77 protein-coding genes, 2 tRNA genes, 1 other RNA gene and 5 pseudogenes are annotated in these 89,046 nt (G+C 34.3%); 47 read left to right on the top strand and 38 right to left on the bottom strand.

The window, feature by feature from the left end:
- Window positions 1-125: 125 nt before the first annotated feature.
- The 5 genes from BU804_RS01675 to BU804_RS01655 all read right to left on the bottom strand — a co-directional run bounded on the left by BU804_RS01675 (window position 126) and on the right by BU804_RS01655 (window position 5,786).
- Window positions 126-1,271: a tetratricopeptide repeat-containing glycosyltransferase gene (locus BU804_RS01675; RefSeq protein WP_226996099.1), complete on the bottom strand. Its 1,146-nt coding sequence runs from the start codon at window positions 1,269-1,271 to the stop codon at window positions 126-128.
- 396 nt (window positions 1,272-1,667) lie between these two features.
- Window positions 1,668-2,474: a MetQ/NlpA family ABC transporter substrate-binding protein gene (locus tag BU804_RS01670; RefSeq protein ID WP_075882728.1), complete on the bottom strand. Its 807-nt coding sequence runs from the start codon at window positions 2,472-2,474 to the stop codon at window positions 1,668-1,670.
- Complete coding sequence (locus BU804_RS01665) at window positions 2,471-3,157, bottom strand: methionine ABC transporter permease (protein ID WP_075882727.1); 687 nt, start codon at window positions 3,155-3,157, stop codon at window positions 2,471-2,473. The genes BU804_RS01670 and BU804_RS01665 overlap by 4 nt, the downstream gene beginning before the upstream one ends.
- On the bottom strand, window positions 3,154-4,182 hold the full coding sequence (locus BU804_RS01660; protein WP_226996098.1) for a methionine ABC transporter ATP-binding protein: 1,029 nt from the start codon (window positions 4,180-4,182) through the stop codon (window positions 3,154-3,156). Before BU804_RS01660 ends, BU804_RS01665 begins: the two co-directional genes overlap by 4 nt.
- Before the next feature lie 113 nt (window positions 4,183-4,295).
- Window positions 4,296-5,786 carry a hypothetical protein gene (locus tag BU804_RS01655; protein WP_075882725.1) on the bottom strand — a complete coding sequence of 497 codons (1,491 nt, stop codon included), beginning with the start codon at window positions 5,784-5,786 and terminating at the stop codon, window positions 4,296-4,298.
- Window positions 5,787-6,757: 971 nt separating this feature from the next.
- Between BU804_RS01655 and BU804_RS15125 the strand changes: the two genes are divergently transcribed.
- Window positions 6,758-6,892 carry a hypothetical protein gene (locus BU804_RS15125; protein WP_255371562.1) on the top strand — a complete coding sequence of 45 codons (135 nt, stop codon included), beginning with the start codon at window positions 6,758-6,760 and terminating at the stop codon, window positions 6,890-6,892.
- A 566-nt stretch (window positions 6,893-7,458) separates the two neighbouring features.
- On the opposite strand, the gene BU804_RS01645 is transcribed toward BU804_RS15125, so the two are convergent.
- The 5 genes from BU804_RS01645 to lon are packed head-to-tail and all read right to left on the bottom strand — an operon-like array spanning window position 7,459 to window position 13,620.
- A complete protein-coding gene (locus BU804_RS01645) occupies window positions 7,459-8,448 on the bottom strand; it encodes a tyrosine recombinase XerC (protein ID WP_075882723.1) in 990 nt (329 codons plus the stop codon).
- Window positions 8,449-8,484: 36 nt separating this feature from the next.
- The gene (locus BU804_RS01640) at window positions 8,485-9,405 is read right to left on the bottom strand and encodes a ribonuclease Z (RefSeq protein WP_075882722.1); all 921 of its coding nucleotides are present in this window, start codon (window positions 9,403-9,405) and stop codon (window positions 8,485-8,487) included.
- 1 nt (window position 9,406) lies between these two features.
- Window positions 9,407-10,582, bottom strand: coding sequence for a rhomboid family intramembrane serine protease (locus tag BU804_RS01635; RefSeq protein ID WP_075882721.1), 1,176 nt, complete (start codon window positions 10,580-10,582; stop codon window positions 9,407-9,409).
- A 3-nt stretch (window positions 10,583-10,585) separates the two neighbouring features.
- On the bottom strand, window positions 10,586-11,098 hold the full coding sequence (locus BU804_RS01630; protein WP_075882720.1) for an adenylyltransferase/cytidyltransferase family protein: 513 nt from the start codon (window positions 11,096-11,098) through the stop codon (window positions 10,586-10,588).
- Between the two features lie 14 nt (window positions 11,099-11,112).
- On the bottom strand, window positions 11,113-13,620 hold the full coding sequence (gene lon / locus BU804_RS01625; RefSeq protein WP_075882719.1) for an endopeptidase La: 2,508 nt from the start codon (window positions 13,618-13,620) through the stop codon (window positions 11,113-11,115).
- A 781-nt stretch (window positions 13,621-14,401) separates the two neighbouring features.
- On the opposite strand from lon, the gene BU804_RS01620 reads away from it, so the two are divergent.
- The 6 genes from BU804_RS01620 (at window position 14,402) to dnaJ (ending at window position 22,598) form a co-directional block, all read left to right on the top strand.
- The gene (locus BU804_RS01620) at window positions 14,402-16,540 is read left to right on the top strand and encodes a hypothetical protein (protein ID WP_075882718.1); all 2,139 of its coding nucleotides are present in this window, start codon (window positions 14,402-14,404) and stop codon (window positions 16,538-16,540) included.
- Window positions 16,541-16,598: 58 nt separating this feature from the next.
- Entirely contained in the window at window positions 16,599-18,827 is a 2,229-nt protein-coding gene (locus BU804_RS01615; protein WP_075882717.1) for a hypothetical protein, read from the top strand.
- 210 nt (window positions 18,828-19,037) lie between these two features.
- Window positions 19,038-20,186, top strand: a complete 1,149-nt coding sequence (locus tag BU804_RS01610; RefSeq protein ID WP_075882716.1) for a deoxyguanosinetriphosphate triphosphohydrolase family protein — start codon at window positions 19,038-19,040, stop codon at window positions 20,184-20,186.
- Window positions 20,183-20,866: a tRNA (adenosine(37)-N6)-threonylcarbamoyltransferase complex dimerization subunit type 1 TsaB gene (gene tsaB, locus BU804_RS01605; protein WP_075882715.1), complete on the top strand. Its 684-nt coding sequence runs from the start codon at window positions 20,183-20,185 to the stop codon at window positions 20,864-20,866. The genes BU804_RS01610 and tsaB overlap by 4 nt, the downstream gene beginning before the upstream one ends.
- A 205-nt stretch (window positions 20,867-21,071) precedes the next feature.
- A complete protein-coding gene (gene rpsU, locus BU804_RS01600; RefSeq protein WP_011175017.1) occupies window positions 21,072-21,251 on the top strand; it encodes a 30S ribosomal protein S21 in 180 nt (59 codons plus the stop codon).
- A gap of 186 nt (window positions 21,252-21,437) precedes the next feature.
- Window positions 21,438-22,598: a molecular chaperone DnaJ gene (gene dnaJ / locus BU804_RS01595; protein ID WP_075882714.1), complete on the top strand. Its 1,161-nt coding sequence runs from the start codon at window positions 21,438-21,440 to the stop codon at window positions 22,596-22,598.
- A 135-nt stretch (window positions 22,599-22,733) separates the two neighbouring features.
- On the opposite strand, the gene BU804_RS01590 is transcribed toward dnaJ, so the two are convergent.
- The 5 genes from BU804_RS01590 to BU804_RS01570 form a co-directional block, all read right to left on the bottom strand.
- On the bottom strand, window positions 22,734-23,507 hold the full coding sequence (locus BU804_RS01590; RefSeq protein ID WP_075882713.1) for an MBL fold metallo-hydrolase: 774 nt from the start codon (window positions 23,505-23,507) through the stop codon (window positions 22,734-22,736).
- Between the two features lie 390 nt (window positions 23,508-23,897).
- The gene (locus tag BU804_RS01585; RefSeq protein ID WP_102135626.1) at window positions 23,898-26,525 is read right to left on the bottom strand and encodes a DNA translocase FtsK; all 2,628 of its coding nucleotides are present in this window, start codon (window positions 26,523-26,525) and stop codon (window positions 23,898-23,900) included.
- A complete protein-coding gene (locus BU804_RS01580) occupies window positions 26,459-27,232 on the bottom strand; it encodes an undecaprenyl-diphosphate phosphatase (protein ID WP_075882711.1) in 774 nt (257 codons plus the stop codon). The genes BU804_RS01585 and BU804_RS01580 overlap by 67 nt, the downstream gene beginning before the upstream one ends.
- A gap of 140 nt (window positions 27,233-27,372) precedes the next feature.
- A tRNA-His gene (locus tag BU804_RS01575) sits at window positions 27,373-27,446 on the bottom strand.
- A 122-nt stretch (window positions 27,447-27,568) separates the two neighbouring features.
- Complete coding sequence (locus BU804_RS01570) at window positions 27,569-28,930, bottom strand: ComEC/Rec2 family competence protein (protein ID WP_158024989.1); 1,362 nt, start codon at window positions 28,928-28,930, stop codon at window positions 27,569-27,571.
- 419 nt (window positions 28,931-29,349) lie between these two features.
- Here BU804_RS01570 and BU804_RS01565 point away from each other — a divergent pair, with 419 nt between their 5' ends.
- From BU804_RS01565 to ptsP, 4 genes are read left to right on the top strand one after another with little or no spacing between them, the layout of a single operon-like run.
- Complete coding sequence (locus BU804_RS01565; protein WP_075882709.1) at window positions 29,350-30,156, top strand: SMI1/KNR4 family protein; 807 nt, start codon at window positions 29,350-29,352, stop codon at window positions 30,154-30,156.
- 8 nt (window positions 30,157-30,164) lie between these two features.
- The gene (gene hprK / locus BU804_RS01560) at window positions 30,165-31,112 is read left to right on the top strand and encodes an HPr(Ser) kinase/phosphatase (protein ID WP_075882708.1); all 948 of its coding nucleotides are present in this window, start codon (window positions 30,165-30,167) and stop codon (window positions 31,110-31,112) included.
- A gap of 35 nt (window positions 31,113-31,147) precedes the next feature.
- Complete coding sequence (locus tag BU804_RS01555) at window positions 31,148-31,414, top strand: HPr family phosphocarrier protein (RefSeq protein WP_011175025.1); 267 nt, start codon at window positions 31,148-31,150, stop codon at window positions 31,412-31,414.
- Window positions 31,415-31,417: 3 nt separating this feature from the next.
- Window positions 31,418-33,196 carry a phosphoenolpyruvate--protein phosphotransferase gene (gene ptsP / locus BU804_RS01550; RefSeq protein WP_011175026.1) on the top strand — a complete coding sequence of 593 codons (1,779 nt, stop codon included), beginning with the start codon at window positions 31,418-31,420 and terminating at the stop codon, window positions 33,194-33,196.
- A gap of 155 nt (window positions 33,197-33,351) precedes the next feature.
- Here the strand turns inward: ptsP and BU804_RS01545 are convergent, their stop codons facing one another.
- Window positions 33,352-33,648, bottom strand: coding sequence for a YbaB/EbfC family nucleoid-associated protein (locus tag BU804_RS01545; RefSeq protein WP_011175027.1), 297 nt, complete (start codon window positions 33,646-33,648; stop codon window positions 33,352-33,354).
- A gap of 452 nt (window positions 33,649-34,100) precedes the next feature.
- Entirely contained in the window at window positions 34,101-35,666 is a 1,566-nt protein-coding gene (dnaX, locus tag BU804_RS01540; RefSeq protein ID WP_075882706.1) for a DNA polymerase III subunit gamma/tau, read from the bottom strand.
- 199 nt (window positions 35,667-35,865) lie between these two features.
- On the opposite strand from dnaX, the gene BU804_RS01535 reads away from it, so the two are divergent.
- Window positions 35,866-37,275: a DNA recombination protein RmuC gene (locus tag BU804_RS01535; protein ID WP_075882705.1), complete on the top strand. Its 1,410-nt coding sequence runs from the start codon at window positions 35,866-35,868 to the stop codon at window positions 37,273-37,275.
- 173 nt (window positions 37,276-37,448) lie between these two features.
- Here BU804_RS01535 and BU804_RS01530 read toward each other — a convergent pair whose 3' ends face one another.
- From BU804_RS01530 to BU804_RS01515, 4 genes are all read right to left on the bottom strand, one after another.
- Window positions 37,449-38,966, bottom strand: coding sequence for a YifB family Mg chelatase-like AAA ATPase (locus tag BU804_RS01530; RefSeq protein ID WP_075882704.1), 1,518 nt, complete (start codon window positions 38,964-38,966; stop codon window positions 37,449-37,451).
- A gap of 87 nt (window positions 38,967-39,053) precedes the next feature.
- A complete protein-coding gene (locus BU804_RS01525) occupies window positions 39,054-39,833 on the bottom strand; it encodes a DUF455 family protein (RefSeq protein WP_226996097.1) in 780 nt (259 codons plus the stop codon).
- 2 nt (window positions 39,834-39,835) lie between these two features.
- Window positions 39,836-41,131 carry an SH3 domain-containing protein gene (locus tag BU804_RS01520; RefSeq protein WP_143298908.1) on the bottom strand — a complete coding sequence of 432 codons (1,296 nt, stop codon included), beginning with the start codon at window positions 41,129-41,131 and terminating at the stop codon, window positions 39,836-39,838.
- Window positions 41,132-41,383: 252 nt separating this feature from the next.
- A complete protein-coding gene (locus BU804_RS01515; RefSeq protein ID WP_226996096.1) occupies window positions 41,384-42,085 on the bottom strand; it encodes a hypothetical protein in 702 nt (233 codons plus the stop codon).
- 279 nt (window positions 42,086-42,364) lie between these two features.
- On the opposite strand from BU804_RS01515, the gene BU804_RS01510 reads away from it, so the two are divergent.
- The 4 genes from BU804_RS01510 (at window position 42,365) to BU804_RS01495 (ending at window position 46,689) form a co-directional block, all read left to right on the top strand.
- Window positions 42,365-43,666 carry a PhoH family protein gene (locus tag BU804_RS01510; RefSeq protein ID WP_075882702.1) on the top strand — a complete coding sequence of 434 codons (1,302 nt, stop codon included), beginning with the start codon at window positions 42,365-42,367 and terminating at the stop codon, window positions 43,664-43,666.
- A gap of 183 nt (window positions 43,667-43,849) precedes the next feature.
- On the top strand, window positions 43,850-45,145 hold the full coding sequence (locus BU804_RS01505) for an NTP/NDP exchange transporter (protein WP_075882701.1): 1,296 nt from the start codon (window positions 43,850-43,852) through the stop codon (window positions 45,143-45,145).
- A gap of 149 nt (window positions 45,146-45,294) precedes the next feature.
- Complete coding sequence (locus tag BU804_RS01500) at window positions 45,295-45,795, top strand: MepB family protein (RefSeq protein WP_075882700.1); 501 nt, start codon at window positions 45,295-45,297, stop codon at window positions 45,793-45,795.
- A 435-nt stretch (window positions 45,796-46,230) separates the two neighbouring features.
- The gene (locus BU804_RS01495; RefSeq protein WP_075882699.1) at window positions 46,231-46,689 is read left to right on the top strand and encodes a nucleotide triphosphate diphosphatase NUDT15; all 459 of its coding nucleotides are present in this window, start codon (window positions 46,231-46,233) and stop codon (window positions 46,687-46,689) included.
- Here the strand turns inward: BU804_RS01495 and BU804_RS01490 are convergent.
- Genes BU804_RS01490 through BU804_RS01485 form a run of 3 tightly spaced genes read right to left on the bottom strand, consistent with a single transcriptional unit; the run spans window position 46,684 to window position 47,435 of the window.
- Complete coding sequence (locus tag BU804_RS01490; RefSeq protein WP_075882698.1) at window positions 46,684-46,998, bottom strand: GNAT family N-acetyltransferase; 315 nt, start codon at window positions 46,996-46,998, stop codon at window positions 46,684-46,686. The genes BU804_RS01495 and BU804_RS01490 overlap by 6 nt on opposite strands.
- A complete protein-coding gene (locus BU804_RS14435) occupies window positions 46,977-47,120 on the bottom strand; it encodes a hypothetical protein (RefSeq protein ID WP_226996095.1) in 144 nt (47 codons plus the stop codon). Before BU804_RS14435 ends, BU804_RS01490 begins: the two co-directional genes overlap by 22 nt.
- A 6-nt stretch (window positions 47,121-47,126) precedes the next feature.
- A complete protein-coding gene (locus BU804_RS01485) occupies window positions 47,127-47,435 on the bottom strand; it encodes a nucleotidyl transferase AbiEii/AbiGii toxin family protein (RefSeq protein ID WP_226996103.1) in 309 nt (102 codons plus the stop codon).
- A gap of 66 nt (window positions 47,436-47,501) precedes the next feature.
- On the opposite strand from BU804_RS01485, the gene BU804_RS01480 reads away from it, so the two are divergent.
- Together BU804_RS01480 and BU804_RS01475 are read left to right on the top strand one after the other, a co-directional pair.
- Window positions 47,502-47,726 (top strand): hypothetical protein, encoded by a 225-nt coding sequence (locus tag BU804_RS01480; RefSeq protein WP_075882697.1) that lies wholly within the window; start codon window positions 47,502-47,504, stop codon window positions 47,724-47,726.
- A gap of 343 nt (window positions 47,727-48,069) precedes the next feature.
- Window positions 48,070-48,354 carry a MepB family protein gene (locus BU804_RS01475; RefSeq protein ID WP_255371561.1) on the top strand — a complete coding sequence of 95 codons (285 nt, stop codon included), beginning with the start codon at window positions 48,070-48,072 and terminating at the stop codon, window positions 48,352-48,354.
- Window positions 48,355-48,664: 310 nt separating this feature from the next.
- On the opposite strand, the gene ssrA is transcribed toward BU804_RS01475, so the two are convergent.
- Window positions 48,665-49,075, bottom strand: a transfer-messenger RNA (tmRNA) gene (gene ssrA / locus BU804_RS01470).
- A 588-nt stretch (window positions 49,076-49,663) separates the two neighbouring features.
- On the opposite strand from ssrA, the gene ileS reads away from it, so the two are divergent.
- Both ileS and BU804_RS01460 read left to right on the top strand, forming a co-directional pair.
- A complete protein-coding gene (ileS, locus tag BU804_RS01465) occupies window positions 49,664-52,780 on the top strand; it encodes an isoleucine--tRNA ligase (RefSeq protein WP_075882696.1) in 3,117 nt (1,038 codons plus the stop codon).
- Between the two features lie 126 nt (window positions 52,781-52,906).
- Window positions 52,907-53,131 carry a type II toxin-antitoxin system Phd/YefM family antitoxin gene (locus BU804_RS01460; protein WP_011175045.1) on the top strand — a complete coding sequence of 75 codons (225 nt, stop codon included), beginning with the start codon at window positions 52,907-52,909 and terminating at the stop codon, window positions 53,129-53,131.
- A gap of 167 nt (window positions 53,132-53,298) precedes the next feature.
- On the opposite strand, the gene lepB is transcribed toward BU804_RS01460, so the two are convergent.
- Together lepB and BU804_RS01450 are read right to left on the bottom strand one after the other, a co-directional pair.
- Window positions 53,299-55,209, bottom strand: coding sequence for a signal peptidase I (gene lepB, locus BU804_RS01455; RefSeq protein ID WP_075882695.1), 1,911 nt, complete (start codon window positions 55,207-55,209; stop codon window positions 53,299-53,301).
- A gap of 472 nt (window positions 55,210-55,681) precedes the next feature.
- On the bottom strand, window positions 55,682-56,419 hold the full coding sequence (locus BU804_RS01450) for a hypothetical protein (RefSeq protein WP_075882694.1): 738 nt from the start codon (window positions 56,417-56,419) through the stop codon (window positions 55,682-55,684).
- A gap of 545 nt (window positions 56,420-56,964) precedes the next feature.
- Here BU804_RS01450 and BU804_RS01445 point away from each other — a divergent pair.
- Window positions 56,965-57,291, top strand: coding sequence for a hypothetical protein (locus BU804_RS01445; protein WP_075882693.1), 327 nt, complete (start codon window positions 56,965-56,967; stop codon window positions 57,289-57,291).
- An 80-nt stretch (window positions 57,292-57,371) separates the two neighbouring features.
- Here BU804_RS01445 and BU804_RS01440 read toward each other — a convergent pair whose 3' ends face one another.
- Window positions 57,372-57,701 carry a hypothetical protein gene (locus tag BU804_RS01440; protein ID WP_075882692.1) on the bottom strand — a complete coding sequence of 110 codons (330 nt, stop codon included), beginning with the start codon at window positions 57,699-57,701 and terminating at the stop codon, window positions 57,372-57,374.
- Between the two features lie 56 nt (window positions 57,702-57,757).
- Between BU804_RS01440 and BU804_RS01435 the strand changes: the two genes are divergently transcribed.
- From BU804_RS01435 to BU804_RS14425, 5 genes are all read left to right on the top strand, one after another.
- Window positions 57,758-58,036, top strand: a complete 279-nt coding sequence (locus BU804_RS01435) for a DUF167 domain-containing protein (RefSeq protein WP_075882691.1) — start codon at window positions 57,758-57,760, stop codon at window positions 58,034-58,036.
- An 85-nt stretch (window positions 58,037-58,121) separates the two neighbouring features.
- Window positions 58,122-59,681 carry a S10 family peptidase gene (locus BU804_RS01430; protein ID WP_075882690.1) on the top strand — a complete coding sequence of 520 codons (1,560 nt, stop codon included), beginning with the start codon at window positions 58,122-58,124 and terminating at the stop codon, window positions 59,679-59,681.
- A gap of 56 nt (window positions 59,682-59,737) precedes the next feature.
- Window positions 59,738-59,810, top strand: a tRNA-Ile gene (locus BU804_RS01425).
- Between the two features lie 193 nt (window positions 59,811-60,003).
- Window positions 60,004-60,219, top strand: a complete 216-nt coding sequence (locus BU804_RS14430; protein ID WP_226996094.1) for a hypothetical protein — start codon at window positions 60,004-60,006, stop codon at window positions 60,217-60,219.
- 49 nt (window positions 60,220-60,268) lie between these two features.
- Entirely contained in the window at window positions 60,269-60,736 is a 468-nt protein-coding gene (locus tag BU804_RS14425; RefSeq protein WP_226996093.1) for a hypothetical protein, read from the top strand.
- Window positions 60,737-60,932: 196 nt separating this feature from the next.
- Here the strand turns inward: BU804_RS14425 and BU804_RS01415 are convergent, their stop codons facing one another.
- From BU804_RS01415 to BU804_RS17290, 3 genes are all read right to left on the bottom strand, one after another.
- Complete coding sequence (locus BU804_RS01415) at window positions 60,933-61,796, bottom strand: nucleotidyl transferase AbiEii/AbiGii toxin family protein (RefSeq protein ID WP_075882689.1); 864 nt, start codon at window positions 61,794-61,796, stop codon at window positions 60,933-60,935.
- 2 nt (window positions 61,797-61,798) lie between these two features.
- Window positions 61,799-62,446, bottom strand: a complete 648-nt coding sequence (locus BU804_RS01410) for a type IV toxin-antitoxin system AbiEi family antitoxin domain-containing protein (protein WP_226996092.1) — start codon at window positions 62,444-62,446, stop codon at window positions 61,799-61,801.
- A gap of 232 nt (window positions 62,447-62,678) precedes the next feature.
- A complete protein-coding gene (locus BU804_RS17290) occupies window positions 62,679-63,134 on the bottom strand; it encodes a pentapeptide repeat-containing protein (protein WP_226996102.1) in 456 nt (151 codons plus the stop codon).
- 219 nt (window positions 63,135-63,353) lie between these two features.
- Between BU804_RS17290 and abc-f the strand changes: the two genes are divergently transcribed.
- The 9 genes and pseudogenes from abc-f to BU804_RS14405 all read left to right on the top strand — a co-directional run bounded on the left by abc-f (window position 63,354) and on the right by BU804_RS14405 (window position 68,207).
- Entirely contained in the window at window positions 63,354-64,979 is a 1,626-nt protein-coding gene (abc-f, locus tag BU804_RS01390; protein ID WP_075882688.1) for a ribosomal protection-like ABC-F family protein, read from the top strand.
- On the top strand, window positions 64,963-65,133 hold the full coding sequence (locus tag BU804_RS12485) for a hypothetical protein (RefSeq protein WP_158024987.1): 171 nt from the start codon (window positions 64,963-64,965) through the stop codon (window positions 65,131-65,133). Before abc-f ends, BU804_RS12485 begins: the two co-directional genes overlap by 17 nt.
- Window positions 65,087-65,281: an NUDIX domain-containing protein gene (locus tag BU804_RS17285; protein WP_102135627.1), complete on the top strand. Its 195-nt coding sequence runs from the start codon at window positions 65,087-65,089 to the stop codon at window positions 65,279-65,281. The genes BU804_RS12485 and BU804_RS17285 overlap by 47 nt, the downstream gene beginning before the upstream one ends.
- Before the next feature lie 182 nt (window positions 65,282-65,463).
- Window positions 65,464-65,688, top strand: a complete 225-nt coding sequence (locus BU804_RS01380; RefSeq protein ID WP_075882687.1) for a hypothetical protein — start codon at window positions 65,464-65,466, stop codon at window positions 65,686-65,688.
- Window positions 65,689-66,065: 377 nt separating this feature from the next.
- A complete protein-coding gene (locus BU804_RS01375) occupies window positions 66,066-66,665 on the top strand; it encodes a type IV toxin-antitoxin system AbiEi family antitoxin domain-containing protein (protein ID WP_075882686.1) in 600 nt (199 codons plus the stop codon).
- A 163-nt stretch (window positions 66,666-66,828) separates the two neighbouring features.
- Window positions 66,829-67,287 carry a nucleotidyl transferase AbiEii/AbiGii toxin family protein gene (locus BU804_RS14420; protein ID WP_102135622.1) on the top strand — a complete coding sequence of 153 codons (459 nt, stop codon included), beginning with the start codon at window positions 66,829-66,831 and terminating at the stop codon, window positions 67,285-67,287.
- Entirely contained in the window at window positions 67,280-67,510 is a 231-nt protein-coding gene (locus BU804_RS14415) for a hypothetical protein (protein ID WP_102135621.1), read from the top strand. The genes BU804_RS14420 and BU804_RS14415 overlap by 8 nt, the downstream gene beginning before the upstream one ends.
- A 289-nt stretch (window positions 67,511-67,799) precedes the next feature.
- Window positions 67,800-67,931: pseudogene (locus BU804_RS17280) on the top strand (bifunctional transcriptional activator/DNA repair enzyme protein Ada); the annotation flags it as partial.
- Window positions 67,932-67,985: 54 nt separating this feature from the next.
- Window positions 67,986-68,207, top strand: a complete 222-nt coding sequence (locus BU804_RS14405; protein WP_226996091.1) for a hypothetical protein — start codon at window positions 67,986-67,988, stop codon at window positions 68,205-68,207.
- Between the two features lie 607 nt (window positions 68,208-68,814).
- Here the strand turns inward: BU804_RS14405 and BU804_RS01355 are convergent.
- Window positions 68,815-69,312 (bottom strand): hypothetical protein, encoded by a 498-nt coding sequence (locus tag BU804_RS01355; protein ID WP_075882684.1) that lies wholly within the window; start codon window positions 69,310-69,312, stop codon window positions 68,815-68,817.
- A 224-nt stretch (window positions 69,313-69,536) separates the two neighbouring features.
- The gene (locus BU804_RS01350; protein ID WP_075882683.1) at window positions 69,537-70,067 is read right to left on the bottom strand and encodes a hypothetical protein; all 531 of its coding nucleotides are present in this window, start codon (window positions 70,065-70,067) and stop codon (window positions 69,537-69,539) included.
- A gap of 844 nt (window positions 70,068-70,911) precedes the next feature.
- Here BU804_RS01350 and BU804_RS17275 point away from each other — a divergent pair.
- The 4 genes and pseudogenes from BU804_RS17275 to BU804_RS17270 form a co-directional block, all read left to right on the top strand.
- Window positions 70,912-71,076, top strand: coding sequence for a GrpB family protein (locus tag BU804_RS17275; RefSeq protein WP_079988557.1), 165 nt, complete (start codon window positions 70,912-70,914; stop codon window positions 71,074-71,076).
- 590 nt (window positions 71,077-71,666) lie between these two features.
- Window positions 71,667-72,305 (top strand): CatB-related O-acetyltransferase, encoded by a 639-nt coding sequence (locus BU804_RS01335; protein ID WP_075882681.1) that lies wholly within the window; start codon window positions 71,667-71,669, stop codon window positions 72,303-72,305.
- Between the two features lie 270 nt (window positions 72,306-72,575).
- Window positions 72,576-72,869, top strand: coding sequence for a Fic family protein (locus tag BU804_RS14400; protein ID WP_075882680.1), 294 nt, complete (start codon window positions 72,576-72,578; stop codon window positions 72,867-72,869).
- Window positions 72,870-72,941: 72 nt separating this feature from the next.
- Window positions 72,942-73,070: pseudogene (locus BU804_RS17270) on the top strand (Fic family protein); the annotation flags it as partial.
- Between the two features lie 350 nt (window positions 73,071-73,420).
- Here the strand turns inward: BU804_RS17270 and BU804_RS13075 are convergent.
- The 3 genes from BU804_RS13075 to BU804_RS01320 all read right to left on the bottom strand — a co-directional run bounded on the left by BU804_RS13075 (window position 73,421) and on the right by BU804_RS01320 (window position 75,010).
- A complete protein-coding gene (locus BU804_RS13075) occupies window positions 73,421-73,585 on the bottom strand; it encodes a hypothetical protein (RefSeq protein WP_158024985.1) in 165 nt (54 codons plus the stop codon).
- A gap of 174 nt (window positions 73,586-73,759) precedes the next feature.
- Entirely contained in the window at window positions 73,760-73,963 is a 204-nt protein-coding gene (locus BU804_RS01325; RefSeq protein ID WP_075882679.1) for a DUF378 domain-containing protein, read from the bottom strand.
- Window positions 73,964-74,506: 543 nt separating this feature from the next.
- Window positions 74,507-75,010: a hypothetical protein gene (locus BU804_RS01320; protein ID WP_075882678.1), complete on the bottom strand. Its 504-nt coding sequence runs from the start codon at window positions 75,008-75,010 to the stop codon at window positions 74,507-74,509.
- Between the two features lie 111 nt (window positions 75,011-75,121).
- Between BU804_RS01320 and BU804_RS11050 the strand changes: the two are divergent.
- From BU804_RS11050 to BU804_RS01300, 4 genes and pseudogenes are all read left to right on the top strand, one after another.
- A pseudogene (locus BU804_RS11050) lies at window positions 75,122-75,839 on the top strand (IS1 family transposase).
- A 492-nt stretch (window positions 75,840-76,331) separates the two neighbouring features.
- Window positions 76,332-76,505, top strand: coding sequence for a hypothetical protein (locus BU804_RS13070; RefSeq protein WP_158024984.1), 174 nt, complete (start codon window positions 76,332-76,334; stop codon window positions 76,503-76,505).
- Between the two features lie 622 nt (window positions 76,506-77,127).
- Window positions 77,128-78,063: a YfdX family protein gene (locus tag BU804_RS01310; RefSeq protein WP_079988556.1), complete on the top strand. Its 936-nt coding sequence runs from the start codon at window positions 77,128-77,130 to the stop codon at window positions 78,061-78,063.
- A 1,706-nt stretch (window positions 78,064-79,769) separates the two neighbouring features.
- Window positions 79,770-80,324 carry a hypothetical protein gene (locus BU804_RS01300; protein WP_075882676.1) on the top strand — a complete coding sequence of 185 codons (555 nt, stop codon included), beginning with the start codon at window positions 79,770-79,772 and terminating at the stop codon, window positions 80,322-80,324.
- A 627-nt stretch (window positions 80,325-80,951) separates the two neighbouring features.
- Here the strand turns inward: BU804_RS01300 and BU804_RS01295 are convergent.
- Window positions 80,952-81,707, bottom strand: a complete 756-nt coding sequence (locus BU804_RS01295) for a hypothetical protein (RefSeq protein WP_075882675.1) — start codon at window positions 81,705-81,707, stop codon at window positions 80,952-80,954.
- Window positions 81,708-82,063: 356 nt separating this feature from the next.
- Between BU804_RS01295 and BU804_RS01290 the strand changes: the two are divergent.
- Window positions 82,064-82,570: pseudogene (locus BU804_RS01290) on the top strand (phosphotransferase-like protein); the annotation flags it as partial.
- A 604-nt stretch (window positions 82,571-83,174) separates the two neighbouring features.
- On the opposite strand, the gene BU804_RS01285 reads toward BU804_RS01290, so the two are convergent.
- Window positions 83,175-83,852, bottom strand: coding sequence for a hypothetical protein (locus BU804_RS01285; protein ID WP_075882674.1), 678 nt, complete (start codon window positions 83,850-83,852; stop codon window positions 83,175-83,177).
- 223 nt (window positions 83,853-84,075) lie between these two features.
- Between BU804_RS01285 and BU804_RS11045 the strand changes: the two are divergent.
- From BU804_RS11045 to BU804_RS01265, 3 genes and pseudogenes are all read left to right on the top strand, one after another.
- A pseudogene (locus BU804_RS11045) lies at window positions 84,076-84,853 on the top strand (IS5 family transposase).
- Window positions 84,854-85,913: 1,060 nt separating this feature from the next.
- On the top strand, window positions 85,914-86,444 hold the full coding sequence (locus tag BU804_RS01270; protein WP_079988554.1) for a DUF6580 family putative transport protein: 531 nt from the start codon (window positions 85,914-85,916) through the stop codon (window positions 86,442-86,444).
- A 1,213-nt stretch (window positions 86,445-87,657) separates the two neighbouring features.
- A complete protein-coding gene (locus BU804_RS01265) occupies window positions 87,658-88,902 on the top strand; it encodes a hypothetical protein (protein WP_075882671.1) in 1,245 nt (414 codons plus the stop codon).
- The last annotated feature ends 144 nt before the right edge of the window (window positions 88,903-89,046 follow it).

Genomic DNA, 89,046 nt, shown 5'->3' with positions numbered 1-89,046 from the left:
TCGAATACGGCTCTTTTTATACAAAATTGAATGAATTATATCACAAGTTTGTACCGTTGACAAGTAGATATATAAACAAGTAAACCAAAAAGAGTATATGTTTATTAATTGAATTTTTTTATTTTTTAAGGTTTTTTTTCTTGAGCTTCACTTTTAGTTTCGAGAGAAGTTTTTAAAATAGATTTGACTAAGTTGATCTGAGAAGCCGATTCTTTAAGCTTCAAATTGATCCAAACTAAATTTCTCTCTACGCATTCTCGTACATTTTCTGGAAGTTTAACTTGTGCTAACATGGCATAGGAAGCCAAAAGCGCTTCTTCATATTTTCCAATCCAATAAGCGCAAATCGAGTATTCTAACAATAATCCCCAATCATAAATCCATTTCTCTACAAATAAAAGATCTGGACTATTTCTAAGAGGAAGGCCTTGAGCGGCAGTTTGATAGCCATTAAAATAATTTTCAGATAACCGGTAATATTGGGCTAGTCGGTACAGGGGTTCTGCTCTTGTTGGGCGGTAAAGATAGGCTTGTAAATAGCTTTCAATAATAGTCTTTGGGTTTGCATTAAGAGATTCATGTAATAAACCAATTTGTAGCAAAGACCAAAAGATCTCCTCATCCCATCCACCTAAAGCTATCCTTTTGTTATAAGCGGTGATCGCTTTTTCCTTCATACCAGCATCTTTGTATGTTTGTGCAAGGTAAAAAGCGTAACGCAAATTATGGGGTTCTTCTAAAAAGGCTTCTTCTAATATAGCTGCATCTTTTTGATATTTTTGTGGATCTTTTGAACGAGCTCCATCGGAGCGTACGATGTTTGTAATGCCTGGCAAAATTTCGCAGTCTACCGTATTAGGCGTAGCTTGTAATAATTCATGAAGTACACCAACCCATTTCCAATTTAAGTGGTTATTAATGATCAGCGTTCGAAAATAGCTTGTATCATTAAAATTAGTTTGAATAAAGTAAAAATCTTTTTTTAGTTCAGGGAGTTTAAAATTTGGTTCATAAGTAAATGTTTCATCCGCATCGATGAATAAGAGATAGTCTGTTTTTTTAGAGGCGAGTTTTAAAGCTTCTGTTCGATTATGAGCAAAATTTTTCCAAGGGCGCTCATGTAATTCACCAGGAATGTCTTGCATGAATTGTTTAATAATGTCTTGCGTTCCGTCTGTTGAACCCGTATCCACAATTACCCAATAGTCAATAAGGGGCTTAACACTTGCTAAACAACGTGTAATCACCTCTTTTTCATTTTTAACAATCATATTTAGACAGAGAGTTTTTTTCTTGTCGGTAGCTTCTAAAACATGTGTTGGGTAATAAAAAAAGAAAAATAGATTTATTATATATATGAAGAAAAAGTGCTTTGAAATGAAAGATTGCCGAGAGATTAGATATTTCAGTTTAGAAGAAAAAGGATCAAAATTTTTTTTCATAGAATTGAGTTGATAGCTATTAATGAGATGGCATCAAAAATGTATTTACAAGTCTTCTTTAATTTTTTATAGGTGCTTTTCTAACGTTTTTAACACTCAATTTAAGTATTAGGAGAGGGAGGTGATCATTTAAACTTGTCTACAATGCATATAATTTTAAATTTAATAGGTGTAATATTCAATGACAGATTACGAGTTTACCCATTTAAAAAAAACATTATAAAATTAAAAAGCTGGAATAACAGCTCCTCGGTAATGACTTTCAATAAAATCTTTAACTTTTTCCGAAGTCAGAACTTGTTTTAATATTTGTAGATCTTTTCTATTTATTTCTCCGGCTCTGACTGCTACAACATTCACAAATTGAGAATTTTTGTCCTCTAAAGCAAGAGCATCTTTTTGCGGAGAAAGACCTGCTTGTAAAGCGAAATTTGTTGTAATGGCCGCTAAATCTACATCATTGAGTGAGCGTGCTAGTAATGGAGAGTCAATTTCAATAAATTTCAGGTGATAAGTATTGTAAATAATATCAAATACACTACTCAGCGCATCTGTTTTTTTCAGACGAATAAAGCCAAGTTGTTGAAGCATAGCTAAAGCTCTAGCTTGATTAGAGGGGTCACTAGGAATAGCTAAAGTAAGGCCATTTTTCATTTTTTTCAAAGACTTAAGTTTTTGAGAATAAAGACCCATAGGTTCAAGGTGGACAGCAACAAGTGGTTCGAGTTGATAGCCAAAGTCTGCAATTTGTGCTTCTAAAAAAGGAAGGTGTTGAAAAAAATTGGCATCGACTTCCTTATCTTGAAGAGCTCGATTGGGGGTATGATAGTCATCGACTGTAATAATCGATAAATTGATACCCTGTTCTTTCAATTCAGGTTTAATAAATTCTAAAATTTCTGCATGAGGAACAGATGTTGCAGCTACTTCTAGCTGCGTTTTTGAAGAACGTGAGCAGCTTGATAAAGCAACCAAAGCTACTAGAAGAGCAGGATAAAATGCTCCAATTATTTTTTTAAGGTATTTTTTCATTTATTCAAACCTTTGCCTCTTTTACGATTAATGTTTCTAGCGATTGCATGGCCACTTGCCTGAATAGCTTGGACAAGTAAGATTAGTAAAATAACCGTTATTGTCATTAAAAAAACATTAAATCTTTGATAACCATACTGAATAGCGATTTTTCCTAATCCTCCGCCTCCCATTGTGCCAGCCATTGCGCTATAGCCTACGAGATTAATAATTGTTGTAGTCATTCCAAGTACAATAGAGGCTAGAGCTTCAGGAAGTAATACTTTTAAAATAATTTGGATAGGAGTAGATCCCATGACCATTGCTGCTTCTATGATTCCTTTATCGATTTCTTTTAGAGAAGATTCAATAAGGCGAGCTAAAAATGGTGTAGCGGCAATTGTCAAGGGAATAATAGAAGCTGTTGTTCCTAGACTAGTTCCTACAATCCAGCGTGTGAAAGGAATCAGTGCCACCATTAAAATAGCAAAAGGAAACGATCGTCCTATGTTCACAATCCAACCAAGAATTTCATGTAGCCAACGATTTTCTTTTAAATGCCCTTTGTCGGTAATGGTTAAAACAACTCCTAGAGGAATTCCAAATAACATTGCTAAGACAGCCGAACAAAAAACCATGTAAAGAGTATTCCAAAATTCAATAGGGATGAGAGAGAAAGCTAAGAGAATTTGGTTATGCTTCATAAAATGATCTCACAGATTATTTGCTTATTTTCTAAAAATGCTTGGGCTTTTTGGATATTTTGGGGCAATCCGGATATTTCTACAAAAAGGTTACCTACTATAGTTTTTTGTAAGTAATCCAATCCACCCGATAAAATATTGACTTCAATGTCAAATTGTTTGATAAGTTGCGAGATAATAGGTTCTTTGGCTTGATTACCTTCAAAACCCAGTCTGACAAGCAACTTATCAGGATTCCTTTGTTGGATCAAATCTACTGGAATTTGATCCCCATCTAAATGTAAAAGATGGCGAGTTGCTTGATGTTGAGGGCGAATAAATACCTGTTTAACTTCTCCTTCCTCAACAATTTCACCTTCAGAAAGGACAGCGACCCGGTGGCAAATTTGTTTAACCGTTTCTAGTTGGTGTGTAATGATAATAATGGTTAAACCAAATTTTTGATTGAGTTCAGCTAAGAGTTGCAAAATAGAGCGCGTAGTTTTTGGATCTAAGGCAGATGTTGGCTCATCACATAAAAGTATATGAGGATGATTGGCAAGGGCTCGCGCTATGCCAACACGTTGTTTTTCTCCTCCACTTAAACTTGTGGGATATATTTCTTTTTTTTGTTCAAGTCCAACTAGGTTGAGAAGTTGATTAATTCTCTCTTCTTGAAAAACCTGTGAAATAAAACCAATTTCCATCGGATATGCAATATTTTCTGCTACTGTTCGAGAAGAAAAAAGTTGGAAATGTTGAAAGACCATACCCATTTTTTGCCGGATAGCACGAAGTGCTGCCGGATTTTTTTGAAATAAACTTTTTCCTTCAATTAAAATATCGCCTTTTGAAGGGACTTCTAAACCATTTATACAACGAAGCAGGGTGGATTTTCCAGCCCCGCTCATGCCAATAATGCCGTAAATGCACCCTGCGGGAATAGCAAGATCAATATCTTTTAATGCATATGTAGAGTGTTGAGAGGCTGAATGAAGAAAATTTTTAGAAAGTTTTTTGATTTCAATTAAATAATTTTTCATCATGCTCGCTTCTCAATTGATATCATTATGAATACGGTAGATTTCTAAAAAATAAAGATCTAAATTTTGTATTTAGAACTTTTTGGAATTTATGAAGCAGTAGTATGGATTAACTATCACACCCGACTACTAGTTTTTTTAGATTGAAATCTTTTACTATTAGTAAGTTCAGAAAGCACGTCAGTTGGCTGCTCATTAAGTTCCTGCTGCACAACTTTTTGTTTAGGCTTGGTTAGATAATCTTCATAAGAGACTCTTTGGTAAATAGGTTCTTTTTGATTATTAGAAACTTGATACAGGTTCGGATTTTGTCGATTGATCAGTAAACCTAATAAGCTTTTAAGCTGTTTTTTCAAATAATCATTCCAAGTATCTTTAAAAAGGCTAAACTCTTGAGCTATTTCTCCTGTAGACAAAGTATCCCATTGACTAAAAATAATGTCTAAATCACATTGAAATAATTTATAGATCGCATAGTCAGGATGAGTTTGAGTAGGGGCTATTCCATTAAAATATTGTCCAATAACAAATTGAATTTCTTGATTTGTGAGTTTATTTGCGACAGAAATAAATTCTGGAAGAAATGTCCTAACTCCGTTATTTCCATTTACATGAATGCCTGCAATAGCTGTTGAACTGCCTTTGATGATGATTTCGTTTTTTTGTAAATCGTTTTTCATAGATTGAATCAGCTCTTGGATGTTTGCATCTTGAAGAGTAGTAGGTTCTGATTTTTCTAATCTATCAAGGATTGTTTTTATTTTCTCATTAATGGCTGTCGCTAACTTTGCTTCTTCAGGGTTAATTTTATAAGAATAAAAACCGCTGGGGTTAGCCCTTTCTTTCAGTTTTCTTTTTAATTTCTTTGATTCGAGTGTGTAATAGTCTGCTTCAGATCGTACCTGAGAATTTTCCAAAAATGAGGTTGTTTTTGTTTGCGATGTCGCACCTAGCGGTTTTCTTTGTGTGGGGGGTGGAGGAGGGGGAAGAGGTGGAGGAGGGGGATTTATTGAAACGATTTGGTTAATTTGCCCATTTTGCGGAATTTCATGTTTTGTTGCAACATGTTCGGTTAAAGCAACAGTAGAAGGATCAGAGGAAATAATGGCTGGATTTGTATCAAAAGCGTTGTGCTCAGCTTCAGGAACAGAGAAAGCGTTTGAGGGAGAATAATTTGTAGAGCAACTATTTGCTGCTTCAGATAAAGATTGTGAAAGGGGGTAAGATCGAGAATTTCGTGTTAAATTGATAGAGTTAAATAAAGTCTCTAGAAATTGCTTATCCTCAAATTGTCTATTAAGAGGAGGCTTTTTGATGAAACGGAGAAAAAACTCCAGAAATCGCGGAAAACTGGAGGGGCGAGAAAGTATTGACCGCGTTTTCTTAAGCTGTTGCTCAAATGCGTCAACTAGGTTTGGCTGAAAAGCATCTTTATTATTATTGATAAATTGGATTACTTTTGCTTTGACAATTTCACAATCATTTTGATAATCGGCTGGAGGTGTGACTCCATGACCAAAAACTTGAAAGTTTCCAACAGGATCGCAAGCCAAAACGTTTCCACGATTGATGCCAATAATGATATTTGATAATTGAACATTAGCCATATGCAATCTTCTAGTTTAAGTTAAAAAACCTTCGTTTCTTATAAACTATTTCGAAAATATAAGCTAACAAAAAGACACTAACAGATTGAAACAATTATAAATATTTAGAATTAAAAAAAACTATTGAAATAAGAGGGATTTGGTCATAAATATTTCAATTTTATTTTAAGCAAAGGATTGAAAAGGAATTTAAATGTTAAAAATCTTTGACCTGTTATCTAATCGAATTGTAAATTTGTTGCTATCCTATCTTAAAGTATTGTGATTTATCGTATTGATGGTTTTAGATTTAGCAATCTGAGCTTGCATGTCATTATAAGCGTTTGCCTGACAACTGGACTCTGCTTAAGCATTTTGCATAAGCTGTTTAATAAAAATTTGATGATTTCTTAGTAAATTAACAAATTCTTTGAATTCTTTTTAAAGATAAAGCTCCCATAAATTTTTTATAGACCCACAAACTTCTCCCTTATTTCAGGCGAAAATTGATGAGCTTCATTAAAAATTGAGTTTATCTCTTTTTTCTATTCATTATAAAGATGATTCAAATAACCCTTTATGAATATTTAACTTTCAAAAAATTACCAAATAATAAATTTTAATTCTTGATGTATTAATTTTTAACTCAACTTTAGCTGAGCTAATGAATTCTTTGTTAAAGAATCTATTATTGTTACCCTCTATGAAAATAGATGGAATAGAGGGATGAAACTTTCTCATTTTTCTTTCAATTTTCTTATCTAATTTATTTTGCCATTTATCAGTTAGGGGTGGCTCACTCAATTATTTAAAATTATTTATTGCTTCTTTAGTTTCTTCAATAGCAACTCTAATTTCAACTGCATTAATGAAAGGAGTACGTTAAAGTAAATCACTTTTGAAGTCTTTTCTCTATTGCATTTCTTCATTCGATCTTGTGTATTTCAGAAATAGCATGTTTTTTAAAAAAGAGTTTTACTCAGGAGGGATTTTTGTTTAATCCCTCACTTGCAATAGGAAGAGAAAGCGGGGGTAGAAACTTTTCACAACTAACAATTGATGATGATATTTTATTAATCTTACTAGAGGGTATTAGCGGAAGAGAAAGATTAGATCTAATGAAATAGTTTGTAGGTGCTGTATACACAAGGAGGAATAAAGTTTTACAGCGATCGAAAATTGTTTGAATAAAAAGATTTTCATACCGAAATTAAAGAATTAATTAATTTGGTTAGGGGAATTCTGTATCGACTAACGAGTTACTTATTGAGAGGCTTTTAATAAATAAATTGAAAAAAAATTCAAGTAATTTCCAAAAATCAGGCAATCTAAGAGCAACATTTTTTATTTTTATGCAATTTTTATTCTAAAAATTTTAATAAATCAGGTTTTAATAAATTTGTCGCCGTATATTGTTTAATAAAATTTTTCAATTTTTTTGACAAAATTTGAATTTGATTAATAGCCCACAAAGAAAGTCGCAGAAGAAGCAAGTACAAGTGAATAACCTTCTCGATCATGAATTATAACATTATCGAATTTATTCAATGGAAATATTCAATAATTAAAAATGTATTGGCAAAAAACCTAGTTTTTTTATCTATAATTGGAAGTAACTTAAATAAAAAAATTGATAAACTAATAGAAAATTTTTTGGTAGAAAATGCGGGATTTTTGACAAACAATTGTGAATTTAAGCTCTAGGGTGAGCATCGGCATAAACTTTCTGTTTGAGTTTTGTTGAAACCTGAGTATAGATAGTGGTAGTTGATAATGAACGATGTCCTAGAAGTAATTGAATCGTTTTGAGATCCATTCCATTTTCAAGCCAATGTGTAGCAATTGTATGACGGATTGTGTGAGGAGTGACTTTACCAGCTAGCCCACTTTTCGTCAGATACAAGTCAAACTTTCGATCGACGGATCGGGTGGTCAAACGGGTACCCCATTTATTTAAAAAAATTGCATTTGGATCAGATCCAGCTGAGTGAGTCTCTAAATTTTGATAACGCTCTATGTGTAATAGATAAGACTGGATCCATTTTGCAGCATTTTTAGTGATAGGAATAAGGCGTTGTTTTTTTCCTTTTCCTTTAAGCTTAATAGTCAAATTAGAATAATCAAAATCTTGCCGATCTAAGGAAACAAGTTCGCTCACTCGCAGACCTGAACTATAAAAGAGTTCCATGATTGTTCGGTCACGAAATCCTAGGTAGGATGTAGTGTCTGGTTGTTCGAATAACAGACTGACTTGTTCATAACTCAAGGAAACAGGAAGTTTTTTATTCAGCTTGGGGCTTTCTAACTCTTCTGTAGGATTTATTTGAATCAAATTTTGCGTTTGAAGATATCTAAAAAAACTTCTTAAAGAAGAAAGGCGTCTTGCAATCGTTCTTTTATTTTGTTGATTGGCACTTAACCATGCTAAAAATCCTCGAATAGTTTTACGATCGATGTCTTCCAATTTTAAAATACCATCATGACAAGATTGACGTTGTTGATAACTTTCGCGAGCACAAATTTTAGGGCTAATATGTTCTAATTTATCTTCAGCCAATATTTGCTTTTCCTGATAATTTTTGAACAAATTTAGATCAATCGCATAATTTCGAATTGTATGCTCAGAAGCATTTTTAGCAACTTTTAAATGTTCAAGAAATTGATAACAAGCCGCAATATACATGAATTTACCTTGCTCATATAAGTCTATAAAATTTTATTACGATTTCAAATTAACTTTCGTAAAAGGAAATGTGATCAAATCGTTTGCCACAAAAGTATTAGCAAAAATAGTTCGAGCTTCTTGTTCAAATAATTTTAAATTTTGATAGCGAGCAGAAAAATGAGTTAAAATTAACTGCTTGGCATTGGCTTCTTTTGCAATCAAAGCTGCTTGCTTTGCTGTTAAATGGCTATGCAACCGGGCCAATTCTTTGTGTTCTTCTAAATAAGTACTCTCGCATAAAAGTAAAGTTGCATTACGAGCGATGTCAATAGCATTTTGGCAAGGAAGCGTATCTATCACTACAGAAAATTGATCTCCTTTTCTAATCCAGCTAACATCATCTAAATAAATGGTTTGCCCATCTAAGTTTAATTGTCCTTTTTCTTGCAATTCCTTGACTAATGAGCCTCTGACGCCCCGATCAATAAGTTTTTGACTATCGAATTTTCTCGTGTCTGCTTCTGTAATACGCCAACCAATATTTTCTATACCGTGTTGTAAAAAAGCCGCTTCAATTTTGAATCTTCCATCATCTTCGACTAAACCTGCTTTAGAAACTGGGTGCTCCACCACATGAATCATTTCATGATAAATTGTTCCATAGCGCAAACGATCAAAGTATTTTTTGCCGCTTGCAGGGTAATAACAATGAATCGGATGGCTCACTTTGTCTAAATTGAGACGCATTAAAATGGACCCTAATCCTAAACAATGATCTCCATGAAAGTGAGAAATGAAAATTCGATTGACAACACTAGGAGCAATATTAGCAAAGATAAACTGTCGTTGAGTTCCTTCGCCAGGGTCGAATAAAAACCCTTCCCCATTCCATCTTAATAAATAGGCTCCGTGATTACGAAAGCGTGTAGGTTGCTGACTTGAGCAACCAAGAATAGTTAAATCTCTTACAGACATATTAAGAATGGCTCCAACTGAAAAAATCCAATCGTCCCAAAATGATGCCGATTAAAGCCCCGCTGAGATGGGCTGTATTAGCAATATTGGGAGCGATTTCAATTTGAAAGAATTTTTCTAAAAACAAAGAAACTAATTGTAAAAGGGCCATTCCTATGATGAAGAACATCATAAAAGAAAAGGATAAGCGATCTAATTGATATCCTTCCCAAGGAGTTCGATTTTGTCTGATCCAGATAAATGTTAACATGGCACATAAAATTCCTGAAAAACCCACAAAATTTGAGCCACTCATCAAATATTGGGATGTATTTGAAAAAATTCCCGCGATTAAAATGAATAACAAATACCGTGAAGCTTTTAATCGCAGTTCAAGTTGTTTTCCAAGGACCATTAACCAAAGCATATTGAAAAATAAATGAAAAATATCTCCGTGAAGTAAAGCAGGTGAAAAAAGGCGCCAAATTTGACCTTCACGAATCTTTTCGAATAAGGGGGGAGCTAGATCCCCTTTTAATCTGTTTTCAACTCTATTTTTTACAAATAGTTCTTCGTAAAAACCTTTCCAAAAGGGAGTATGATGAATTTTTTGAAGTAAAATTTGTGCTTCCAAAGTTAAATTTGTGGGGTCTTTTAATCCTTCATAACCATACATGTCAATAAAACGATTAATGAGTTCGTAAAATTGAGGATAGTCGTAAAGAAGGATTTGATCAATAGGAGAAGAAACTAAACTTACAACTGAGGTATTGGCTGGAATAGGAACAGAGGGTTTAATCAATTGAGTAGTAGCAAAAAGAATTGAACAAAGAATGAGAAAGCTACGGGTTATCCATCCCATTGTTGCTGTTTCCCAGCCATGTGTTTTTCGTGTTGAAGATGATTCAATTTCTGGATTAGAGATTGGAGATGGGGAGAACGAAGAAGATGAAATAGGCTGAACAAAATGAAAAATAGGGTCGGAGGGGTTTTCTTTGAAATGAGTCAACCAATGAATGGCTTGCTCTACTTGATCTTCGTCATGAATCCATATCTTACATTGACTCGAGCCGTAATCTGCACTACCCCAATCATAATTAGGTTCCATTTCTAGTTGATGTGCTATTTCTTTTTGATGAAGAAAAGATGAGAAAGTTAGCCCTTTTTTTTCATCTTCTAAGATGCCGATTATACGCATGATTCAAATTAGCCCCTGAATTTTTTTTATAATAAAAGAAGTAGATAGGCCTGGCATGAGGGGAACAATATGAATTTTTCCTCCATTTTGACAAACAGTTTCAGCTTCGATACATTGATGGCCATATTCAGAACCGTTGACATGGATATCAGGTTTAATTTCAGAAAGTAGGTGACAAGGATCTATTTCTTCAAACCAAGTCACGAAATTTACAAACTCTAATGCAGCCATCATTTGAAGTCGATACTCTAAAGAAATCAAAGGGCGATTTGGGTTTTTATAGCGCTTAATGGATTTATCACTATTTAGTGCGACAATTAATACGTCACCTAATTGAGATGCTTCATAAATAATTTGCAAATGTCCCGCATGTAGGAGATCGAAAGAGCCGTTCAATGTGACAATTACTGCCTTATTTGAACGAAGCGAGGTAATTTTCTGATTCAATTCCTCAGGAACAATGACTTTTTGTTTATAGGCAATTGACCACGGAACTAGCTCAATTGTTTTGCTCATCACTTACCCTTCACTTAACAAAGCTTCATTTGGTGTTTATTAGGAAAAGAAATTTTAAAGACTTGATCATAATGATCAACAAAATGCACGGTAATTCCTTTTCGAATATATTCTGGGAGTTCTTCATAATCTCTAAGATTATCTTTTGGAAAGATTAAAACTTTTAGTCCCGAACGTCTAGCGGCAACAAGTTTTTCTTTCACTCCACCAATTGGAAGAACGCGGCCTGTTAAAGTAAGTTCTCCCGTCATCCCTAAATTATCTAAGACAGGGGTATCTAAGATTAAAGAAAGTAAAGAAGTCACCATGGTTATTCCAGCTGAGGGCCCATCTTTTGGTGTAGCTCCTTCAGGGATATGAATATGAACTTGCGATTTTTCAAAAAATGTATATCCAGGAGCGTATTTGTGAATTGAAGAATGGACATAGCTCCAAGCTATTTCAGCCGATTCCTTCATCACATCACCTGCTTGACCTGTTAATTTCATAACTGTTTTCTCGCCGGCAACTTTGATGGATTCAATATAAAGTGTAGCTCCTCCCATTGCCGTCCAGGCTAATCCCATGCAAACTCCGACAGGCGTTCTTTCATAAAAACGGTCGCTGGTGAAGACAGGTTTACCTAAATAATCTTTTAAATTTGAGGGAGTAATCGAATGTTTAGTAGGAACAAGTGCGATAGGTTTTTTGCTTCTGGGAGATTTTTTCTTTTTAGCTTGCTCTTTATCGTGTTCTTCTTGTTCTCTAACAATGTTGACAGCAAGTTTTCGCAATATTTTTTTGAGCAGATTTTCGAGATTACGCACCCCAGATTCTCTAGCATAGCCATTGATAATAGATCGAAGTGCTTCTTGAGTGAAGGAAACTTCTGATGCTTTTAATCCCATTTCTTTTCGATTGCGAGGAATGAGGTACTTTTTCGCTATTTCTAATTTTTCTTGCATGATGTAACCAGATAAGCGAAGAATATCCATCCGATCTTTTAAGGGTTCAGGAATGGTATCTAAAACGTTTGCAGTTACGATAAATAACACCTCTGATAGATTGCAGCGTACATCAAGGTAATGATCTAAAAACTCAGCATTTTGCTCCGGATCTAAAACTTCTAAAAGGGCAGATGCTGGGTCTCCCTGAAAACTTTTTCCCATTTTATCCACTTCATCAAGCATGATAACGGGATTCATTGTTTGACAATATTTTAAGGCTTGAATCATTTTTCCAGGCATAGCGCCTACATAGGTACGACGATGCCCTTTGATTTCCGCCTCATCTCGCATTCCTCCAACAGAAAAACGATAAAATTTCCTATTAAGAGCTCTGGCTATACTTTTTCCAATGCTGGTTTTCCCTACACCTGGAGGGCCAACTAAACAAATAATACTACCTCGAACACCTTTAGCTAATTTACCCACACCAATAAACTCTAAAATCCGTTGCTTGATATCTTCTAAACCATAATGATCATGAGCTAAAATTTTTTCAGCTTCTTCTAAATTGTGGTTTTCTTGACTATAAATACCCCAAGGTATTGCTGTTAGCCAATCTAAATATCCTCTTACTACGCTATATTCAGCTGATTGCATGTCTAAAACGCTTAATTTCTCAAGTTCTTCTGTAATCACTTTCATAACATCAGAAGGGACAACTCTTTCTTTTAATCTTGCCTCGAATTTTTCTCGATCAAGCGATTTATCATCTCGCTCAATTCCCAATTCTTTTTTAATTGTTTTAAGCTGTTCTCTTAAGAAAAAATCTTTTTGGCTTTTATTAATCGTTGCTTCGATTTTTTGGTTGATATTGTGTTGTAAGATACTAATATCGAGCTCTTTTTTAAGTAAAATCAAGGCTTTATCGATACGTTTTCGAATATCAAATGTTTCTAAAACATCTTGCAACTCTTCTCTAGAAGCAGTTGTCAAAGCAACAGCGAAGTCAGCCAACTTACCAGGTTCTGTAAAGTCAGAATGTCCTAAGAAGATTTGAAGCTCTTCTTTAAAAAGAGGATTGAGTTTTAAAAGTTCTTTAATAGTTGAAAGAATACTAATAGCATAAGCTTTTAATTCGGTGGTCAGAATAGGATCATCTTCTATATAGCTAACATTGGCTTTAAGAGTTTTTGTTTCTAAGGTGGGTTTTTCAATTTTAATTCGTCGTTCCATGTTCAGGATAACTTGCGCACCTCCTTGTTCCATGGGAATAATTCTCAAAACTCTAGCCAATACACCAATTTGATAAAGGTCGGAGAATCCCACCTTATAAATTTCTGCTTGTTCAGAACGCGTTAGTACTAAACCCACACATTTGTGATCAGATTTAGCAACAACCTTTAATACCTCGTAAAAAGGACCTGGCTCAATGACTAAAGGGGCTGCCATTCCAGGAAAGAAAGGACGACGTAAAAGAGGAAAAACATGAACTTGTTCTGGAAGCTGTCCATTTTTTTTACTAAGCTGATTATCTTCCAGGGAATTCAAAGCATTTTCAAATTCTGTTTCTAGTGCGTCAATTGGTTCTTCCAGCATTTAGCATCCTAATAAAGAAAGTTAATGGATTTCTTTCTAAACATTTAGTTTATTTTTGGGAGTGTATTTTTCCCTATAAAGATAAGTGTTGAATATCTAGAAATCTCTGTTTAAGTAACTAAAACAGCGATTTGTCATGATTTTGCATTAACGACGTAATTTTCCAACTTAGTCAGTTTACAGATTTAAGACTAATTATTCAATCTTAGGAGATAACTTCACAAATTTTCTTGTAAAAATGGGTTGGATTTTTATAGCTGTTTGATTGCCAAGTTGTTCACGTTGAGTGTCTGATAAAAAAGATTTGTTTATAATTTGAAAATTGTTTATGGAGATCTAAACCAGGCAATCCTTTTCAAAAAGGCCTAGTAAAGTTAACAACATAAATTTGAGATAGAAGAAATTGCTATGGAAATACATAGAATAAGCCTATTAAAAGCCTAGGGTGAACTATTGTTTGATCCAATTCATCAAATTATTTTCTATAATAACAGGATAATAAATTTTTAAATAAAAAAAGTTTTCATCCAATTTTTTTTAGATCAGAATTTAAAGCTTTTTAGGAAGAAAAGCGATTTTGGATGATATTAAAGTTAAAGCTGCTGCTTAAGTTTTTAACCATAGTAGCTACCCAATTAATTTTAAATGATCCAGTTTGTCAAAACTTTTGTTAGACGAGCTTATAAAAAACCAAATTTTTTTTCTAAAATAGCTAATTTTATAAAAAATAATTAGGCAAATATTTCTTAATATTTTTTCGATTTAATTAAGGATAGAAAAAATGGAACCTCTTGGTCATTCGCAAACAGTTTCTACAAAAATGCCTCAAATAATTTGGAAAGTAAAACGTTATGATGCATTACTAGAACAAATCTTGGAAAATTTTAAAAATTATTTAATATCTCAAGAATCTTTACTTAATTGGATTGCCCATGATTTTAATAATATCAATTTACAAAATACAATAATCCCCATTATTAAACATTTGTTTGTTAATAGACTAAAAAAACCTGATCGATCTAATTCTGAATATTTAAATTTTCAACGAGAGCACTACAAAAAATTTTTAAAAATTCTAAGAACAGCTGTGGAATGGTCCGAACTGAATCGCAATGAAGCAGTAACTGAACATGTGTTTGCATTTTGTCATATTCTTTATACTGAAACACATTTTAATCATTGTACCCAAATTATTTTTAGGACGTTTATTCAATTAGGCACTGCGAAGCTTAGCAAAGAAAAGGTAAAATATCCCCTTCCATATGTAAAAGGATTTGACAAACATCCGATGGTAAGAGGATTGGAGGTTCAATATCAAAGAATTGCTTCAGTTGACGACTCTGTACAGACAACGAGTGTTTTTACTCGCACAACAAATAGTTTGATTGGTTACATGAATGGGATTAGCCTTTATGATTTTGACCCCAATATGCAATCTAATCCTATGCATCTTCTCATGAATTTAACAATTAATATTCAAGGTCAAACTTTTTGTATTAAAAATTTAGCATTAGGTTCTCCAACGATCGAAAATGGATCGGGTATAGCAACCATTAATCCTGAAATGAGGGGTTTACTTTCCTATTATCGACAAAAAGAAGTTGCGTGTGGGCTTTTGTATCTGAATTACCAAAATTGTCGCAATCAAGCTAGTCGATTAGCTGCAGATGAAAAGCCTCGTTGCCTTGCTATTCATGATTTAGGCGAACAATTTAAAGAATTTTATGTTCTCACATTATCTCACAATAGCCCTTTTTATGAGCAAATCGGCCATGATATTGAAGATTTAACTGCAAGCTCAGTAAAAAGTAAAATTTGGGCAGATTTATGTACAACAGGTTCTGAAGTATTTAAGTATTATTTACCATTGGATCATGGGTTATCAGAGTGGGTGAAAGCCACTTTAAATCTTGTTCATGCCACGGAATTTGATAAATGCAAAGCTTTTACAGAAGACACTTTAAAGATATTTATTGAAAAGTTTCATTATACATTAATTATTAATGCAAAAACTTGTTTTGGTCTTGCTTTGGGATACTCTATCTACCAACCTGGATCTTTTTTTAAAAAACATTTGATCACCGAAATATTTGATGGAAATCCTGAAGAAACAGGATATTGGATTCCTCAAAAATTAGTAGAGACAACGGATTTAAGAAATTTTGGGATTAAATTAGCAGATCACATTCATTCAATTATTTTTCATAATAGAGATGATTTAAGCCCCAGTGAAAGGCGTATATTCCTTAGTTTCTTCTATAATTATTTGACGAATTGTTGTTTAATTCGTTTACAACCAAAGGCGATGGCTGGCGTTTGTAAAGGTAGAATTGATCGAGGTGTCGCGCGCATGGGCGCATTAATTGCTGAAATGATTATTCTGAAAGACCAAGAAAACGACCCACAAACAATTGAATTTTTTGAAATGCTACTTTTGGTTCGATCCCTTATTGTACGTAAAAGAGTTATTAAACGTGAAAGGTTATTAGAGCTAATTGAGTTTCTTCAATTTCTGCATGATCATAAATTACAAGTTAAAAAACTTTTTAAAGCTGTTTTTCCAGACGTATCCATCAACTATGATTTACTTTTATCTAAGCCAGAAACTGACTTAAAAAATGTTTTTGAAGACCACTATTTTTTAGTCATATTGATTGAAATTATTTTGCCAGATTTATTAGAAGAGGAAAATTTCTTAAAATTTCTCATAGAATTTGCAAAGGAGTCAACTGAAGAATTAGGTTCTGATAGGAGATTCCCACAGGTTTTAAAAAATTTTATCTTAGATAAAGAATTCTTAAATAACCCAAAAAAATCTACATATACACTCCTAAATAAGCTACAACGTTATCCAATCTTTGTCAAAGAGTTATTTAAAGAATTAATCAAACGAGACATGCTTGAATCAACCATTGAATAAAAGTTTGTTGATTAAGAGGAAAGATAATTTTTGTAATAATTAATATTTAAGGTAACATATGCTAGGTTTGAGTTCTATATTTTCAAAAACAGAGTCTGCTTATTTGGAAGGTTGTAAAGAGCTAGAATGGAAAGTTGTTCGTTATGAAGAGTTGATTAAACAACAGATAGAGATTCTTGGAAAACTTTTACTAAAAACAGACGGATTAATTGAATATGTAGTTGAACACATCTCCAATGAAAACGTAAAAAATACGTTGTTTCCTATCATTCAACATTTATTTTCTCAAACGTTTTCTCAAGAAACTTCTAGATTTAATGAAATTTATTTAGATCAAAAAAGACAGTCATATAAAAAATTTATTTCCCTTCTTAGAAAAGCTCTCGATTATTTTGAAAAAAATCGACATGAGCTCATTGCTAGAAATGTTTTAACTTTAGGCTATAAATTTTATTCCCAAATTCGTTTCAATAATTGCGGCACTGAAATTTTTAATAATTTAATGGAATTTGGGAAAAAAGCAACTCTTGAACAACCTAAAATTTTTACAATAGTACCTAATGATAGCCGTTACAAGCTAATCTTCGGATTAGAAATTATTCGTCAGCGAATGCTAGAATTAGAAAAAAATTCTGTATTGACGGCAACCTTGTTTGGTCGATATCAAGATCAATATAAATCTTCTGGAAAATTATTTTTTGGTTTATTTGATCCCCATATACAAGGAAATTTTGTTTCTTTAAAAAGAAAGATTTGTGTTTATCAACCGGCAAACCAATTTTGTGTTAAAAATTTGATGATGCCTTCTCCAACTATTGAAACAGGTGGTCCTGTCTCAATAAATTCAGAAATGCGTGCTTTTCTAACTCTGTGTCGAGAAAAGCAAAAAACGATCCTTTATATTAACTGTCAGGACAGATGTCCAAGCGTAGGATTGATAGCAGGAGATGACTCTTATCGTTGTCAAACTATTGAATCATTAGCAGAAGAATTTGTAAATACTTTATTTTTAATTACTTTAACCCATGATCACCCTTTTTATGAGCAAATAGGGCATCAAATAGACACATTAAATAGTCAGCTGGTCAAAAAGGCTATATTTGATCAAATTTTTAATCCTAATTTTCGTCAATTTGAGAATTATATACTGCCTACAGAGGAGATAAAAAAATGGATGGTAATTACTTTTGATGTGATTCATGCAAAAAAATTTAGCAACTGTGATTATTTTTCGGATGCACAAGAACGTGATTTTTTTATTGAAGAATGTCATCTAGCATTAATACAAAATGAAGAAATGCTTCGATTAGGGTATTCAATTTATCAAGATACAGAGCATTTTAAAAAAGAATTATTAAGGCAAATCTTTATAGAGGATAAGCAAAAAAGTGGGAACTCCGTACCAGAAAAAATGGTTCTTATAAAAGAAGGTCAAAAATATAGATTTAATCTAAAACACTGGTGCTTGATATTAACGGATCAAATTCATGACGTGTTATTCAATAAACAAAAAGTTCTTTCTCCAAAAGAAAAACGAATTTTTATTCGCCTTTTTTATAACTATCTAACCATGCAGTTATTAGTTTTTATTGAACCTAAATTTCTAAATATAAGTTCTACAAATTCAACCGATAGATCTATTAGCTTTGAAGAAATGTTTGCGCATGAGTTGATAGTGAAGGAATTGGAAAATAATCCTGAGATGATAGCTCACTTTGAAATGTCTATCCATTTGCGTGCTATGATGATTTGTAAAAGAGCTGTTGGCGAAAAGCAATTGAATCGACTTTTAGAAACAATTTTATTTATGCTTGATCACAAAGACCAAATAAAAACATTATTTGCAAAAGTATTTCCGAATGTAAATTTTGAAAATGATATATTAGAGAAAACGAAAAAATCTTCACTTCCAAGCTTATTTCAAAAGGAACAATTTAAAAATTTTCAAATGGAGCATATTTTACCAGAATTGATGAAATCTAAAGAATTTCAAAAATATTTAAAAGAAACTGTTTTTTCGGTTTTTTTAGGAAATGAAAAGTTTCGAGAAATTTTTCAGTCCGAAACATTTAAATATTATTTGGGAAAAACTGTGAATTTGCCTGATTTGAATGATGAGCATGCAATTAATGAATTTTTACAAACTCAAGCTCAAGTTATTGATTCAGCATTAGCAAGCCCTGATTGTCAAACACTTTTAATCCAAGCATTTTTAAAGGAAACCGCTTTTTTAAAAGAATATTTAGAAACATTTATTTTGCAACAAATCAAAAATATTAAATATTAGCTGTTTAAAAGCGATTTTTTTTGATTAGAATGAAATTTGAATGCCTTAACAAATATTTAAATTGATTGTTAGATGAAAATTTTCCAATTTTTAATCCTTTTCTTTCGAATTTTAATTATCTATCCTTAAAATAAGTATTTTTGGAATGAAGCCAAAGATATTTACTCAATAAATTTATAACACAGTTGACTCATTGGCAATGGAGAAAGAATGTTCAATACACAGGCTATAAAAGCCCTTGCGCATTACCGTCGACTAGCTGAACAGAAAGAAGAAGAGCAGCTATTTATGCATGCTGCATTTTCTAAAGACCATTGTCGGCAAGGGGGCTCCGAAAATGATCATCGTATGCCTTATAAAAGAGATGTCGATCGTATTATTCATTCAAAAGCCTACTCCCGGTATGTTGATAAAACACAAGTTGTGTATTTAGTTAACAATGACCACATTACGCATCGCAGCTTGCATGTGCAACTTGTCAGTAATTTTGCCAGAGGAATTGCAGAAATATTAGGATTAAATTTAGATTTAGTAGAAGCTATAGCACTTGGGCATGATGTGGGACATCCACCTTTTGGACATGAAGGTGAAGACTACCTTTCTGCTTTATCTATAGAGTATGGAAATGGTCCTTTTTGTCATGCTTTACAGTCTTGCCGTTTATTCACCGAATTAGAACCTCTTAATTTAGGGTTGGCAGTTTATGACGGTTTTTTGAGCCATGATGGAGCAATGGCTGGAGCTTTTTTAAAACCTAAATTTGGTAAAACTTGGCAAGATCATTTAGACGAGAGAGAACAGAAAAAAAGAAACCTTGATTTGAATATCATGCCAGGTACTTTAGAGGGATGTTTAGTCAAGCTTTGCGATACAATGAGTTATGTCGGTCGTGACATTGAAGATGCCATCAATTTAGGTATTTTAAAAAGAAAAGATATCCCTGCTACCTGTTTGGGAATCACTAATAAAGATATCTTAAGCTATTTAGCAGCAGATGTCATTCAAAATAGTTATCATAAAGAATATATTACTATTTCAAAAGAAGCTTTTGAAGCTTTAAAAATACTCCGCCAATTTAATTTTCAATCTATTTACGTACATCCCCAATTAAAGGTAGAATCTTCAAAAATTAAGTGTAGTTATCGAATTTTGTTTGAATGGCTTCTTCAAAATTTGGAAGCAAATCGAGAAGAAAGTTATGTATGGAAACACTACTTAAAAAAACGGACTGAAAATTATTTATCCCAAGCCAACTCTGTTCAAATGATCGTAGATTATATATCAGGAATGACAGACAACTTTTTTGTTCGTACCTTAGAAAAAATTATTGTTCCTAGTAAAATCGAGATTGACAAATGAGCCGTTTTTTATTGATTGAAACAAGTACGGAAAGAGGGGTTTTTGGCCTTTCACAAGATGAAAAAATTCTTTTCTGTGAAGAACTACCTTTTGGAACGACTCAGTCTCGTTTTTTGATGCCTCGATTGGCTGAGTTTATTCAACAGAATTCCTTACGCTCTGAAGATTTAACTTTTATTGGCATAGGGACTGGGCCTGGCTCTTATACGGGAATTCGTGTAGGTATGGCTGTGGCTCAAGCTTTGTCTTATAGTTGGAAAATACCTCTTGTCGGCGTGTCAAGTCTAGATGGTTTTGTTCCATCTAAAAAAAATGTTCCTTTTGCAGCTATCATTGATGCTCGAATTGGAGGTGCTTATGTACGCAAAGGCATATTAACTGACCAAGGGATTGATTATTTATGTGAACCCTCGATTTACTCTCTTGCAGAGTTGGGAACTTTTTTAAAGGATGTCAAAATTTTAGTGACTCCTTTCTTTCAATCATTGAAATTAAAATTAGAGAAGCAATATCCAGACCTAACATGGACCTGGGAGGAAAAAGCCCCCTCCTTAGGTGCTTTAGCTCATAGAATGAATCTGGCTTATCGAAATGAAGCTTGGACAAATAAGGGGCATTTAGAGCTTTTATATTTAAAAGAAACGGAAGCTGAACGAAAAAAAAATAAATCATCAACTTAACTAAGCTCTTCTTTTTAACGTTAAATTATTCTTTGAATATTCAAATTTATCTCCTGCTTTTTGCAAGAAGTCTATTGATTAATATCCTCTATTTCAGGTAGCATAATCGCTATCTGTGTAAGAAAAAGATAAGTATTGACTGGCAAATCTTTGAAAAAAGGTTCATTCCAGCAAATTTAACACTTAGAAATTAGGAAACAACTCAATGTCACTTGTAAAAGTCCGTATAGGCGACTCAATAGATAAAGCTCTCCGTGCCTTGAAGAAACGTCTTGATAAAGAAGGAGTTATGAAGTCTGTAAAAGCACATCGTTTTTATTCTAAACCTTCTATCAAAAAACGTGCTAAATCTAAAGCTGCTTTAAAATATAAGAAACAACGTTAAGAGCCTTACGCTTACAAAGCTTACGCCCTTATGATGCATAAATAATTATTCTATAAGGGTATCAATTTTACCTTAAATATTAATATTTAGTTGTTTAAGGTATTTAACCTTTTTTAGAAAATTTTTCGTAGTATTTTATTGCGAAAATTCAAAAAATTAATCCTTCAAAATAAAGTAGTAGATCTTATGGCTGACTATTACGAAATTCTAGAAGTTGCACGTGGTGCAACTCCCGAAGAAATCAAAAAAGCATACCGAAAAAAGGCTGTTCAGTATCATCCTGACAAAAATCCCGGTGATGCAGATGCTGAAAAACGATTTAAAGAAATATCGGAAGCTTACGAAGTTTTAAGCGACGAAAAAAAACGACAAGTTTACGACCGTTACGGCAAAGAAGCTTTGCAAGGAGCCGCTGGTGGTGGACAAGGTTTTTCATCCATGGACGAAGCTCTGCGAACCTTTATGGGTGCGTTTGGAATGGGTGGAGGCGGAGAAAGTATTTTCGACTTTTTTGGCGGTGGAAATGGAGCTGAATTTGGAGGTCGAGAAGGAAGTAGAGGGGCTCGTCAAGGAGCCAGCAAACGCGTTAACATTAACGTCTCCTTTGAAGAAGCGGTCAAAGGTGTCGATAAAGAGCTTGTGATTTCTAACTACGCAATTTGTAATGTTTGCAATGGTAAAGGCTCCTCCTCATCACAAGGAATTAAAACCTGTAGTGAATGTAAAGGCAGAGGTCAAGTTTTTGAACAAAGAGGTTTCTTTAGCATGACAATGGCTTGTCCAAAATGTCATGGAGAAGGAAAAGTTATTACCGACCCTTGTAAAAACTGCAAAGGACAAGGTGCTGTTAAAGAAAAACAACACATTAAAGTTCATATTCCGGCTGGTGTAGATAGCGGAATGCGTTTAAAAATGAGCGGGTATGGTGATGTAGGACAACATGGTGGTCCTGCAGGAGACTTATATGTGTTCATCAATGTAGAACCACATGAGATTTTCGAGCGAGAAGGGAACGATATTTTATTAGATTTACCCATTAGTTTTGCTGAAGCTGCCCTTGGTTGTAAAAAAGAAGTGCCGTCTTTGACCAATCGAGCGTGCCGTATTACCATTCCGGAAGGAACGCAAAATGGAAAAATTTTCCGAGTAAAGGGTGAAGGATTTCCCAATGTACACGGACATGGAAAAGGAGATTTACTAGTACGTATATTTGTCGAAACACCCACTCGTTTAAGCGAGCGTCAAAAAGAGCTTTTACAAGAATTCAGTGAACTTGAAGGACCCAATAATCTTCCTAAAAGGAAAAGCTTTCTAGATAAAATTAAAGATTTTTTTTCACCGAACTAATTATTTTAATTCAGCATCGATAGTCGAACCATCGATGCTGAGTTTAGCACCTAGATAACCAGCATATAGATAAATCAATAGATTTCAAAAATCGTGCGTTTCCCAAAAAAAGTTATTGATTAACGGCTAGCATAGTTAGAAAAAAATCGGCTTACTGATTTTTTCTTGTGATGCTACGCACATTTCTATATCAATCCCATGATTTTGTAAAACTCCTTTTACCACACCTAAAGCCGTTTCAGGACTATTACATTCATTTGATAGATGAGCTAAATGAACATGTCTAAGTTTTGGATGATAAATCTGAGAGAGTAAAATGCCGCAAGCCTCATTAGATAAATGTCCACTACGACTAAGGACACGTTGTTTATAAATCATTGGTCGAGGAGAGGCGTGTACCATAGAAGGTTGATGGTTAGATTCAAGATATAAGTAATCACATCCTTGAAGTTTAGCTTGAACAAGAGAGGTTGCAAAACCAAGATCAGTACAAAATCCAAGTTTTAGATCATTCAAACGAATTGTAAATGCTACCGGATCAATCGTATCATGCTGAATCGTAAAAGGATGAACTTCAATGTCTTTAAATTCAAAAGTTTCTCCAGTAGAGAAAATCTTAAATTTTGGACAATTGCGAAATGCTTCAACAATACCTTTGGCTGTTTCATGATTGGCTAAAACAGGGATTCCTAATTTATAAGCGAGTACTTTTAATCCTTGGATATGATCAGAGTGTTCATGAGTAATTAAAATTGCATCGATATCAGAAATATCAACATTAATTTCTGCAAGGCGGTTTTGAATGGCTTTGGCACTTATACCCGCATCAATAAGAACTTTAGTTTGAGAGGTGCCGAGATAGATACAGTTTCCTTTGGATCCTGATGCGAGTGGGCAAAATCCCTTCATAATCACCTAGTTTTAATCATTTAAACAGTCATTTATCAGAAAGGCGGATTTATAACATATTTAAAGATTAGTTTTCTTGCGAAATTTACTTCAATGCATTATTCATGATTAATTAAAGACGAGAACCTCAAGTTTTCTCAGAATTTAATTTTTGGCTGTTTACTTAAGTCTGAGTTTTAATTTTTTAGTTAGAAATCACTTAAAGGTTAGTAGGTTTTTTTTGATTAACTCATCGCAGAATAAAAAATTTATTCAGAATTTAAATGCAAGCCATGATTTAATCCAATTTGAATGAAGACATTTTAGAGGCGAAACAGAGTAGTCCATTCAAGTTATTCCATCCTTATCACATTGGACTTAATAAAATCTGAAGAGCACAAATAAAATTGATCATTCCATTAATTCTGCATCTACTAAGTCATCTTCTTCGGATACCGACTTTGCAGCATAAATTTTACGTGGTCGGCTACCTTCCGCAGGTCCGACAATGCCTTGCATTTCTAGCTGGTCCATTAAACTCGCTGCTCGTGCATATCCAATTTTTAGTTTTCTTTGAAGGAAGGTGGTAGAGGCATTTCCTGTACTCAAAATAATATCTTTAGCTTGTTCATATAAACTATCTAGTTCAAGACCTTGTTCTAAGCCATTAACTAGGCCATCCAAACTCGCATGGTATTGATCAAATGATTGGATAACATAGTTAGGAGGAGCTTGATCACAAATATGTTGAACAACAGCTAAAATGTCTTCGTCTCTGACAAACGCTCCTTGTGCACGTGTTAAATGAGACGAACCTGGAGGAAGGAAAAGCATGTCGCCATTGCCCAATAAAGTTTCGGCGCCTGTTTCATCAAGAACAATTTGACTATTAACACGGCTAGCGACTTTGAAGGAAATTCGGGTTGGAAAGTTAGCTTTAATTAAACCTGTAATAACTTCTCGAGAAGGCCGTTGAGTGGCTAAAATTAAATGAATACCTACGGCACGGGCCATTTGAGCAATACGGGCAATCGGTGTTTCAATATCATTGCTAGCAACCATCATTAAGTCGGCTAATTCGTCAATAATCCCTACAATAAATGGCATATGTGTAGGGATTTCCCTTCCTAAATTAGCTTCTTGCTCTTGATTAATTGTTCGTTTATTAAAAGTATCGATATTACGCACCCCCACCAATTTGAGAACCTCGTAACGGCTTTCCATTTCTTTCACGAGCCAATTTAAAGCAGCAGCAGCTCCTTGAGGTTCTGTGATAACAGGAGCAAGCATATGAGGTAAACGCGTATAAGGAGTGAGTTCCACTTTTTTAGGATCGACCATAATCAATTTGATTTGATCAGGTTTGGCATTTAAAACAATGGACATAACAATTGTGTTTATACAAACCGATTTTCCAGAACCTGTGGCTCCTGCAATAATGCAATGAGGCATTTTTGCAAGATCACTCATAACATAATCGCCATTAACAGCTTTTCCAAGTAGAATAGGAATATTAAGTTTTTGTGTTCCTTGTTGATAAGCTAATAGCATATCTTTAAAACCTACTTCTTGAGGTTGTGCATTAGGAACCTCTATTCCAACAGCTGCTTTGCCTGGAATGGGGGCAATAATTCGAATCGATTTTGCTTCCATGTTTAAGGCTATATCGTTGTCGAGAGTTTTTATTTTTTGAACTTTGACTCCGATCGCTGGATGGACTTCAAAAGAAGTGATAGTTGGGCCACAATTAATTTGACCAACCTTTGCCTCTATTCCAAAGCTAAGTAATGTTTCTTCTAAAACTTCTGCTTGTCTTTTCAAATCTTTTTTTAAAGAAGATTGATCGATCTTTTTAGGATTTGTCAAAAGAGTGAGGGACGGGAGATTATAGTTTGTGAAATCTCCATTATAAACGCTTTGTGCGACTAAAGCAGCTTCGCGTTTACGAAGTTTGGGATCGCTGATCTCCTTGGAAAGTTCGGGTCGTTTAAAAGCTTCACGATGATCAGATTCAAGATAATTTTCTAAAGATTCTTTTTTTCTTGGACGAGCCAAAGTTTGTGTTTCAATTATTTCTTCTTGAAAGTCGTCATCCGTTTGTTCTTTCCTTGAAAGTGATGGTCGAACTTTAAGATTTTGTTCGGGTTGAATGGCTAATAAATCTGAAGGGGCTTTTGGGTTTCCTTCTTGAAAATGCGTTGTAGGAATGCGAAGTTTCACAAAACGAAGGAAGTCACTGTCAGATTCTTCTAGAGATTTTTTCTCCTCTTTACTTTCTTTTTTTTCTAACATTGATGTTTCTTCAGCTTTGTTTACAGTTGGATTACGATTAGCCCATTCTTTTTTAAATCTATCAAAAATCTTTTGAAAAAGAGGAAGGAGGCGAATTTTAAATAAAAAAAGGAGACTTGCGATAAGTGTACTTGAAAAAATAAGAGCAACGCCAACTGTGTTAAAAATATGATTTAAATTGAAAGAAGGTAAATCTTGGTAAAGAAAAAAGAAAGGAGCTCCTCCTAAGTGGTATCGCATAGATTTAATCCATAAGCCTGGATAAAAAGTGCGACCAATAAAATCTCCAAAAGTTGGGTAGTCACTTTCAATTAGACTCAGGAGCATACTCGTTGAGATTAGCGTTATGGCTACGTAAATATTTTTTAACCAGACAAAATGAAGATTTTTACTGAATAATTGTCTCCAACCCATCCAGCCAATATAAAAAACTAGAAAGTAACTAGATAAACCAAGGAATGCATGTAGAATCCATCCTAATTTATCACCCATGACTCCTAATAGATTTTTTGAGTCGGGAGCAATTGCATAACTCATCAAACTAAGTAATAGAATTACTGCGAACGAAAGGGAAAGAAACCCTTTTGTTTCAGTAGTCATTAAAGAAACGGCTTCTTCTGTATAAACATTCTTTTGTTTTTTTTTAGATGATTTAGTCTTTTTTGCCATGATATTCGCCTTTACATCTGAAAATAAAGAGTTGTAGCTATTCCAATGAATAGGCAATACCAAGCAAAGTAAACCCATTTATCTTGCGTCATCATTTGTATGACGGCCCATAATGAGGCACAACCAATCATAAAAGAAGTGAGAAAACCTGTTAGAAATTGTCCTATTTCTATTGGAGGAATTTCTGAAGCTGGTAACTTTAGAAATTGCCAAATCTCTAAAAATGTTCCGCCTAGAATCGCTGGAATAGCTAATAAAAATGAAAATTGGATTGCGTCTTGTTTATCCCAGCCAAGCAATCTGGCAGCTGAGATAGTAGCTCCACTACGAGAAATACCTGGTAAAACTGCCACGGCTTGAAATAATCCAATCGTTAAACAATCTCTCAATAGATGTTTTTTTTGCATATGCAAGCGAAAGTAAACACCAGAAAAAAGCAAAACAGCAGAAAAAAGAAAGCATAGTCCTAAATATTGAGGTTGATCAAATGTTGCTTTGATAGGTTTTAAAATCAAAACAAGGGGAAATAAAGGGAGAGTTCCTAAGATAACGTGAAAGATGTGATTGCGCTCTGTTATTAAACTTTGTTTTATCTGTGGCAAGAACATATAGAGAATAGATCCTAAAGTTCCTAAATGACAAATAAGGTTAAACAATACGTAGCTTTGAAGTTTTTCAAACCCTAGGAAATACTGTGCTAATTCAAGATGGCCAGACGAGCTAATTGGTAAAAATTCTGTCACGCCTTGAATAAGACCTAAAAAAAAGGCTTCCCATATTGTCATAAAAAATCCAGAAGAAAGGCTTTACATTTCGTTTGATAAACGAATTAATTGTGAATAAAATTAGTGTATACCATTCCCAAAAAATAAACACACAAATTTATAAGAGTGAAATTTCGGAAGTTATTTTAAGATAAAAAGAGGGCGATCGACGGGATTCGAACCCGCGACATTTGGAACCACAATCCAACGCTCTAACCAACTGAGCTACGACCGCCATTGAAGATACAATATTTTTAGTTAAAGGTTCCATTTTAGTCAATAAAAAAAATTAAGATGTTTGCTAAATTTATTCCTGCTAATAATTTTTCGAAACGTCATCCAGAAGTTTATAAACTTCTAAAAAAAAAGCCATTTTGCTTCATAGTTTTCTTCTGAGATTTCTTCGTAAAATTGATTGTTAATGATTAATAGTGTTAACAATAAACTCAAGTAACCTATGAGGAAATAAGGATTTATAAATTCCATCTCGATGTAATGATCAATAAAATCAGGCATTTGATAAGTTAATTTGAGAACAAATCCTGTATAAATATCATTAAGAAAAACAATTCCTTTTCCTATAAGGGGAATAAAAGACAAAAATGCTCCTAAAAATAGTAATACTAAGGAAATAGAAACTAAAAAAGGGAAAAAGAGATTATAAAATAATCCGATAACGGGAAACTGCTGAAATAAATAAAGCGTCATTGGTAATGCGACTAAATTAACGGCAATTGTAAGAGCTAGAACCTGTTTGAATAAAGTTAAAATCAAATATCCATGCTGATTCCATCCATCCATTTCAATAACTTGGTTTAAGCGTTTTTTAGAAATCCAACGATCTAGCCATCGACTAGCAGGCTGATGGCCTAGTAAAATGGATGCGGTAATGAAAAAGCTTAATTGAAAACCTACTGTATTTAGTAAAGAAGGGTCGATGAACAAAACCCCTATGATAGCGATTCCAAGATTGTTAAGAGGTGTAGATTGTTTTTCAAAAATGTCGCTCAAAATGACTAATGAGCTCATAATCCAAGCTCGAACGACAGAGGCGTTGAAGCCTAGAAAGGTAAAGTAGATAGCTAAAAACACTAAAAGTAAAATAGCCTGTATTTTTCGAGGGAAAAGTAGGCGAAGTAAAAAGCTGAGTAAACCAGCCAACATAGCAAAATGAAATCCTGAAATCGCTAGAAGATGTTGAAGACCAAAGCGCGAAAACTCCTCTTTAACCCATGAAACTTTCATTTCTCCTGTTGCTAACCCTGCTAAAAAAAAGCCAGTGATAGAGTTATTAAATTGTTTGCGAATCCATTCAGCAGTTTTCTTTTTCCATTGAAAGCGGTGTTCAGTAAATCCCCAATTTTCTTTTAAACCGAGCCACGGTTCTAGATTAGAAATTTTTAGTCGATAATCTCCTTTTCCCGGTTTAGATAATTTACCATGCACAATATATTCTCGTTGCGCTAAAGGCCGTTGAAGAAAGCCGCTTTGAGGGATAGAAACAATACATTTAATTTGTTTTGCAATTGAATGATGCGGTGAGGAATCGGGGAAAAAATCCAAAAGAGTGCAGTGAAAATTCCATTGTGTTCCAAAAGGAGAGCGCTGTTTATCTAATGAATCAATTGATAAATGAGCTTTTCCTATTAATCCTTTATCAGGAAGATGAGGAAATTCATAAGAAACCGCTAGAAAAAAATAAATTAATATAAACAGCAAGAGATTTAATGCAAATAATGGACGTATGAATGGATGATAAAAAAGATTAATGCAAAATGGGGTCCAAAAGAATAAGCTTGGAATGAGTACTAAAGTAAAAGAATGAAAAAATGCATATGCCCCTAATATCAAAGAAATTGAATGGAAAAGAGCAGGATGTTTGAGCCAAAAAAAGAGTAACCGATCTAGCATGTTTATATTTTTAGATGTATTAAAAATATTTTTTAGTCTGAGGAAAAATCATAAACTTGATAATAATTATTATAAAAGTAATTCTTCTGCAATTTGACTACTCATCGGAATGTTGATTCTTTTAATTTGAAATCATTTGAAAAATTTCAAAACTGCGGTTAATTAAGACAAATGCAATAGATAGACAATTTTCATTTATCTAAGAGATAATCAAGGATTATTTAATTATGGATCGACATGTTAAAGAGCATTATAGTTGTTACTCAGAAGAGTCACCTCAAGGACATTTTCATTGTGTCATTGAGTTAAATGAAAATCCTATGATTGATTGGCAAGAGGCATCTGAAATAGCTCCTAATTTGACTAGAGGCTGGTATGAATTGGCACAATTGCCTGTTCAAGATCGAATTGAATTTACAAAAGAATTTTGGTTAACAAAGCTGCCTTATCATCCTTCTTTAAACGAATTTTTAAATAAATTTTTTATTAGGGTTGATAATATTGGGATTTTTTTAACTCAGCAGAAGTATGAAGATTCATTTGAAGTCAGTTTTGTTTACAGTCTTATCAATGACGGAGGATTTTTTCATGGTGGCATACCTGCTAGTGAACAAGAAATTAATGCTTTGCAAAAAGTGTTTCCAAACTATATTCTTCCTTCTGATTTCTTGGCTTTTCTGCAAATACATAACGGATTTGCCAAGTTAACAGATACAGGAATCATCAAATCAATTGAAATGGCTAATGCGTATGAAGTTTTGCAAAAGCTATTAGAAAAAGAGAGTCCCATGACAACAACTAAAGGAGTTGTGGTCTATCCTCGTTCGATTATACCCTTTTACCAATCATTTGGGATGCCTTTTTTTCAATGTTTTTGGGGAGAATGGTATCCAGATCATGAAATGGGTAATGTTTATTATTCGAATTCGGCAAAAACTATTTTAGATTGTGCGAAGCTGGATGATTGCGCAGAAACAATGGCTTTTGCAACGTTTACTGAGTGGTTAATGTTCTACCTTGAAAAAATCGACTAATTTGGCTCATGTATTTAGTTAAAAAATTATATGAAGAACACGCAAAAAAACTTGGACTTGAGTTGACTGCGGGTAAAAATGGGATAAATAGACGCATTAAAGTTCCAGAGGCTCAAAGACCTGGATTGAGCTTAAGCGGATATCTTAAGTATTATGCTGAAAAGCGAATTCTTATTTTCGGTAAAGTAGAGATCGAGTATATCCGAGATTTAGATTCTCAAATTCGCATAGAACGTCTGGAAGCAATTGTTAAGCAAAATACTCCGGCGGTGATAGTGAGTAGGCGTTATCGTCCCCCGAAAGAGCTGCGTGCTATTTGTGAAAAATTAAATATTCCTCTTTTTCGTACAAATTTATCTACCATGAATTTGATGAGCCAATTAACACTACTTTTAACAGAAGAATTTGCTCCTAGTGTTAGTTGTCACGGATCTCTTGTTGAGGTATTTGGAGTGGGTGTTTTAATTCAAGGGGATTCTTCTGTAGGTAAAAGCGAGGCTGCTCTTGGTTTAATTGAAAGAGGGCATCGCCTTATTTCAGATGATATCGTGAAAGTAAAAAAGAAAGAAGGGACATATTTAGAAGGTTCTGGAGTTGCTTTAACGCGCCATCATATGGAAATTAGAGGAATTGGGATTATTAATGTTGCTAATCTTTATGGAGCAGTTTGCGTAAGAGATCAAAAAAGTATTGATATTGTTGTCCGATTAGAGGCATGGCATGATGAACATTTTTATGATCGGATTGGTTTAGACGAAAAATTTACAAAAATTCTAGATGTAAAACTTCCGTATTTAACTTTACCTGTTAAGCCAGGACGAGATGTTGTTTTATTACTAGAAACCATGGCTTTAAATCATCGATTGAAAAATATGGGTTATAACTCGGCTCAAGAATTTACGACAAAAGTATTAGAATTAACGACATCTAAAGTCAGAAACAAAATTTTACCTTAAGGATGCAACTACATTCTAAAAACCAAGGAAAAATTGTGAAACTCGTTTGTAAAGTACAAGTAAAAAATCGCATGGGTCTTCATACGCGACCAGCAACCACGATTGTTAAATTATTGCAAAATTGTAAGAGTGATGTTTATTTTACACACAAACAAGAAACAATTAATGCGAAGAGTATTTTGAGTATTCTCATGTTAGCTGCTAGAAAAAATTCTAAAATTACAATAGCAGTGGAAGGGGAAGATGCAAATGACACCATGGATAAACTGATTGAGGCGTTTGAGTCTCAATTCGGAGAGTAAGTAATGCAGCTCAAGGCTGAAGAGATTATTTTAAAAGGCTCTCCCATCTGCCGTGGCATTGCAATTGGTCAAACATATTTTCTCGATCGTGATGAATTTACTGTTTGTGAAAAGCAGATTGATTCTTCCGATTCTGAAAAAGAGGTTGAACGTTATCGTCACGCCCTTTTTAGAAGTAGGCAAGATATCAAGCGATTACAAACACAACTTGAATCGGAATCAGCACAAGAAGCTATTCTTATCTTGGAGGCTCAGCTAGAGATTCTGCAAGATCCTTTATTGACAACTGAAATGGAATTGAATATTCGACAGGCTAATCAAAATGCTGAGTTTGTTTTTCAGCAATCTTTAGTTAAGCTTCAAACTCGCTTTGAATCATTAAAAGATCCCTTTTTTGCAGAAAGATTTAAAGATTTACAAGATGTCTCACAAAGAGTCTTTAGCTATCTTTACGAAAGTGGAAGTTTGTCTTTAAAAGATGTTCCTTACAATTCAATCGTTTGTGGAGTGGAATTAACAGCTTCGGATACTGCGGAAGCTAAAGTTTACCATGTGGGAGCATTTTTAACGGAAAGTGGAGGAGCAACTTCTCATGCTGCGATTGTTGCTAAAGCAAAAGGAATTCCTTTTATTTCCAATATTAATCTTCACCTAATTAGAGAAAATGACAATCAAACGATTATTGTTGACGGGCGAACGGGTCAAGTGATCCTTAACCCAACGGATGAGACTCTTCATCGTTACGAAACGTTGAAGAGAAAAATGCATACGCAAATTACCGCATTTGAAAACGATGTGCATTGGCCGGCTGAGACTTGTGATGGATATACTGTTAGGTTATATGGAAATTTAGATGATAGTCATCAAGTTGATTTGCTTAAGCAATTAGGTGGCCAAGGGATAGGCCTTTTTCGGTCTGAATATATTTTTCTTCCTCAAAAAGAAATCCCAGGCGAAGAAGAGCAATTCAACATTTATTCGCAAATTGTGAAAAAAATGGATGGCTTGCCTGTCGTCATTCGAACATTTGATTTAGGGGGAGATAAGGCAACCTTTCACGTTCCTTCAACAACTCAAAAAAATCCTTTTCTTGGTTCAAGGGCAACACGGTATTTTTTAAGGGAACAGAAGTTATTGAAAAGTCAATTAAGAGCTATTGTCAGAGCAAGTATTTATGGGCAGGTTCGTATTTTGTTTCCCATGATTGCGACAGTTGCCGAACTAAGAGAAGCAAAAAAAATTCTGCAAGAAGTTTGTCAAGAACTGCACTTTGACCAACATATTCCGATGGGTTGCATGATCGAGGTTCCCTCGGCAGCTATGGTGGTGGATCATTTTGTTAAAGAATGTGATTTTCTTTCGATTGGGACGAATGATTTAGTTCAATATGCCTTAGCAATTGATCGGAAAGATCACTTGTTAAATGATTTTTATGAACCAACTGACCCGAGCATTATACGCTTAATCAAGTTAGTTATTTCTGAAGGAAATAAAGCTCATGTCCCTGTTTCCGTATGTGGAGAAATTGCCTCTGATCCTCGTTTTATTCCTTTATTACTAGGACTTGGAGTTCAAGAATTATCTGTAGCTCCACGCTATTTACCTGTTATCAAAAATGTTATTCGTAGTACGTATATTGTTGATGCTGTTCAATTAGCGGACTTAGCTTTACATCTGACCACTGCACAAGAAGTTTTAAACTTGTTAATCCAGGAATATCAAAAAAGTGTTCCTCATGATTTATTTTATAATGTATCTTATCCTCCTCAAACCTATATTTAAACTTCGGATACAAAGTAATTTTGTTTGGAAATTAAGAAAACATTACCTGTAAAATGTTTTCTCCTCTAGCATGGAATTAGGCTGGAAGTTAAAGCATACTTGCAGGTAAAAATTTTATTTTGCTTTTTTAAAATCCGAAAGTGTTAATAAAAATTTTAAGCCAAGAATCCTGGGAATCCGGGAATGGGAGGGCTTTGTTCTTTTAATCGTTTATGAGCATCGGCATGAGCTGCACGAATTAACATCTCTAATCCTTCTAAATCTTCTACGTCAACACATTCAGGTTTGATTTTAACTTGTTTCATTTCTCCATCGCCAGTCAAGGTGATTGTCACTAAACCACTTCCTGCGACACCTACCACTTCAAGATTTTGTAATTCATTTTGAACCAAACTCATTTGCTGTTGTATTAGTCGAGCTTCTTTCTTTTTTTTAGAAAAACCAGTTCCCATTCTTTCTCCTTTAAATATACGTCGTTTAGATTTTCTTTTTTTTGATAATTTATCTTACTAATTCACCATTCGAATGAAAGTTTTTTGCTATTAGAGGAAGCAACTCTTTTACCAGATAAAAACTCTAAATCCAAGCTTTGAGATACTAAGCTATTTTCTTTTAAAAGAGTGAACTCACAGCTTTAGAAAAAATCAAAAAATCAGCCAGTGAATTTAGAAAAAACACTAGTGAATATAGTAGCTCGTGTATTAACTACTTGTTGCTGCTCCTTTTGAAATCATTAGATCTACTTTTTTAATTCCCAGAAGAATTCATAAAAAATAAAATAAATGAAGTTTTAGTCAAGATAAAACAAAAGTCAGTATAAAACTTGTACAAGGTAGCAAGAGATAATATTTAGTTCCTAACGTAGTTCTTAAAGTTTTTTCTCTCCATAGACTATATTTTATTTTTAAGCTTTTCTTTGTAATTTTCCTTCTAGCTCAATGGCTGCAAATTGAAAAAGAGTGTCATATTGGTGAATAGGAGTTGGATTATCTCCATTTAATTTAGCGACTAGTGAGGGGGAATCTTTGTTGGGAAATTTTTGAGTAGATCGCCCTAAATCGGACTGTGTAGGTGTTGGATCTTCGCTGACAAAGTGATCAAATAAAGAACGATTATTTGTTGAAGGGGAAAGTAACGGGGTAGCAGTTGAAGAATCCAAACTCTTTTCAATAGGAGAGGTCAAATTTTGCGAGGGTTTGTTGTTTGTCAGTGGTACAGGAGGTGTTAAAGGTGGATTTTTTACTTCCGTAGAAAGTGAAGATTGAGGAGTTAATTTCGGTAAGGGGGGAGAGACTGAAGAATTTACAAGAGAGGCTTCTCCTAACATTTGCTCCAGCTCTCCTAGACGTTGAACTAATACTTCGATTGGTAGTCGAAAATGACTACGTATGACATGAAGTAAAATAGCTTCTAATGCAATTTTTCCTGAATGTGTGAAACGAATTTGTTGGGAAGATTCAATTAAATAATCGATTAAATCTAAGCATTGTTCTTGGGTATAAAGATGAGCCGCTCTCTCATAAAATTCTTTTTCTTTAGGAGAAATAGTTAGGAGTGGAGAAGTTATGCCTGCTAACTGAATCAACAAAATATGACGGAAGTGATCAATTAAACCTTCAATAAAGTGATTTAAATCTTTTCCTTCAGCAAAAATACGGTAAGCAATTTCAAAAGCCTTTACGAAATTGCCTTCCTTACCCGCTAAATCTAATTCAAAATAAGCTTCTCGAGGCATTAGCCCTAAAATGGACTGGACAGTTGCTGCATTAATTTTCCCTTCAGAAAAGGCCACAATTTGATCAAATAAAGATTCGGCATCTCTCAATCCCCCTTCTGCTTTGTATGCAAGTAATTGCAGTGCTTCTTCTTCAACATCGATTCCAAGTTGGTCGGCAATCAATTTTAATTTAATCATGATCTGAGAAAAAGGAATACGGCTTAAGTTAAACCGTTGGCAGCGAGATAAAATCGTAGGTAAGACCTTGTGAGCTTCTGTTGTTGCAAAGATGAATTTGACTTTGGGGGGAGGTTCTTCCAACGTCTTAAGAAGGGCATTAAAAGCCTCTTTAGTTAGCATATGTACTTCATCAATGATATAGACTTTATATTGACCGGAGGTTGCTGCGTAACCTACAGTTTCATTAATTTGTCTAATATCTTCAATTCCTCGATGGGAAGCACCATCAATTTCTAGCACATCTAAGGAAGAGCCAGAAGTGATTTCCCGGCAAGAAGTGCATTGATTACAAGGTTCAAAATCTTCTGTAGAATTTTGACAATTAATCGCTTTTGCAAAAATGCGTGCTAATGTTGTTTTTCCTGTCCCTCGAGATCCACAAAAAAGATAAGCTTGGGCAAGTCTTTTAAATTTGATCGCATTTTTAAGAGTTGTTACAACAGCCTCTTGTCCAAATACTTCTTTGAACGTTTGTGGTCGGAACTTTCTGGCAATAACTTGATATTCAGACATGATTTACATTAAATTTAGTTAATGTCATTGATTTTAATGTGCTGGTTGAATTTATGCAAATATAGAATAGCAGCTCATGGTAAAAAATACATTTTAAAGTTCGATATTCCTTGGTGAATCATTTCTGAGATCTACAACAAGTTACGATTTATTTGATAAAACTGATACACTATAAAAAAAATTGACCGGATTAAAGAATATGATAGAAATACGAGATTTAGGAATACTTTTTGGCTGTTTATGCGGTTGCCTTCTTTTTATTCTTTTTAAGTTATGGAATTTTTCAAAAATCAAACAAAAAATTTTACTAGAAAAGGAAATAATTCAAGCAGATTGGATGAAGGAGTGTGAAAGAAGGGCGATTGCAGAGGAGAAAAATACACGATTACCCATTCTCGAAGAGCAATTGAGACAGGAGCGTATTGAAATTCAAAGATGGATCAATGAAAATTCTTTCCTAAAGACTCAAATTGCTGAAAAAGACACTGCTTTAAAAAAGCAAGTTGAATATGAAAAAGAAAAATTATTAATGCATCAACAGACTCAGGAACAGTTAACAGAGTCTTTCAAAGCTTTATCCGCAGATGCTTTAAAAAATAATATCCAATCTTTCCTTGATATTGCAACGGTCAAGTTTGAAAAACTGCAAGAAGGAGCAAAACATGACTTACAACTTAGACAAAAAGCTATTGATGATTTAGTCAAACCTATCCAAAGTTGTTTACAGACTGTTGATTTAAAAATGTCAGAGCTAGAAAAAGCACGTTTAGTGGCTTATGCGAGTATGAGCGAACAAGTTCATACATTAGCGAAATCTCAAATACAATTACAAGTTGAAACTTCGAATTTAGTAAAGGCTTTAAGAGCTCCACATGTACGTGGAAGATGGGGAGAGATTCAACTTAAAAGAGTTGTTGAAATGGCGGGTATGATTGAACACTGTGACTTTGTTCAGCAAGAAACTGTTTTTTCCGAAGAAAAGCGATTTCGGCCTGATTTAATTATTAAGCTTCCTAATGCGAAGCAAATTGTTGTAGATTCTAAAGCTCCACTTTATGCTTATCTTGAGTCCTTAGAAGAAAAAGAAGAGGCGCAAAGACTTACAAAGTTAAAAGACCATGCAAGGCAAGTTCGTACGCATATCACACAATTAGCCACTAAATCTTATTGGGACCAATTTCAACAAGCTCCCGAGTTTGTTGTTTTATTTCTCCCAGGCGAAACATTTTTCAGCGCAGCACTCGAGCAAGATCCAGAATTAATTGAATGGGGAGTCGAACAAAAAGTGATTTTAGCAACACCCACCACGTTAATTGCTCTTTTACGCTCTGTTGCTTATGGCTGGCGTCAAGAATTAATTGCTGAAAATGCGCAGCAAATCAGTGAACTTGGAAAGACTTTGCATGATCGTGTCCGCATCCTTGTGGAGCATTTTGATGAAATACGACGAGGGCTTGAGCGTGCTGTGGATGCTTATAATAAAACTGTAGGATCGTTAGAAAGTCGTGTGTTACCATCCGCTAGAAAATTTAAAGAACTAGGAGCATCCAGTGGAGAAGATATTCTTTTTTTAGAAACGATCGACTCCACAATAAGAAAATGTCATTAAACTGACTAGAATGCCTATTGTAATACTTAATGGGTAAATGTTTAAATTTAGAGTGCCAAAAAAAGCAAAATAAATGTCTATAAATGCAATTAATTTTATTTAATTTTTATTATTTAAATAATGTAGACTAAATTGTTTGATTTATTTTTAAATTTGAATTTTTTTAAGATGAATTAATTAGACGTTTTAAAATTAATGGCTTCCAAAAGGTGCGTATCCTCGATTTGAGAGGAAAAGGCTAGATCTGCAATGGTTCGAGCTAAACGAATAATTCTTTCACAGGATCTGGCTGATAATCCAAAATTTTCAATTGCAGATTTTAAAAGAACTGTACTTGTTGAAGTTAATAAACAGTACTTATTTAATTCTGCGGTACTTAAAGAAGAATTTGTTCTTCCTTGGCCTAAACGTTCTGATTGAGACTCTCTTGCTTTTATTACTCGTGAACGTATTGTGCAAGAAGTTTCATGTGTTGTTGTTTCTAAAAGATCTTGGTATTTGACGGGTGGAACGATGATATGCATATCAATTCTGTCTTTAAGAGGGCCTGAAATTTTGCTTTGATACTTTTCAATTTGTGCAATGGAGTCTTTGCAAGGTTTATCTGGATGTCCTAAATAACCACATGGACAAGGATTCATGGCTGCCACGCACATAAAGCTTGTAGGAAAAGTAAATTTTCCACTTGCACGACTTATCGTTACTTTTTTATCTTCTAAAGGTTGCCTTAATACCTCGAGAACAGTGCGTGAAAATTCAGGAAGTTCATCTAGAAATAAAATTCCTTGGTGAGCTAAAGAAACTTCTCCAGGTCGTGGATAGGTCCCACCTCCTATTAAACCAGCATAGCTGATGGTATGGTGTGGGGAACGAAATGGGCGCTCTGTAATGACATGTTGGCCCTCTTTAAGTAAACCTGAAATAGAATGAATCCGAGTCACTTCTAAAGATTCTTCCCATGTCAAATCAGGCATAATTCCAATTAAGGCTTTTGCCATCATTGTTTTTCCACATCCTGGTGGACCAGACAGCAAAATATTATGTCCTCCTGACGCCGCAATTTCTAAAGCTCTTTTGACGTGTGCTTGTCCTTTGATATCTTTAAAATCAACAGAGAGAATGGGACGAGACAGTTGAAAAGGATTGGAAAAAGCAACGGGCCTATAAGAGCTTGGATCTTGAAGAAAATGAACCGCTTCTTTCAAATTTTCAATAGAATAAATAGCTATCCCTTTTACGGCAGCAGCCTCTGGGGCGTTGGCTGCTGGTAATAAAATTCCTTTTTTTCCTAATTCTCTAGCTAACATGGCAATGGCTAAGGCACCCGTGATCGGGCGTAATTGTCCACTTAATCCAAGTTCTCCTACAATTAAATAATCCCTGTGTGTATCGCGATTTTTTACAAGTCCTAATGAATTGATGAGGCCAATCGCAATAGGAAGGTCATAGATAGCCCCTTCTTTTTTTAAATTACCGGGAGCTAAATTGACAGTGCAATAAATTGATCCGATTTCAAATCCCGAATTTTTAATTGCTGTCAACACGCGATCTTTAGATTCACGAACCGCTGTATCAGGAAGCCCAACAATGACTAAATTGAGTTTTTCGGCTTTGACGACATCCACCTCAACTTCTACAGGAATGGCTTCTAAGCCATGTAAAGATAAACATTGAATACGGGATAAAGACATATTTCCTTAAAAAATAAAATAAATCTTATCTGATCAAGGAATTATTATTAAGTTTATTTTTTTAATTAATTGTCGATAATGTTTGGCCTACATGGCTTGAAATTTTTGAATCCAATCTTGGGGAATACCGGCTTTTTGCCGATTTTCAGAGTGTAAAACAAAACCTTTCGCTCGTTTTGGATTCAATAATGTTGTTGCAAGAGTTTTTTCCCACGCATCCCACTCATTATCGTCTTTGTTTTTGAGTCGACGTAACCAATGCCAGCCAAATCCAACATGTGAGATTTCATCTTTTAAAATGGTAGCCATTAATTGAGCGGATAGGTCATCTCCAAAATGAGCAAATGATTTGCCATACATAGGAGCAAAATCCAAATTTGCCATTTCAAATGTTAAGCTCATGAGACTAATATAGTGGAGAGGAGAATGAATGTAAGGAATATGATTCCAAAAATGTTTATAAAGAGGAAGATCTCCAAATTGAATTCCCATCTGACTCATTCGTGTCATATAAAGCCGAACATGCCCCTGTTCTTCTCGAAGTGTATTCATTAACCCTTTACGAAAATTTTTGGGGGCATCAGGAAAAGCAAGAAGGGTAAAAGCCATGATTTCCACAGCTAATAGTTCATGTCCCGCAAAGCGATGTAAACAAATGGCTCGTTTATCAGGGTCATGATGATCATGAAATGGGGGAAGTTTTTCTTCTTTCGTCCGTTTTGTAAAAGACATACCAGGAGGGCGAACAGGTTCGCTCCAAATGAAAGGCAAGCCTGGTTCACAATCCGTTAGAACGGAAGGATGAGCCAGTTTGCCTTCTAAAGTGTCTGCGGCTAAAATTGAATGAGCCCATTCACGCAATTCCATGTTTACTCAAGAGATAAAACATAGTACGCAGGGAAAGCATAATGATTATTGGGTCTTGGGGCAACGCGAATAGATACTTCGTGACCAATGAAATCTTGTAAATTTACTTGTGTACTATAAAGAAAAGCAATCGGTAATTTACTTGCAGAATTAATTAACATATAATCACCAGGTTTATTTTTAACAGGCCGATTATAGGCATCTACAATTCCTTTTAAAATAAATGAATGTTGCTTCTGCTCTTCATAAAAAGCTTGTGGATTTTCACTTCCAGAATGTTTTACCCAATCATTAAATAAGGCTTCTTCAATTGGTAACCAAATAACCATGTTCATAGGAAGCTGAGATGTTTTTCGAACGGGATTTGCTTGTGATATACTAGAGTTAGAAAGTTTTTCACTTCCTCCTTTCTGCTCAAGGCTTGCTAGTTTAGTTTTATGAGCATTTAATTCTTCTGTTAATTGTTTGTTTTTAGCTTCTAGAATATGAGAAGAATAACCATTTTGGGCTTCTAAATAAGCTAATTTTTTTGTAATGAACGCTTCTTGTAATTTAGCTAAAAGTTCTTTAGCTTTTGCGACTGCATCTGGAAAATCAGTATAATTATTAATAATTGCTTGATAATTTGATTTAATTCTTTCTACATTAAATTGATCAAATGGCTTTGCCATTTCAAGGCGACTTAAAGTTTCTGTATTGGCTAATAAGCGATAAACGTCTTCTTTTCGTTTCTCTTGGCGAGCCATTAAACCAGCATCTCCAATTTTTTCAACATATTCTTTAGCAATATAAAATTGTGCTGTTTGTGGAATAGTAATCTCAAGCCATTTATTATTAGTAGAGCTAATAACACCTTCCACTTTATCACCTGAATTAAGCTGGGCGATAACAGGAGACTCTAGATCTGGCTGTAATCTTACATTAACCCGGGACCCTTCCACAATATTATCCAAGATGTAGGTTCTAAACACAAATCCTTTGATATCTTTAGGGGGTTGGGCAGTATAAAAATCTTCCGTCTCTCCATTAATAACGAGTAGATCATTTTGATTGTATTCACGTAGAACGTAGCCATCGTAAGTGGGATGTAGGCGTAATCTCACTTTATTTTTAGTGATTTTACCAGTGAATGGCTCAAATGGAGCTATTTTTTTTTCAGCTTTTTCTAAAGACGGAGAAAAATTTTGGGTATGTTGAATGTTGACTTCCGCTTGATTTTCATCGGCTAATAAAGATGGGCTAAGCGGAATCAATAAAGATAAAAAGCTTAATATGGAGGGAGCTGGTTTCCTCATCATATAGATCCTCACAATAAAACATGTTAAAAATGATAACTGATAAAGGATTCTAAAGTTTTGAAAGATTTAAGCAAAGCATTTAGAAAGGGATGTGTGCTATAGCCTGCTTATTAGATAAATTCATGTAGATATTTTTTTATTTTTTTGAGAGGGGATTAGAATAGAGGTGAAGGTATTAAAAATAGGGGGAATAAATTTCTATTATAAAAATCAAAAGAAATCTATTCCCTTAAGCTAATCAATTTTAAAAAACTAACTTTTTAAAACCGCTAAAATATGTTCGCATCCTTGATTTCCACATGTGCAGCCCACTGGGCTTCCTAAATAAACATTGTATTTTTCATGTTCATTAAGTTTGCTACAAACTGAAAATAGCTGATTTCCTACTTCCGAGATCGTCCATTCTTGAAACTGTAATTCTTCTTCATAAACAACTTCGCATTCTTCACTAGAGGTGAGTGGTTCAGGATTTAATGTCTTAGCAATTTGACAATGAAAACAATTACAGTTAGGCTCTGCTCTCGGAAATGAAATTTCTTCCGATGTTCCTATAATTTTCGCAATTGCACCGATTTTATCCAGCATTTCGGCTGGTAGGTTAGGAGCATCAAATTGTTCAGGGTTGTGCTGCATAGCGGTCGATAAACCGTCCATCGATCCAAAAGCTAATCGAACGGAAGAATCTCCCATTTGATTCATCAATCCTTTTAATGTATTTTCTGCGATTGGATTGTCGGGCTTATAAATTAATTCCTCTTTATCAAAATAGGCGGCATGGTGTTTAAAAATTTGTTCTACAAATTCATTTGATAAACCAGGAATGTTAATTACGTCTCCATCTGTCAAACTAACAACTAGTATCCCTCCCTTCATATGAAGGGTAGAAATACGAGACCAACAGGTGGATAGGTAAGGGGCAATGCTTAGAATTTTATCAGTGATTTTAATTTGCATGATGAGCAACCTCCTCTAATCCAGATTAATATCATGTAATAAAAAGTTTTTTTTAGTTTAAAATTTAAATCATTAAATTTTTATCACAATATATGGGGTTTTTAATCCCTTTGATATTTTTACTTATCATACACAAAATCAGAATATTTGACAATAAGTTAGCAGTTGAAGTGTTTGAGTGCTTAAAATTTAACTAGGGTTAATAAATATTAAATTTTTTTCTTGTCTCAGATCAAAGAGCTGAATATGATGCACTTTTAATTTTTAGGAGTAAAAAAAATGAGATATAAGACTTTTGTAATTGATACAAACGTATTTTTAATTGATCCTGCTGCTTTAATGAAATTTCCTCGACATGATGTTGTCATCCCAGTTGCGGTTCTTGAAGAGTTAGACAAATTAAAGCGGATGCCAAACGAATTAGGGAAGAATGCTCGGGAAACGATTCGTTTCTTAGACTCGTTAAAAAAAGTTGGGACCGGTAATTTGCAATCAGGTGTTAAGCTTGATAACGGAGCCACCGTTAAAATTCAGTTAGAAGTTAAAACAGACTACAAATATAACTTTGAACTGAGTATTAATGACAATCGTATTTTGATGGCAGCTTATCTTTTATTAGAGCGAGGAGAAAAAGTTGTTTTTGTTTCTAAAGATTTTGCAGCACGGGTAAAGGCCGAAGCTTTAGGAATTGAAGCGGAAGATTATGAAAATTTCAAATATTCTTATGAAGCAGTTTATCGCGGTATTCATCGTATTGATAATATGCCAAAACATGAAATCGATACGTTTTATAAAGATGGTAAACTAACCGTTCCAAACCTAAAAGCACATTTCAATGAATATTTTGTGATGACATCCGCTGAAAATTCTTCAGCAATAGGAAAGTATGACCCTTCTCATCTAAGGTTAGAAGCTCTTTTAAAGACAAATCAATTGTGGGGTATTAAACCTCGTAACGTTGAACAACGGTGTGCAATTGATTTACTACTAAGAGATGATATTAAATTAGTCACCCTCATGGGTCCTGCTGGAACGGGGAAAACTATTTTAGCTTTAGCATGTGGACTTCGAAAAGTTTTTGATGAGGGTGTTTATTCACGTATACTTGTAACGCGTCCAATAGTTCCTTTAGGCCGAGATATTGGTTACCTTCCGGGTACAAAAGAAGAAAAACTTTTCCACTGGATGCAACCGATCTATGATAACTTAGAATATTTATGTGCGTCTACAGGGGGAGAGTCTAGTGAAACTCTTAAATGGGTTTTAGATAGTAAAAAAATTGAAATGGAAGCTGTCACATACATTCGAGGTAGGACATTACCAAAAATGTATATGATTATTGATGAAGCTCAAAATCTTACTCCACATGAAATCAAGACAATTATTTCTCGGGCTGGAGAAGGAACTAAAGTTGTTTTAGCTGGGGATCCAACTCAAATTGACAATCCTTATTTAGACAAGGATTCTAATGGTTTGACCTTTACAGTTGGTAAGTTCTTAGATCAAAAAATTTACGGTCATATTTTCTTAGATATAACCGAACGTTCTGAATTGGCTGCCATTGCTGCGGATGTGATGTGATAAGAAAGCTTTTTAATAAATTCTTTTTTTACTGGGAAACCCACCCCGATTTTAGAAAATATTCTAGGGAAAATTGGAAGCTTTTTGTAAATCAGGAAAATAAATAGTAAGTATGATTTTAAAAAAGTAGGCAATTTTGTTAAAGCTGCCTTATAAAATATCAGTTTTGAGTAGGAACAGCGAATGAGTAAAACAAACCAGGTAAGAATTCAAGCTGAGGAATGGTATGCAGTTTTTCTCTCGTTTATTTATTATTTTTGTGTTTTGGCGGCATATTACGTCATCCGCCCTATCAGAGATCAAATGGCTGTAGAGGTAGGATCAACTGAATTACCCGTTTTCTTTACTGCTACTTTTCTAGCGACACTTGTGTTAACCCCACTATTTGGTTGGCTTGTTTCGTGTTGGCCACGCCGTGTGATCATGCCCTTGATTTACCTATTTTTTATTGCCCTTCAGATGGTATTCATCTTGTTATTTCTGAACAAAAATCTACTTTCCCCTAAAGTTTTAGGAATTTTTTTTTACGTTTGGGTTAGTATATTTAATTTATTCGTGGTGTCAGTATTTTGGAGTTTTATGACTGATATCTGGAGTGATCCACAGGCACGTCGCCTGTTTCCTATTATCGGTTTAGGCGGGACTTTAGGTGCTGTAATGGGACCTATAATCACGCGAAGTTTGGTAGAGTTCATAGGATTAGCTCTGCTATTAGCAGTATCAGCCGCATTTCTTGCTATTGCTGTTATATGTATAATGCTTTTAGGTAAATGGGCACATGATCATGGTGCTCATCGAAATGAATTGGGTAGCGAATCAGCAATAGGTGGAGGAATGCTAGATGGATTAAAACAAATTTTTTCAAATCCATTTATAGCTTCTATGTCATTGATGATGCTTTTAAATGATGCGATCGGTACCATTGCTTATGTTTTAATTACAGATTATTCTGGTACTACATTTCCGAATGATGTGATTGCACAAACGCGTTTTGCAGCCAATATGGATTTATTTGCAAATATTATTCAGATTTTTGTTCAGTTGATTTTAACGCGTTGGCTATTAGTTCGATATGGAGCGAATGTTGTATTTATCGTTTGGACAGTGACTATCGTATTTTTCTGCCTGACAATGACGTTAGTAAACGACCCTTATGTGCCAGTATTAGGAACGTTACCTTGGTTAGCCATGGTGAGTATTGTTGATCGTTCTCTTTCTTTTGGAATGATTCAGCCAGCGAGGGAAAGTCTTTACACACTTGTTTCTCGTAATTTGCGTTATAAAGGGAAAAACGTCGTTGATACAATGGTATGGAGGGCCGGTGATGTTGTCTCAATGACATCAGTGAATGGATTTCGGGCTTTAGGCATTAATGTAGCTGGATTTGGCATCATTTGGGCTTTGCTTGCTGCCTCGTCTGGATTGATAGGCTGGCGTTTAGCTAACCGAATCGAAAAAAGCGCTTTTATAAAAAAATAAATTAACGCTTACTCTACTCACAATAAATTGAAGACAATAGAAATTCAAATATGGCTTGTAGGATGGCTGTCTAAAATCTCCCATAACTTCTCTGTTAACTTAAGTTAACATAATACATAATACATGCCGATTTAATTTAAGAAAGAGCGATGCATCCAACTTTATTACTGACTGAGCAACTTGTTTATGAACCTATGGGATGGAAGATTGAAAATCTACAGCTTGAACGAGAAAGTGTAGATTATGGAGCAGCAAATTTTGAAATTAATCAGCGTCGCATTAAATTTCGCGTAGGAAAAATTACACCCACAAAAACAGGACAGTTTGTCACTTTTTGGAAGCGTAGCATTAAAGGGTTAATTTTACCTTATGCTTTTGACGATCCTTTTGATCTATTTGTCGTCAATGTGTGTACAGCAAATCGATTCGGACAATTTGTTTTTCCTAAATCTATTCTTTATGAAAAAGCAATTATATCCAAAAATGAAGGAGAGGGGAAACGAGCTATACGAGTTTATCCATCGTGGGATCAGGCTAATAATTTGCAGGCAAAGAAAACGCAAGCTTGGCAGCTTCTACACTTTTTTGAAATTAATAAAAATCTAAAAATTAATTTTGCCTATATTCAAAGCTTATTTGAACTGAGGTAGAGTGCTTTGATTAGCACCCTGTTGGAAAAGTTTAGGGGACTTTTAAAAGGAAGTTTTCACTTCTAAGCGGTATTTTTAACGATAAAAAGCCCTTTAAAGCGCTATCTTTGGATCATCGCTCCTTGATAAACCAAATAGGCTTATCCAGCGGTCGCACTGACAAAAATTTAGCAGCTTGAAGGGCCTTTTATATTCTATTTGGAGGTGGAGAAAATTGAACTCTATGTCAACCAACTAAACAGAAATAACTAAAGTAAACAAGAATGAGATTATCAATAACTTATGATCGAATCAAATCGTCTGGTTTAAGCTTCTTTGGATCTATTTTTTGCAGTCTAGTGCGTAAAATTTGCGTAAATCCAAGAGCTTTCACTCTCAAAATCCTATTGAAATAACTATCATTTTTATGCACAATGATCTCTTTTGGAGAAAGGAATGGGAACAATTCAGGATACATTAAAACCAAGAGTCGGTGTAGGAATTGTTGTAGTAAAAGATGGAAAAGTACTCTTAGGTAAGAGAAAAGGTGCTCACGGCTCTGGAGAGTGGTCTTTTGCTGGTGGTCATCTTGAATTTGGAGAAGACGTCAAAGAATGTGCTTTGAGAGAGTTATGTGAAGAAACGGGGTTGAAAGCCCTTTCTGTACAGATGGGTCCTTGGGTCAATGACATTATTGAAGAAAATAAGCATTATATCACCCTTTTTGTGTTTGTCAACGAGTTTGAGGGGTCTCCTCAGCTTTTAGAACCAGGTAAATGCGAAGGATGGGAGTGGTTTGATTGGCATTCACTTCCTTCTCCTCTTTTTACTCCTATCCTTTCATTAATTAAAAAAATAAGCATTGAAAAATTGAGCATTACACATTCTTTCAATGAAGTAATAAGGATGTTATGAAATCGAAAATAGCAATTTAACTTGCGGGAAGCATAAAAAAAGAGCACGAAAAATCAGATGAGTCTTATTGGACTGATAAAGATATGTCTTTCCTAAAAGAGAGTTTTTAGCTCTTATGAAAATTTCATTCATTAGAGCTGACCCAACTCCTTTGCCAATCCATTCAGGGTGACAGTAAAAGTAATCAATATGGCCGTCGGGTTCGAATTCTGCAAAGCCAACAACTTTGTCTTCTATAACTGCAACAATAGGATTAGTTCTTAAAAACTTCTTTTTCCAGCCTTCTTCTAGGCTTGATTCAGGAGCCACACATCGACTTGTTCTTGCGTGTAATGTTTAATATTAATGCAATGGATTTTGTGAAAATAGATATTCGCGAGAGCTTGCGTATCTTCCACATGGTAGTTTCTTATTGATATCTCTGGTGCCATAATGCCTTATTTCTTAACGTTGTTAAATTCTTTTTCAAAATTTCTAATTGCTTTTAGGATTAGACCCCATTCTGGAGTTTCTCTAAAAAACATGGACTTCATCAGTGCATAATCTTTCTCAAGTTCTTTTAAGATTTGAGTGGGGGGAAAGAGCTTTAAGGTTTCCTTCCTAGCTGTTCCGTAATTTGCCCAACTTGATGCAAAGTAAATACTTTTGTGGATGGCAACTCTTTCAAGCAAAGGGGTCTCAATAAGAGCCTTCTCCTTGATTTCCGAATTTAGTAAACGGAAAAAATCATAATAATGCCTCGAGATTCGTGACGGAAGCTTCTTATCTTTTTGTGAAAAATGCTGTCTAACTGAATTAAAAAAAGCGTAATTTTGAAACGAGAAATATGTTACTACCGAAAGCCATATAATGAGGATGAATTAAGATGGCTACAGTATGTAGAGCTAAAATTTGGGGAAGCTAAAGAAGTCAGTATTCAAATTCAGCGGTTGAATCCAAAAAGAGTGCAGCGAGAAGTTCATCGAGAAATGGAAAAAATAAAGGAAACGCCAAAGCCTTCAACTTTAGCGCAAGGACTACATGCGAGAAGAGATTGAGAAGAAAAAGAAAGAGAAAAAAGCATAAGCAGCGCCGAAAAGCAGGCTCTCGTAAAGATGAGCAATTTTCCTTCAAACAAGAAAAACATCGTGGTCATTGAACTAAAAGGTAAACTTCCCTCGAAGATGGTCCACCCAGATTTGCTATTAGCCGAAAAGCTTTATCTATAAGCCATCTGGAATTGTCTTTTAGAATTCGAAAACAGAGGATAAAAGTGCAGACTATAGAGCTTCTAAATTCACCATAAATAATCAATCTATAAAATTTCGCATGGGAAAGATCACTTCGACATAAGTTGGACAATTTGTCACTTTTTGGAAACGCATAGATAGGGGACCAATTTTGCCTTATGACTTTAACAATTCTTTTGACTTCCTTGTAGTCAGCGTGCGTGCTGAAAATCATCTTGGCCAATTTGTTTTTCCAAAAACTGTGCTCTGCGAAAAAGGGGTTGTATCTTGCAATAAAAAGGAAGGTAAGAAAGCTATACGAGTCTATTCTCCTTGGGATAAAATTGATAATTCTCAAGCTAAGGAAACGCAGATTTGGCAACTACAATATTTTATTAAATTTTCTGAACATAATTTTGATTTCTCACGCATGAGATATTTATTTGATATTGTTTAGCGCTTAGCAAATCATTTTCTTTGTCCTAATTTTAGGGTTTTCTTTACCAAAATGTCCCATTTCTTCTGTCTTTGTGACGATGAGTTCGGAATGTGACATTATTTCCTCTGTAAGTTACAGATGTCACAAGTGTCACGGAAATATAGCCGGAAAAGTAGAAAAACAAAATAGTTTTACGTTGGTTTCATTCAATCTAGTGCGTAAAGAGTGCGTAATCGAGCTTTACGTATTTAAAATTTTCGACAAGATTTCTGTGATATAAGTCATTAAAAATAAAAGGCTTTACTCGTAAAAGTAAAGCCTTTTATTTAATTGGAGGTGGAGAGAATTGAACTCTCGTCCTTGGCAAATTACGAATTGACCACTACATGCTTATCGTTCTGTGAAATCCCTAACTTCTATGCAGAACGCAACAATCGAAGTTAGTTTGCTTCATTTAATCTTGAAAACTTTTCCCTAGAAGCGGCGAGAAAAAGGATTCATACCAAGAAAATGACGATAGATTCTAAAACCCTCGGTCCAGTTTCAGACTATCGGGCTACCAAGACTGTTAGGTCTTACGCAGCAGCGGCAGCGAGAAGAGCCTCTTCTTGGGCTCTAGCTTCTGCAAAAATATTGCTATTGTTAGCATTTATTGTTTTACCGGTTTTTTTAGGAGGCCAACCGATATCCTCCGCATGCAATCAATTTTTCACTTCCTAGTCGAAACCGTAACACCCCCGTAGTTAATATTCTTATTATAACAAAATTGAAATGTTTTGAGAAGCATTTATTTTAGTCGGCATAAACTTCAAAAAAAGTTCTTACATTTTTTATATAGAGCTTTTTACCTTGGGTAAATTCATTTATTTGATAGGGTAATCCTCAATAATATCCCCTTGATTTTCCATTCAGAAGGATAACTTTATAATTTCATCCTATTCAGATTGAGAATTTACAACCATTTATAGGGCTATTTTTGAAGCTTTGTTTTTTATATTTAATTAAACTAATATTCCTAATTTTACCCAAAAGTTTAATGACTTAAAGCATTTAAACGATTAAAGTTTTAGCGATAGAAACAAAGAGCGGAGAAATTAAGCAAATTCTCATCTTGAACCTGTGTTTATTTCCCAATTTAGTTTAGGCGAAAAGTAAGAAAGTTCTTTTATTGTTAGATGCTTTAAACGGATTCGGTTTTTTATCCCCTAAAATACTAAAAAATATTAAGATGTTTAAAGATATTTTTATCGGAAGCACGAAATTTGCTAATTCGACAAATATTATGAACCCAGAAATTGCTGATAAAAAGAAATTATAAGAGTTATTTATGTTCGAAGAAGTTTTGCAAGAGTCGTTTGACGAAAGGGAAAAAAAGGTCTTAAAATTTTGGCAAGAGGGCCAGCTATTCGAAAGATCTGTCGAAAATAGAAAGGGTCAGCCTTTGTTTACTTTTTATGATGGGCCTCCTTTTGCCACGGGACTTCCTCATTATGGACATATTTTAGCAGGGACAATCAAAGATGTCGTCTTGCGTTATAAAACGATGAAAGGCTTTTGCGCTCCCAGGCGTTTTGGGTGGGATTGTCATGGGCTTCCAGTTGAGAATGAAATTGAGAAAACGTTTGGACTTTCAGGAGCCAAGTCGATTGAAGAATTTGGGATTGCTAAATTCAATGAAGAATGTCGAAACATTGTCTTACGTTATACAGAGGAGTGGAAATTCACTGTTAATCGCATGGGACGTTGGGTTGATTTTAATCAAACTTATCGGACAATGGATCTTCCTTTCATGGAATCTGTATGGTGGGTATTTAAACAACTATACGATAAAGGCCTTGTTTACGAAGGGTTAAAAGTGATGCCTTTCTCAGCAAAGCTGGGCACACCTCTGTCCAATTTTGAAGCTTCGGAAAACTATAAAGAGGTGGATGATCCTTCTTTAACTGTGGCATTTCAATCAAGAGATAATTCTAATACCTATTTTCTTGCTTGGACAACGACTCCTTGGACATTAGTTTCTAATTTAGCTTTAATGGTGAGCCCCATGATCGAATACGCAGAAGTGCAAGATCATGTTTCTAAGCGAAACTACATTTTAGCAACAGAGCGACTCAAGGGATATTATAAAGACTCTGGAGAATACACAATCGTTCGTAAATTTCCTGGCAGTGAACTTGAAGGACAACACTATATACCTTTATTTGACTATTTTAATGATAGGGCTCATTCGGGAGCTTTTAAGATTATTTTGGAAGATTCTATTTCTGTTGAAGAAGGCACAGGAATTGTTCAAACCGCTCCAGCCTTTGGAGAAGTAGACTTTTATGCTTGTCAAAAAGCCGGAATTGATCCTGTTTGCCCTGTCGATAACAACGGACAGTTTACAGATGAAATACCAGAATATAAGGGAATATTTGTTAAAGAGGCAGATAAAGACATTATCAAGCGTTTAAAGCAACAAGCAAAAGTGATTCATCAAGGAACTTGCCATCACCGCTATCCTTTTTGTCCTCGTTCGGATACCCCATTAATTTATAAAACTGTTCGAACTTGGTTTGTGGCCGTTGAAAAAATTAAGGATCGTTTGCTTGCAGCTAATAGCCAAATTCATTGGACACCAGAACATATTCAGTATGGCCGTTTTGGTAAATGGTTAGAAGGAGCACGTGATTGGGCAATTAGCCGCAATCGTTATTGGGGAACACCTATCCCTCTTTGGCGTGCTCAAGACGGTGAAATCCATGTTGTGGGAAGTATGGAAGAACTCAAACAATTGACAGGAAACCCATTGACCGATTTACATCGCCATTTTATCGATGAGATGTCTTTTGAAAAAAATGGAAAGACTTTTAAGCGAATCCCAGAAGTTTTTGACTGTTGGTTTGAATCAGGTTCCATGCCTTATGCTCAGAATCACTATCCTTTTGAAAATCGAGAGTTATTTGAGCAAAATTTTCCTGCCGATTTTATTGCGGAAGGTTTAGATCAAACGCGTGGATGGTTTTATACTTTAACGGTTTTGTCAGCCGCATTATTTGATCAACCTGCTATGAAAAATGTCATTGTGAATGGACTAATTTTAGCAGAAAATGGGGCTAAGATGTCCAAGCGGCTAAAAAATTATCCAGATCCGGCAGAAGTAATTCAGCAATATGGAGCTGATGCTATTCGACTTTACATGTTACATAGCCCTGCTGTTAAAGCGGATGATCTTTCATTTTCAAAAAGCGGAGTTGAACTAGTACTTCGCCAAATTCTCTTACCACTTTGGAATGCTTATACATTCTTTCTAACTTATGCAAGAATTTACAATTGGAAGCCAGGTAAGTTAGTTCGAAAGCCTGAACTGGCAATTGATCAATGGATTATTTCGCTCCTTAACAAACTTGTGCATGAAGTTGAACAAGGGATGGATGATTATGATTTATCTCGCTCGGTTGAACCCTTTGTGAATTTTGTCGATCAGTTAACAAATTGGTATATCCGACGCTCTCGCCGCCGTTTTTGGGACGATAAAGAAAGTCCGAACCGTACGCAAGCTTTTGAAACGTTATACTATGTTTTGATTGAGTTGACCAAAATTTCCGCCCCCTACGTTCCATTTATCAGTGAAGCTATTTATCAAAATTTGCGTTCTCATGACATGCCAGAATCTGTTCATTTATGTGATTTCCCTCACTATCAACAATCGAGTCGCCATGAAAAGTTGGAAGCTGAAATGGAAGCTGTTCAAGTTACAGTTAGCTTGGGTCATGCACTTCGCAAAGAACATAAATTAAAAGTTCGCCAGCCGTTAGCGGCAGCACAATTAGCATCTGCTGATCCGAAAGTTTTAGACTTTTTAAAAGAGCAACAACATCTTATCAGCGAAGAACTGAATGTGAAAGAGATTACTTTCAGTTCCAATGAAAAAGATTTTGTCAGTTTGAAAGCTAAACCAAACTTTCGAGTACTTGGCAAAAAAGTTGGAAAATTAATGAAACTTGCACAATTAACGATTGAACAATTTGGGCAAAAAGAGCTCACTGAACTTCTTAATCATCGATCTGTTGAAATTGTCCTCGAAGGGCACCTAGTCTTATTGACATCAGAAGATGTCCAAGTAGAAAGAATTGTGCGAGAAGGAATTATTGCGGCAAATCAAGGAACTATCACGATAGCGTTGAATACAAATTTGAATAAAGAGCTCCTTTTAGAAGGATTAGCGCGAGAAATTGTGAATAAGGTCAATACGATGCGTCGAGAAGCTAATTTTGCTGTCACGGATCGCATTCAACTTTATATGCAAACAACCACACGAGTAATAGAATGCTTTGATCAGTATAAAAGTTATATCTGTCAAGAAGTGTTAGCGACTGATGTTCAATTTGGCTCCTATGAAGGGACTGATTGGGATCTTAATGGAGAACCCACAAAAATAATAATTAAAAAATCTGAATATTAATTTAACAAATTGGTTGCCTTAAAACGCCGAAATTTTCGGCGTTAATACTAATAACATTTTAGTGTGTTAATAAAAAAACTGAATGATAAGTGATGACTAAATTCAGTGTTTGTAAAAAGGGGAATTATGAATACATTAACAGCTGAAGAGGCAAGACAAAACTTGTCTGGACTTATTGCAATCGCTCAGCAAGATAATATTCAATTTAAAATTACATCTGAAGAAGGGACGGTCATTATTTTATCGGAAGAAACCTATCAGAACCTACTTGTTACCTTAGAGCTTTTGTCAACTCCTGGTCTTATGAATAGTTTTAAATGCTATCAGCAACCTTCTGAAGTTGCTTCTTAAATTTATGCTGAATGGCAAATGGTCATTCAGCATCCATACTTGAATTCCGAACCTTTTGCTGAAAATGTAAATTTTAATGTCCTTCACCATTATCTTTGAATTTATTTGCTCAAGAAAGATAGAATAAATCTGTGAACTTTAAAAAAATTTCCCATCTCTTGTCAATTTCATCCTAATTTTTTGAACACAGGTCTTGTTCGGCTATGATGACGAAATAACCACCAGACTAATCCGATCAAGCTTGCTAAACCCCAAACAATTAGTCTTGGAAATGTAAAAAGAGGGTAAGGTTTTTGATTTGGGAAACCCCAACGATCGCCTGGAGGCCAAAGAATAAGAGAGGGGGCACCTTGTAAATTTGCTTGCGGAATCGGGCCAAAAAAACGGCTATCTTGACTCATGGCGTGGTTATCACCCAAAACGAGATAATGATTTTGAGGGATTTTTAATCCAAATGTACGAATAAACTCTTTATCCAATTCACCAGAAGAGGTCAAAGGAGGTCCATAGTCTTTAAAAGCAATATAAGGGTTTGCTTCAGTAGATTTTTCCTCACGATTTTTTTCTGTTTGATGAAAATTTTGTAAAACTGGATCTTCTTTATCCAAAATTTTTCCACCCATAGCATATAAATCACCTTCTCGAAAATACACATACCTATTAGGAAAAAAAGCTTGTTTAGCTTGATTAGGCTCTACTTGATTATTCATCTCAATACCGATATTAAATAGCTTTTGGACGTTATTGGGTGTGAAATCATAAAGAGGATGATTAGAGGGCAATGTTGTGGAAATACCACCCCAATGAATCTGCTGAGCTTTTCCATAATAAAATTCATATGTTCCGTTAGGAACATTGGGAAATGAAGGACTGTGTTGAGAAGGAGTTTTCTGATTTTCAACTCGATAAGGTACTCCTTTTTCATTTTGAACATGAAAACGGCAGGTGTACATATTATCCATAAGAGCTTTCAAATGTTTTTCTTCAAGAGGAATTAATGTGGTAAAACCTTCAATTGATGGCCCATAAAAATCTGAAAGAATGGGTAAAGGATAACTAAGGCTAGGAGTATGTCTTAACTCTAAGTAAAGAATTCCTTCTTCAAAATCTTTTAAAGAAAATGTTGTAAACTTTTTTATCTGATCTTTTGTCAATAATCTTGCGATGGCAATGTTGCGAATTCCCCATAAATCACTATAAGTTTCAATAGAGCGGTGTGTTTTTTTCTGAGCAAGAGGATTGTCTTTAATCCATTCTCTACCATTGAATACCTCTCCTGCAATAGATTGACGCATAAATCGATAACGTCCAACATTTAGAGAGAAATGGCCGAAGGCGACTTGATTAATCATTTTCAGTTGAGAATCTTGAGTATAAGCTCGCTTGCCTTCAAAATTTGTAAAAGGAATATGATCTAGTTTTGAGAGATAAGGACTATCTCGTAATTCTTTTAAATCATTGCCATCTTGATCTATCCCATAAATTTTACCTCCGTAAAAATACAAAATATCTCCAGGTTTACCCATGCACCTTTTGATATAACGTTTGGTATAAGGAAAAATAGTCATGAAGGTAGAGTCAGAATCGAGATGAGAAATTCCATCACCAGACCAAATTACCACACTTGTTCTTTGGACAAGGTTTGGATCAAAATAAAAATGGTTGGTCTCTAATGGTATATTTAAACCGAAGGCCGTTTTTGTGACAGAGAGATGGTCTTGTTCTTTAAAAGTTGGGCGCATAGAACCGGTGGGGATTTCATAAAGCTCGAACCACATTTGACGAACTACAACGGCAATTAATAATGCAATAAAAATGGCTAAACCAATTTCCCAAGTATAATCTAGAAAGCTCTTTTTAAAATGTATTTGAGTAAATTTTTCAGCTTCTTTAGCGAAAGCATCTGCTTTTAATCGATCTTCTTTTTGAATGACTTTGTCAAGGGATTCTAAGAGGGTTTCAAAATGAATTAAATGATCTACGGAGAGTAGCTTTCGTTTTTTCTGATAAAAAGTATAGGAAGTTTTTAATATTTGATGAGATTTCGCTAAGGAATAAGGGCGAGGTTTACTAAACATATTATTCGATTTGTGAAGTTTAAAATCCAAAGATAATAACCGATTCGCCAACAAATGACAATGTTATAAATTGAAGTTTAAAAAATATGTTTGCGTTTCGCAAAGTTTAATTTGGCCTCTTTTTTATGCTTTTAATTGTTTGGTTATCAATAACTTAAGGTTTTAAAAAGTTTGATAAGTACTTGTATGTGTTTTGTTTACCCTTTTTTAATAAAAGATTGAAATTAAGAGGGTTTTTTTGTGGAAAAAGTGTTTAAAACTGTCGATAAAAATTTTATTTAATGAGTGAATTTTTTTTTCAAAAAATTTATTTTTCAAAAAAAATATATGCGATAATTGAATTAATTACTTAATATTTAAAGGATTATGTAAATCAAACGAAAGTTTGTTAGTGATCGGTTTCTAAAAGCTGAGAAATAATTTTTTCGATGAAAAAATTGTTGATAAGTATACGACAAATTAACCGCCCTGGTCAAGGATTTAAAGCAGAAAGAGGTGATTTTGGAGATATGAGCTGCGTACCAGAATCAATTATTCTAATTTTAGCTTTACCAATCACTCCATTGACTTGAAGCCAGTAAGGGAAATAAGAAGGATACTGCTGATTATCTACAGGTAAATAAATTTCAATCATTTTGCCTGATAGCTCACTTCCATCTTTAGGCCATCTAGTACGCCAAGCATTAAAGCGAACATCTTTAATGATTGAACCATTGACAATCATACGAGGTTGCCATATAGGTCTCCAATCTGGCCCAGATTTAGGCTTAGGCCCGATTTTTTTACGAACTTCTTGAGGAATAGGAGATAATTTCAAATTGAGAAGAGTCGATAAAAAATTATCAGCATCAGAAATCGCGTACCAATCATTTTTAGAAAAAGAGTAGTAACGAATCATACGTCCAGTTTGCAAATTAATTTCATACATCACCCAAGAAGTATTTCCTGGAGCATATTGTTCTACCCATTTTTTCCAGCTTAATTGCTTAGGTTTACGACAATCGGGAATCGCAATCTCTTCGATGGTAAGAATATCATCTTGTTTATCGTAGATATGCATGAGTGTATCAGTTTTATTTGAAGAAATAACAAGATAGTCTCCAGGTACCGCTCTTTGTAAATTTTTGCGTAACTGTAAAATTTCGCTAGCTAAAATAGGCTTCCAGCTTATCAATAAGCAGATTAGCATTAAAAAGATTTTGTGAAGCATTTTTATTCTCCATCTATGCCTGAAAGCTTTTATTTTAATAAAAAGATTTGATTTATGATAAATTACCAGCAATAAAACAATAAAGCAATACAGTATACTAGTATTTTTAGTATAGAATTAATAAAAAATTCAAAAAGTTTGTGAGAATGCCCCCTAATAACCATCTAAGAACGCACCTAAATTGAAAATATATTAAAAAATTCTCTACATTTTTTTGCGAGGGTTATTTATTTGAATGCTATCTAAGATTTTAATTTATTTAGCTTTAAGGATAAATATTTTAGGAATGGAAAATGGTAAAAAGTAAGAGAAATAAAAAATTGCTTTAGCAGTTGATTTTATTTTTAAATTTAATCTACGTTTTAAAAACCGTAAAATATTTATATAGTGCTTAAGATAAAAAATTCAACCCATGGATTAAAAAATCTTAATCTGCATATAAGTTTGGGACATAAAATAATTTTGAGGATTAGTTTTTATGAACCAATATTTTCTAAAAATGGTATAAGTAAGATGGCTTGCAATATTTCTCAAGGAGAATTTTTATGTTTAAACAATCAACAAAATTTTTACTCTTTTTTTTAATAGTTTTTGGCTGTATACATGCAATCAATCCTGAAAATTCTTCAGAAATTCCTTATATTGATAAACGACTTATTGAACTCAAACAGCACTTAAAAGAGTTACAATCGTCTGAATTTAATGAAGTGGTGACAGGGCAAGAATATATGATTGCAGATTGGTCAGCTTACGAAAGAGAAATTCAAAAATTTAAACAAATAAAAGAGCTCGAGCGCGACCTTCAAGATAAAATTGAACAGCTGGAAAAAAGAAAGCGAGAATTGCTAAAGCAGCCTAAAAGCAATCAATAAAAGATAATAAACTTTTTTAGAGAACTTTATCTGATGTTTTAAAACAAAAGAAAGTTTGTGCCAACATAGTAAAAGTAAATTTAAATTTTGTTTGATTCTTGCTGTATGTTGTGAGGTAAATCTTCAATTATAGGATTTTGAATATGTTCTATAGGTAACTCAGGAAGCTGAAGCAATTCTTGTTTCCTTTGCTGATTTAAAAACTTTATTAAATGGTTAAGAGCATAAAGCTCTTGGAAAGACCAAGCAGCTAAAATTCCGAATAAAAGAAATCCAATAGCACCAGTCCATCCAGGAAGCTCTAATGGGCCAATGGAAAGAGAGATATCCCAAAACAAACGGATCAAATTGCCAATAGCAACAAAAGTAATAAGTGTACAGCTTACTAAAAGAGCATTTTTATTTTTCATGTTTCATTCCTTAAATAAAGCATCGGAAACTTAACTTATTATAATAATGGTTATAAATGTTTCAACAAACAAATCAAGGAATCATTATTAAAATCAAAGTCATTCCTCTTGCGTCTTTTTCAGAAAAAGTTGGATGGGAAGGGGATGAATTAAAAATACGACTGGCAGCCATTCCCGATAAAGGCCAAGCAAATACAGAACTCATTCGTTTTTTCTCTTCCTTATTTAAGATTCGAAAAAGTTCTATTCAGCTTATTCAAGGACAAACGAGTCGACACAAAAAAATTTGCATTCAAGATATTTCATTGGAAAGGCTTCAAGTGTTGCTAGCTTGAAAGGAAATGAAGGACAACTTTTTCTTATCTAAAACTCCCATTTTTAATAGACTGATTGCTACCAATTTCTAACTAGGAGCCCATAGTGAGAAAAGCTATTCATTGTTTATTGATTTGCCTGAATCTATTAATCTTTCAATTTCACTTATCAAGTGCAGAAGCTAAGAAGGTTAAAGCTCAACCGGAAGCTTCTAAATGTTTAACAACAGAAGGATTTACCGAAACAACGCATGAGTTAGTTATTAATGGCAAATCTATTGCGTATAAAGCTGTTGCAGGAACCCTGCTTCTTAAAGATGAAAAATGTGACCCCAAAGCAAGTATTTTTTTTATCAGTTATATGAAAGAAAAAGTTACTGATTTGAGTCAAAGACCTATTACGTTTTGTTTTAATGGAGGGCCTGGCTCTTCTTCAGTATGGTTGCATTTAGGAACTTTTGGCCCTAAAAGGGTTGCTTTGACAGATAACGGCGATGCCCTACCTCCTTATCATCTCATTGATAATGAATTTTCTATTTTAGATGACACCGATTTGGTGTTTATTGATCCTGTTTCTACAGGATTTAGCCGCGCTATTCCTCCAGAAAGTGCTAAAAACTACCATGGTGTGGAAGAGGATATCAAATCAATGGCTGAATTTATTCGAATTTATATTACTCAATATCATCGATGGGAATCTCCCAAGTTTATTGCGGGAGAAAGCTATGGGACGACAAGAGCTGTCGGATTGGCTGGATATTTACATAAGAATTATTATCTTAATATTAATGGCTTGATTTTGGTTTCCTCTGTACTTAATTTCCAATCGATTGATTTTAATGCTGGAAATGATTTGCCTTACTTATTGTTTTTACCAAGCTATACTGCAACAGCTTGGTATCATAAAAAACTTTCTCCTGACTTGCAGCAGCTACCTTTGGAAAAAGTTCTTAAAATGGCTCGTGAATTCGTCGATAATGTTTATGCAAATGCTTTATTTAAAGGGGATTTACTTTCCAAAGATCAATACCAAAAAGTAGCTCGTGAAATTGCCCATTTGACAGGTCTTTCGATCGATTACGTAGAAAAAAGCCAGCTCCGTATCGATATGATGCGTTATGTTAAAGAGTTGTTGAGAAACAATAGACGTACAATTGGAAGGTTTGATAGCCGATTTTTAGGAATTGATATTGATGCCGTAGGGGAATACTTTGAATACGATCCTAGTATGGATGCTATTTTTGGAGCTTTCACAGCAACGCTAAATCATTATATTTATAATGATTTGAAATGGAAAGGGGAGAATCATTATAAAATTTTAACGGATGTCCAACCTTGGAAATATGGGAATGGAAATCAGTATTTAAATGTGGCAGAAACTCTTCGAAGTATCATGACTAGAAACCCCTATCTTCGTATTTTTGTCGCAAATGGATGTTACGATTTAGCAACTCCATTTTTTGCGACCGAATATACATTTAATCATTTAGGATTAGACCCCTCTTTTCCAAATCGCGTAATGATGACTTATTATGACGCTGGTCACATGATGTATATTTATCGCCCTGCTCTTATTAAATTAAAAGAAGACTTGGCGAAATTTTTTCGAATAACCTTAGAAGCCCAAGAAAAGGAACTCCATACGAATGATTTAATTAGTCATTAGAAAAACTTGATTTTTGTTTCGAAGAATGTTATTTTTTATTGTCTTACTCTTTACTTGGGGCAATAGCTCAGTGGTTAGAGCAGCGGACTCATAACCCGCTGGTCGTAGGTTCAAATCCTACTTGCCCCACTTTTTATAACTTGTTGATTAACACTGCTTAAGGTTTATGATGATGACATTCAATCATTAAAACCCAAGCCACTAAAATGGGTCGTGGCACACAGGTGGCACAGTTCAGCCCTATACACCTCAGCAAATCACAGCATTATCATCACAGTGAACTTGTCACTGCTCACGCTAACCAACCAAATGGAGCATGAGCATGGAGCAAGGCATTCAAAAAAGAATCAGCAAGAAAAATATTGTAAGTTACAGAGTTCAGATTAGAGAAAGTGACGGCTTTTCTCCAAAATCTAAAGCCTTTCCTACACATCGAGAAGCCAAAGATTGGCAAAAGCAAGAAAAAGCCCGTAGAAGGCAAGAATACGGCCCTACTGACCAGATAAAAGGTAAACAGACTTTGGCTGATCTCATTTGACCGTTACATAACGGTTATTCTTCCCACAAAACCCAAAGATGCCAGAAACATGAAGCGTCATCTTGACTGGTGGCGCGATAAAATTGGCAAGTATGGCTTAGTTAAGATTTCACCTGATTTGATTGCTCAATGCCGACAAGATATTGCTGAAGGAACTACCTCTAAAAAAACTAAAAGATCTCATGCAACTGTCAATCGCTATCTACCCTCCCTATCAACCATTATGACATATGGCGTTCGTGAATGCGTTTGGATAACAGATAATCCTTGTTTGCGGGTAGCTAAATTTAAGGAGCCAAAAAGACGCGATAGAATTGCTTCTTGCGATGAATTTCCTCGCTTACTTGAAGAATGCAAAAATAGTCGTAATGAACATTTATTGCCTGTTGTTCTTCTAGCTATTACCACAGGTATGAGAAGCAGTGAAATTTTATCCAATAGAATAGAAGGGAATAATATGGCTAATACCAGATTCAGAGGGCAAAAGTACACGTTTGGAATATTTGCCCTTTTCTAAATCTACAGTTCGTTGTTACCGCATTGATGGCAATAAAATTTTCAATGATGAAATTTAAAAGGTGAGAGATAGGAGAGGAATGTGAGCTATCACATATCTCACGTATCTCATCAAAAAAATAATAAACTCATAAGTGGTTTATAGAGAGAAAATTTTTTCATTCGATGCTATTTTTCGTATTTATATAAAATTCTAACTATTCGTAATTGCCATTGGGCAATAAAGGAAGAAAAAAATCCTTGATTTCTAACACAATCTTCTCAAGAGAAATTGGCTCATGTCCAATACCTTTAAGAAAAGATTCCCAGCGTTCTAGCGTTTTTGGAGTATTATAAAAAGCTTCAGAAAAAGCTTTTGGAACTTCTCCAACTACAGTTTTGCGGTTTTGAAATACGTCTCGAATAACAGGCGCTATTCTTTCTGGTGCGATTTGAAACTGATTAACCATCGTCCATACATCGTAAAAGTCCTTCATTCTACTGTTAGCAAGACCAAGCTTCACCATTGCATCTAACTTTTCTGCAATCATTGTTTCTGGTGTATATCCTCGAAGCTGTGGAAATGGAAAGTCTAATAAAGTTGGATAATCTAAATTAGCTGGCTTAGGAAAAATTTTATCACTAAAGCCAATATCGATGCGTAACGGCAGCTTTGCTGTATGCAAATGCGCAGAAAAACGAGCAGACAGGCCAGTATATTCAGTTTCAATTTGAGATTCGGCAAGAGTTAGAGCAGTGGAATCAAATTCAATGCCATCTTGTAAAACAGGATATGAACAAATTTCTTTTAGGATTTGTGAAATATTTTCAATGGAGTTATTAGCTTTTGCCAATAGATCGATATCAACAGTTGCCCTGTGAGTAGCTGGATCCCACACCATTAACATTAAACCACCCTTTAAAAAGAATGAGTTTTTATGATTTGAAACACTTAAGCGGTATAAAAATCTTTCCATAGCATAATATTGGAGAATTTCTTGTGTAGGTCGATTTCTCTTTAAGGCAATATTTTTTAATTTAGTATAAATAGATTCTTGTAAATTTTTCTTTTCAACATTCATGGTTATTGACTCACAATTGTTTCAATGATGGGCTGAAGAATATTTTCAACTCGACAAATTTTAGCATAGTCATAAAGCTTATCAAGATTTGTTTTTCCTTTTCTCCAATACTCTTTGTATGCCTCTAAAACAACATCCATACCAATTTTTTGCCTGAATTTTAGGCAATCAGCTAAAGTTTTTTCGACATTATAAATTTTAACTGGAAAACCGCTAACTGAAATTATTTCAACACCGGAGTCATAAGAATCTTTAGAATACCAAAAAAAACGCAATGGTGGGTAACTTGGTTTAGGAAGCCTTGATGTTCTTGGTAAAGCTATGTAGACAAAGTGAGGAATTTGAGTTGTCAGTTCGTAATAGGCTAAAGCTGAAATTAGACAAATAATCCCATGAGGAATTCTTTTTGCAACCAAAACCAAATCAGGCTCCGAAAAATCAGGCATAGAAGCTAATCGAAAAACTCCTCGACCTAATGACTCAAGAACTCCCTCGTCTCGTAATTTGTACAAATAAACGGGATGTATTCCTAATTTTATCGCTTCCGCTGTACGCAAGATACCGTTATGTTGTCGAAAAATTTCTATTGGATCATTTTTTCTTGGTTTCATATGATAAATATGTTTGCACTTATTTGATTCTGTATGCATTATTATCATTTGAAGAATTACTAGTCAACATTTGAGTTTTGAATGAAAAAATGGTTCGTTACAGACACACACACTTTTCCCATGCTAATATCATCAAATATGCAAACCGTCCGCTTGCAAATGTTAAGAAATGGACTGTATGCTTATTGACAATTGGAATTTATGTGTTGCTGAGAATGATCAAGTTTTCTTCTTAGGCGATTTTGGGTTAGGCAGTGTTCAATATTTACAATCAATTTGTGCTAAGCTGAAGGGCAATAAAATCTGCATTGCACAGATCGCAATTGTGGAAAATTGTTCCTGACAAGTCAACGCCGCTGAAATCAGCACTTTTCAATGTGGTGTTTGTAAAATGGCTGTCTTTTAATTTGCTTCCATTGAAAGAACTACTCTTCATGTTGAGATCTGAAAAATTGCAGTACTGCAGCAGACAATTCTTAAAATTCGCTGAGAAAAATGTCTTCTCGCATTTGAAAAATTCAGCTCCAGCAATCTTGCAGTCTGAGAATTGAACATTTTGAAGACAGCAACCGTCCAGCTTTACAAAACTGAAATTGCAATTCGAGAAAGTGCACGAACAGAATTTTACATTCCGCAGAATAGCTTCAGAGAAATCACAGCTATTGAAGGTGCAGCCAGTGAAGGAATGCTTTTCTAGGCTTTTCTTGGAAAAGTTTTCTGACTTGATTATCTCTCCATCTATCTTCTATTCGATTTCAGGCATGTATAGCTCCAAGTTAGTATTTCCTCACAGCTTCCGTAGGAGGCAATTGCTTTAAAAAACTCTTGAGATAACTGAAAGTCTGTAGTAAAATAAAGGCAATAATAACTCGTTGAAGGAGCTAGATCCAGTGAAAATTTAAGTTTGAATCCAATCTGTTAACTAAACAACCCAAGGATCAAACTTATGTCTCGGCTTCTCATACAATTTTCACATCTTTTTAAATCTTTTCGCTCTTTTCCTCTCTTCGAGGATCTCTCCTTTTCGATTAATGAAGGCGAATTTTTTGCCTTGATCGGCGAAAACGGGGCTGGAAAAACGACGCTGCTTCAGATTCTGGCTGGAACCATGCAGCCTGATTCCGGCAATTTCAGCAAAGTTTTCGGCATTTCAATCGCCTTCCTTCCACAGGAAATCGTTCTGGCCAATCCTTCAGTCTCTGTAAGGGAATTCATAGAAGGAAGTTCTCTTTCGGACCTTGAAAAAGAAATGGCAGCCTGCCTGGAAGATCCGGACCGTTTGGCTGAATGGGCTGATTTGCATGAGAAATACGAGCAGTTAGGCGGATACCGCCGGATTCCGATCGAACAGGTTCTACGCGGACTGAAGCTGGAAAGTAGCCTGCTCGATCTGCCCATGTCCCGCTTAAGCAGCGGACAAAGAGTGCGGGCAGCGCTGGCTAAAGCATTGGTAGAAAATCCGGATCTTCTGCTTTTGGACGAACCAACTAATCATCTCGACCAGGAAATGCTTGAATGGCTGGAATCTACTTTGAAGCAGAGGCAGGGAGCCTGCGTTATCGTCTCGCATGACCGTAAATTTTTAAATGCCGTCTGCAATAGGCTCGTCGAGATCAAAAACGGCAAGCTCACCAGCTACGGAGGCAGCTATGACTTCTATCTTGCAGAGCAGGAAAGGATACTGGAAAGGCAGATGAAAGCTTATAAAGCTCAAGACGAAGAAAGATCTTTTCTCAAGCAGAAAATCAAAGCAGTTACCTTTTCCAAAGGAAAGCCCCCTCCTCCAAAGGACCACAATATCATAGCTTACTACGATAAAAGAGGGGAAAAGCATCAAAAATCGCTGCAGCATAAACTCGATGCCATGAAAGCCCGGCTTGAAGAAATTGAAACCGATCTTCTTCCTCATCCAAAGCCGAAAAGCATCAAGGGCCTCAAATTTGTTGAATTGCCTCTGGCATCTTCCGTTGCGATCGAACTGGATCAGGCGGGCAAGGCTTATGGAAATAAAGTTTTATTTTCCCATTTTTGCAAGAGCATCTGCAAGGGAGACAGGATTCTTATCACAGGCCCGAATGGATGCGGAAAGACGACGCTCTTGAAAGCGATTGCCGGAATCATCCCGTTGGACGCAGGAGGCATCCGCTCGGCATCTACCGCAAAAATCGCTTTCCTAGACCAGGAAGTTGAGTTGCTGCCTATGGATCAAACTTCTCTTCAATACTTTGAAAGCCAGTTCCATCTATCTGAAGAGGACTTAAGGCGCGAACTTCATAAAGCATCCTTGGGGGGAGCGGATTTGCTGAGGCGCCCATTTTTCACATTGAGCACAGGGCAAAGAAAGCGGATGATGCTGCTCGCCCTTGTTCTGGAAAAGCCCAACGTCCTCTTATTGGACGAACCTACGAACCATCTGGATTTCATGACCTTGGAAGCCTTTGAGAAGGCCCTTCTCGAGTTCGAAGGGGCCGTTGTAGCGGTATCGCACGATGCCACCTTTATTGAAAAAATTGCTACTCAGGAATGGAGGCTTGGATCAGGAACATATCCGTTTTGTGCTCAATTGGATTGAATCTGGAAGTGAAATTTTTCGTATACAAAAACTAGTGACTCCGGATACGCATTTAGTTGCATATTTCGTAGTTGTCTCTCCAGAAATAGATCAGATTTTATTAGTGGATCATAGAAAAGCCGAACTATGGTTTCCACCTTGGCGGTCATGTTGACCCCGGCGAGGATCCCAAGGAAGCGGTCAAAAGAGAAGCCAAGGAAGAGTTTAGAATCGAGGCCGAGTTTTTATCTAATGAACCGCTTTTGCTAACGGCAACCAAAACAGTAGGGAATGTTGCCAAACATACAGATGTATCACTTTGATATTTGCTTAAAGGCGATTCAAGCCAAGATTTGGATTACGACTCTAATGAATTTCACCAGATTTGTTGGTTTTGGATCGATGAGATTCCATTCGAGAAATCCGATCCACATATGAAGAGGTTTATACAGAAAATATGCTGTCAAATGAACCTAAAGATAGACCATATGATAGAGGCTGACAAATGAACTTAACTATTCATTCGTTAAATGCTAGCGAAGCTGAAAAAGCTTGCCGAGAGCTCACACGTGCTCTTCCTGAATATTTCGGTATTCAAGAGGCTAATAAATGCTATGCAAAGGGAGCAAGAGCAAGAGAGCTACTTACTTTTGATGCGAAGCTTAACGGCATCTATGTAAGATTGATCTCGTGCGAAATACCTTTTCCTAACAAAGCTAATATTTACTAGACGGCAGTCAGAAAAGAATATCAGAGTCAAGAAATAAGCCAAGCTCTTTTGAAATATGCTGAGGTTTACTGTTCAAAGAGACAGTTGTGCATCCATGATTGTTGAGACACTAAGCCCTGCAGAAAAGGACCCCAACTACATAAAAACGTACGCTTTTTATAAGCAGAATGGGTTTGAACCTTTATTCGAGTTGACTACTTACAAAACTGATTTTAAAATGGTATATTTATACAAAAAATTTGGAAAAAATGAAAAAGACTGATTTTTGATCAGTTTTGTTCCCATAGTCTATTGAAATTTCTTGATTTAAAATTTAACACAAAGACCCACTTGATAGAATTGGGTGTTTCTGTTAAATTGAATACAGGAGATTACCTATGAAAAAACCTACAAGCCTAAGTATTATTCGTCCGCTTCTTGTTCAACCCTCATTCACTGCAGATGAGGTTAAACAATTTGAGGTTTCTGCTGCTCATCTTGGCTACTATATTAAGAAAGGTTTAATTAAACGACTAGGGCGCGGCATTTACCAAAGTGCAGACTATCAAGGATCTCCTGAAAATTTTCGATGGGAGGACCTTATAGAGGCTGTAAATTCTGTACCCAATGGGGTTATTTGCCTCATTTCTGCACTAGCTATCCACGATATAACCGAGGAAATCCCACGAGAACATTGGATTGCTGTACCACATACTACTTCCATTTGCAGAGGTGTTAAAGTGAGAATTGTGAGACTCCGCAATATGGAGCTTGGAAAAATAGAACTTGACCTGGGAGGTGTTCGCATTCCTATATTTAATCGCGAACGAACCATCATCGATTCCTTTAGGCTACTGAGTCGAGAAACAGCCATCAAAGCTCTAAAAATGGCTCTATCCCAAAAAGGGGCGGTGCGATTGGATCTTAAAAAACTGCAGTCGTACGCAAAAAAACTTAGATTTAATATTGCCCCGTACCTTATCACGGCAATAACATGAATGAACAAGGACTAAAGAATCGTCTTCAAGCTATTTCCAAAGAAAAAGATATCAATTTCAATGAGTGATAGAAGAAGCTGCTTCTAGAACGGTTTTTATCCCGCTTATCTCGATCGACATATACTCAACAATTCATTTTTAAAGGAGTTTCCTCCTCGCCTAGATTAGGGAAATTGGACGAGAAACGACTGATCTCGATTTTTTACTCACAAGCATAAACGCCAGTGAAGACAAGATAAAGGAAGCTATAGAAGAGATTATCGCGATAGAATCAGAAGATGGATTTTCGTTCAGTTATGAAGAAATAGAGCTTTTAAAACAGCCACATATGGACTATCCAGGGTATCGCTTCGGTTTGAAAGGAACATTTGGCCGCATGAGGGATAAGATTCAGATTGATGTAGGCATAGGAGACGTTGTCACGCCCACCACTCGCGAATTGCACTTCTTTCAGTACAAGGGTAAGCCAATGTTTTTTGAAGGTGAGATTTCCTTGGTTGTCTATCCTTCCGAAACGATTTTTGCAGAAAAGCTTGAGACAGTGCTTTCTAAGGGAGCTGCTAATAGCCGTATGAAGGACTATCATGACCTGCTTCTACTCACGCGAACCATATATGATTAACTTTAACAAGTTGCAAGTATTACTAAAGAATACGTTTAGCAATCGCGGTACGACTCTTGAGCTTATTGATTTCAAAACAGATGAGTTCAAGCCAATGCAAAAACTCTGGGTTGCACACATCAAAAATTTAAGCCAAGCAGCTCAGAAATTGAAGCTTCCAGAGAGCATTCAAGATGTCATTAGAGAACTCAATACGATCATCAAGAATGTAAAAACATGTTAAATCCACCTCTAACATGAAGATGTGAACTGCGCTTCTAAAAAATCAACGCCTGAATTTCGGCGGCAGCCTTTTTGCTAATTCAATACAATGCAGCAAAGCAAGAAAATGCAATAGAGTGATATCAGCCAAAAACAAGAGAGAATACTATCTAGCACTAATTGATAAAAAACAGAGTATGAGGGGATCTTTTTTGTTGGAGCTAAAAACATTGGGTATTTTGGCGTCCAACATGTCCTACAAGGAAGCCAAAATTTGAGATTGTGAATTTTTCAAAACTACCCAGCAGGCAACTTTAGCCTCGTTTAGACCTTGTAAACGCTGCAGGCCTTTTTTTTATCCTAATCATGTCTCTGAACTTGTGCGAACTCTGTTGAAGCAGTCGAAAAAGCCCCAAAAAAGTTGGAAAGACAGAGATTTTTAAGAAGTATCCGTAGATACTTCGACTGCTCGCCGTCAGTTTAAGAAAAGTTTTGATATGGCATTTGTTGAATATGCATGTGCAAGACGCATGGGACTGGCTATGAAACAAATAAGAGCTGATGATCCTGTGTTCGAAGCCAACTCTCAAGCGGCTATGAATTGGGTAGTGTCTTTAAAGATGTCTTTTCACGATTTATGGGAACGCCTCCATCGAAGTTCGGGAAAGATAATGTTATTAAGGCACCATGGCTCGATACGCTGCTTGGTCCAATGCTAGCTATTACAGATGAACAGGCTCTTTATCTTCTAGAATTTGTAGACCTTCACGGTCTAGGAAGGGAGGTTGAACGACTTCGACAGAAAACTAAATCAGCGGTTATTCCGTGTTATACAAAGCCTATTAGGGCAACTAAAAATGATAGGAATCTATATAGAATTAATTTTATCTTCCAAACCTAAAAATGTTTGAGAGAATTTATGGCACCTAAGTAGTGGAAAGAAAAGCTGGATAAGTAATGTTTTAGAGTTGGTAATGAACAAAAATATTTGAAAAAGAATAAGCAGGCGATTTGATCGATTCTCGTATCATGCAGAGTATAGGGGAGCTTCTATAGGGGAGCTTCTACTGCTGAAATGGGCTTCAAAATTATGACAAGCATTACAAAGGCAGTCATTCCAATAAAAAAACTAAAGGTAAAGAATTGACCAAGGCAACCCAATAAATTAGCACAATTTATGCAAGCATTAGCACATTTCAAAGTTTTTGAAAATTAATAAAAATAAAGGTTCAAAAGGTTTGAAGAGAAGCTTTTGTACTTTTTGAACTGTGGTATAAATTAAAATTTTTTGAAAAGACATCTAAAATTCATTTTATAATTTTATTCTTATACCAAGTACAATAACCAAAAAGGGAAAGGATACTTTGGATTAGGGTATGGTTCATGATTAACACCTTCCATGCATCCTGTACAAGCCGAAGTTACATTAATCTCTTTGTTTACATTATAAATAGTGGCTATCGCATCAAGAGATACATTAGCAATCCAACCAAATGGAACAAAAGCTTCAAGTGCGCCCCGGGCTATTTGAGTAATCCCTGTTAGTAAAGCTTCATCATACCAATGACCAATGATAGCTCCTCGAGTTGCATTACGCTCGCCTACAGCTAAAGTGACAGCACACATCATAAGACCCGAACCCATACGCACACAACCAGAGACAATAGAAACGCCAGGAATATACCCCAAAATATTTAAAGTTAAATTATGTATTTTTAAAAAAGTTACTAACGTGTTACGAACTTGCCGAGGATATTTATAATTAGTATGCCATTTTAGATTAAATGTATCTGTATTAATAGAGCGTAAACCATATGTGTTCATAAATTAATTTACTCGATATTTGTTTATTTTAAATAATAATTTTACTAACTTAGTTATAAGGCGATCTGTTTTTCTCCCTTACAATATTTGATCCTTGAAGTTAGCCTCCTTAAACGACTTATTCACAAAAAAATCATCGAACATCCTGTCGATTTGAATCAATTTTACCTTAAATCGGAACTATACTATTTTTATTGTAATAAAATTTGCAAGGGAGTTAGCCTTTAAACTCGCTCTCTAATTTTTAACTGCACTGTGATTTCGCTATTACCATTATTTATACATCCATTAGAGGCAATATATATTTTTTTAAATTGACTTGAAAGAGAATCTATTTCTTGATTAATAGTGGAGGAAAGAGCGTCTACATTTTGCTTTGTGATTTTAAATTCTCGAATTACACTCATTTTCCATCCAGATTGGATAATCGAAGTTGAACACTCATCTGAAAACTCTCTAGAATATTTAACTCCTGATTGAATACTTTCGATAATACTTTTTTGAGATTGGTTGTGTTTTTTGAGACCATAAATGCCTGTCAATTTAACCAATATTCCTATCCCGGCTAATGCACCCAAAGTAGGGTAGGCAAAGATTCCAGTAGCTACATTCATCACTATCCAAGCACTCTTTTTTAAGCCAGAGCTAGCCTCTATCTTTTTGGCAAAAAAATTATGGTACATTTTTAGCGGTTGAAGTAAAAATTCACCATGTAAATCTTCAGTTTTATAAATATTTTTTACTGAATTAATCATACTAATCCTTTGTTTTTATTGTTAATAGTTTAAATATATTATAATAAATTATAATTTAATATTCAACTAATGAATTACAATAATTAAATTTTTTAAACTTTTTTATTATTTCTAAAGAAATAAACGGTACAGATGGCTTGCCTATCGTATCATCAAAACAATAAAATTCAGTACTATTTTGATCAGACATCCTTAATCTTTTTACTATAGCGGTTGATTGGTAGGGGGTTGTGTATTGTATAGCTCGGACCACCATTCTCATATTTGCCATGATAAATCCATACTGAATATCCTTGGAGGATGTTCAAAAAGCGAATTAGCTGGTTTTTGCTAAAATATTTTTTAGCCTTTCATAAAGAGAAAAAAAGTGAAGATTAAAAAACTTAAGGATAAGTATCCTTATGTAGATTTTTATCTGTTTCAAAGCTCTAAAAAAATGCAGAAAAATTTTTAGAAACTACAGGAAGGGATAATGTTTTGTCTTATTCATAAAATATGTCTATCGATGTAAAAGTACAGGGTGATTTCAAATGACTAAGGTGCATGTAAGTGAATTTGAGATCGATACACTAATCGTACGACGATTGCTCATAAAGCAATTTCCCAGTTGAGCTGACTTAACCGCTAAAGCCTTTTCTATCCGTTAGTACAGATAACGCTTTATAACCAACCTGTTGCCCTCATTCAACTTCCTTACTATAAAGATAAAAACCCAGTGCTGGCGAATAATGCTCTACATATAATTCAAGAGATTATTAAGAAAGAAGGTGATCAGTAGTATGAAAGAATACGTTTTTAAACCGTACAGCTCAATTTTTCCTATCCTTTTTGAAAAAGAAAAAAAATTACATCTCATGTGCAAAAACTTATAGCAATTGAGCATATTGGTAGTACTGCTGTTCTTAGATTGGGCGGGAAAGGAATTGTCGACATCGCCATAGCTGTGAACAAGAAGGACATGGATGCTGTACCAAAACACTTCAAAGCTTGGGATATGAATTTATGCTAAATTTTAGCACTCTTGATCGATTCTATCTATCTTATTACTTACGATGATTCAGAAGAAAAAAATAGAAGATATCATATTCATTTAACTTATCCTGAAAATCGTAAATAGAAAGAATTTTTGGGATTTAGAGTTTATCGTAGAAACAATTTAAAGGGGCTCAGGAATATGCAGAATTGAAAAAACAAGCAGTCCTTGAAGCAAATGATAATGGCGAGAGATATCGAAAAGTAAAAAATCCTATGTTTAAAAAAATTAACTCTAAAAATCAGCAAAACCAATGATTCGTAAAAATTTTGATGAGGCAGGCGAGAATTGAAGATGCTAGCGCAATTGTAGAAGTAGGGCGTGAAATTACACAAGAGCCAGGTCATTTCTATTTATAACCTTCAGGGTTAATGGTTGAATAGGAATTGGTCTTTATGCAGACTGCGATAGAGCTCAGCAACTCTACTTTCGCTTAGGATATGTATATGATGGTTGCGGAGTAACTTACAACTATCAGCTTATAGTTCCTGGTGAACCTTACCCATTAGATGACAAACTGATCCTTTGGCTGACAAAAAACTTATAATACCGGGGTAACTTACAAAATGACAGGTCCAAACCCAAACTATTTTCATCCAATTAAAGATTATGACAAACTAATTTTTCTAAAAAACTTTGTTAAAGCCAGCAATATTTTTATCGGGGATTATACCTACTTTGATGACAGAAGATATGGTCCAGAGAGATTTGAAGAGCACAATGTTTTGTATAACTATGACTTCTCAAAAGTAAAGCTTGTTATTGGAAAATTTTGTGCTATCGCAGCAGAAACTCGCTTTATTATGACGGGGGACCATAAGCTCGATGCAATTAGCACTTATCCTTTTCCCATATTTGGTTATGGTTGGGAAAGCGCTTTCAATGTTTACGACTTACCAGTCAAGGGAGACATTATCGTCGGCAATGATGTCTGGTTCGGATATGATTCACTAGTTATGAATGGTGTGACGATAGGTAATGGAGCGATCATTGCAGCCAGGGCGGTGGTTGTAAAGGATGTACCTGCCTACTCGATTGTTGCAGGCAACCCAGCTAAGGTTGTAAAAATGCGATTTGATGATAAGACTATCGACCGTTTGCAAAAAATTTCTTGGTGGAATTGGGAGATTGAAAAAGTTAATAAAAACCTAAAACTGATCTGCCATCTTAATATAGATCACTTAGAATTAGCATCCCATGGATGACGAAGCTCCTGAATATGAATAATCCTGAAATTGATAGAGATATTATTTAAAAAAAGAATTACAAAAGTAATATTCACCCATCTTTAATCTTTAAAATAGATTTAGTTTTTTTGAATTCAGTCAAACTCCTGACAAATTCCTGACATTCATTAATTAATTAGTATATTTAAATTTCCTAAACTTCCTCTTTGATTTGTCTCGAATCATGTAAAATGTTGCAGATTGACAATCAGCTGCTTGTGTTAAGATGAAAAACAAATTCGCTCTTTGATGAATAACTTAGAACAATTCATCACTGATGATACCCCTGGCAATATTGACCCTCTTATCAAAATGACGGTTATTCATCATCAATTTGAGAGTATCCACCCTTTTTATGATGGCAATGGCAGAAATGGGCGTATTATTAAAATACTTTATCTTGTGAAGCATGGTCTATTGGATACCCATTGCTTTATTTTTCTCATTATATCAACCAGAATAAGAGTAAATATTACCGATTATTTCAAGCAGTTTGGGACTACGAAGATTGGGAAAAATTGGGTGCTTTACATGCTAGAGTAAATCGAACAAATTTTGCGCCAAACTACAAGTTTGATAATAAGAATGAGAGATTTAATGTAGCATCATAAGCATAAGTTACGCGATGAGTTAACAAAGATGTATAGCCAGGACTTGTTAAATAAACTTTTTCGTCATATTTATACGAAAATTGATTTCGTCATGCATGTGCTGCAAGTTACACGCAAAACCGCAGCAAAATAACTGGATAAGCTCGTAGGAATTGGCCTGCTTACTAAGCATAAAAGAGGGAAAGAAAATTATTATATGAACAATATCCTGTTTGATCTTTTGTTCAATGTGGGCTTAAAACAAAAGAACATTTCGTGAGTAAAAAACGCAAAATAGGGATATGTGAGAACCATCATGGGTACAAAAAATGAGTTTTCTACCCATGATCAATTATCATATACGATTTCATCTGAAAAAAATATTGATGATTTCCACAGCTCGATTATAACGATTTATTCATTTCGATAGATATCAAAAAACTATAGAATGCCAAAATTCAAACAACGCAAAAAGAAATAATTTTTTAATTTAATTAGAGAGCATCAAATTGTTGATCCTTTAAGCTGATTAAGCTTTGCCGCAAGCTTGAAGAGTTTGGATTGATTTCTTAAGTAAAAGAGGAACAGTTTTTTCTTTGAAGGGCGCTTTGCAAGCACCCACGCAATACCCCTACATGCCTCAAAAATGAGAATAGTCTTTTTATCCATGATTTATCCTCGTTTGTCTTAAATTCGCAGAATTTTAGGATAATAAAAGGTACATGTAGTATGAAGCCGGGAAAAAATAGAAATGTTCTTGGTCACGTCATTTTAAAATTTTGCGCTCATCTCCATTTTCCAGAAACTTCAATCAAAATTGCACAAATTCAAGTATCGGAATCCCTATTTCCAGTAATCTTGAATGGCTTTCCATTGAAATATGTGGTACACGGCAGCCAATCCAACGATTGCATAAACCGCTCTGGCAACCACAGGAAATTGGCCAAAAATAAATTCTACGAGGTTAAAATTGAATAGACCGACTAGTCCCCAGTTAAGACCCCCAATGACTAATAAAATAGGGGCGATGATCTCTATAGTTTTCATATATTCTCCTTAAGTTAGTTAGCCGTTCATCTAAAAAATTTAAAGGTTTTTTTATATTCATGCAACCCTATTAGAAATAGTTTGCACAAAAAAATAAAAAATTTAACCCTCCAACATAAGGGGGCTCAATTACTGGGCTACCTGATGAACAATCATTTCTCTCTGTGGCAAATGGTCGAGAAGTGATGCCAAAGTCAATTAACCTGATACTTGATCAAACCGAAAAAAATCTAATCTAGGTCTCTCTGTTATAAAGTGTGCGCTTTTTATTATGCACTTTCTAAAATGGCTGGTGGACTTCCTCAAAAGCCTTAAACCATGAAATCTTAAGCTTCAATTATCATGGTTTACTGTCTGAGCTATTTTCAGATGGTGAGAATACATTCTGGCTTTTTCTCGTTATGAAAGTTGGCCTTGAAAAAATCATTGTTTATGGAGCCACTCCAAGCTTCAAAGACTGCAAAACATCTATTTAGGTATGCCACTTGTATCCGTAAATATGTTATCTGTGCTATGCAAGCTAGTTTGTTAAGATGAATGATATTATTGTGTAATCTGAATTTCCATTTCATCATTATAAACTTTTTCTTTTTTACGAAGCCGATAAATATCAAAAATACCTACTATAGTATTGCCAAAAAATGAAACTGCTTCAATTGTACCTCTTGCAAAATTATAAAAACCTAAAGTTGCCTCATTTAGGTGGCTATTTCTATTTTGCTTGTCAAAAATAGCTTTTGCTAAGTGAGCAATTGTGTGTACAATTCTAAGAAGTGCGCGTCCTGTACCTGTTACAGTGCTTAGTCCAGGAATAATACCGCATATATTTAACCAGTTAATTCTAAGTTCACTATAAGTAAGTGTATTTTGTCTAGTACGCTTAGGTTCATTTATTACTGTAATTGATTCATCTGATTCATTTTCAGACACTGCTAAACGATAAGTAGTAATATTTTTTGTTTTAGTAATTCTCAAATCATTTGGATTTGTAATATCTGGTCTTAAAAAAGATCCCGTGAATAAATTACCTGTTATAGAAAAGCTCATGTTAATTCCTCATAATTAAAAAATTTTAGGTAGTGCTAAATAGGTAAGGCTATTTCAATAAACTGATTTAATTGGATAGATTAATTATTCTAATTCAAGCGGAGAAGAGCAATGAGATGTACGCACTGTGGCTCAGAATTGGTAAAGAAGAATGGTGATACCAAAATTTTCGCTGTTTAGAATGTGGCAAACAGTGGAGCGAAAACAATGAAGCTAAAAACATTAACGAACAAACAAAGGAACTTGTCAGAAAAGCTCTTTTTAGAAACGGTATCTTTTAATGGAATATGTAGAATTTTTGATGTAAGGATGCCATGGTTGCTAGATTTTATTAATTTCATTATCCATGATTTGCCTGAGGATTTAAATGCACAAGTCACTTGCCGTGAGAAAGAAGAGTTGGAAATGGCTAAACTTGAAGGAAATGAGCGATGGAGTTTTGTAGGAAATAAGAAAAATGATCAGTGGTTATGGCTTATCTTCCATAAAAAAGTCGCCAAGTGCTTGCTAAGCAAGTGGGTCCTCGAGATAAAAAAACCGCTGAGCTTCTTTTTGCAAAACGACCTGAATCCCTCTAAAGAAAGCCCTCTATTTCACTGATAAATTTAATGTCTATTGAAACCATTCCTTGGAGTCAACATCAACCAGTTAGCAAGCAATCTGGTCAGACAAGCGACATTGAAAAATTTAATTGTACCCTCAGACAAAGTCGTGCAAGACTTGTAAAGAAAACACTTTCATTTTCTAAAAAACTAACTAATCACATTGGGTTAATAAAATACTTTATTTGTGATTACAATAGAGACAATTGAGAGCCTTACCTATTTAGCACTACCAAATTTTACTCTAAAAATAATTATATCTGGCTTTTGATGAAAAATCAGCTAATTTCAAACTTATCATGCATAATTCACATCGTCAATTCAGCTATAAAAAGTTACAGAAGATTTTAAACAATTTTTATAAATTGAAATCTTCTAAATTGTTATTTTGCTTATTTTTAAGCTATTGCTAATAATTGTAATTTAAGGCGCACAATATAAAAAATACTGTGTTATCAAGTAGTTAAAAAGTAAAGAAATTTATAAACAGATGAAAGTTTGCCTTGCAAGGTAATTATAGGAGGAATAAATTATTTTTATAAAAGCATTGGAGTTTTTAATTAGATAAGTAAAGAGGTAAAGAAGATGAACAATATTTTTAAATCAAATCCCTCTAAATTACAAAACCCAGAAAAACAAGGTTACCTCAAAATCAACAGCAAAGAGAAAAACTCCAAGTTTCAAATATTGAAGCAACTCTTCAAAAAGCCACATTTCCAATGAATAAAGCGATGATTATCGATTTTTTTAAAAGCGACATGAAAAAGCTAGCAAGCTTAGGTCTTGTCAATTTAATCGATGAAGTTGATGATATTATTTATCATAGCTCATCTCAACTCATTCAAGAGCCTGAATCGATATATCAAAAAAAAGGAAAAATCAATAGAAAATAATTAATTTAATCGAGTGAGTTTTTAATTTAAATTTTTATTTAAATTAAAAGTAAAAGGAATAAATTAAATGCAAAGCCATGAGACCTCTCAATCATTGCGGAAGTAACAAAAAATGAAGAGCAAGGATTCTAAAGTTTATGAAAATATACTTACTAAATTGAATTCTCTTTATTAGATGTCCTTGATGGTTTTTGTTGCAGCCAGAAAGGGAATTGTTCGTTAAAATGAAAATTCGTTCAGATGAAAAGGTGACAAATCTTAAGGTGAAATTAGGGATTGAGTTGTTGTTAAAGCAGTATTAAGTGAATTAATAGACGCTCTAGTTAAAAAAGCAAAACGCATAGATATGAATATTGTTAAAGCTGTGTTAAAAAAACCTTGCGCTAGAACGTATTAATTTCCTTTAAAAAATAAAGAAGCTCTTAGAGCAAAGTTATGTACATTATCTAGAAAAATAGATTTCGCTTTTCAAAAAGGCGAGGCAGAGAGTTCAATACGCAATTTAGTAAGAGTATTAGGAGATATTAATGAAATTACAGTTAAATATTATTAATACTAAGGTTGAAAAAATTAAAAATTGTTGTGTTTTTGGTCTCTAATTTTAATAACTAGGAGGTTTCTAATGTCCTTTAAAATGTATTTAGTCGTAATTTTAAGTCTTACAGCCTGCATGGCTAGTTTAACTGCAGAAACAGACCTTTCTAACTTATCTCAAAAAGTTACTTTTCAAAATCAGGCGCAAGCACAAAAAGATATTCAAAATCAAACCCAGCAAGCTAAAGAAGAGGTACAAAAAAGTCTTGTTCCTGACGCTATTTTTATTGTGAATGAAACAAAGAAGGCCATTAATTTTATTAAGAATGGACAAATTGCAGAAGCTTTGTCTGCTGTTGAAAGTGCCACTGGTAAAAGTAATGTCTTATTAGCTCGTCATCCTGAGAATGCTTTGCTACCTGTAGATTTTGCTATTAAAGTTATTGATAGTGCACCTGTAGAACTAAATAAGATCAATGGAATTGAGAAACTGATTAAAAAAAACATTGACTATAAAAATTATCCAGTTAGTCGTGCCTTGCTTAATCTCTTACGTAGTGAGATTGATGTTGTTACCTATTGTTTGCCTCTTGCGTATTATCCTGAAGCACTCAAAAAAGCGGCAAGATTATTGGAATTGAAACAAGCTTCGGAAGCAAGTTTGGTATTAGGCATAGCACTTAATACATTAGTAGAGATGCACCAAACTTTTCCTATACCAACAATCAAAGTAATTACTTTGTTGAATACAGCTGAAGACATCTTGGAAAAGGAAAACGATAAAGAGAATGCTTTAAAGCTTGTAAATGAAGCTAAGTTCGAGCTAAAACGTTCAATAGAATTGGGTTATTTAGAAAAAGATGAAAAATATAGGGCTTTAAATGAAGAACTTACAGATCTGGAAAATAAAATTAATAAAAATCAAAAAAGTACTTCTAGCTTTAGATCTTTAAAGGAAAAATTTCGAGAGTTTTTAAAAATTTTATCTAAGCCAAAATGTGATTCTCGATGTTTAAACGAGTAATTTGTAGTAATGAAGAAAGTGTAAAGTCCTTAAAAGCTATGGAGCATCAACTCCATAGCAAAATATATTTGAAAATCCCATGTATTACTAGTAGTTTAATCAGGCGTTACCGTATAAACTTGTCAAGTTAAGTATACGAATGTATTGTTAGACTGCTGCCGATCTTTTTGTGTTTCATTTTTTAAAAAGCAAAGAAGATCCTGCAAAGATTATTGATTGAAATGACTGAGAAAAGCCGAAGGATATCACTAATGCGCGGCACAATGGCGGTGCAACAAATAACCTAGTCAGCCATTTGAAACCAATAAAATCCTGTAGCATTTTCACCATAAATATCTTTTTACCTATAGGGACTTAGAGTTTTGGGTAATGTGGCGAACCACCGCCCTTATAACTTGCTTTGTTCCTTGATTCAAGTCCAAGGTGCCCCACTTTTTAAATGCGTTGAGAGGTAAGCTGGAAGGAAAAATTAGATAAATTCATTGACCAAGCTAACTCTTCGTTATCTTTGTGGACTATCCTAAGCGATAGGGTGACAAAAGGCCAAAAAAAAAGCACAACAAATTACCCATTAGAAGTAACAAATAACCCTAACAATCAAGAGGGAATATTACTACTATTAAAAAAAACAAACAAAAGAATAGGAAAAGTTGGCGCAGTTAATAATTACTCGCTCACATTTTTTAAGGACATCCTCCTGTTATCAAAACATTTAGTTCATATAACTTAGTCAAAAAATTAGAAGAAGAATACCGAAGTCAAAATCGGTAGCGTTTGCTATTTAAATAAGATAAAGGCACAAAAACACATTTTCAGCGAGGCAATTAATCGAAACATCACTCCGGTCTTGCCCATTAAGCCTAAAAACACAAGCAATGTGCAGCAGAACTTACTCTGGTAGAAGAACCGGTTTCGTAACTTACATCCTCCATTGCCTTAAACCGAGCCTTATAGTTGAAACACGCGATCTACTTGTTACTGAACAAACTGGTTAAAGTAAACCTCATGTAGCCCACTATCCCTGTGCATTTTACTTATCCGGTCTGTTACACCTATCTTAATCCGATAAAATTCAGTAGACTTTTGATCAAAAACCATTTAGTACCTTAATTATAGCAGTTGGATGAAATCGATTTGATTGGCAGATTATCGCTCTTATAAATCGTTGGTTGTAGGTTTTAATCCCATTTGCCCCCTTCTCTTTAATTTACAACTGATCAAGAGCAAGATTTGTTTCTATGGAAATTTTTTAATACTTCATAAAGTTTTTAGTACTTCATAATGTTTCTGAGCATAACATAACACATAACTTCTTCGCGCTGACATGGCTATTAACCATAGGAACGCATTAAGATTCTAAACTTTATTAGTTCGATAAGATTTAATATATGAGTAAGTTTAAACCATTAAAATATTATAACGGGGCCATGACAGAAAAGTTGGTCAACTATCTATCACATAACTTCGTAAACAATTGAGTAAATACGTTTCGGATGCTGGCTTCGACCCTAAGAATGTCCGAAGAATGAATAAAACTTTAAACCAAGCTTTTGGCACAACTATCAGCGTTAAAATCACGGTATTGGTCTTCATTTTATTAGCTTAGCAAAAAAATAAATCAGCTTAAAAGTTTTCTAACATATGATAGTTTAGATTGGCACGCCTCTTGCATAAAATGAACTGCTAAAAAGCGCAGGAGGTATAATATGTCTAGCCCAATCCATTCGATTTCAGTCCCAGCAACAATAGAAGGAGTAAAATTTGATAAAGATTTTGTCCCTTCAAAAGAATCTAAAAATCGCGTAAAAGAATTGGGACTCGAAGCTCTTTTAAATATTAAGAACAACGATGCATCAAAAAGTTTGGAAATATTAGAGGCAACCGTTTGGAAAATGGCATCTAATGTAAAAAAAAGGCGCTTTGGCTATGAAAAAAAAGATTTTATTAAATCTTTAAATTTTTTAGAAATATTTTGTATGTATGGAGCCCAAGCAAATCTTTCAAATCAGCGAAATAAAAAAGTTTTGGAAGAAAATATAGATACAACAGTAGTAAAAGCTGTTCAAGAGATTGAATACATAAATAAGCTACTCGCGTCAGATGTAAAAAAAATTGGAAAAGTCGTTCTAAATCAACATATTGAAAGGCTTAATCATTTAGTGAATAAAATTTTTACAGGCAACTTAAGTCAAACAGAACAAATTGCAATGGGGAAAATTGTAGATAAAGCTAAAAATATTCTAAAGAAACTAGTCACTTAATTGTTAAAGTTTTAGTTTAAATTCATCAAGTTAGAGGGTGCATCGGCGGTACAAGACTTTGCCAATTGCACCATCTAGCATTTTGATTTGAAATCTTTTATCTTCTTAATAGGTTGATTGTCCGAACCCATTTTCAAAACAAGAAACAATATTATATCAGAAAATTTTCTGAAATCCCAACTTCTACAAAAGAAGGGAAAATTGACAATAGCTAAAAGATCACTTTTTTGTTTGAGATAAGACATTTAGAGTATAATTTAATATAATCACAAAGATATTTATGAAATTTTTAACAATAAGTATTTCTAGCATTCATACTATCATGCAAGTTCAGAAATAAATTTCTATTTAAAGGAATGAGTAAATTTGCTACTGAGTAGACGAAAAGCGAAAATATAAACTTATATCAGAAACTTTTGGATGAAAATTTAGCTGCTAAAAGCTTAAAAAAATTACAGCGTTTACGAAACTTAATATCTGGCCTTTGTGTAGGCTTTAGAAGGCTATGATGATACTTGGAGCCTGGGATACATTTTTAAATCCAATTGAGCGTGTGGGCATAAGAGAGAAATAAGCCTTGCTATAATAATAACAAGGCTGGTGAAATCTCTTAATTGTAATTAAATACTATTGTATCTCAACTGTATTCAACTGCGTATATAGCTCATTAGCTATATCGGTTGAAATAGAAGAATACATATTACAATTATAGTTATCATGTCTATTACCTCTATCAGAGATACTAGAATAAAGGAAGCTGCTAAATGTATTACCTTTATGAGGAGTAAAAATGGCGTGCATAATTGTATCAGCAATTTCTGGTAAATTTGATATAGTTCTAGGAATATCTTGTGGATTAATTTTCTCTACAAAGGCTAAGACACTTTTAGTTTGACAGTTAGGAAAAAGAACACCATTATTACGGTTAAGACCTTTGATAATGACAACATTTCGTCCATCTAAAGTCCTTGTTCTAGCGACTGAATGATTTAAATTATTCCAATCAATCTTTTTAATAGCCTCACAAATTTTTTCATTCGGGGCTTGTGCAAGATTAATTTTTGGCAATGCTTCAAATTTATCTTTTCCTCCTAAAATTTTGTAAAAAGTCTCTATTAAAGGATCTTTAGACAAAAGGTGGGTAAAGATTGTCCATCCAGCACAGGCTAATCCTGCTATCAGGACAGGCCAACAGAAAATTGTAGCGTTGAGTTTTAAAGCTGCTAAAGATGCAAAAACTGCGACTGCCACCGCTCGTATCACTGCAATATTTTTTGGTAGTTGAGTTGAAATTTCTTTTCCTTTTCTAAAAGGTGCTTGGAAATTAGCATAATGCATTTGGTACTGGTCAGGACATGTTCCATAATATAAAAAATTGTTCATAAATTTCCTTAAATATAATTACAACCAGAACAGATTTTATTTGTTGATTATTAAGTTATTATAAAGTTTTTTTAAAACAGCTTTAATATAGCTGTTTAAACTCATGTGATTTAACTTAGTCTGAATGTTAAGCTTAGCATGGATTTCTGATGAGAGTTATAAATTAAATTTCTCAGAAAACGATTTTTTAGGCGATCTTTTTTTCCTGCGTAAAAAAAGGAGATAATCATTCACTGGGATTTTAAATTTTTTAGAAATGTTTTGTATGTATAGAGCTCAAACAAATTTTTCAAATCATTTATATTAATGGACCTTCTAGCTCTGGTAAAACTACTCTAGCGTAAGCTTTACAAGAAGCGTTATATCAACCATTTCTTCATATAGGTATTGATAGAGTCATAGGCATGATGCCGAATAAGCTGAATAACTGGGAAGGCGGTGAAGCTCCTCAAGAGTTTAGTTGGAAATCATCTATCGATGAAACAAGCCATCCTGTCTATGAAATTCAGTTGGGGCCTTTCGCACAAAAAATGAGTCAAACCCTTAAAGAAATTGTCCTCATGCTTGCTAAGATGAAACATTTTATTATTATCGATGATGTAGCATTTGATAGCACTGCTGTCAATATATGGCGAGAAGTATTAAAAGTTTATAAAGTGCTATGGTTCGGGATTAAAACACCACTGCCAATACTTGAAGAACGAGAAAGATTAAGAGGGAATCGAATGCATGGAACGGCTAGAGCTCAGTATTTTAAAGTTCATAAAGACATTACTTACGAACTTGAATTTGACACAAGTAAAGAATTTATGAAAAATATTGTGCAAACAATAAAGGAAAAGTTATGTCAGACAGATCATTGATTCAAACAGAACGATTAATATTAAGGCGTTGGTGAGAAGACGGCTTAAAAGTGTAGTTCAAGAGTTGGGAAAAATCCTTGCTAAACCAATTCAATTAGATAAGGAATTACTCAATGATAATGCTAAACATGCTTTCTGCTTTAGAGGATTACAAAATAGTTTATTTTTGACGCGATGTTGACAAAAGTCTTATGAAATTCTACCACAATAAAATATTTGATTTACAAGCCTAATTAAACATTCGCCGGTGTAATAAGTCATTTATTGCGTCGATTTTTTAAAGTTTATTTTAAACAACAGTAAGACCAATAAGTTTCTTAGTGCTTTCTTAATGCCATGAATAAGCTTAGAAAGGCAAATATGGTTTATCTACTTCTTCCGGATTAATGGGTTAGCCTATGCAAAAAATTACTTGATGAAAGGATAACTTAATAGGCTAAGCAAGTATTTTTTAATGCTAATTGCGCAATATAGCATCTCTACCTTTTCCCTTTAGCTACAGATATATAAAAGTGCTATCTAATCATGCCGATGGCCATCCAATTGATTCAAGAGATATTAAAAAAATAAAGAAAATTTTATCATATAGATAATCAAGGAATTTTTAAATCATTAGAACGGGACCCCAAGGAGCGTCAAAAAACCTCGCATTTGCATGGGTTTTTTTAAATTGTTCTTTGTTCGAAACACAAACGATAGTATTAGGATCAATTACCTCTTTTGGAAAATTAAGAGAGCGATAATAAGCCTCTTCTTCTTGGTAATAAGTGTCCGAGTCATTTTGTAATGTTTTATAACCTATGAATTTGAAATTGTTAGGGGATACTAGAACATAGTTTTTAGGGGATTCAAGGGCATAGTTATTAGGATCAGTTTTAAATCGCTGATTCCAAATTGCCTGATAGGTTGGGTTTGCGGTTGCTGCCGCTCTACACATATTATTAATAGCTTTCCTCTTCCCTAAATTTTTTCCCCCTACTTTACTTTTGATTATTCTAACAACAAATCCAACAAAACCTACAAAAGGAATAGCTTCTATTATTCCAGCAATGATATTAGCAGCGCCGTGAATAATATGGCTTGCTGATCGATTCCTCAGAGGTGTGTAATTAGAATCAAAAATTGTGGCAGTTGAGAAAATAATTGTACAAGCAAGGCCTGATAAGCACTGAGCTCCTCCCATTCCAACCTTGACGATTCCAGGAATGATCCCTATTATAGCAGGGCCGGATCCCATACTTAAATACTCTTCAGCACAACTTAATACTTTTTCTATTTTCATCTTATTTTCTTTGTTGGTTAAAAGTTATTATAAATTTGAGTATTTATAAATTAAGTTTATTTTAAATATTTATTAAATTGATAATGCTTTTTTCTATAAAGTATAATTCCATCTAATTAATATTATATTTTAAAAACAATTTTATAGCAATTTAATAGAGATTTTCTGAAACCTGAATTTCAATGACGTTTAAGCTATTATATCACCAAAAATCTGAGGTGATATGAGATTTGAGAACATTAAAAACTTGAAACCAGAAGGTTTCCGCCGCTAACTGGGGTCAAATTAGAGACTTCTAAAAAAATGGTGGAGATGATAGAAAAAGCTCTCCGAGAAAAGAAGTCTAAGGGAGGCCGCCCACACAAACTTTGTCCGGCTGATATGAATTTGATGACTCTGGACTATTTAAGAGGATATCGGACCCATTTTCACATTTCTACCAATGATGGGGGTAAGTGAAAGTCATTGTGATGACAACATGCGTTTTGTTGAGAACACATTGATTAAAAGCGGACATTTCAATTGACCTGGCCGCAAAGCGTTAGTAAAAAGCGATGTCGAATAGGAAGTGATTTTAGTAGACGCTACTGAGAGTCCTGTTGAAAGGCTAAAAAAAGCAAAAATACGACTACTCAGGGAAGAAGAAAAGACAGACTCTGAAGACTCAGATGATTGTCAATAGAACAAGGGCAGAAATCATCTGCACAAGCGATGGGCATGGAAAATGCCACGATTATCGCCTCTTTAAAAAATCAAAGACAGGAATTCATTCCGGAATAAAGGTAGCAGTAGACACGGGTGATCAAAGCTTGCAAAAAGTACAGACTCAAACGGTTTTACCCAAAAAGAAAAGTAAGAAAAATCCTCTGACCAAGGAAGATAAGAAGAGAAATACTTTTCGGGCTAAAAAACGTGTTCTTGTAGAGAACGTGATAGGAATGTTAAAGCAGTTCAAAATTATCTCAGATCGTTATCGAAATAGGAGAAAAAGATTTGGATGACGCTTTAATTTTTTAGCAGGACTATACAATGATGAACTTAAAAATTAGGTTTCAGAAGAACTCTAATTAAAAATATTTTTTAATTAAATTAATCTAAAATTAAGTAGATTCTTATGAAGATTAATCAACTTTTAGATAAATTGAAAGTTTTTTTATTAATATTAATAAACTTTATATAAGGGCAATTTCCACAATAAAGCTCAATTGTCAGTTAAATTTACTGAATTAAGTAGATGCAAATAATAAAAACTTTGGCTTGGGCAAAAATATTTTTAAGTTTACAAAATGCAGAAAAGCTATACACTTCAGGTTAAAAAAGAACAAAAAATGATTGCTCATATTAAAGCCAAAGCAATCATTTGTTATTATTCTTAATTTGTTGCAATAAGACAACCTTAAAAAATTACTCCTAGACATGGTTAATTTATCAATAAATTGAAGAAAAATTAGAGGTAATTTTTCCAAAAGAATTCATGAATAGCCGAATGAGAGTTTAGCATGATATACTTTTTTATTAACGCGAAATTCTTAAGTGATGCAATTCAAAGGTCTCACAGTAGCTATCGAAAATTAGTTTGAAAATCGAGGAGCGGTTTTTGAACTTATAAATTTTGATGAAAAAAGAGCTTAAGCCTATTCAAAAGTTACGGGCAGCTCATCGAAAAAATCTCCGAAAATTACCTAAAAACTTCAAACTTAGCCAAACATTCAAGAAATAACTTCTTATTTATCAAACATATAATTTTGTCATTTGAAATAAGATAAGGGTGCAGTAGGTAAATGAAGTCAATGCTTCAGTATGCTTTCCATCTTTTTTTACTACTTTTTAAAATTTTCAAAAAAATTTAATAAATTGACAATAACAATAATTAATAAGTAAAAAGAACCCATGAAAAATTCGCCAAAAAAGAACAAAGGAATTCCTAGACTGATGGAAACTAAAATATACTTTTTAAACTTAGTGAAAAATTATATTTTTTATGAGTTGTAGCTTTGGATGATTGACAAAATCTGGCCATTTCCTCAATATTTTTTAATTATTAGATGCAACAGAGTTTATATGAATACGTCTCGCTTTTTAACAATTTTTGGATTAATTTTTTTTGGAATTGCTACGCGTTTAACGCCGCATCCCCCTTGTTTTACGCCCCTTAATGCTATTATCCTTTTTAGCGCTTACTACTATCAAAATCGTTCATTGACTTTATTTTTACTCTTTTCGACGCTTCTTTTTAGTGATCTCGTTATAGGGTTTTATTCTACATTACCGTTTGTTTATTTTAGCTTTTGTTTGGTGATTTTTATAGGGCAAAAACTTAAGGAAAAAATGCCTTTACGATATCTCTTCTTCATTAGTTTACTAACTTCCTTCCTTTTCTTTTTGATCACAAATTTCGGAGTTTGGACAGTGGGTTCTTTATACCCAAAAACATTAGAAGGGTTAAGTACTTGCTACTTAGCCGGTATTCCTTTTTTAAGAAATCAAATATTAGGGGACGTAAGCTATAGCTTTTTGTTGTTTGGATGTGTGGCATATTGGGAAAAAAAATTCTCAAGCCAATACGCCTTACGAAACTTTCAACCTATCTGAGAATAAACGCAAGTTTTGAACTGCATTAAAATTAATTATATTTAGGTATAACTTTTAAAGAAAAGCAAAGATAAATTTGCTAAATTTTTAGAATAAATGTTCTAGTTAAATAGATTTTAAAATTCTGTAAATTTTATTAAAACAACGAGAAGTTAAGAAAGAGATAAAAATACTGCAGGAGGAGTCATTTTGTATTTAGTTTTATAGAAATCTATAAATTTTTATTAGGTTTTTAATAATAAAAACATCAATGAAAAAACTTCACTAAATCATCTTCAATTTTCTCAAAAATTAAACAAAGTTACGATCATTTGTGCCAAAATTTCTTTTGTTTTAAGCACTAGTATATTTCCTTCAGGTGTTTTTTCATATTCCTCCTTTAGCTGGGCGTATGTTTTTATATAGCTCAATTAAACACTTTATTTACACCTAGTCTACTTTTTCAGTCAATCCATGATACCCTCGACATATGACCCATATTGCTGCTATGCTTTGAGCTCTTTCAACAGTTGTGCAGTCAGCTTGCAAAGGGGATATATGGCTCTATTAAAAGTTTTATCCTAGTTTGCGAAATATTAGAATTAAAATGGTAACCACCCTGTATAACAGATAATAAAGTGCGGTTATTTCATTTATTTAATGCGATAATAAATCAACCCTCTTCACATATCGACAAATTACTCTTGAGTAGTTTTAAATTCATGCGTCAGTAAAGTTTCGATTTTTTTAGATCGGAATATTTTTGCATAATAGATTTAATTTGTTGTAGATTAAGTTTTAAAGAAGTGGGTTTGTAAGAAATTATTACATTTTCCATTTAAATATTTTAAAGGGAATTTAAAGCTTCATTGCTAATAAGATTCAAAGTAGTGTGCAATTCTCCGATAGCAGATGATGGAGGAATGTGGGAGGATAAGTGGAAAGTGGATTGCTAACGCAAATTTGAATATTCGTCGACTTTAGAAAAGTTTTAAAAAAACCTTAACTTACTCTTTCTGTAAAAATTTTAATTGATTATAATTTTTTAATCTTTTAACAAATGCTGTTCAATGCAATCGTATGAACGAGCGGTAATTGAATTGTTTTATTTATTGTTTTTAACGTTTTATTGTAAAATAATTTGTAATTATATAAAATAGTTACTTTATTTGAATTATTAATAATAAAACACTAAAACAAGTGTTTTTGAATATTAAATCTTAGGATGGAATAAATGAATCTCAGGACTCTTTTTTCTTCGACTTATTTGACATGGAATACGCTAGTCGCCCATTACCAAACACCCGGTGTTAAAATTACAGATGAATCGAATAAATGGATTCGCAAAACAGCTCCTATTGTCAATGTAGCAAAAAAAGCTCTCCTTATTGTCGCTTTCGCTATTACTACTATTGCAACGGGCTTATTTAGTCTGTTTATTCTTCCTTATCGTATTTACCAATTAAAAAATGCAAATCAATTAGTCGCAGCCGATCTTGCTCTTTTGACTTCAAGTCAAAGAGCCGAATTACGTCTCCAAATTGTAAATTGTATCAGAGAAAAAGAAAAAAAACATAATTTTCGGCTCACTTCTGAACAATATGAAGAATTTCTTAGAGATATCATGGCTTATTATGCTCGTAGTAGTGAATTTTATGGGCCTGTTGCTTTAGCATGGACAGAATATTTATTAGAAAAAGCAAATAAAGATAACCGTAAACTTGTATTTTGCGCACGAGATGGAATTGCTCCTTACGAAATTGCGTTAAAACTAATGCAAAGACCCGACTATCAACAAAAATATCCTAATTTAGTGGGTGAGGAAAAAATTGTTCTGGCCTATTTGTCAAGAGCAGTGGTGACAGAATCAAATAGAACAGCAGAAAATAAAGAAACCTTTCATAAATATTTAAATCAGTTGGGAATTCGTGATGGAGATCAATGTACTTTTGTTGACATTGGCTTTCAAGGCAGCCAAATTAATAATACCAGAAGTATATTAAAATTTAACAATCACAATATCGATGCATCTTTCAGTTATTTACTTTCCCATACAGATGATGCAGAGGGATTTATTATTTCCGAAGATGATAGCCGAAGAACTGAACAAGAGGCATTCAAACAACTACCAAGCATTATGTCCATTCTTTATAAACGTGCTGGTAGTAATTTAGCTACCCATTGGTTAGAAGACACTCATCAAAAAAATGTGAAGAGCCCTTCCAGTTTAGTTAAAGTAGAAGAAAATGGCAAAATCAAAGTTTATCCAAACACTTTGGTTCCCAGTGCTAAGGAATTTGTAGCTTCAAAAGGATCGAAAGAATATTTTATTAGAAAATGGTGCATAAAAGCAGTTGTGCAAGGCGCTGAAAAATATGATATTGCTACTCTTAATCTGTCTCTTGCAGTTAATCGTTTGGATGAAATGCTAGACAAAGTTGTAAAAGGGCAATTACCGCTTTTAGTTTCTCATCGATAATCCTTATCACTTTTTCTTTGATATTAAAGCATTCTACATAGTCAGCTTTAATATCTTTAAAAAAAACTTAAAATAAATTAAGTAATTATTAAATTTTTATATAAATTTATTGTTTTTGATTTTAGTTTAATTTTTTATTGTAAA

Origin of the sequence: Candidatus Protochlamydia sp. W-9 (genome assembly GCF_001950615.1) — a bacterium.
Classification (GTDB): domain Bacteria; phylum Chlamydiota; class Chlamydiia; order Chlamydiales; family Parachlamydiaceae; genus Protochlamydia; species Protochlamydia amoebophila.
This window is presented reverse-complemented; position numbering and strand designations above follow the sequence as displayed.

Bases quoted from the DNA above. Each gene is read 5' to 3' on its own strand.
- BU804_RS01380 (WP_075882687.1), top strand. From the start codon at position 65,464: ATGAACTTAACTATTCATTCGTTAAATGCTAGCGAAGCTGAAAAAGCT.
- BU804_RS01585 (WP_102135626.1), bottom strand. From the start codon at position 26,525: ATGGGTTTACTTTGCTTGGTATTGCCTATTCATTGGAATAGCTACAAC.
- BU804_RS01610 (WP_075882716.1), top strand. From the start codon at position 19,038: ATGTTCAATACACAGGCTATAAAAGCCCTTGCGCATTACCGTCGACTA.
- BU804_RS14425 (WP_226996093.1), top strand. From the start codon at position 60,269: ATGAAGCGTCATCTTGACTGGTGGCGCGATAAAATTGGCAAGTATGGC.
- BU804_RS01640 (WP_075882722.1), bottom strand. From the start codon at position 9,405: ATGTCTGTAAGAGATTTAACTATTCTTGGTTGCTCAAGTCAGCAACCT.
- hprK (WP_075882708.1), top strand. From the start codon at position 30,165: ATGTATTTAGTTAAAAAATTATATGAAGAACACGCAAAAAAACTTGGA.
- BU804_RS01285 (WP_075882674.1), bottom strand. From the start codon at position 83,852: ATGAAAATAGAAAAAGTATTAAGTTGTGCTGAAGAGTATTTAAGTATG.
- BU804_RS01265 (WP_075882671.1), top strand. From the start codon at position 87,658: ATGAATCTCAGGACTCTTTTTTCTTCGACTTATTTGACATGGAATACG.
- ileS (WP_075882696.1), top strand. From the start codon at position 49,664: ATGTTCGAAGAAGTTTTGCAAGAGTCGTTTGACGAAAGGGAAAAAAAG.
- BU804_RS01545 (WP_011175027.1), bottom strand. From the start codon at position 33,648: ATGGGAACTGGTTTTTCTAAAAAAAAGAAAGAAGCTCGACTAATACAA.
- dnaX (WP_075882706.1), bottom strand. From the start codon at position 35,666: ATGTCTGAATATCAAGTTATTGCCAGAAAGTTCCGACCACAAACGTTC.
- BU804_RS01530 (WP_075882704.1), bottom strand. From the start codon at position 38,966: ATGTCTTTATCCCGTATTCAATGTTTATCTTTACATGGCTTAGAAGCC.
- BU804_RS01510 (WP_075882702.1), top strand. From the start codon at position 42,365: ATGAGATATAAGACTTTTGTAATTGATACAAACGTATTTTTAATTGAT.
- BU804_RS01415 (WP_075882689.1), bottom strand. From the start codon at position 61,796: ATGAATGTTGAAAAGAAAAATTTACAAGAATCTATTTATACTAAATTA.
- BU804_RS01635 (WP_075882721.1), bottom strand. From the start codon at position 10,582: ATGCGTATAATCGGCATCTTAGAAGATGAAAAAAAAGGGCTAACTTTC.
- BU804_RS01590 (WP_075882713.1), bottom strand. From the start codon at position 23,507: ATGAAGGGATTTTGCCCACTCGCATCAGGATCCAAAGGAAACTGTATC.
- BU804_RS14435 (WP_226996095.1), bottom strand. From the start codon at position 47,120: ATGGCACCAGAGATATCAATAAGAAACTACCATGTGGAAGATACGCAA.
- BU804_RS01310 (WP_079988556.1), top strand. From the start codon at position 77,128: ATGTCCTTTAAAATGTATTTAGTCGTAATTTTAAGTCTTACAGCCTGC.
- BU804_RS14415 (WP_102135621.1), top strand. From the start codon at position 67,280: ATGATTAACTTTAACAAGTTGCAAGTATTACTAAAGAATACGTTTAGC.
- BU804_RS01350 (WP_075882683.1), bottom strand. From the start codon at position 70,067: ATGATTAATTCAGTAAAAAATATTTATAAAACTGAAGATTTACATGGT.
- BU804_RS01620 (WP_075882718.1), top strand. From the start codon at position 14,402: ATGGAACCTCTTGGTCATTCGCAAACAGTTTCTACAAAAATGCCTCAA.
- BU804_RS01565 (WP_075882709.1), top strand. From the start codon at position 29,350: ATGGATCGACATGTTAAAGAGCATTATAGTTGTTACTCAGAAGAGTCA.
- BU804_RS01375 (WP_075882686.1), top strand. From the start codon at position 66,066: ATGAAAAAACCTACAAGCCTAAGTATTATTCGTCCGCTTCTTGTTCAA.
- BU804_RS01670 (WP_075882728.1), bottom strand. From the start codon at position 2,474: ATGAAAAAATACCTTAAAAAAATAATTGGAGCATTTTATCCTGCTCTT.
- BU804_RS01445 (WP_075882693.1), top strand. From the start codon at position 56,965: ATGTTTAAACAATCAACAAAATTTTTACTCTTTTTTTTAATAGTTTTT.
- BU804_RS01645 (WP_075882723.1), bottom strand. From the start codon at position 8,448: ATGTATATTGCGGCTTGTTATCAATTTCTTGAACATTTAAAAGTTGCT.
- BU804_RS01440 (WP_075882692.1), bottom strand. From the start codon at position 57,701: ATGAAAAATAAAAATGCTCTTTTAGTAAGCTGTACACTTATTACTTTT.
- BU804_RS01320 (WP_075882678.1), bottom strand. From the start codon at position 75,010: ATGAGCTTTTCTATAACAGGTAATTTATTCACGGGATCTTTTTTAAGA.
- BU804_RS14405 (WP_226996091.1), top strand. From the start codon at position 67,986: ATGGCATTTGTTGAATATGCATGTGCAAGACGCATGGGACTGGCTATG.
- BU804_RS01515 (WP_226996096.1), bottom strand. From the start codon at position 42,085: ATGCAAATTAAAATCACTGATAAAATTCTAAGCATTGCCCCTTACCTA.
- BU804_RS13075 (WP_158024985.1), bottom strand. From the start codon at position 73,585: ATGGATAAAAAGACTATTCTCATTTTTGAGGCATGTAGGGGTATTGCG.
- BU804_RS01520 (WP_143298908.1), bottom strand. From the start codon at position 41,131: ATGATGAGGAAACCAGCTCCCTCCATATTAAGCTTTTTATCTTTATTG.
- BU804_RS01300 (WP_075882676.1), top strand. From the start codon at position 79,770: ATGTCTAGCCCAATCCATTCGATTTCAGTCCCAGCAACAATAGAAGGA.
- BU804_RS01355 (WP_075882684.1), bottom strand. From the start codon at position 69,312: ATGAACACATATGGTTTACGCTCTATTAATACAGATACATTTAATCTA.
- BU804_RS01580 (WP_075882711.1), bottom strand. From the start codon at position 27,232: ATGACAATATGGGAAGCCTTTTTTTTAGGTCTTATTCAAGGCGTGACA.
- dnaJ (WP_075882714.1), top strand. From the start codon at position 21,438: ATGGCTGACTATTACGAAATTCTAGAAGTTGCACGTGGTGCAACTCCC.
- lepB (WP_075882695.1), bottom strand. From the start codon at position 55,209: ATGTTTAGTAAACCTCGCCCTTATTCCTTAGCGAAATCTCATCAAATA.
- BU804_RS01665 (WP_075882727.1), bottom strand. From the start codon at position 3,157: ATGAAGCATAACCAAATTCTCTTAGCTTTCTCTCTCATCCCTATTGAA.
- lon (WP_075882719.1), bottom strand. From the start codon at position 13,620: ATGCTGGAAGAACCAATTGACGCACTAGAAACAGAATTTGAAAATGCT.
- BU804_RS01630 (WP_075882720.1), bottom strand. From the start codon at position 11,098: ATGAGCAAAACAATTGAGCTAGTTCCGTGGTCAATTGCCTATAAACAA.
- abc-f (WP_075882688.1), top strand. From the start codon at position 63,354: ATGTCTCGGCTTCTCATACAATTTTCACATCTTTTTAAATCTTTTCGC.
- BU804_RS01295 (WP_075882675.1), bottom strand. From the start codon at position 81,707: ATGAACAATTTTTTATATTATGGAACATGTCCTGACCAGTACCAAATG.
- BU804_RS01660 (WP_226996098.1), bottom strand. From the start codon at position 4,182: ATGATGAAAAATTATTTAATTGAAATCAAAAAACTTTCTAAAAATTTT.
- BU804_RS01435 (WP_075882691.1), top strand. From the start codon at position 57,758: ATGTTTCAACAAACAAATCAAGGAATCATTATTAAAATCAAAGTCATT.
- BU804_RS01325 (WP_075882679.1), bottom strand. From the start codon at position 73,963: ATGAAAACTATAGAGATCATCGCCCCTATTTTATTAGTCATTGGGGGT.
- ptsP (WP_011175026.1), top strand. From the start codon at position 31,418: ATGCAGCTCAAGGCTGAAGAGATTATTTTAAAAGGCTCTCCCATCTGC.
- BU804_RS01460 (WP_011175045.1), top strand. From the start codon at position 52,907: ATGAATACATTAACAGCTGAAGAGGCAAGACAAAACTTGTCTGGACTT.
- BU804_RS01500 (WP_075882700.1), top strand. From the start codon at position 45,295: ATGCATCCAACTTTATTACTGACTGAGCAACTTGTTTATGAACCTATG.
- BU804_RS01450 (WP_075882694.1), bottom strand. From the start codon at position 56,419: ATGCTTCACAAAATCTTTTTAATGCTAATCTGCTTATTGATAAGCTGG.
- BU804_RS01655 (WP_075882725.1), bottom strand. From the start codon at position 5,786: ATGGCTAATGTTCAATTATCAAATATCATTATTGGCATCAATCGTGGA.
- BU804_RS01270 (WP_079988554.1), top strand. From the start codon at position 85,914: ATGAATACGTCTCGCTTTTTAACAATTTTTGGATTAATTTTTTTTGGA.
- BU804_RS01675 (WP_226996099.1), bottom strand. From the start codon at position 1,271: ATGATTGTTAAAAATGAAAAAGAGGTGATTACACGTTGTTTAGCAAGT.
- BU804_RS01495 (WP_075882699.1), top strand. From the start codon at position 46,231: ATGGGAACAATTCAGGATACATTAAAACCAAGAGTCGGTGTAGGAATT.
- BU804_RS14430 (WP_226996094.1), top strand. From the start codon at position 60,004: ATGGAGCAAGGCATTCAAAAAAGAATCAGCAAGAAAAATATTGTAAGT.
- BU804_RS01505 (WP_075882701.1), top strand. From the start codon at position 43,850: ATGAGTAAAACAAACCAGGTAAGAATTCAAGCTGAGGAATGGTATGCA.
- BU804_RS13070 (WP_158024984.1), top strand. From the start codon at position 76,332: ATGAATAAAGCGATGATTATCGATTTTTTTAAAAGCGACATGAAAAAG.
- BU804_RS01615 (WP_075882717.1), top strand. From the start codon at position 16,599: ATGCTAGGTTTGAGTTCTATATTTTCAAAAACAGAGTCTGCTTATTTG.
- BU804_RS01525 (WP_226996097.1), bottom strand. From the start codon at position 39,833: ATGGAATTGCGTGAATGGGCTCATTCAATTTTAGCCGCAGACACTTTA.
- BU804_RS01335 (WP_075882681.1), top strand. From the start codon at position 71,667: ATGACAGGTCCAAACCCAAACTATTTTCATCCAATTAAAGATTATGAC.
- BU804_RS14400 (WP_075882680.1), top strand. From the start codon at position 72,576: ATGAATAACTTAGAACAATTCATCACTGATGATACCCCTGGCAATATT.
- rpsU (WP_011175017.1), top strand. From the start codon at position 21,072: ATGTCACTTGTAAAAGTCCGTATAGGCGACTCAATAGATAAAGCTCTC.
- BU804_RS01535 (WP_075882705.1), top strand. From the start codon at position 35,866: ATGATAGAAATACGAGATTTAGGAATACTTTTTGGCTGTTTATGCGGT.
- BU804_RS01410 (WP_226996092.1), bottom strand. From the start codon at position 62,446: ATGCATACAGAATCAAATAAGTGCAAACATATTTATCATATGAAACCA.
- tsaB (WP_075882715.1), top strand. From the start codon at position 20,183: ATGAGCCGTTTTTTATTGATTGAAACAAGTACGGAAAGAGGGGTTTTT.